The organism is Tyzzerella sp. An114 (genome assembly GCF_002161055.1).
Taxonomy (GTDB): Bacteria; Bacillota; Clostridia; order Lachnospirales; family Anaerotignaceae; genus Fimicola; species Fimicola cottocaccae.
Map to the genome: position 1 here is coordinate 57,672 of NZ_NFLT01000005.1, position 115,343 is coordinate 173,014.

At 31.0% G+C, this 115,343-nt stretch carries 98 protein-coding genes, 1 tRNA gene, 2 pseudogenes and 1 riboswitch (2 of these 102 cut by a window edge); of the genes and pseudogenes, 73 read left to right on the top strand and 28 right to left on the bottom strand.

The genetic code is table 11. The features are described 5' to 3' along the window. The 6 genes from B5E58_RS06045 to B5E58_RS06070 all read left to right on the top strand — a co-directional run. Positions 1 to 215: the final stretch of an MFS transporter gene (locus tag B5E58_RS06045; RefSeq protein ID WP_088108794.1), read on the top strand. It extends 1,045 nt beyond the left edge of the window; only the last 215 of its 1,260 coding nucleotides appear in the window; its start codon lies beyond the left edge, outside the window; it ends in the stop codon at positions 213 to 215. A gap of 15 nt (positions 216 to 230) precedes the next feature. Beyond that, complete coding sequence (locus B5E58_RS06050) at positions 231 to 1,664, top strand: FGGY-family carbohydrate kinase (protein WP_088108795.1); 1,434 nt, start codon at positions 231 to 233, stop codon at positions 1,662 to 1,664. A gap of 51 nt (positions 1,665 to 1,715) precedes the next feature. Continuing rightward, the gene (locus B5E58_RS06055; RefSeq protein WP_088108796.1) at positions 1,716 to 3,161 is read left to right on the top strand and encodes an FAD-binding oxidoreductase; all 1,446 of its coding nucleotides are present in this window, start codon (positions 1,716 to 1,718) and stop codon (positions 3,159 to 3,161) included. Continuing rightward, positions 3,161 to 3,958, top strand: coding sequence for an electron transfer flavoprotein subunit beta/FixA family protein (locus B5E58_RS06060; protein WP_088108797.1), 798 nt, complete (start codon positions 3,161 to 3,163; stop codon positions 3,956 to 3,958). Before B5E58_RS06055 ends, B5E58_RS06060 begins: the two co-directional genes overlap by 1 nt. After that, positions 3,955 to 4,896 (top strand): FAD-binding protein, encoded by a 942-nt coding sequence (locus B5E58_RS06065; RefSeq protein WP_088108798.1) that lies wholly within the window; start codon positions 3,955 to 3,957, stop codon positions 4,894 to 4,896. Before B5E58_RS06060 ends, B5E58_RS06065 begins: the two co-directional genes overlap by 4 nt. A gap of 97 nt (positions 4,897 to 4,993) precedes the next feature. Beyond that, a complete protein-coding gene (locus tag B5E58_RS06070; protein ID WP_088108799.1) occupies positions 4,994 to 5,563 on the top strand; it encodes a glycerol-3-phosphate responsive antiterminator in 570 nt (189 codons plus the stop codon). 45 nt (positions 5,564 to 5,608) lie between these two features. Here B5E58_RS06070 and B5E58_RS06075 read toward each other — a convergent pair whose 3' ends face one another. Next, a complete protein-coding gene (locus B5E58_RS06075) occupies positions 5,609 to 12,040 on the bottom strand; it encodes an S-layer homology domain-containing protein (RefSeq protein ID WP_088108800.1) in 6,432 nt (2,143 codons plus the stop codon). Positions 12,041 to 12,402: 362 nt separating this feature from the next. Here B5E58_RS06075 and B5E58_RS06080 point away from each other — a divergent pair. From B5E58_RS06080 to gpmI, 11 genes and pseudogenes are all read left to right on the top strand, one after another. Then, positions 12,403 to 13,077 (top strand): annotated as a pseudogene (locus B5E58_RS06080) (response regulator transcription factor). Continuing rightward, positions 13,074 to 14,309: a sensor histidine kinase gene (locus B5E58_RS06085; RefSeq protein ID WP_088108801.1), complete on the top strand. Its 1,236-nt coding sequence runs from the start codon at positions 13,074 to 13,076 to the stop codon at positions 14,307 to 14,309. The pseudogene B5E58_RS06080 and the gene B5E58_RS06085 overlap by 4 nt, the downstream one beginning before the upstream one ends. Before the next feature lie 83 nt (positions 14,310 to 14,392). Next, positions 14,393 to 15,007: a GTP pyrophosphokinase gene (locus B5E58_RS06090; RefSeq protein WP_242956614.1), complete on the top strand. Its 615-nt coding sequence runs from the start codon at positions 14,393 to 14,395 to the stop codon at positions 15,005 to 15,007. Between the two features lie 102 nt (positions 15,008 to 15,109). Continuing rightward, positions 15,110 to 15,829: a polyphosphate polymerase domain-containing protein gene (locus B5E58_RS06095; protein WP_088108802.1), complete on the top strand. Its 720-nt coding sequence runs from the start codon at positions 15,110 to 15,112 to the stop codon at positions 15,827 to 15,829. Then, positions 15,822 to 16,517: a DUF4956 domain-containing protein gene (locus tag B5E58_RS06100; protein WP_088108803.1), complete on the top strand. Its 696-nt coding sequence runs from the start codon at positions 15,822 to 15,824 to the stop codon at positions 16,515 to 16,517. Before B5E58_RS06095 ends, B5E58_RS06100 begins: the two co-directional genes overlap by 8 nt. 12 nt (positions 16,518 to 16,529) lie before the next feature. Continuing rightward, positions 16,530 to 18,428 (top strand): carbohydrate-binding domain-containing protein, encoded by a 1,899-nt coding sequence (locus tag B5E58_RS06105; RefSeq protein WP_088108804.1) that lies wholly within the window; start codon positions 16,530 to 16,532, stop codon positions 18,426 to 18,428. 71 nt (positions 18,429 to 18,499) lie between these two features. Beyond that, positions 18,500 to 18,862 carry a C-GCAxxG-C-C family (seleno)protein gene (locus B5E58_RS06110; protein ID WP_088108805.1) on the top strand — a complete coding sequence of 121 codons (363 nt, stop codon included), beginning with the start codon at positions 18,500 to 18,502 and terminating at the stop codon, positions 18,860 to 18,862. Positions 18,863 to 19,203: 341 nt separating this feature from the next. Then, positions 19,204 to 20,235 carry a sugar-binding transcriptional regulator gene (locus tag B5E58_RS06115; protein WP_088108806.1) on the top strand — a complete coding sequence of 344 codons (1,032 nt, stop codon included), beginning with the start codon at positions 19,204 to 19,206 and terminating at the stop codon, positions 20,233 to 20,235. 225 nt (positions 20,236 to 20,460) lie between these two features. Beyond that, positions 20,461 to 21,657 (top strand): phosphoglycerate kinase, encoded by a 1,197-nt coding sequence (locus B5E58_RS06120; RefSeq protein ID WP_088108807.1) that lies wholly within the window; start codon positions 20,461 to 20,463, stop codon positions 21,655 to 21,657. Positions 21,658 to 21,706: 49 nt separating this feature from the next. Beyond that, positions 21,707 to 22,450: a triose-phosphate isomerase gene (gene tpiA / locus B5E58_RS06125; RefSeq protein WP_088108808.1), complete on the top strand. Its 744-nt coding sequence runs from the start codon at positions 21,707 to 21,709 to the stop codon at positions 22,448 to 22,450. A 98-nt stretch (positions 22,451 to 22,548) separates the two neighbouring features. Beyond that, positions 22,549 to 24,093, top strand: coding sequence for a 2,3-bisphosphoglycerate-independent phosphoglycerate mutase (gpmI, locus tag B5E58_RS06130; protein WP_088108809.1), 1,545 nt, complete (start codon positions 22,549 to 22,551; stop codon positions 24,091 to 24,093). Positions 24,094 to 24,135: 42 nt separating this feature from the next. On the opposite strand, the gene B5E58_RS06135 is transcribed toward gpmI, so the two are convergent. Next, positions 24,136 to 24,678, bottom strand: coding sequence for a hypothetical protein (locus B5E58_RS06135; RefSeq protein WP_088108810.1), 543 nt, complete (start codon positions 24,676 to 24,678; stop codon positions 24,136 to 24,138). 129 nt (positions 24,679 to 24,807) lie between these two features. On the opposite strand from B5E58_RS06135, the gene eno reads away from it, so the two are divergent. Beyond that, positions 24,808 to 26,118 (top strand): phosphopyruvate hydratase, encoded by a 1,311-nt coding sequence (gene eno, locus B5E58_RS06140; protein ID WP_088108811.1) that lies wholly within the window; start codon positions 24,808 to 24,810, stop codon positions 26,116 to 26,118. A 41-nt stretch (positions 26,119 to 26,159) separates the two neighbouring features. Here the strand turns inward: eno and B5E58_RS06145 are convergent, their stop codons facing one another. The 3 genes from B5E58_RS06145 to B5E58_RS06155 form a co-directional block, all read right to left on the bottom strand. Continuing rightward, positions 26,160 to 28,343 carry a hypothetical protein gene (locus tag B5E58_RS06145; protein ID WP_088108812.1) on the bottom strand — a complete coding sequence of 728 codons (2,184 nt, stop codon included), beginning with the start codon at positions 28,341 to 28,343 and terminating at the stop codon, positions 26,160 to 26,162. Positions 28,344 to 28,474: 131 nt separating this feature from the next. Next, positions 28,475 to 29,803 carry an MATE family efflux transporter gene (locus B5E58_RS06150; RefSeq protein WP_088108813.1) on the bottom strand — a complete coding sequence of 443 codons (1,329 nt, stop codon included), beginning with the start codon at positions 29,801 to 29,803 and terminating at the stop codon, positions 28,475 to 28,477. 14 nt (positions 29,804 to 29,817) lie between these two features. After that, positions 29,818 to 31,149, bottom strand: a complete 1,332-nt coding sequence (locus B5E58_RS06155; RefSeq protein WP_088108959.1) for an MATE family efflux transporter — start codon at positions 31,147 to 31,149, stop codon at positions 29,818 to 29,820. A 239-nt stretch (positions 31,150 to 31,388) separates the two neighbouring features. Here B5E58_RS06155 and B5E58_RS06160 point away from each other — a divergent pair, with 239 nt between their 5' ends. The 5 genes from B5E58_RS06160 (at position 31,389) to secF (ending at position 35,716) form a co-directional block, all read left to right on the top strand. Then, entirely contained in the window at positions 31,389 to 31,802 is a 414-nt protein-coding gene (locus B5E58_RS06160) for a TIGR04086 family membrane protein (RefSeq protein ID WP_088108814.1), read from the top strand. Between the two features lie 138 nt (positions 31,803 to 31,940). After that, entirely contained in the window at positions 31,941 to 32,081 is a 141-nt protein-coding gene (gene scfA / locus B5E58_RS06165; protein ID WP_088108815.1) for a six-cysteine ranthipeptide SCIFF, read from the top strand. Between the two features lie 89 nt (positions 32,082 to 32,170). Then, complete coding sequence (gene scfB / locus B5E58_RS06170; protein ID WP_088108816.1) at positions 32,171 to 33,529, top strand: thioether cross-link-forming SCIFF peptide maturase; 1,359 nt, start codon at positions 32,171 to 32,173, stop codon at positions 33,527 to 33,529. A 55-nt stretch (positions 33,530 to 33,584) separates the two neighbouring features. Beyond that, on the top strand, positions 33,585 to 34,826 hold the full coding sequence (gene secD / locus B5E58_RS06175; RefSeq protein ID WP_088108817.1) for a protein translocase subunit SecD: 1,242 nt from the start codon (positions 33,585 to 33,587) through the stop codon (positions 34,824 to 34,826). Between the two features lie 14 nt (positions 34,827 to 34,840). Further along, entirely contained in the window at positions 34,841 to 35,716 is an 876-nt protein-coding gene (gene secF, locus B5E58_RS06180) for a protein translocase subunit SecF (RefSeq protein WP_088108818.1), read from the top strand. A gap of 14 nt (positions 35,717 to 35,730) precedes the next feature. Here secF and B5E58_RS06185 read toward each other — a convergent pair whose 3' ends face one another. Beyond that, entirely contained in the window at positions 35,731 to 37,110 is a 1,380-nt protein-coding gene (locus B5E58_RS06185; RefSeq protein ID WP_088108819.1) for an alanine/glycine:cation symporter family protein, read from the bottom strand. Positions 37,111 to 37,333: 223 nt separating this feature from the next. Here B5E58_RS06185 and B5E58_RS06190 point away from each other — a divergent pair, with 223 nt between their 5' ends. Together B5E58_RS06190 and B5E58_RS06195 are read left to right on the top strand one after the other, a co-directional pair. After that, positions 37,334 to 37,819: a phosphatase PAP2 family protein gene (locus B5E58_RS06190; RefSeq protein ID WP_088108820.1), complete on the top strand. Its 486-nt coding sequence runs from the start codon at positions 37,334 to 37,336 to the stop codon at positions 37,817 to 37,819. Positions 37,820 to 37,837: 18 nt separating this feature from the next. Next, the gene (locus tag B5E58_RS06195) at positions 37,838 to 39,580 is read left to right on the top strand and encodes a B12-binding domain-containing radical SAM protein (protein WP_088108821.1); all 1,743 of its coding nucleotides are present in this window, start codon (positions 37,838 to 37,840) and stop codon (positions 39,578 to 39,580) included. Between the two features lie 58 nt (positions 39,581 to 39,638). Here the strand turns inward: B5E58_RS06195 and B5E58_RS06200 are convergent, their stop codons facing one another. Continuing rightward, the gene (locus B5E58_RS06200; protein WP_088108822.1) at positions 39,639 to 39,809 is read right to left on the bottom strand and encodes an indolepyruvate ferredoxin oxidoreductase subunit alpha; all 171 of its coding nucleotides are present in this window, start codon (positions 39,807 to 39,809) and stop codon (positions 39,639 to 39,641) included. 215 nt (positions 39,810 to 40,024) lie between these two features. Here B5E58_RS06200 and B5E58_RS06205 point away from each other — a divergent pair, with 215 nt between their 5' ends. Next, positions 40,025 to 41,083 (top strand): S-layer homology domain-containing protein, encoded by a 1,059-nt coding sequence (locus B5E58_RS06205; RefSeq protein WP_088108823.1) that lies wholly within the window; start codon positions 40,025 to 40,027, stop codon positions 41,081 to 41,083. 12 nt (positions 41,084 to 41,095) lie between these two features. Then, complete coding sequence (locus tag B5E58_RS06210) at positions 41,096 to 41,488, top strand: metal-dependent transcriptional regulator (RefSeq protein ID WP_164493545.1); 393 nt, start codon at positions 41,096 to 41,098, stop codon at positions 41,486 to 41,488. A 40-nt stretch (positions 41,489 to 41,528) separates the two neighbouring features. Here the strand turns inward: B5E58_RS06210 and B5E58_RS06215 are convergent, their stop codons facing one another. From B5E58_RS06215 to B5E58_RS06230, 4 genes are all read right to left on the bottom strand, one after another. Beyond that, positions 41,529 to 42,368, bottom strand: a complete 840-nt coding sequence (locus tag B5E58_RS06215) for a metal ABC transporter permease (protein WP_088108824.1) — start codon at positions 42,366 to 42,368, stop codon at positions 41,529 to 41,531. A 2-nt stretch (positions 42,369 to 42,370) separates the two neighbouring features. Then, complete coding sequence (locus B5E58_RS06220) at positions 42,371 to 43,117, bottom strand: metal ABC transporter ATP-binding protein (protein ID WP_088108825.1); 747 nt, start codon at positions 43,115 to 43,117, stop codon at positions 42,371 to 42,373. Then, positions 43,114 to 44,070 carry a metal ABC transporter substrate-binding protein gene (locus B5E58_RS06225; protein WP_088108826.1) on the bottom strand — a complete coding sequence of 319 codons (957 nt, stop codon included), beginning with the start codon at positions 44,068 to 44,070 and terminating at the stop codon, positions 43,114 to 43,116. The genes B5E58_RS06220 and B5E58_RS06225 overlap by 4 nt, the downstream gene beginning before the upstream one ends. Positions 44,071 to 44,218: 148 nt before the next feature. Continuing rightward, positions 44,219 to 45,382, bottom strand: coding sequence for a 5-(carboxyamino)imidazole ribonucleotide synthase (locus B5E58_RS06230; RefSeq protein WP_088108827.1), 1,164 nt, complete (start codon positions 45,380 to 45,382; stop codon positions 44,219 to 44,221). Between the two features lie 245 nt (positions 45,383 to 45,627). Between B5E58_RS06230 and B5E58_RS13880 the strand changes: the two genes are divergently transcribed. Then, a complete protein-coding gene (locus tag B5E58_RS13880; RefSeq protein ID WP_088108828.1) occupies positions 45,628 to 48,420 on the top strand; it encodes an FtsK/SpoIIIE family DNA translocase in 2,793 nt (930 codons plus the stop codon). A gap of 42 nt (positions 48,421 to 48,462) precedes the next feature. On the opposite strand, the gene B5E58_RS06240 is transcribed toward B5E58_RS13880, so the two are convergent. Then, complete coding sequence (locus B5E58_RS06240) at positions 48,463 to 48,714, bottom strand: hypothetical protein (RefSeq protein ID WP_088108829.1); 252 nt, start codon at positions 48,712 to 48,714, stop codon at positions 48,463 to 48,465. Positions 48,715 to 48,835: 121 nt separating this feature from the next. After that, positions 48,836 to 48,913: riboswitch (ZMP/ZTP riboswitch) on the top strand. An 87-nt stretch (positions 48,914 to 49,000) separates the two neighbouring features. On the opposite strand from B5E58_RS06240, the gene B5E58_RS06245 reads away from it, so the two are divergent. The 15 genes from B5E58_RS06245 (at position 49,001) to B5E58_RS06315 (ending at position 64,345) form a co-directional block, all read left to right on the top strand. Next, positions 49,001 to 50,671, top strand: a complete 1,671-nt coding sequence (locus tag B5E58_RS06245) for a formate--tetrahydrofolate ligase (protein ID WP_088108830.1) — start codon at positions 49,001 to 49,003, stop codon at positions 50,669 to 50,671. Positions 50,672 to 50,780: 109 nt separating this feature from the next. After that, positions 50,781 to 51,638, top strand: coding sequence for a bifunctional methylenetetrahydrofolate dehydrogenase/methenyltetrahydrofolate cyclohydrolase FolD (gene folD, locus B5E58_RS06250; RefSeq protein ID WP_088108831.1), 858 nt, complete (start codon positions 50,781 to 50,783; stop codon positions 51,636 to 51,638). A gap of 23 nt (positions 51,639 to 51,661) precedes the next feature. Next, positions 51,662 to 53,017 carry a 30S ribosomal protein S12 methylthiotransferase RimO gene (gene rimO, locus B5E58_RS06255; RefSeq protein ID WP_088108832.1) on the top strand — a complete coding sequence of 452 codons (1,356 nt, stop codon included), beginning with the start codon at positions 51,662 to 51,664 and terminating at the stop codon, positions 53,015 to 53,017. After that, positions 53,001 to 53,540 (top strand): CDP-diacylglycerol--glycerol-3-phosphate 3-phosphatidyltransferase, encoded by a 540-nt coding sequence (gene pgsA, locus B5E58_RS06260; protein WP_088108961.1) that lies wholly within the window; start codon positions 53,001 to 53,003, stop codon positions 53,538 to 53,540. The genes rimO and pgsA overlap by 17 nt, the downstream gene beginning before the upstream one ends. A gap of 121 nt (positions 53,541 to 53,661) precedes the next feature. Next, a complete protein-coding gene (locus B5E58_RS06265; RefSeq protein WP_088108833.1) occupies positions 53,662 to 54,906 on the top strand; it encodes a competence/damage-inducible protein A in 1,245 nt (414 codons plus the stop codon). Next, positions 54,896 to 55,528 (top strand): DMT family transporter, encoded by a 633-nt coding sequence (locus B5E58_RS06270; protein WP_088108834.1) that lies wholly within the window; start codon positions 54,896 to 54,898, stop codon positions 55,526 to 55,528. The genes B5E58_RS06265 and B5E58_RS06270 overlap by 11 nt, the downstream gene beginning before the upstream one ends. Then, positions 55,528 to 55,782 (top strand): EamA family transporter, encoded by a 255-nt coding sequence (locus B5E58_RS06275; protein ID WP_088108835.1) that lies wholly within the window; start codon positions 55,528 to 55,530, stop codon positions 55,780 to 55,782. Before B5E58_RS06270 ends, B5E58_RS06275 begins: the two co-directional genes overlap by 1 nt. Before the next feature lie 65 nt (positions 55,783 to 55,847). Further along, positions 55,848 to 56,975: a recombinase RecA gene (gene recA, locus B5E58_RS06280; RefSeq protein WP_088108836.1), complete on the top strand. Its 1,128-nt coding sequence runs from the start codon at positions 55,848 to 55,850 to the stop codon at positions 56,973 to 56,975. An 82-nt stretch (positions 56,976 to 57,057) separates the two neighbouring features. Next, a complete protein-coding gene (locus B5E58_RS06285; RefSeq protein WP_088108837.1) occupies positions 57,058 to 57,681 on the top strand; it encodes a regulatory protein RecX in 624 nt (207 codons plus the stop codon). A gap of 78 nt (positions 57,682 to 57,759) precedes the next feature. After that, positions 57,760 to 60,606: a tetratricopeptide repeat protein gene (locus B5E58_RS06290; RefSeq protein WP_088108838.1), complete on the top strand. Its 2,847-nt coding sequence runs from the start codon at positions 57,760 to 57,762 to the stop codon at positions 60,604 to 60,606. A 127-nt stretch (positions 60,607 to 60,733) separates the two neighbouring features. Next, entirely contained in the window at positions 60,734 to 61,045 is a 312-nt protein-coding gene (rplU, locus tag B5E58_RS06295) for a 50S ribosomal protein L21 (RefSeq protein WP_088108839.1), read from the top strand. Between the two features lie 9 nt (positions 61,046 to 61,054). Continuing rightward, positions 61,055 to 61,399, top strand: a complete 345-nt coding sequence (locus B5E58_RS06300) for a ribosomal-processing cysteine protease Prp (protein WP_088108840.1) — start codon at positions 61,055 to 61,057, stop codon at positions 61,397 to 61,399. Then, positions 61,400 to 61,693 carry a 50S ribosomal protein L27 gene (rpmA, locus tag B5E58_RS06305; RefSeq protein ID WP_088108841.1) on the top strand — a complete coding sequence of 98 codons (294 nt, stop codon included), beginning with the start codon at positions 61,400 to 61,402 and terminating at the stop codon, positions 61,691 to 61,693. It begins immediately after the preceding gene. A gap of 106 nt (positions 61,694 to 61,799) precedes the next feature. Further along, positions 61,800 to 63,077, top strand: a complete 1,278-nt coding sequence (gene obgE, locus B5E58_RS06310) for a GTPase ObgE (RefSeq protein WP_088108842.1) — start codon at positions 61,800 to 61,802, stop codon at positions 63,075 to 63,077. 56 nt (positions 63,078 to 63,133) lie between these two features. After that, positions 63,134 to 64,345, top strand: a complete 1,212-nt coding sequence (locus tag B5E58_RS06315) for an MFS transporter (RefSeq protein ID WP_088108843.1) — start codon at positions 63,134 to 63,136, stop codon at positions 64,343 to 64,345. Between the two features lie 22 nt (positions 64,346 to 64,367). On the opposite strand, the gene B5E58_RS06320 is transcribed toward B5E58_RS06315, so the two are convergent. Further along, the gene (locus tag B5E58_RS06320; protein WP_088108844.1) at positions 64,368 to 64,958 is read right to left on the bottom strand and encodes a TetR/AcrR family transcriptional regulator; all 591 of its coding nucleotides are present in this window, start codon (positions 64,956 to 64,958) and stop codon (positions 64,368 to 64,370) included. A gap of 175 nt (positions 64,959 to 65,133) precedes the next feature. Here B5E58_RS06320 and B5E58_RS06325 point away from each other — a divergent pair, with 175 nt between their 5' ends. Together B5E58_RS06325 and B5E58_RS06330 are read left to right on the top strand one after the other, a co-directional pair. Then, positions 65,134 to 66,450: an efflux RND transporter periplasmic adaptor subunit gene (locus B5E58_RS06325; protein ID WP_088108845.1), complete on the top strand. Its 1,317-nt coding sequence runs from the start codon at positions 65,134 to 65,136 to the stop codon at positions 66,448 to 66,450. A gap of 3 nt (positions 66,451 to 66,453) precedes the next feature. Then, complete coding sequence (locus B5E58_RS06330; protein WP_088108846.1) at positions 66,454 to 69,549, top strand: efflux RND transporter permease subunit; 3,096 nt, start codon at positions 66,454 to 66,456, stop codon at positions 69,547 to 69,549. Between the two features lie 45 nt (positions 69,550 to 69,594). Here B5E58_RS06330 and B5E58_RS06335 read toward each other — a convergent pair whose 3' ends face one another. Continuing rightward, entirely contained in the window at positions 69,595 to 70,275 is a 681-nt protein-coding gene (locus B5E58_RS06335; protein WP_206608554.1) for a YoaK family protein, read from the bottom strand. Between the two features lie 334 nt (positions 70,276 to 70,609). On the opposite strand from B5E58_RS06335, the gene B5E58_RS06340 reads away from it, so the two are divergent. The 6 genes and pseudogenes from B5E58_RS06340 to B5E58_RS06360 all read left to right on the top strand — a co-directional run bounded on the left by B5E58_RS06340 (position 70,610) and on the right by B5E58_RS06360 (position 77,803). Continuing rightward, complete coding sequence (locus B5E58_RS06340; protein WP_088108847.1) at positions 70,610 to 71,143, top strand: helix-turn-helix domain-containing protein; 534 nt, start codon at positions 70,610 to 70,612, stop codon at positions 71,141 to 71,143. 9 nt (positions 71,144 to 71,152) lie between these two features. Further along, positions 71,153 to 72,226: pseudogene (gene potA, locus B5E58_RS06345) on the top strand (spermidine/putrescine ABC transporter ATP-binding protein); the annotation flags it as partial. Between the two features lie 503 nt (positions 72,227 to 72,729). Then, the gene (locus tag B5E58_RS06350) at positions 72,730 to 73,569 is read left to right on the top strand and encodes an ABC transporter permease (protein ID WP_088108849.1); all 840 of its coding nucleotides are present in this window, start codon (positions 72,730 to 72,732) and stop codon (positions 73,567 to 73,569) included. Next, entirely contained in the window at positions 73,566 to 74,369 is an 804-nt protein-coding gene (locus B5E58_RS13760) for an ABC transporter permease (RefSeq protein WP_242956615.1), read from the top strand. The genes B5E58_RS06350 and B5E58_RS13760 overlap by 4 nt, the downstream gene beginning before the upstream one ends. Beyond that, positions 74,366 to 75,448 (top strand): ABC transporter substrate-binding protein, encoded by a 1,083-nt coding sequence (locus B5E58_RS13765; protein ID WP_164493547.1) that lies wholly within the window; start codon positions 74,366 to 74,368, stop codon positions 75,446 to 75,448. The genes B5E58_RS13760 and B5E58_RS13765 overlap by 4 nt, the downstream gene beginning before the upstream one ends. Positions 75,449 to 75,565: 117 nt before the next feature. Continuing rightward, positions 75,566 to 77,803, top strand: coding sequence for a diguanylate cyclase domain-containing protein (locus B5E58_RS06360; protein ID WP_088108850.1), 2,238 nt, complete (start codon positions 75,566 to 75,568; stop codon positions 77,801 to 77,803). Positions 77,804 to 77,823: 20 nt separating this feature from the next. Here B5E58_RS06360 and B5E58_RS06365 read toward each other — a convergent pair. From B5E58_RS06365 to B5E58_RS06385, 5 genes are all read right to left on the bottom strand, one after another. After that, a tRNA-Pro gene (locus B5E58_RS06365) sits at positions 77,824 to 77,898 on the bottom strand. A gap of 106 nt (positions 77,899 to 78,004) precedes the next feature. Beyond that, entirely contained in the window at positions 78,005 to 79,651 is a 1,647-nt protein-coding gene (lonB, locus tag B5E58_RS06370; protein ID WP_088108851.1) for an ATP-dependent protease LonB, read from the bottom strand. A gap of 83 nt (positions 79,652 to 79,734) precedes the next feature. After that, entirely contained in the window at positions 79,735 to 80,802 is a 1,068-nt protein-coding gene (locus B5E58_RS06375) for a M24 family metallopeptidase (RefSeq protein ID WP_088108852.1), read from the bottom strand. Next, the gene (locus B5E58_RS06380) at positions 80,792 to 81,439 is read right to left on the bottom strand and encodes an epoxyqueuosine reductase QueH (protein WP_088108853.1); all 648 of its coding nucleotides are present in this window, start codon (positions 81,437 to 81,439) and stop codon (positions 80,792 to 80,794) included. Before B5E58_RS06380 ends, B5E58_RS06375 begins: the two co-directional genes overlap by 11 nt. An 11-nt stretch (positions 81,440 to 81,450) precedes the next feature. After that, entirely contained in the window at positions 81,451 to 82,176 is a 726-nt protein-coding gene (locus B5E58_RS06385; RefSeq protein ID WP_088108854.1) for a lysophospholipid acyltransferase family protein, read from the bottom strand. A gap of 226 nt (positions 82,177 to 82,402) precedes the next feature. Here B5E58_RS06385 and metA point away from each other — a divergent pair, with 226 nt between their 5' ends. From metA to yihA, 3 genes are all read left to right on the top strand, one after another. Next, positions 82,403 to 83,323, top strand: a complete 921-nt coding sequence (gene metA, locus B5E58_RS06390) for a homoserine O-acetyltransferase MetA (RefSeq protein WP_088108855.1) — start codon at positions 82,403 to 82,405, stop codon at positions 83,321 to 83,323. A 188-nt stretch (positions 83,324 to 83,511) separates the two neighbouring features. Then, positions 83,512 to 85,848 (top strand): endopeptidase La, encoded by a 2,337-nt coding sequence (gene lon, locus B5E58_RS06395; protein ID WP_088108856.1) that lies wholly within the window; start codon positions 83,512 to 83,514, stop codon positions 85,846 to 85,848. Beyond that, positions 85,839 to 86,438 carry a ribosome biogenesis GTP-binding protein YihA/YsxC gene (yihA, locus tag B5E58_RS06400; RefSeq protein ID WP_088108857.1) on the top strand — a complete coding sequence of 200 codons (600 nt, stop codon included), beginning with the start codon at positions 85,839 to 85,841 and terminating at the stop codon, positions 86,436 to 86,438. The genes lon and yihA overlap by 10 nt, the downstream gene beginning before the upstream one ends. A gap of 19 nt (positions 86,439 to 86,457) precedes the next feature. Here the strand turns inward: yihA and B5E58_RS06405 are convergent, their stop codons facing one another. After that, positions 86,458 to 87,288, bottom strand: coding sequence for a MerR family transcriptional regulator (locus B5E58_RS06405; protein WP_088108858.1), 831 nt, complete (start codon positions 87,286 to 87,288; stop codon positions 86,458 to 86,460). Between the two features lie 79 nt (positions 87,289 to 87,367). On the opposite strand from B5E58_RS06405, the gene B5E58_RS06410 reads away from it, so the two are divergent. After that, complete coding sequence (locus tag B5E58_RS06410) at positions 87,368 to 88,696, top strand: MATE family efflux transporter (RefSeq protein ID WP_088108859.1); 1,329 nt, start codon at positions 87,368 to 87,370, stop codon at positions 88,694 to 88,696. Positions 88,697 to 88,725: 29 nt separating this feature from the next. On the opposite strand, the gene B5E58_RS06415 is transcribed toward B5E58_RS06410, so the two are convergent. Then, positions 88,726 to 90,939: a GGDEF domain-containing protein gene (locus B5E58_RS06415; protein WP_158097684.1), complete on the bottom strand. Its 2,214-nt coding sequence runs from the start codon at positions 90,937 to 90,939 to the stop codon at positions 88,726 to 88,728. Positions 90,940 to 91,072: 133 nt separating this feature from the next. Between B5E58_RS06415 and B5E58_RS06420 the strand changes: the two genes are divergently transcribed. The 8 genes from B5E58_RS06420 to B5E58_RS06455 all read left to right on the top strand — a co-directional run bounded on the left by B5E58_RS06420 (position 91,073) and on the right by B5E58_RS06455 (position 101,644). After that, complete coding sequence (locus B5E58_RS06420; protein ID WP_088108861.1) at positions 91,073 to 91,543, top strand: DUF5721 family protein; 471 nt, start codon at positions 91,073 to 91,075, stop codon at positions 91,541 to 91,543. A gap of 82 nt (positions 91,544 to 91,625) precedes the next feature. Then, complete coding sequence (gene htpG, locus B5E58_RS06425; protein WP_088108862.1) at positions 91,626 to 93,590, top strand: molecular chaperone HtpG; 1,965 nt, start codon at positions 91,626 to 91,628, stop codon at positions 93,588 to 93,590. A gap of 102 nt (positions 93,591 to 93,692) precedes the next feature. Then, positions 93,693 to 94,973, top strand: a complete 1,281-nt coding sequence (locus B5E58_RS06430) for a hypothetical protein (protein WP_088108863.1) — start codon at positions 93,693 to 93,695, stop codon at positions 94,971 to 94,973. A 133-nt stretch (positions 94,974 to 95,106) separates the two neighbouring features. After that, positions 95,107 to 96,579, top strand: coding sequence for an MBOAT family O-acyltransferase (locus B5E58_RS06435; RefSeq protein WP_088108864.1), 1,473 nt, complete (start codon positions 95,107 to 95,109; stop codon positions 96,577 to 96,579). Then, positions 96,548 to 97,576: a hypothetical protein gene (locus tag B5E58_RS06440; RefSeq protein ID WP_088108865.1), complete on the top strand. Its 1,029-nt coding sequence runs from the start codon at positions 96,548 to 96,550 to the stop codon at positions 97,574 to 97,576. Before B5E58_RS06435 ends, B5E58_RS06440 begins: the two co-directional genes overlap by 32 nt. 62 nt (positions 97,577 to 97,638) lie before the next feature. Next, on the top strand, positions 97,639 to 99,333 hold the full coding sequence (locus B5E58_RS06445) for a glutamine--tRNA ligase/YqeY domain fusion protein (RefSeq protein WP_088108866.1): 1,695 nt from the start codon (positions 97,639 to 97,641) through the stop codon (positions 99,331 to 99,333). A 426-nt stretch (positions 99,334 to 99,759) separates the two neighbouring features. Further along, positions 99,760 to 100,935, top strand: coding sequence for a dicarboxylate/amino acid:cation symporter (locus B5E58_RS06450; protein WP_088108867.1), 1,176 nt, complete (start codon positions 99,760 to 99,762; stop codon positions 100,933 to 100,935). A gap of 160 nt (positions 100,936 to 101,095) precedes the next feature. Continuing rightward, positions 101,096 to 101,644, top strand: a complete 549-nt coding sequence (locus B5E58_RS06455) for a DJ-1 family glyoxalase III (RefSeq protein ID WP_088108868.1) — start codon at positions 101,096 to 101,098, stop codon at positions 101,642 to 101,644. On the opposite strand, the gene B5E58_RS06460 is transcribed toward B5E58_RS06455, so the two are convergent. Further along, positions 101,622 to 102,038 (bottom strand): hypothetical protein, encoded by a 417-nt coding sequence (locus B5E58_RS06460; RefSeq protein WP_088108869.1) that lies wholly within the window; start codon positions 102,036 to 102,038, stop codon positions 101,622 to 101,624. The two genes, B5E58_RS06455 and B5E58_RS06460, sit on opposite strands and share 23 nt — an antisense overlap. 111 nt (positions 102,039 to 102,149) lie before the next feature. Between B5E58_RS06460 and B5E58_RS06465 the strand changes: the two genes are divergently transcribed. The 3 genes from B5E58_RS06465 (at position 102,150) to spo0A (ending at position 104,203) form a co-directional block, all read left to right on the top strand. Next, the gene (locus tag B5E58_RS06465) at positions 102,150 to 102,671 is read left to right on the top strand and encodes a DUF6648 family protein (RefSeq protein WP_088108870.1); all 522 of its coding nucleotides are present in this window, start codon (positions 102,150 to 102,152) and stop codon (positions 102,669 to 102,671) included. Between the two features lie 13 nt (positions 102,672 to 102,684). Continuing rightward, complete coding sequence (locus B5E58_RS06470) at positions 102,685 to 103,140, top strand: CYTH domain-containing protein (protein WP_088108871.1); 456 nt, start codon at positions 102,685 to 102,687, stop codon at positions 103,138 to 103,140. A gap of 271 nt (positions 103,141 to 103,411) precedes the next feature. Beyond that, entirely contained in the window at positions 103,412 to 104,203 is a 792-nt protein-coding gene (gene spo0A, locus B5E58_RS06475; protein WP_088108872.1) for a sporulation transcription factor Spo0A, read from the top strand. 35 nt (positions 104,204 to 104,238) lie between these two features. Here the strand turns inward: spo0A and B5E58_RS06480 are convergent, their stop codons facing one another. Beyond that, complete coding sequence (locus B5E58_RS06480; RefSeq protein ID WP_088108873.1) at positions 104,239 to 104,526, bottom strand: helix-turn-helix domain-containing protein; 288 nt, start codon at positions 104,524 to 104,526, stop codon at positions 104,239 to 104,241. 355 nt (positions 104,527 to 104,881) lie between these two features. Here B5E58_RS06480 and B5E58_RS06485 point away from each other — a divergent pair, with 355 nt between their 5' ends. Beyond that, a complete protein-coding gene (locus B5E58_RS06485; protein WP_158097685.1) occupies positions 104,882 to 105,379 on the top strand; it encodes a hypothetical protein in 498 nt (165 codons plus the stop codon). 123 nt (positions 105,380 to 105,502) lie between these two features. Then, positions 105,503 to 105,688 (top strand): PspC domain-containing protein, encoded by a 186-nt coding sequence (locus B5E58_RS06490; RefSeq protein ID WP_088108875.1) that lies wholly within the window; start codon positions 105,503 to 105,505, stop codon positions 105,686 to 105,688. 28 nt (positions 105,689 to 105,716) lie between these two features. On the opposite strand, the gene B5E58_RS06495 is transcribed toward B5E58_RS06490, so the two are convergent. The 3 genes from B5E58_RS06495 to B5E58_RS06505 all read right to left on the bottom strand — a co-directional run bounded on the left by B5E58_RS06495 (position 105,717) and on the right by B5E58_RS06505 (position 107,788). After that, positions 105,717 to 106,316 (bottom strand): DUF4364 family protein, encoded by a 600-nt coding sequence (locus B5E58_RS06495; RefSeq protein WP_088108876.1) that lies wholly within the window; start codon positions 106,314 to 106,316, stop codon positions 105,717 to 105,719. An 80-nt stretch (positions 106,317 to 106,396) separates the two neighbouring features. Continuing rightward, positions 106,397 to 107,323 carry a TIGR01212 family radical SAM protein gene (locus B5E58_RS06500; RefSeq protein ID WP_088108877.1) on the bottom strand — a complete coding sequence of 309 codons (927 nt, stop codon included), beginning with the start codon at positions 107,321 to 107,323 and terminating at the stop codon, positions 106,397 to 106,399. A 39-nt stretch (positions 107,324 to 107,362) separates the two neighbouring features. Next, on the bottom strand, positions 107,363 to 107,788 hold the full coding sequence (locus B5E58_RS06505; protein ID WP_088108878.1) for a hypothetical protein: 426 nt from the start codon (positions 107,786 to 107,788) through the stop codon (positions 107,363 to 107,365). A gap of 212 nt (positions 107,789 to 108,000) precedes the next feature. Here B5E58_RS06505 and gdhA point away from each other — a divergent pair, with 212 nt between their 5' ends. Beyond that, positions 108,001 to 109,332: an NADP-specific glutamate dehydrogenase gene (gene gdhA, locus B5E58_RS06510; RefSeq protein WP_088108879.1), complete on the top strand. Its 1,332-nt coding sequence runs from the start codon at positions 108,001 to 108,003 to the stop codon at positions 109,330 to 109,332. 114 nt (positions 109,333 to 109,446) lie between these two features. Here the strand turns inward: gdhA and B5E58_RS06515 are convergent, their stop codons facing one another. Beyond that, the gene (locus tag B5E58_RS06515; RefSeq protein ID WP_088108880.1) at positions 109,447 to 109,815 is read right to left on the bottom strand and encodes a VOC family protein; all 369 of its coding nucleotides are present in this window, start codon (positions 109,813 to 109,815) and stop codon (positions 109,447 to 109,449) included. A gap of 23 nt (positions 109,816 to 109,838) precedes the next feature. Further along, entirely contained in the window at positions 109,839 to 111,458 is a 1,620-nt protein-coding gene (locus tag B5E58_RS06520) for a hypothetical protein (protein WP_088108881.1), read from the bottom strand. A gap of 113 nt (positions 111,459 to 111,571) precedes the next feature. Between B5E58_RS06520 and B5E58_RS06525 the strand changes: the two genes are divergently transcribed. The 4 genes in view from B5E58_RS06525 to B5E58_RS06540 are tightly spaced (at most 13 nt apart) and all read left to right on the top strand, a layout consistent with a single transcriptional unit that may run on beyond the window. Continuing rightward, entirely contained in the window at positions 111,572 to 113,053 is a 1,482-nt protein-coding gene (locus B5E58_RS06525; protein WP_088108882.1) for a cobyric acid synthase, read from the top strand. Further along, positions 113,050 to 113,991 (top strand): adenosylcobinamide-phosphate synthase CbiB, encoded by a 942-nt coding sequence (gene cbiB, locus B5E58_RS06530; RefSeq protein WP_158097686.1) that lies wholly within the window; start codon positions 113,050 to 113,052, stop codon positions 113,989 to 113,991. Before B5E58_RS06525 ends, cbiB begins: the two co-directional genes overlap by 4 nt. 13 nt (positions 113,992 to 114,004) lie before the next feature. Further along, positions 114,005 to 115,075 carry a pyridoxal phosphate-dependent aminotransferase gene (locus tag B5E58_RS06535; protein WP_088108884.1) on the top strand — a complete coding sequence of 357 codons (1,071 nt, stop codon included), beginning with the start codon at positions 114,005 to 114,007 and terminating at the stop codon, positions 115,073 to 115,075. After that, a protein-coding gene (locus B5E58_RS06540) for a cob(I)yrinic acid a,c-diamide adenosyltransferase (protein ID WP_088108885.1) crosses the window boundary here: on the top strand, positions 115,051 to 115,343 show its 5' portion. Its footprint extends 241 nt past the window's final position; only the first 293 of its 534 coding nucleotides appear in the window; it begins with the start codon at positions 115,051 to 115,053; its stop codon lies beyond the right edge, outside the window. The genes B5E58_RS06535 and B5E58_RS06540 overlap by 25 nt, the downstream gene beginning before the upstream one ends.

Genomic DNA, 115,343 nt, shown 5'->3' on the forward strand with positions numbered 1-115,343 from the left:
TTGCAATGTTTATAGGTTTCCTTCCTGACGCATTTAATGCTACACTTTGCGGATACTGGCTTGATGCATATCCTGGAGCACAAGGATATAGATTTATATTCATATATATGCTTGCAACAATGGTTGTTTGTCTTGTGCTTGTTGGAATACTCTTAAGATATATAAAGAAAAATAAAGCTAAGATTGAAGCTAACAACAGAGAAATGGCAGAGTAAAGGAGAAAATATAGTATGAAATATGTTATCGGTATAGACGGAGGTACTCAAAGTACCAAAGTCGGAATATATGACCTTGAAGGAAACCTTGTTTGTGAAGAAAAAGTTTTACTTCGTCCTCTCTATGTTCCAGATGCAGACACAGCAGAACACCCTGATGATGACCTTTGGGACTCTCTTATAATAGCCAGTAAAGGTCTTATGGATAAATTTAAAGGGGATAAAAAAGATATTATAGGAATAGGCTTGGGAAGTATAAGATGTTGCCGTACATATCTTAAAAAAGACGGAACTTTAGCATATCCTGTAATAAACTGGATGGATAAAAGACTTGCAAAACCTTTCCAAAATGATATTCCAGATGTTGCATATATATCAACAACAACAGGCTATTTAACAGTTAGAATGACAGGTGAATTTAAAGATACAGCAGCAAATTATGAGGGTATATATGGACCATTTGATAAAAAAGAATGGAAATGGAGCGATAATCCAGAAGACTATAAAGAGTATAACATAACAAGAGATATGCTTTTTGACCTTGTAATGCCGGGAGAAATACTTGGATATGTTACAAAAGAAGCTGCCGAAGCTACACATCTTCCGGAAGGCTGTCCTGTAATAGCAACAGCTAATGACAAAGCGGCAGAAGGTCTTGGAGCAGGAATACGTGATGATGGTTCTTGTCTTGTATCTCTTGGAACATATATAGGCGGTATGGTTAGAGGTAAAGAATACAATGACACAGCTGTTGATTATTGGTCAAATCTTTCAGCTATACCTCATGAATACCTTTATGAGACAAGTGTAGGAATAAGACGTGGAATGTGGAGTGTTTCATGGTTTAAAGAACTTCTTGGAGAGGAACTTGAGAAAAAAGCTGAGTCTTTAGGAATTAGTGTTGAAGAAATACTTGAAAAAGAAGCAAAAGAAGTTGCTCCAGGAAGTGAAGGACTTATAACTTTGGGAGAATTTTTAGCACCAAACAATATGCCTTACAGAAAAGCAATGTTTATAGGTTTTGATGGAAGACATAAGAGAGCACATATGTATCGTTCAATACTTGAAGCAATAGCAATGACTATGAAAATGAGTGTTGATGCTATGTGTAAGGAAATGGGAATGAACCCTACACAGGTTATAGTTTCTGGTGGTGGCTCAAACAGTCCGTTGTTTATGCAGATTTTTGCTGATGTATTTGGCATAAAGAGTGTAAGAAATGTAGTAAATAATGCGGCCGGTCTCGGTGCAGCCATAAATGCAGCAGTAGGTGTTGGGGCATATCCTGATTATGATACTGCTATGGATAAAATGGTAAGAATAAGAGATAGTTTTGAACCTAATCTTGAAAATACAAAGATTTATGACAAAGTTATAAACTATATCTATAAAGACATTAAAAATTATTCAGACCCTGTAAACAAAAAAATATATGAGATTTTTGGATAATTTTAATTTAAGATACTAAAAAATATTTATATAAAGCGGAGGTTTTTAGTTATGAGTTTATCAAGAGAAGAAATAGTTGCTGAATTAGTTAAAATTTGTGGTCCAGACGCAGTTGTAACAGACAAAGAAGTTCTTGAAGAAAGTACATATGACAGATTTAGAAAATATGAGGGATATCACAAAGTATTTGTAAATCCACTTCCAGCAGCAGTTGTATTTGTGGAAAATAAAAAACAAGTTTCAGAAATACTCAGATTTTGTAATGCTAATGGTGTAAATGTAGTTCCAAGAACAGGACATTCTGCAACAGAAGGTGGACTTGAACCTATTGTTGAAAACTCAATTATTCTTGACGGTTCAAAAATGAAAAAAATCATAAATGTTGATACATACAATATGCAGGTAACTTGTGAATGTGGTGTTGTTCTTGAAGACCTTGAAAATCATGTTAGAGAATTAGGATATACAACAGGACATTCCCCACAGTCAAAACCAATCGCTCAGATGGGCGGACTTGTAGCTACAAGAAGTATTGGACAGTTCTCAACACTCTATGGTGGTATTGAAGATATGCTTGCTGGTGTTGAAGCAGTATTTCCAGACGGTACAATATGTAATATAAAAGCAGTTCCAAGACGTTCAGCAGGTCCAGACATTCGTCACGTTGTACTTGGAAATGAAGGTGCTTTATGTTTCATTACAGAAGTAACTGTTAAACTTTTCAAATACTTCCCACAATATCATGTATGTATGGGATATACTCTTGATGACATGATTACAGGTTTAAGAATTATGCATGATGTTATGACAGAAGGATATAGACCATCTGTTGCAAGACTTTATGACGCTGAAGACGGAAAAGAGCATTTCTCACACTTTGCACCTGGAAAATGTGTAATACTTTTTGTTACAGAAGGCCCAGAAAAAATTTCAAAGGCTAACGCTGAAGGTATAAGAGAGATAGTTGCTAAATATAAAGAGTGTACAGAAGTTGACAGCAAACTTATTGAAACATGGTTTGCAAACCTTAACTGGGACGCTGCAAGAATTGAAGAGGAAAGAAAAGAAGTTCTTCAGACAAAGAATGTTTGCTGTACAACAGAAATTTCTGCAAACTGGAGTGCAGTAGAAGAAATCTATAAGATTTGTAAAGAAAAAGTTATAAATGAAATTCCTGATATTACAGTATTTGGAGCACACGCTTCACACTGTTACTCAAACGGTATAAATCTCTACTTTGTATATTGGTACAATGTAGTTGACTGTGCACCAGAAGAAGAAATTTACAAATATCACTTACCAATTAAGAAAATCATATGTGAAGAAACTATCAAAGCAGGCGGTTCAATGTGCCACCACCATGGTGTTGGAAAACACAGAGTACATTGGATTGACAAAGAACACGGTTCAGCACTCTATATGGTTAAAAAGCTTAAAGCAGCATTCGACCCTAACGGCATAATGAACATTGGTACAATATTACCATACAAAAAATAATGAAAATATTAGTCTGTTTTAAAATAACAGCAGACCTAGACCAGCTCTCTCAAAAGGATTATATAGCTGACACCTCTATGAGAATAGATACGTCCTTCGTAAAAAACATGATTAATTGTTTTGACGAGAGTGGTCTGGAATTTGGATTGAGACTTTCCCAAGAGGCGGAAAGTCTCAATCTGTATAATGAAAAAAGTGCATTGACTGTTGGAGGAGATAAAACAGAAATTTATCTTAAAACATTAAATGCACTTAAATATGATAATGCCATTAGAATTGATTGTGATGCTGATATAACTTTTAATCCCAAGTTTACGGGAGAAGCCATAGCTGAATATGTAAATAAAAATAAACAGGATATAATTATAATGGGCTGTCAAGCACCGGAGGGCAATAATTTTTCAACTCCTCAAATAGTCTCAAATATACTTAATATACCTATGGTTGCTAATGTCACTGATTTGCATTTGGTGGGTGAAAATAGTGTGAAGGCGACAGTTGAGTCTGGTGGAAATGTATATGAATATACAGTTAAAACACCAGCAATTTTTGTAATGGGAAATGCAGAGGTTAGTAAACTTCAAGTTCCTACTCTTAAAGATAGAATGTCTTTTGGTAAAAGAGATATAAAATATTTTGAACTAAATAATTGTGAATATGGCGAAAATCAAAGTACACTTGTGTCTTTAGAACCTATAAAGAGAAAGAGAAGTGGAAAAATAGTATCATTACAGGGAAAAGAGGCCGTAAAAGAGCTTTACTGTGAATATTTAAAAGAGAGGCTTGATAATATATGAAAATACTTATTGTTATGCAGGTATATGATGAATTTTCATTATTAGATAATATAAAAAAATATAATAGTATATTAAACTTCTCTTTTATGGAAAATGTTAAGACTGAATGTGCTGTATTTTCTGAATATAATTTTTCAACAAATATATTAGAGAAATATATTCAGAATAAAGTTTATTTTAGGGCGATTGATTGTATAATACCTGAAATAATTAAAAATGACATTGAAAATATACAGAATAAAGAAAATTATGATGGTATTATAATATTGGAAAGCAGTATGTCAAATTATGTAGCTGTGTTATTGGGAGAAAAACTTAAATATAACTATGTGACAAACGTTGTTGACTTTTACAGAAATGAAAATGGTATGTATTTTAAGAGATTTTCATATAACAATAATGTTTACAGCACATTTGAAATAAAAAATAAGCCTTTTATTGTTTCTCTTAAAATGATTAAAAATTCAGCCATAAAAAATAATATAGACATTCCTAATATTATAGAAATAGAAAATAAAAATATACCTGATTTTATTATTGATAAAAATATAATAAAGAGGGCAGATATAAAAGAAAACTCTGACATACTTATTGTGGCGGGAAAAGGTGTTAAAGATAAAAAATCTGTTGAGAAAATAAGACAGTTTGCAATAAGTAAAAAGTTTTTATTTGGAGTTACAAGACCAGTTGCCATGAACGGTTGGGGCAAATTAGGAGAGATAGTTGGAGTTTCAGGAGGAATATATTCACCTAAAATATGTATTACAATAGGTGTTTCAGGTTCAGCTGCCTTTTATGTAGGGATAGAAAACAGTGATTATATAATCTCTGTAAACTCTAATGATAAAGCTCCAATTATAGATATGTCAGATGTTTCAATAATTGATGATTATGAGAATGTAATCGATGATTTATTTAATATTTTTAAAATTTGTTAAAAATTTTATACAGCATTATGTTTTTATAGTATACTGTTATAATATAGAGTAATAAATGGTTAATATAGTATAATGTAAAAAAGGGAGGAGATGCTGTATGAACAAACTTTCAGATGTCATTGAACTTCTTGAGGATAATCCTGTAATATTGGGGATTAAAGAAGATGGGGATATAGCTCTTTCTAAAAGTTGTGATTCAAATGTCGTTTTTGTTCTTTATGGTGATATTTCTGATATAGGAAGAATTGTAAAAGAACTTAAAGACATGGGAAAAACAGTTTTTGTAAATGTTGATATGGTAGATGGTTTTTCAAGTAAAAGCTCTGTAATTAAGTTTATGAAAAATAATACAGAAACAGACGGTATAGTAAGTTCAAAAGCTGCAATGCTTAGAAATGCCAAAGAAGCAGGTTTTTTGACTGTCCATAGATTTTTTATACTTGACTCATCATCTTATAGAAGTATTGGAAAACAACTTGAACTTAGTCAAGCTGATTTTATAAATGTTGCTCCAGGCTGGACAAAGGTTGTTGAATGGACAAAAGAGGAGTATACAAAACCAATAATAGCATCTGGTCTTGTCTGTGATAAAAAAATCGTTATAGATAGTCTTAAAGCGGGAGCTATTGCTATATGTAGTACAAATCATGATGTCTGGGATTTGTAGAAATAAGAAAGCCGTTAATTTTAATTAACGGCTTTCTTTGTGTTTTTATTTAATTATATTCATTTTGTCAATATTTGATAATATTGTAGCTATTTCAGCACGTGTTGCTGTTCCTTTTGGATTAAATGAACCGTCTGGACGACCATTTATAATTCCTAAAGTTTTCATTGCATTTACTGCCTCTGTTGCCCATGAACTTATATCATTATTGTCTGTAAACTCTGTCTGTGCAGTTTCAGGAATTTCAACATTTTTATATTTAAGGTAGTTGTAAACCATAACTGCAAGTTGTTCTCTTGTTATATCTGAGTTTGGTGCAAATTCGTTTTCTGTTATACCATTTACAATGTTATTTTCTTTAGCCCAACCAACATATGGAGCATAGTACATATCTGTTGGAACATCTGTGAAATCTGTTGCTGTTGATACAACATTAGCACTGTCAAATCTTCCTAATACAGTTACAAGCATTGCTCTTGTCATGTTGTTATCAGGTGCAAATTCATTTTCTGTCATACCTGAGAACCATTTATTTGTGTATGCTTTGTTTACTGCTTCATAGTACCAAGAGTCTTTGTTTATATCTGTAAATACTTCATCAGCAGAACCAGAATTTGTTCCTGTTTCTGGTGTATTTTCTTCTGGCTGTGTATCTTCAGGATTTGTCTCCTCAGGTTTTGGCTGAGATGGTTTTGATGAGCTTGAACCGCCTGAACTTCCAGAGCTTGAACTTCCTGAATTGCCATCAACTGTTGTATCAATTGATATTGAACTGTCAACAGTTTCACCGTTTCTCTGTTCAAATGTTTTTGATACAAGAATTGTTTTATCTGTATTTACACTTAAATCAACTGTCTGTGATGATGAAGATTTCATTGAAAGTGTACCAAATGTAAAGTCTTCACCAAAAGATAATGGTTCATTTGAAACTATATAAATTGATATAGTTCCATTAGCTTTATTAAAAATACATTTCTTTAATATAGCCTTTGAAGCTTTTTCACTCCAATTCATTGTAACATCAGATATTTTTGAAGGGTCAGATACTTTAAGCTGTGTCTGTGCAGCTATAAATGAATGACTATCTGTGTTTTTAAGTGTTACAGTTGCTTTCTGTGTACTTTCTTTTTCAAGTATTATATTTGATGAAAGAGTAACAGCCTCTGAGTTTCCTTCAAATATTAAATCTGAGTCTTCTATTATGGAAGGACTTTCAATAGTTTCATTAGTGCTTTCTTCTGTATCTGTTGTAGGAACTTCTGGCATAGGTGTTACTTCAACAACATCAGAAGGAGTTTCTTGTGAATTAGTTTCATCAGAATTTACACCAGAGTCTACATTAGAACCTGTATCAGAATTTTCGTTTTTATTTGTATCACTTTCAGCAGGTTCCTCTGTTGGATTTTCGTTAGTTTCTTCTTCAGCAGGTAATTCATCTGTTATTCCAGCATCTTCGTTATTTTCTACATCTTCATTGTTTTCTGTATCTTCGTTAACAACAGGAGGAAGTTCTTCTTTTTCTTCTTCCTCAACTAAAGGAGGAACTTCTTGTGGTAATTCTGGAACTATTTCATCTGTAACAGTGCTTTCTATTTTTAAAGGAGGAAGACTTTCAGGTACATTTACATAGAGAGTATCACTTACAAGTCTTTGTCCTTCAAGAGTTTCAGCATTGTCAACTCTGTAAAGCTCAGCTTTAACACTTCCTATTGATGATATATCAATTGAGTCATCTATTTTGTAAACCCATGTACCACTTGAAACTTCTCCGATATTTCCGTTTTCTGGCACTTCTGCAAGTATTACAAATTCACCATTTATAATGTTTCCGTTTTCATCTTTAAGAAGAACAACGTTATAAGCTGGGTTTCCTTTGTATGTACCTGTAATTACTGTTGAACCAGTTGTCATAACTTCATCTTCACCATGACCATATTTGAAATCTTCTGAAAGTGTTCCCATTCCAGACTGTAAAAGTTCAACATTATCACCAGTAGGGCCTAAAATGTCAAGCTCTGAGAGAGAAACAGTTGAGTTATTTACAACAAGTTTGATATAAGATGCATCATATATATACATACAAGGGTCATTCTCTTTATTAAAGTATATTGTTTCTGTTTCTTTACCAGAGAATGTTCCTGATTTTGCAAGTTTCCAGTCTTTTTTGTCTGTACTTACATATATACTGTAATCATCTGTTGAAGGTGTCTTTGAAGAATATTTTAAAGCTGTAACCTGTTCTGTATTTCCAAGGTCAAGTATAATTTCAGCTTTTGTGCTAGAAGTTGTACCTGTGTATGTGTTTGAATAATTATCATCAATAACATCTTTTATTGCTGATATTGTTGCATCTTCACAGTATCCAGAGTCGTGTCCTGCTTCTATATGCTGGTCATTATCTGAAACCATATTTGTGTCAGCACTCCAACCATCTTTTCCGATACTTCCGTCATGAGAAACTTTTACAGAACCGGCTTTTGATACAGATGTTGTATTTAAAAGTCTGTCATATCCAACAACTTCATATTCATAAACTCTGTTGTTTTCTGTCTTTATTGTGTCTGTATAGCTTGACTGGTCAGCTGATACAAAAGCTACAACTTTTCCATTTCTTATGATTTCATAGCCAAGCATAGCGTCATCATTAGAGTTTGTATTGTTAAAGTTTATAGTAACCTGTTTACTGTTATCTGTATAATCAATAGATGAAGTTACTTTTGTTCCTTCAATCATGCCACTTCCACCTGAAAGGCGATAGCTTCTTGAATTATCGTCAAGGTACTGTATTTTTTTATCTTCTTTTTCAAATTTATTTGCATAAGATATTGTATCTTGGTTTGGTACAAGTCCCCAAGCCTCAAAGAATGGTAAAAGGTTCTTTTCAGCTGCTGCACAAGCAAGACGCATAAAGTTGTTGTCCATATCACTGTTGAGACTTAAACTGTTAGGAGCAGATTGTGGGTCTCTTGTATAACTGCTCACTCTTGCATAGAAAAGGTTGTCAAACTGGTCTTGGAATGTATCAAATGTTTTGTAGTTATAGTAGTTATCATAGAACATATGTAACTGCCAATACATTGCAAGCTGTGTGAATACATCATCAGATTTTCCTTTTGTGCCTGATGTAACGTGTTTATATACAGCATCATATCCGAAACGAGCTGTTGAGTTTGTATCATCAGACTGAGCAAGCATTGAGAAATAGTTGTTTGTAACTTCTAAATTAACATATTTTGATGAGTTTATAACGTGTCCAATTTCGTGGGCAATTCCCCAACCAGAATACTCACCGGAAATATATTTACCATTTTCGTCAGACTGTATAGGAGTTGTTCTGAATAAATCAGGTACAGAATCATACTCAATTCCTATATGCTGTGTTGCTGCATACATAAATGCACCTGCAAACATTTTGCTGTAACGAATATTAAGTCTCTGAGAAGGATATCTATTAGTTTTTGTTTCATTCTCGTTAAGTCCTCTATGCTGATAGAAAAGGTGTACTTCTTGTTCCATAGCCTCAATAGCTTTAAGAAGCTGTTCAGCTTTATCACCACTGTTAAGACCAGCAAGAACCTGTGTAGCAGGGAATGAGAACATCATATTATCCATTACAATGTCTGTAAAGTTTAATGTACAAAGTTTAGGGTCATATCCATATTCTGAATGATTTTCATTATGTTTTTCTTCAAGAGAAGATACATGGCTTTCAAGTTTTGATACATAATCCTGTACAAGTTTAAGTTTTTCTTCTCTTGTTTCAGCTTTTGTTACATCAAGGACAGGGATATTCTGTTCACTTCCAAGACGGATAGAATACTGTTTTGCATCTTTCTTTCCAGAGTATCCTACATAGAGAGAACCGCCTCTCTCATTTGATGTTGTGGAAGGTGATGTTATTGTTATTTCGTTTCTTCCTGTTTTTAATGTTGTAACTTCGCTGAGCCATTTGTTATGCTCACCGTGAATTTGTGTTGAGTAAAGTTTTAAGTCTGTTACTGTTCCATCAGCAACTCCCGGACTACCTACATAGAGTATTATTTTATCGCCTTCTTCAGCAGAAATTCCAAGAGGCTGAAGATTGCTTAAACTCATTGCAAAATCAAGATGACCATCTCCAGCTGATGTTATTGATGTATCAACATTTATTATTGTTGCTGATAAATTTCCTTCATTGATAAGTGTTTTTGCTGCATCAATATCTTTCTGGAGAGAAACTTTGTCTGGGTGATATTCGCCATTTCTAGAGTCTGGTGTGTTAAGTCTTTCTTCAAGAGCTTCAATATCAGAAAGTTCAACACCTTCTGCCAACTCAATATGCATATTATCAGCAAAAAGAGCATCTATGTCATCTTCTAAGCTGTCATATTCATATACTTTTATTTCTGAAATAGCAACCTTCATGTCAGGATACCATATACCAACATTAAGCTGGAATGTATCTGTTGTTACAGGCTCTGTAAGTTTAACATCATAGTATATATTGCCGTTTTCATCAAGTTTCTTTGTAAGATGTTTTACATCTTTTGTAACCATGTTGCCTTCAGCATTTTTATAGTAAAATTTTACACCGTCATACCATGTTTGGCTAACATGTGGAGCAAATCTTATTGTGTCAAATGTATACTGCTGAGTAAGCTCTATTGTAGAACCTTTAGGGCTAGCATAGTGAGAACCACCATCATAATGGTTAACTAAAGTATATGTTGAAGGGTCATTGTCTACTACCGCATTGTCTCCGCCATATACTGTTACTAATGGGTCAGTTGAGTTTTTAACTGATTTAATATTGTCTGTTAAAACTCCTGGTTCGTCGCCTGTGTTAATAAGTTTATATTTTGGCATTATAGTTGCAACTGAACTTGAAACAGTAGCCTTATTTATTTCAGAAGGATTACTTTCTCCGATTTTGTTTACACCAGTAATATATATATTGTATGTTTTGTTTGGAGAAAGATTTAAAATTTTATAGCTTGTAGAAGTTATGTTTGTTACAACTTTATATTCACTTTCTTCTTCAAGTTTATAGTAAACATTGTAGTAGTCTGTGCTGTCCATTTTCTTCCAGCTTATAGATATGCTTTCAATATCACCTTTAACTGTTACACTTTCTGGAGGAGCTGGAACTTCAGTAGGGTCAAGTGTTATTGTGCGAGGTTCAGAATATTTACTTGTCCAATCTCCGTTTACAGACTGAACCATAACTGTATATGGAATACCTGTTTTAAGTTTTTCATCAAGTCTTGTAACAGTAAGGCTTGTTGAGTCTGTTGAAAATACTTTGCTACTTCCGTTACCACTTACAGACACATTATAGGATGAAACATTAGTCTGTGGAGTCCATTCTACTATAAATGAGTCTTTACCAAGAGCTTCAATACGTGTGATTTCAGGAATATTAAGCTCTGGTTCTGGTATTCTGTTTTCCATACCATTTACAAACTCAACTTTTGCTATATCAACAAGATTATTTCCGCTTGATGCAGTAACTTTGATTGTTACTTTTTTGATTGCAACCTGTTTTCCAATATTTACAACAACTGTTCCATCAGCTTCTATTGTTGCTGTTGCACCACTATTGCTTAAAAGTCTCATTCCCTTTGACTGTACAATTGTAGCTTCATAATGATTTCCTTCTGCATCTTCAACATCAATAGTTCCGCCTGTAATAAGGTTTGATGAGTCTTTTGGTGGCTCAATTACAAAACCATCAGATAATGCATTGTCTGATTTTACTTCAATATCAATCTGAACAGGATTTTCTTCTGTTATTTCACTATTATTTTTTGGTGCAAGAGATACTGTTGATGCAGTGTCAGATGTTATATCTGAAATATTTCCTGTAACATTTGTATTTTCATCTGCTGAAGCTGTAAGAACTTCTGGCATAATTGTTTTTACTGTATCTGTATCAGTGTTTCCACCTTTATTTATAGCTATATATGTTAAGTCTGAAATATCTACTTTACTATCACCATTAAGGTCATATTTAGCTTCAGAAGAACCATTCTCGATAGCTGATATTAAAGTGTCTGAGTCACTTTCGTTTACAGTGCCATCACCGTTTATATCACCGATAGCCATAATACCTTTCTGGTTTTCTGATATTGATGAATTGTAATTCATACGGTTGTTATCAAGTGAAAGTGTTGTTATATATGAGCTATCTATTTTAATCTGTTTTGTATATGTAGCGTAGTTTTCTGATTTTATTGTTAAAGTATATTCTCCCGGTTTAACTTCTTTTTCAACATGAATATTGTTTGATGAAGGAGTAACTGTATCAGTAACTGTATTTTCATTGTTTTTAAGTTCTATTGAAAAATTTTGATTTTTTGTTGGCATTGATAAATTCATATCAAGTACGAATTTTCCGTTTTGTGTATCAATATTGTTTAATTCTGCTGCAAGGGCAGTGAAAGGCTGACTTCCTACAACAAAAGATAAAACAATTGGCATAATTTTATTTTTTTTCATAGTACCCTCCCAAATTTTTAAAAAGTTATATTTTAAATAAAAAATTCTTTTAAATCTATAAAATGTAATTTTGTTGTTATAAATATACCATATAAAAATTTAATTAGCAATATTTTGTAGCGTAAAAAAATCCACATAAAAAGTTATGTTTTTTATACAATTTTGAGTTTTATTCGATATAATGTAATTTTATAACAATATGATAAAATTGAAAATTCTTATTTTTATGGATTTTTTATAAAATATAATATATATTTTCTTAATATATAAGAATATAAAATTATATTTTAGATATTTAATCAAATTTTAAGGTTTGTTTAAGGTATGTATGATAATGTTTAAATATAAAGGAGGTAATAAAAATGAGATTGCTTTTGGCTGAAGATGAAAAAGAGCTTTCAAAAGCCCTTACAGCTATACTTGTACATAATAATTATTCTGTTGATGCTGTATATAATGGTAGAGAGGCTCTTGAATATATAAATTGTGAAAATTATGATGGTGTTATATTAGATATTATGATGCCTGAAATAGATGGAATTACTGTTTTAAAAAATATAAGAGAAAAGGGGAATAGTGTCCCTGTTATAATGCTTACTGCAAAATCTGAAATAGATGACAGAGTTTTGGGGCTTGATTGTGGTGCTGATGATTATTTGACAAAACCTTTTGCTATGAAAGAATTGCTTGCAAGAATAAGGGCTATGACACGAAGACAAGATGAGATTACAAATTCTGTTTTAAAATTTTCAAATATATCATTAAATCGTGCTACATTTGAATTGTATTCTGATACAGGTTCTTTTAGATTGGCAAATAAAGAATTTCAAATGTTAGAAATGCTTATGACAAATCCAAGACATCTTATATCAACAGAAAGATTTATGGAAAAAATATGGGGCTATGACAGTTAAGCTGAAATAAATGTTGTTTGGGTGTATATATCCTATCTTAGAAAAAAATTATCAGCTATAAATGCAAAAGTTAATATAAAAGCTACAAGAAATGCAGGGTATTCTTTGGAGGAGTTTTTATGATAGAAAGACTAAGAAAGAGATTTATAATTATAACAATGATTTCTGTTACAATTGTAATAACCCTTGTAATGTCTTGTATAAATATATCAAACTATATGCAGATAAATAAACGAGCTGATGCAATGCTTCAATATATAGCAAATAATGATGGTGTGATACCAAGACATGATAAAAACTTTTATGAAAAAAATAATAATGAAGATTATGATATACCTAAAATTACACCTGAAACTCCTTTTTCAACTAGGTTTTTTACAGTTAATATAAATGATGATGGAGTTATAAGTACTATTGATACAGGAAATATTGCTGCTATAACATCTACAGATGCAGAAAATTATGCTTATGAAATATATAATAAGGGGGATAAAGTAGGATTTTTTGATATATATAGATATTCCGCCATTGATAGTGAAAATGGAATGCTTATGATTTTTCTTGACTGTCAAAAAGATATAGAAACTTTTAAAACCTTCCTTATAAATAGTATAGTTGTATCTATGATTTGTATAGTTGCTGTTTTTATACTTGTTGTTGTACTTTCAAAGAAAGCTATAAGACCTATTGCAGAAAGTTATGAAAAACAGAAAAGATTTATAACTGATGCAGGTCATGAAATAAAAACACCTTTAGCTATAATAAGTGCCAATACAGAGGTTATAGAACTTACTTCCGGTGAAAATGAATGGACAAGAAGCATACAAAATCAGATAAAACGACTTACAAAGCTTACATCAAATCTTGTTTCTCTTGCCAGAATGGACGAGGAAGGACAGAAAATAGAAATGTCTGATTTTTCATTTTCAGAACTTTTAATTGAAACAGCAAGTCCTTTTGAAGCAGTTGCAGCCTCAAAAAATGTTAATTTTAAAGTTGAAGTTGATGACAATATTTTTATGTATGGAAATTCAGAAAATATAAGACAATTAATTTCAATATTACTTGATAATGCTTTTAAGTATGTTTCTGATTGTGGAAATATAATTTTAAAACTTAATAAAAAGGGAAAGCGTATAAATATGAGTCTATACAACGATACAGACAATATACAGAAAGGAAATCTTGATATACTTTTTGAGAGATTTTATAGAATAGATAATTCAAGAAACAGTGAAAAAGGGGGATATGGTATAGGTCTTTCAATAGCTAAAGCTATTGTTGATATTCATAAAGGTAAAATACATGCAGAAAGTGTTGATGGAAAATCAATAGAATTTACTGTTAGTTTTTAAAAAAGACTGTGCAATAATATGCACAGTCTTTTTTAAGTTGATTTAATGTATAAGATATAAAATTGTTTTGAGGTGATTTTACAATGGAAAATATAACTTTTGAAGATAGAGAATTTTATAAAGATGAACTTTCAAATTTATTGTTGGCTGAAAAAATTGTATTAAACAGAATAGAAGAACATAGGAAATTAATTTATAAAAAAAATAATGGTATTGATTATATAGAGCATTATAAATCAAGGATAAAAAGTGCAAAGAGTATTAAAGATAAATTGAAAAAAAGAAATCTTCCTGTAAATTTAGAGTCTGCTTTAAATATTCTTAATGATGCTGTGGGTATACGTATTATATGTAAATTTATTGATGATGTTTATAGTGTTTATAAATGGATTGAAAATGATGATTTTTTTACAGTTATAAATGTGAAAGATTATATAAAAAATCCTAAATCTAATGGATATAGAAGTTTACACATTATTGTGGCTGTTAATATAAATGATAACAGAAGTATAAATGTTGAAATACAAATAAGAACAATAGCTCTTGATTGTTGGGCTAGCCTTGAACATCAGATGAAATATAAAAAGAATATTAAAAATCAAAAATTAATAGAAAAAGAATTGAAAAGATGTGCTGATGAGATAGCTTCAACAGATTTATCAATGCAAACTTTAAGAGAGGTTATATTGGAAAATTAAAAATTTTAATTATATTTTAATTGTGTTTTAAATTTGATTTTAAGTTGATTTTAGGTAAAATTGATAAACTCTTTTTGTAAAAATTAAGAGAGGAGAGTTTATATGGGGTATAAGAATACATTTGAAAGATTTGAAATAAAATTTATTTTAAACTTAAACCAATACAATGAAATAAAAAATGTTTTGTATAAATATATGAAGGGGGATGAATACGGAAACAGTACAATATGTAATGTATATTATGATACACCGGATAAACTTATAATAAGAAGGTCTTTGGAAAAACCTGTATATAAAGAAAAATTAAGAGTTAGGAGCTATGGTGTATCAGATAAAAATAATAATGTTTTTGTTGAACTCAAAAAGAAATATAAGGGTATTGTTTATAAGAGACGTACAGAGATGACACTTCAACAGTCAGAATTATATCTTGGTGGGGATATAAATTTTGAAAAATCTTCTCAGATAATGAATGAGATTGATTATTTTATAAAGTTTTATAAAAATATAGAACCTTCTATTTTTATATCTTATGAAAGAGAAGCGTTTTTTGGAAAATATGATGATAGTTTTAGAATAACATTTGATAGGAACATAATATGGAGAGATTATGACATTTCTCTTGATAAAGGTGTTTATGGAAACAAACTTATTGATGAAAATACTGTGCTTATGGAGGTTAAAACATCAGAGGGAATACCTCTTTGGTTATTAAAAATACTAAGTAGAAACCATATATATAAAACATCTTTTTCAAAGTATGGAAATGCTTATAAATATATTATTAATAATAATTTAAAAGGGGGAACAAAGATTGCTTGACACAATTTTTAATGGGGTATTTGATACAACCTTACAAGTAAATGTATCTATTGATAAATTTATGATTTGTATTATTTCATCAGTTATATGTGGTATTGTAACAGCTTTTGCATATACAAGAAAAGGAAGATATACATCAGGTTTTGTTGCAACTCTCGCATCATTACCACCTGTCGTATGTGTTGTTATAATGGCTGTAAATGGTAATATAGGTGCTGGAGTTGCTGTTGCTGGAGCTTTTAGTCTTGTAAGATTTCGTTCTGTTCCGGGAACTGCAAAGGAGATATGTGCTATATTTGTGGCAATGGGAACAGGTCTTGTTTCAGGAATGGGATATATTGCATATGCTATTTTATTTTCGGTTTTGATGGGAATACTTACAGTAATATATTCAAATATGGATTTTGGTGCGGAAAAATCAAAGAAACGTGAAAAAACAATGTCTATAACAATTCCTGAAGATTTGGATTATACAAGTATATTTGATGATATATTTGCAACATATACAAAAAAATATGAGCTTGTAAATGTGAAAACGACAAATATGGGAAGTCTTTTTAAATTGACATACAATATTATACTTAACAATGAAGATTGTGAGAAAAAACTTATAGATGCAGTTCGTGTTAGAAATGGAAATCTTGAGATAGTTTCATCATACAGAGATATGGGAACATATGAGTTATAGGAGGAATTTTTTATGAAGAGAAAGCTACTTACATCTGTAATGATTATCACTTTTTTGATATCATTATTTACAGGTTGTAATGGTAATACAAATAGTAATTCGGAACAAAATAATAGTAATCAGGTTGAAACTTTGGAAAGTGAAAATGCAGGTATACTTGATACATCAAATATGTTTACAGATGAAGATATGAACATATCATATGATGAAAGTACAGCTTTAAAAATAAATCTTTCTGATATAAATTCTATTGAAATAGGAAATGGAGTTTCTGTTGAAAATGGAGTTGTTACAATTTCATCAGGTGGTACATATATATTAAGTGGAAGTTTATCAGAAGGACAGTTAGTTGTTGATATAACAAATAAAGATGATGTTAAAATTGTTTTGGATAATGTTGATATAACAAGTAGTTCATCTGCACCTTTATATATAAAAGAGGCTGGAAACGTTTATGTTACAATGTCTGAAAATTCAGTCAACACTCTTTCAAATACAGGAGAATTTTTAAGTGACGGAGAAAATAACATTGATGGTGTTGTATTTTCAAAATCAGATATAACATTTAACGGAAATGGTATATTAAATATAAATACAAATACAGAATATGGTCATGGCATTGTGTCAAAGGATAGTGTTATATTTACTAGCGGAACATATAATATAAATTCCTCAGGTCATGGAATTTCAGGAAAAGATGATGTAAGAATTGCTTATGGTGATTTTGTTATAAATTCAGGTAAAGACGGAATACACAGTGAAAATTCAGATGACGCTTCAAAAGGTTATGTTTATATTGTTGATGGAACATATAATATAAATTCTGGATATGATGGAATAGATGGTGTATATACTGTACAGATAAATTCAGGTGAATTTAATATTGTATCTGGTGGAGGAAGCGAAAACACAGAAATTACTTACAGTGAAAGTGGAGATACGGCCAGTACAAAAGGTATAAAATCTGACGAAGATATGTTTATAAATAATGGTAAATATAATATTAATTCCTATGATGATGCAATACATTCAAATGGAAATATATTTATAAATAACGGAACATTTAGCATAATGACAGGTGATGACGGTATTCATTCAGATTTAGAAGTTACTGTGAATGGTGGAGATATAAATATATCAAAATCATATGAAGGAATAGAAGGTCAAACAGTAAATATAGAAAATGGAAATATTTATATTATGTCTGATGATGACGGTATAAATTCAGCCGGCGGAAATGATTCATCAGGAATTGCTGATAGACAAGGAAGAATGAAAGATAGTTTTGCTGTAAATGAAAATTGCAATATAAATATAAAGGGCGGAAATATAACAATAAATGCTGAAGGTGACGGCATAGACTCCAATGGAAATCTTTATATTACAGGTGGAGAAACATATATTTATGCTTCTGAAAGAGGAGGAAATGGAGCTTTAGACTATAATGGAGAGGGCACAATCACAGGAGGAATTGTTGCTGCTTCTGGTATAAGTGGAATGATGCAGAATTTTGGTGAAAATTCAACTCAAGGCTCTATACTTTTATCTTCACAAAGTATGCAAAGTGGAGTTGTCTCTGTTACAGACAGTAATGGAAATAGTATTATAGAGTTTCAACCAGAAAAACAATATAATAGTATTGTTGTAAGCACTCCGGATATTATTGACGGTGGAACATATAATATAAATATGGGAACAGAAAATACAAGTGTTACAATGAGTGGTCTTATATATGGAAGTGGTGAAAATATGGGAGGTCATGGCGGTAGAGGTATGAGCCCTAACGGACAAATTCCAGAAAAAACAAATGGAGAGAGACCGGAAGGAGAGCCTAAAGAATTTAATGGAGAAGAACCAAAAGAGCCTCCACAGATGAGAGATAATGCTAATGCAAATGATACACAACAATAAATTTAATATTTCGGTTTAACATAATATTTTAAAAAACATACTATATTATAAAAATATATATTGGTGATACTATGAAAGATACTGCTCTTAGGCTTTATAGTGAAGGTTATAGTTGTTCATTATGTATTTTTAAGGCGGCAGAAATTAAATACAATGTAAAAGTATCTGATGATTTTGAAAAAGGTATAAATCTTATAAATAATGGTTTTGGATTTTGTGGTATGTGTGGCGTTGTAATATCTGCTGTAATAGTTTTGGGAATGATACTTGATGAATATGAATGTAGAGAATGTAGAGCGAAATTTTTTGATATGTTTTTTGAAAAATATAAATATACCGACTGTGGAAGACTTTCGGAAGGTAGAAATGATTGTTGCCACATTATAGAATTTGTGTGTGACATATTAGAAAATATCATAAGTGAGTATAAATGAAAACCATAAGGGTATTGTCAAAAAAATACCCTTATGGTTTTATATATAATGCATAATTATGCTAAATATATAATAAAAAATATGGAGCTAAACGAAATAGTTGTTAAATTGTACAAATTTTTATACAAAAACAACTTTTTTGGCTATTTTGTATAATTTTTTGAAGGTAATATACTATGATTTTACATAATGACTATAAATAAAGTGTTGAATTTTTTGGAAGACAGTAGTATACTAACCATAGACTTACTTAAGGGTGATTTAAGTAAGTATTATTTTTAAAGCACGTGGGACATAAAATATACAATAGGGACATATTATGTCCCGACAGGGGTGAGTTTATGGAAAATATAGTGTTTATGATAGAAAAATTAATACCTGACCAAATGGAAGTATTTGCAAGAAGATATAAGGTATTAAAAACAATAAACATTTTCCAGCCTGTTGGAAGAAGAACAATAGCCTCATATCTTGATATCACAGAGCGAACGGTTAGAGGTGATATTGAGAAACTTGCCGAAAAAGGCCTTGTTACTGTTTCAAAGGTGGGTATAAACATCACTGAAAGCGGGATAGAAATTATTAATGGACTGGAGGATACGGTAAAAGAATATAACGGTCTTTCGGTTCTTGAGAAAAAAGTTGAAAATATTTTGGGGATTAAAAAGGTTCATATAGTGCAAGGTAATTACGATGAAAATCCAGGGGTAAAGATTGAAATCGGAAGAGTTGCCGGAAAAGTGCTTATGACAGTCGTAAATGAGGAAAGCATAATTGCTGTTACCGGGGGAACAACAGTTGCTGCTATTGTTGATGGTATAAGTGAATATGCTACAAAGAAAGCAGGAATGGTGGTGCCTGCTAGAGGTAGTGTTGGAAGAATAATAGAGCTTCAGAGCGATACTCTTGCTGCAAGACTTGCCGAAAAACTTTCAGCAGGGTACAGACTTTTGAATATCCCCGACACTATGAGTTCACGGGCTTTAAATGAGGTAATGAATGAGCCTTCTATAAAAAAGACAATGTCAAGTATGAACAAAGCGGATATATTAGTTTTCGGGCTTGGGGAAGCCTTGGAAATGGCTAAAAAGAGAAGGGTATCCGATGATGTTTATGAAAAACTTGCTGAGAAAAAAGCTGTTGCCGAGGCTTTTGGATATTATTTTAACGGACAAGGGGATGTTGTCTATGAATCAAATTCTGCTGGTTTAAGTTTTGATGACCTTTGCAGAATACCATTTATACTTGCAGCAGCAGGTGGAAAAAAGAAGGCACAAGGAATAGTGGCAGTCTGTAAAAACCTTCCAGATATGACAATAGTCATTGACGAAGGTGCTGCAAAAGGTATTTTAGAACTTAAAGAAATAAAGTAACAATTATTGCTGATTTTGGTTGCTTATGCTAAAATACTATTAGGCTGTGTACTGTTAAAACACATTTTTATGACAGCTCGGATAGACACAGTATTATAATTAAACTTGCGGAGAAGGTATTTTATTTATTTTTCGCAGTAAAATAATATTAGGAACTCCTTGTACAAGCTGTTCCAAAAATGAATTTTAATAATTCATAATTTTATTTAACCGGAGGGAGAAAACATGTTAAACAAAAAATCAGTAGACGACTTAAATGTAAAAGGTAAAAAGGTACTCGTAAGATGTGACTTCAATGTTCCAATCATCGATGGAAAAATTACAGATGAGAACAGAATCGTTGCTGCTCTTCCTACAATCAAAAAACTTATAGCTGACGGCGGAAAAGTTATTTTATGCTCACACATGGGTAAACCAAAGGGAGAACCAAAACCAGAGCTTTCACTTGCACCTGTTGCTGTAAGATTATCAGAAAAACTTGGTGTTAATGTTGTTTTTGCTAAAGATGACAACGTTGTAGGCGAAAATGCTAAAAAAGCTGTTGCTGAAATGAAAGACGGAGATGTTGTTCTTCTTGAAAACACACGTTATAGAAAAGAAGAAACAAAGAACGAAGAAAACTTCAGCAAAGAACTTGCTAGCCTTGCAGATGTATATGTAAACGATGCTTTCGGTTCAAGCCACAGAGCTCATTGTTCAACTGTTGGTGTTACAAACTATGTAAGTGAATCAGCTGTTGGATACCTTATGGATAAAGAAATCGCTTTCCTTGGAAACGCTGTTGAAAATCCAGTAAGACCATTTGTTGCTATACTTGGTGGTGCTAAAGTTTCTGATAAAATCAATGTAATTAACAACCTTCTTGATAAAGTTGATACACTTATCATCGGTGGTGGTATGGCTTACACATTCGCTGTTGCACAGGGTGGTAAAGTTGGTAAATCACTTCTTGAGCTTGACAAAGTTGACTATGCTAAAGAAATGATGAAAAAAGCAGAAGAGAAAGGTGTTAAATTACTCCTTCCAATAGATACAGTTATTTCTCAGGAATTTAAAAACGATGCAGAAACAAAAGTTGTTCCTACACTTGAAATCCCAGATGATTGGGAAGGTCTTGACATTGGACCAGAAACAAGAAAACTTTATGCTGATGCATTAAAAGGTGCTAAAACAGTTATCTGGAACGGACCTATGGGTGTATTCGAAATGCCTACATTTGCAAAAGGTACAATAGCTGTTGCTGAAGCTATGGCTAACCTTGAAGGTGCTACAACAATCATCGGTGGTGGTGACTCTGCTGCTGCTGTTAACCAGCTTGGATTTGGTGATAAGATGAGCCATATCTCAACAGGTGGCGGTGCTTCTCTTGAATTCCTTGAAGGAAAAGAATTACCAGGTGTTGCAGCTGTTAATGACAAATAATTAAAATAATACTTATATAATCACCATTTTGAAAGGAAGAGAAAGTCTTATGAGAAAGAAAATAGTAGCAGGAAACTGGAAAATGAATAAAACTCCACAGGAAGCTTTAGCTCTTGTTGAACTTTTAAAAGATAAAGTTAACACAGATAAAGTTGACGTAGTATTCTGCGTACCTGCAGTTGACCTTATACCTGTACTTGATGCAGTTAAAGGAACAAATATCGCTATCGGAGCACAGAATATGTTCTACGAAGAAAGCGGAGCATATACAGGTGAAATCTCTCCTTCAATGCTTACAGAAATCGGAGTAAAATATGTTGTTATTGGACACTCTGAAAGAAGAGAATATTTTGCTGAAACAGATGAAACTGTAAACAAAAAAGTTAAAAAAGCTATCGAGCATGGTATAACACCTATCATGTGCTGTGGTGAAACACTTGCACAGAGAGAACTTGGTATAGCTGTTGATTTCATCAGAACACAGATTAAGAGCGGTCTTGCTGGTGTTAGTGCTGATGATGTTAAAAAAGTTGTTATCGCTTATGAACCAATCTGGGCTATTGGAACAGGTAAAACAGCTACAAGTGAACAGGCTGAAGAAATCTGTGCTGCAATAAGAACAGTTCTTGGTGAAGTTTACGGTGCTGAAGTTGCTGACGAAGTTAGAATTCAGTACGGCGGAAGCGTAAACGGCAAAAACGCTGCTGAGTTATTCGCTATGCCAAACATCGACGGTGGACTTGTTGGCGGTGCAAGCCTTAAAGAAGAATTTTCACAGATTGTAAATTACTAATTTACTATATGAATTTGTTACGTAAATCTTAAAATACACGATTTACGGTATTTGGGGCGGACGTAATTGTCCGCCCTTATTTTTAGGAGGAATAAAGAATGAGTAAAAAACCAACAGTTTTAATGATACTTGACGGTTTTGGTCTTAATGACAAAACTGAAGGAAATGCAGTTAAACAGGCAAATACACCTGTTATTGATTCTATCGTTGCAAAATATCCTTGTGTAAAAGGATATGCAAGTGGTCTTGCAGTAGGTCTTCCAGACGGACAGATGGGTAACTCTGAAGTTGGACATCTCAACATGGGTGCAGGAAGAATTGTTTATCAGGAACTTACAAGAATAACAAAAGCTATTGAAGACGGAGATTTCTTCACAAATGAAGCACTTCTTGATGCTGTTGAAAACTGCAAAAAGAATGACTCAGCTCTCCACCTTTTCGGTCTTTTATCAGACGGTGGTGTTCACAGCCATAACACACATCTCTATGCACTTTTAGAGCTTGCTAAAAAACATGGTCTTACAAAAGTTTATGTTCATGCTTTCCTTGATGGTAGAGATACACCTCCTGCATCAGGTATAGATTACCTTGCAGAACTTGAAGCTAAAATGGCTGAGATTGGTGTAGGTAAAGTTGCTACAATAAGTGGTAGATACTATGCTATGGATAGAGATAAACGTTGGGAGAGAGTTCAGGTAGCTTATGACGCTATCGTTCTTGGAAAAGGAAATACAGCTCCAAGCGTTAAAGAGTGTATTGAAAAATCATATGCTGATGAAAAAACAGACGAGTTCGTTATACCTACTTGCATAGTTGACGGTGAAGGAAAACCAGTTGGAACAGTTAATGACAATGATTCAATAATATTCTTCAACTTTAGACCTGACAGAGCAAGAGAAATTACAAGAACATTCTGTGATAAAGATTTTGACGGATTTGTTAGAGAAAAATATCCTACTGTAAAATTCGTTACATTTACAGAGTATGACGTAACAATCGAAAACAAAGAAGTTGCTTTCAAACCACAGAAACTTACAAATACACTTGGTGAATATATTTCATCTCTTGGACTTAAACAGTTAAGAACAGCTGAGACAGAAAAATATGCTCACGTTACATTCTTCTTTAATGGTGGTGTTGAAGAACCAAATGAAGGTGAAGACAGACTTCTTGTTCCTTCTCCAAAGGTTGCAACATATGACCTTAAACCAGAAATGAGTGCTGTTGAAGTTACAGATGGACTTGTTGAAAAAATCGAAAGCGGAGTTTATGACCTTATAATCGTAAACTATGCTAACCCAGACATGGTTGGTCATACGGGAATTATGCCAGCAGCTATAAAAGCTGTTGAGACAGTTGACACATGTATCGGACGTGTTCTTGATGCATTATTAAAAGTTGACGGTCAGATGTTTATCTGTGCTGACCATGGTAACAGTGACCAGCTTGTAGATTATTCAACAGGTGAACCTTTTACAGCTCATACAACAAACCCTGTACCATTTATACTTGTAAACTATAAAGAGGGTGTAGGTCTTAAAGAAGGCGGAAAACTTGCTGATATAGCTCCAACACTTCTTGAAATGATGGGACTTCCACAGCCTGCTGAAATGACAGGAGAAAGTCTTCTTATAAATAAATAATTTATAAAAAATAAAGCCACAGATTATTCTGTGGCTTTTTCATTAAAATCTACCGTCAGTGTTATATAATTTTATAGTCTCAGCTCTTGTACAAAAATCTAAAATTTCAAAGTCTATTTCTTCTCCAAAAATTTCAACAGAAAGTTTTTTAAGCCAAAATATAATTTTTTCCGGTGTAACACTTTCATTTTCATTAATGAATATATGAGCATAATTTGGTTTTAATGGTTCGCTTTTAATTTCAAATATTGTTGAATTTTTTAAATCACAATCATTTATTGACCTGTATTCGTAAGGGTAATATATTGATGATATAAAGTAATCAATTTTATTTTGTTTTAATAATTTATATTTTTCTATAAATGTTGTATATTCTTTTGAGCCTTTTTCTATATATTCATTTTCTTCAATCATATTTTCAAGACCTTTAATATTATAAAAATCTAAATTGAAAAATACATCATCTTCATTTTTTTCATTTAATATTGAAAATTCAACACCATTAAGATTTTTTATATTAAATTGTCCTATGTTGTAATAAAAATACCAGTAATCTGTATGATAAATTATTATGTATTTTTTCAAAATAAACACCTCTTTTCTTTTACATAATAATACTATTTTTATATATTTTATTGAAATGAACTTATAGTTTAATTTTTCTGAATATATAAAATCTTTGGTGGAAAAATACTTAAGAAAGGAGGAGATATTTTGAAAAGTTATATTGAAATTACAGACGTTTTTGCAAGAGAAATAATAGACTCAAGAGGGAATCCAACTGTTGAAGTTGAAGTTATAACAGAAAATCAGTATATAGGAAGGGCTGCTGTTCCTTCAGGAGCATCAACAGGAGCTTTTGAAGCCTGTGAACTTCGTGATGGTGGAAAAAGATATAAGGGAAATGGTGTTTTAAATGCTGTTAAAAATGTAAATGATATAATTTCAAAAGAAATTATAGGTATGAATGCCCTTGACCAGAGAGCTATCGACAAAAAAATGATAGACCTTGATGGTACACATAATAAGTCAAAACTTGGGGCTAATGCTATTTTAGGTGTATCTATTGCAACAGCTAAATCAGCAGCTTGTGCCTTAAAAATTCCTTTATATCAATATTTAGGAGGATTTAATGCTCATGTAATGCCTGTTCCTATGATGAATATTATGAATGGTGGAAAACATGCTGATAATACAGTTGATATTCAGGAATTTATGATAATGCCTGTTGGAGCTATGAGTTTTTCAGAAGGATTAAAAATGTGTTGTGAAGTATATCATACTTTAAAAGGTGTTTTAAAATCAAAGGGACTTTCAACAGCTGTTGGAGATGAAGGAGGATTTGCACCTGATATTGCCACAGCCGATGAGGTTATTGATATAATAGGGGAGGCTGTGGAAAAAGCCGGTTATAAATTCGGTAAAGATATAAAAATTGCTTTAGACCCTGCCAGCACAGAGCTTTATAACGAGACTGACGGAATGTATCATTTCCCAGGAGAAAGTAAAATGGCTGGAAAAGATATTGTTAGAACAACTGATGAAATGATAGAGTTTTGGAAGAAACTTTCAAACAAATATCCTATTGTTTCAATAGAAGATGGTCTTGCTGAAGAAGATTGGGAAGGATGGAGAAAACTTACAAGAGAACTTGGAGATAAAGTTCAGCTTGTGGGAGATGACCTTTTTGTTACAAACACAGAGAGACTTAAAAAAGGTATAGAACAGAAAGCGGGAAATTCTATACTTGTAAAAGTAAATCAGATAGGTACTTTGACAGAAACTTTTGAGGCTGTTGAAACTGCCCAGAAAAATAATATGACAGCAGTAATTTCTCATCGTTCAGGAGAGACAGAAGATACAACTATTGCTGATATTGCTGTTGCCGTAAATGCTGGTCAGATTAAGACAGGAGCACCATGTAGAAGTGATAGAACAGCTAAATATAATAGACTTTTAAGAATAGAAGAAGAACTTTTTGGTTTATCAGAATATTTGGGAAACTGTGCTTTTAAACAGCATTAAAAAAAGAGGACTTTTAAAAGTCCTCTTTAATTTTTTATTATTTATTTTACAATCTGGAATGCTCTTGTAACAGGAGCAGCCTGATAGTTACCACCTAAAGTTACAATAGTCTGTGTATATTTTCCAGGTTCTGTTGGTGGAGTTGTTGTGCTTGAGTAAAGTCTCCATTTGCTTGTAAGTCCTGAATAAAGATATTTTACTTTTGCACCGTCTTCTGCTGTTTTACGAACTCCGTCATGCCATACATCAGCTGTAAAATCATATGTTTTAGCCTGTTCAACAGTTATTTTTGAAGGTATATCCTGATTGTATATAAGTTTTGTTCCACTCATACGCATTTTTACAAGGAGCATACCCATTCCTACACCTGTTTCATAGTTAGGGTTGTTTGCTACTGCAAATACTGTGTAAAGTCCAGCCATGTCAGGCTCACCTAAAGCAATCTTTATGTCATTTGTGCTGTCTGGAAGTTTTCCTATAACTTCTGTAAGTTTTACAAGAGCGTCAAGGTCAATTCCCTGAGATTTTACAAAATCAGCAAAGAAAGGAATTGTATTTGCAGCATTTACAAGTTTTGATACTATATCGTTTAATTCACCAAGAGTGATACCGTCCTGCATTTTTTCTGTTAATGTTTCTTCACCTATAAATGCAAGAAGCTTGTCTATAATTTCTATAAATTTGCTGTCTTCAATACCGCTTATCTGAAGATATGCAGTGGGAGCAAGACTGCTTGTAACACCGCCATATACTGTGTATATATCAAATTTATCATCAACAGAAAGTGTTACAAAATCATCAGGAAGTTTTTCATCAGCATATTTATTTGTAGTTTTAACTTTTACACTAACTTTTGCTTTGCTGATTGCAATATCAGTTTCAGCAGATGAATTTGTATGTGTTGAATTTCCGTTAAATGTTACTTTTATTTTGTATTCTCCAGCACCAATAACAGGATATTCTAAAAAGTTTACAAATCCTCCTTCAAGTGGAGCCCAGTCGTTTTTAATAAGCTGGTCAGAGCCGAGTATTTTTGCTGTTGCATAGTACTCAAAATTAAACATATCAATTGATACGCTGTCTTTTGAAGGAAGTGTTGAGTTTTCCCAATCAATAACATTGTTGAATATTTCTGTTTTCATTGCTTCAACATCTTTGTTATATGTAAATGATGAATTTGCTTTTAATACAACGCTAGATGCTGCTCTTTCAAATTCATTTACATCAACAGTTACTTCAACCTGTGAACCTTTTCTATCATCAGTTTCAGGGAGAGTAAGTCTTATTTTTTTGTCCTGTTCAGGTTTTAACTGTGTTAATCCTGTAAAATCATCAGAATTTCCTTCAAGAGGATACCATGAAAATGTTCCTTTGTGTTCAAAAGTAATATCATCAACAGTTAAATCACTTGGATTTGAATTTTCAACATCTACAACAGCATTAAAAATGTCTTCTCTAAGTCTGTCATAGTTGTATTCTGATGAGTTGTAATCATTAACATAAAGACTTACTGAATATTCTCCGCCCTTTACTACTATGTTTGAAGGTTCTTTGTTATATTTTGTAACAGTTACTTCATCTGTTGTTCCTTCAATTCTTATTTTATAACTTCCATCTTCATTGTCTGAAAGAGCAGGGTGAGTAAATGTTGTTGGAATAAACATAACTTTCTTTTCACTTGTAAATCCATTAACGCTACCCCAAGCGTCATTTTTTGCTAATCCTGTGCTACTCTTACCTTCACAGTAATATTCCCATTCTAAATCCTGTGCAGAGAAATCCTCTTTGTTTACAACAAGAGCATCAAAAAGAATTTCTTTTACTGTGCTTTCATCAGCACCATCAGGAATTATAACTTCACCGTCCTGAAGCTGAACATCTACTTCTTGTGTTTCAACTTCGTTAACTGTCATAGTCATAGGAACCGCTACGTCTTCTATAACTTCAGGTGCAGCAATTATATCTTCTGTTGGTTCTGTTACTGTTTCTGTCACTTCTTCAGCTGTCTCATCTTCTGTAATTGTTTCTTCAACTTCGTTAGTTGTAGGTTCATCTTCAACAACTGTATCTGTGTTTTCATCAACAATTACTGTTTCTTCGCTTGTAATCTCATTTGTATCTACTTCATCAGCAAAGACAGTAGCATAACCTGAAGTACAGGAAAGAGCCATTGTTAAAGCCATGCATAATGATACAAAACGATATTTGTAAGCATGTTTTTTCATAAATAAAACCCCCCGTAAAATTATAATATGTTAATAGAACATACTAATAAAAATATAATACAACATGTAAAAAAATTCAAGTTAATTATTTTTTAAACTTAAAATAAAAAACATACCTTTAAAGGTATGTTTTATAACTTATTTTTAATTTTATAATAATATAAAAATCCTGTAATGTCAGCTAATATCCAACCAATTGGTATTGCTGTCCATATTCCATAAAGACCTATTGACTTTATAGGTGAAAGTGTATATGCCAAAATCACACGCATTCCAAGGGATATTACTGTTAATATTACAGACATCATTCCCATTCCAAGACCTCTATAAAGACCATACAATATAAATAAAAGACCTATTCCAAAATAGAAAGAACCTTCTATTCTCAGATATTCAACACCTGTCTGTATTATAATATTTTCTTCAGCCTTTACAAATATAAGCATTAAATTTTTAGCAAATATAAAAACTATCACTGATATTATAATACTGAATATTACAGACATTTTTACAGCAGATTTAAGACCTTTATGTATTCTGTCTTTTTTTCCAGCCCCCATATTTTGGGCTATGTATGTTGAAAAAGCGTTTCCAAAATCTTGAACAGGCATATAAGCAAAAGAGTCTATTTTTACAGCAGCAGCAAAGGCGGCTGTAACTGTAACTCCGAAGCTATTTACAAGACCTTGTATCATAAGTATTCCGAAATTCATAACAGATTGTTGTAAACTTGTAAGGGAAGAATAATTAAGTATTCTTTTAATCATATTTTTTTCAAATTTAATATGATGTTTTTTAAGTCTTGTGTAGGGAACTTTTATAAATGAATATAGTGTTATAACAACAGCTGACACAAACTGTGCTATAACAGTTGCAAAGCCTGCACCAAATACACCCATATTGAAAATGCATACAAAAATATAATCAAGAATAATATTTAGTATGGCTGATATGGCAAGACATATAACAGGTATTGTTGAGTTTCCTATACTTCTTAAAAATGCTGAAAAAAAGTTATACACAAAAACAAACATTATACCGGAAAATATTACTGTAAGATATTCTTTGGTCATATCATAAATGACTTTATCTATTGAGAGAAGAACCATTATTTTATCAGTAAATATAAATACAATTATATTTAATATAAGAGCTGTAAAAAATATTGTTATAAAAGACATAAAAAAGCTTTTTTTAAGATTTTCCGTATCTTTAGCACCATAATACATTGAAAATAGGACTCCGCTTCCCATGCAGAGTCCTATTATTACAGATGTTATAAATACCATAAGTGAAAAAGAAGTACCTACTGCTGCAAGAGCGTTGGAGCCTATGAATTTTCCTACAATAAATGTATCAGCAATATTATAAAATTGCTGAAGAAGATTTCCAAGTATCATAGGTATAGCAAAAATAAGCATTGCTTTTGTTTCATTACCTTTAGTTAAATCTTTTTCCATTTTTATAACCGCCTTTAGTCAAGAGTTTTTATATATTTTTTATGTAATCTCATATACATTAATATACTCATAATAAGAGCAATAAATTCAGCAATAGGGAAGGCTGTCCAAACAAATGAAAGACCAAATAATTTTGACATTATATATGCAACAGGTAAAATAACAAGAAGCTGTCTTGTTATTGATATTAAAAGACTATATACAGCTTTTCCCATTGCTTGGAACACTGATGAAAATACAATGCTGACACCGGCAAACATAAAGCTTGTACTTATTATTCTTAAAGCTGGTGTACCAATTTCAAGCATTTCACTGTCTGCATTAAATATAAGTAAAAGACTTTCAGGCATAATTTGAAAAAGTATTGTACCAGCAAACATTATTGCAACTGAAACTATTATACTAAGTTTTATTGTTTTAACAATTCTTTTTCTTTTTCTTGCACCGAAATTGTATCCTACAATAGGTATCATACCATTTGTGAGACCAAATACAGGCATGAAAATAAAGTTCTGAAGTTTAAAGTAAGCTCCATATACAGATACAGCACTCTGTGAGAACATCATAAGTATTTTATTAAGACCTATTGTTAATAGAGATGTTATAGACTGCATTATTATTGCAGGGATACCTACAACATATATATCTTTTATGGCTTTTCCGCTTGGACGAAAATGTCTCATGTTTATATTTATTTTATCATTTTTCTTTGTATTTACATAGAGACCAAAAAGCATCGCTGCTATCTGACCTATTACTGTTGCAATGGCTGCTCCAGCAACACCTAATTTTGGAGCACCGAAAAGACCAAATATAAATATAGGGTCAAGTACAATGTTTATTATAGCACCTGTTCCCTGAACAATCATATTATAAAAACTGTTTCCTGTTGCTTGCATAATTCTTTCCATAGCAAGCTGAACAAATACACCAAATGAAAAAATTGTACATATTCTCAAATAATCTGCACCCATTTTTATTACATCAGGACTATTTGTAAATGCAGCTATAAATTTTTCCGAAAAAAAAGCTCCGAACAATGCAAAGGCAATACCGCTCAGAACACATACAAAAATACCATTTTCAGCTGCTGCATCAGCTTCTGAGAATTTATGCTCTCCCAATCGTCTTGATATAAGAGAGTTTATACCTACTCCCGTACCTACTGAAACAGATATAATAAGCATCTGAATTGGGAAGGCAAGAGTAACTGCTGCGAATGCATCTGTACTTACCATTGAAACAAACCAGCTATCAACAACGTTGTACAGTGCCTGTATAAGCATTGAAATCATTATAGGAACAGACATATTTACTAAGAGTTTGCCTTCAGGCATAGTCCCCATTTTGTTTTCTTTACTTACTTCCAAAAAAACACACCCTTTCAAAAATATTTATAGTTATTAAAAATTTTAAAATATTTTTAATAACATATCAAATAATTTATTTCCTATCTAAATAGGAAAAGATTTGTCGTTTATGAATTATAACATAACAGTATTAATAAGTATATAGTACTTATGGTATAAATAATTTTTTTAAGCATATTTTTTATTATAGATTTATATAAAAGGGGTTTTGTGTTATGCAAAATACAAAAAACGTCCAAAAAAGTGAGATTAAAAGTTTTTCATCATTAATGTCAGTTATAAAACCGCAGATAATAGCTTTTCTTTTTACAGCTGTTGTTTTTATAGCTCTGGCAATTATTCTTACATATACTGATTTTGATGAAAACAGAGTCCCTTTGGTGTCTCTTATATGTACAGCTTTGTCAACACTTATGGCAGGTTTTGACACTGCTTCTAATTTTGGCAAAAAGGGACTTTTGTGGGGAATAATATCAGGGATTATATATATGGCAATACTTTTTGTTATATGTATATTGTGTGGAGCCGATTTTCAATTTAATTCAGGAAAAATAACAATGATTGGAATAGCCATAGCAGGTGGAGGAATAGGCGGAGTTTTAGGTGTAAACAGAAAATCAAAGAGTTAAAATTTATATGGTAAAAATAAACTTTTCAAACCAATTTATATATGGTATAATATATCGAACATAATATATAATGCGGTAGAAATGCCTGCATTATGCTCCTATTTTAGGGGCAATCCTAATTTAAAGGGGGTAAATGTGATGAAGCATATTAAAACTTTAAACACAGCTATGCTCAAAAAAACAGCTGCAACAGGTGGTTGTGGTGAGTGCCAGACTTCTTGCCAGTCTGCTTGCAAAACATCTTGCACAGTAGCAAATCAGTCTTGCGAAAACAAATAATTATGTTTGGAAAATAAAATTGCCGAAAGGCAATTTTATTTTTGTAAAAAAATATTTTTAACACCTATAAATTTTGGAGGGATACACTTATGATACATAAGTTTTCTATGGATGGTATAAACGTTGTTATGGACGTTGATAGTGGTGCTGTTCATATTGTAGATGATGTAGTTTATGAAATAGTTGACAGCTTTAAGGAAATGTCAGAAAAAGAACTTTTTGAAAAATACAGCGAAAAGTTCACAGAGAAAGAATTAAATGAAGCTGTTGAGGAAATAAAAGAGCTTGAAAAAAATGAAATGCTTTTTACAGAAGATGATTATGAGTTTGTTCTCCCTAAAGTTACAAACAGAAATCCAGTTGTAAAAGCTCTCTGTCTCCATGTTGCCCATGATTGCAACCTTAAATGTAAATATTGCTTTGCTGAAGAAGGTGAATACCATGGAAAACGTTCTCTTATGAGTTTAGAAGTTGGAAAAGCTGCTATTGATTTTATAATCAAAAATTCAGGAGCAAGAAGAAACCTTGAAGTTGACTTCTTTGGCGGTGAACCTCTTATGAATTTTGATGTTGTAAAAGAGGTTGTAAAATACGGTCGTGAACAGGAAAAATTACATAATAAAAATTTCAGATTTACAATAACAACAAACGGTATACTTCTTGATGATGACAAAATGCAGTTTATAAACGAAAATATGCATAATGTTGTTTTAAGTATAGACGGAAGAAAAGAAGTTAATGACAATATGCGTCCAAAGGCTGGAGGACAGGGAAGCTATGATACAATAGTTCCTAAATTCCAGAAATTAGCTGATAGTAGAAATCAGACAGACTACTTTGTAAGAGGAACATTTACAAAACACAATCTTGACTTTGCCGAAGACGTAATGCATCTTGCAGATTTAGGATTTAAACAGATTTCTGTTGAGCCTGTTGTAGCTGAAGATACTATGGACTATGCTATAACAGAGGAAGACATTCCAAAAATATATGACGAGTATGAAAAACTTGCAAAACTTATATATGAGAGAAGAAAAGCTGGAGATTGGTTCAATTTCTTCCACTTTAATATTGACCTTAAAGGTGGTCCATGTGTTGTAAAAAGACTTGCAGGCTGTGGTTCAGGTACAGAATATCTTGCCGTTACACCAGAAGGAGACCTTTATCCATGTCATCAGTTTGTTGGTATGGAAGAATTTAAAATGGGAACAGTTTATGAAGGTGTTACAGATGAAAAGAGACGAGAAGAATTTTCAGCTTGTAACGTATATTCAAAACCAGATTGTAAAAAATGTTGGGCTAAGTTCTATTGTAGTGGTGGATGTGCTGCGAATGCTTATCAATATGGCGGAAGTATACTTTCACAGTATAAAACAGGTTGTGAGCTTCAGAAAAAACGTATTGAATGTGCTATATATTTAAAAGCAAAAGAAGCTCTTTCAGAGTAAAAAATTATTTTTTAATAGACCTTTAAGAGGTCATATACTGTAAGGAGGAAATATAATGAAAGGTAAGAGTATTTTTTCACTTTTCATAACTCTTGTTGTTACAGTGGTGCTTGTGTTTTTATGTGTTTTTGGTGTAGGAAAGGACTCAAAAACTCTTAGTATGGCTAATATAAAACTTGGACTTGACCTTAGTGGTGGTGCAAGTATTCTTTATGAAGCTGACAAGGCTGACGTGACAGAGGAGGAAATGGCATCTGCTGTATCACTTATACAGGGACGACTTGACAGAAAAGGTTGGACAGAGGCTGAATGTTCAAAATCAGGAGATAACAGAATACTTGTTGAAATTCCTGGAGTTGATGACGCTGAACAGGCGATAGCTGAATTAGGACAGACAGCACAGCTTATGTTTATGGATATGGAAGGAAATGTTCTTTTAACAGGTTCTGATGTTGCTGACGCTAAAAAAGAAGTTGCTGATGTTGACGGAAATGGTGTTACAGAGCCTTATGTAAGTCTTAAATTTACTGAGGAAGGAACACAGAAATTTGCAGAGGCAACAAAAAATAATATAGGAAAACAGATTGCCATAGTTCTTGATGACTCTATTCAGAGTGCACCTACTGTAAACAGTGAAATTACAGATGGAAATGCTATGATAACAGGTAATTTTACACCAGAAAGTGCAGAGGAGCTTGCTGCTCTCATAAGAGCTGGTTCTTTACCATTCAATCTTAATGTAATACAGATGAAAAATGTAGGTGCAAGACTTGGAGCCGATGCTCTTGAGACAAGCCTCAATGCTGGTTTTATAGGTATTGCTATTGTACTTCTTTTTATGATAGCTGTATATAAAGTTTCCGGTTTCGCAGCAGACTGGGCACTTATAATATATGTAACTCTTGAGCTTATAGCTTTAAATGTATTTAATGTTACACTTACACTTCCGGGTATTGCCGGAATTATACTTTCAATAGGTATGGCTGTAGATGCCAATGTAATTATATTTGAGAGATTGAAAGAAGAACTTTTAAATGGAAGAACTTTGCGTTCTGCTGTTGACTCAGGATTTAAGAGAGCTTTCCCTGCTATATTTGACGGAAATATAACAACTCTTATTGCTGCCGGAGTTCTTTTCTGGCTTGGTACAGGTACTGTAAAAGGTTTTGCCCAGACACTTATGATAGGTATTGTTATTTCAATGTTTACAGCCCTTGTAGTAACAAGAATTATAATAAAAGGTCTTATGGGTGTTGGAATTGTAAATCCAAAACATTACGGATTAAGAATTAAATAAGGGAGGCTTTGGGAATGGATATAATTAAGAATAGAAAGAAATTCTTTGCAGTCTCTCTGATAATAATATGTATAGGAATTGTAACAATGATTATAAATTCTGTATCCGGAAAGGGTGCATTGAATTATGATGTTGAATTCACTGGTGGTACATCAATGGATATTGATATCGGAGGAGATTTTAGAAATAGTGATATTTCCGATATAATAAAAGATGTAACAGGTCAGTCTGCACCTCAGGTTCAGAGAGTTACTGGAACAAATGAAGTAAGTATAAAAATGCAGTCAATAGACAGTGAAACAAGAACTGCTCTTATAGAGGCTCTTAATCAGAAATATACAGACATGGAAGTTCATGATGTTTCTGATGTTGGAGGAACTATAAGTGGAGAAATGCAAAGAGCTGCTCTTTTAGCTATACTTGTATCTTGTGGAGCCATGCTTGTATACATATCAATACGTTTTAAAGATTTCAGAGCTGGAGCAAGTGCTATATTTGCCCTTGTTCATGATGTTCTTGTTGTTCTTGCATTCTATGCAGTTTTAAGAATACCTGTAAATAACTCATTTATAGCTGCCATACTTACTGTTTTAGGTTATTCTATAAACGCTACAATAGTAATTTTTGATAGAATAAGAGAAAATAAAAGTAATTTCAGAGTAAATGAAACAGCAGATAAAATAAATAAAAGTGTTATACAGACTCTTGCTCGTTCTGTAAATACATCTTTAACAACTCTTTTTACAATAGGAACAATATATATACTTGGAGTACAGTCTATAAAAGAATTTGCTCTCCCACTTATAATAGGTATAATAAGCGGTGCATATTCATCAATATTCCTTGCAGGTGCTGTGTGGTATATGCTTATTCCTAAAAATGAGAAATAAAAAAAAGTCCCTTTTTAAAAAGGGGCTTTTTTGTTGTTTTCAAAAAATAATTTTGTCTCTGAAATTACAACAGGACTTAATGCTAAAAGACCTATAAGATTAGGGAAAGCCATAAGAGCGTTTGTTATATCCGCCAAAAGCCATATAGGTTTTAATGATAAATAAGGTGCAACAGCGATACATATTATATAAACAATTTTAAATAAAAAAGAAAATTGAACGCTGTTTACAAGATATAAAAGACATCTTTCACCATAGTAGCACCAGCCTATTATTGTTGTAAATGAGAAGAATACAAGACCTATTGAAACTATATACATTCCTATATTTCCCGGAAGACCACTGTTATAAGCTGCATTTGATAAAAGACTTCCGTCAAGAGATGATGAGTCTAAAAGACCTGATGATATAACAACAATTCCTGTCATTGTACATATTATTATTGTTGTAAAAAATACACTTGTCATTGAAATTAATCCCTGACGAACACAAGAATTTGTTTTTGCTGCGGCAACAACAATAGGAGAGCTTCCAAGTCCTGCCTCATTTGTATATATACCACGAGCAACGCCTGTCCTAAGACCCGTCATTACAGATATTATAACTGTTCCTGAAGTTCCTCCAAGCATTGCATGAGGATTAAAGGCTGACTCAAATATAGATTTAAATACAGAAGGTATAACAGAAGCATTTATAAAAAGTATTAAGAGAGAGCCTAAAACATAAAATATTGCCATTATAGGTACAATAAACTCTGCCACCTTTGATATTGAGTTTATGCCACCAATAACAACAGCAGCAACTGCAATAGTAACAATTATGCCTACAATCCATACAGGCAAATTAAAAGCAGAGCTTGTTGATTCTGTTATAGCATTGACCTGAGGGAATGTTCCACAGCCTAAAAGAGCTGTTATTATTCCAAATACAGAGAAAAGTTTTGCAAGCCAAATCCAGTTTTTGCCTAATCCATTCTGTATATAGTACATAGGTCCTCCGGCTATTTGACCATTCTCATCAACAGTACGATATTTTACAGCCAAAACACCTTCAGCATATTTTGTTGTCATTCCAACAAAGGCTGAAACCCACATCCAAAAAAGAGCTCCGGGACCTCCTGTTCTCAAAGCTGTTGCAACACCAACTATACTTCCCGTTCCTATTGTTGCTGCAAGAGTTGTACATAGAGAGCCGAAGGCTGAAACGTCACCTGTGTCATCGTCAATGCCTTCTTCTTTTTGAAATATATATTTTATTGCTCGTGGAAGGTGGATTATCTGAAGAAATCCAAGTCTTATTGTGAAATATAAACCTGTACCAATTAACAAAATAAGTGTAGGTGGGCCCCAAACTATCGTTTGTATAGATGATAAAATGCCCATTATACTATCCATATAAATCCTCCATTCTGGTGAAAAAACGTAAATTTTTTGTATATTGCTATAATATTAAAGTATAAAATAACGAGCGTCCTATATATTTTAATATAATATGTCAATAAGGGCAATTAAAAATATTTTTAATGATTTTTAAGTAAAATTTATATAAAATGTATATTCAATGCCTTTTCATAATTTGTTATTATCTTTATAGACTGTTTTAAAGGAGATATGTGCTTTGGATAGAGAAATATTTATTTTTTTGTATAATATAGGAATGAAACATAAAGTTTCTACAAAATATACTTCCAAAATTCTCCCAAGATTATTTATTGTTTTATATTCTTTAGGTATTATTTTTCTTTTTATATCAAAAAGTCAAATGATAATAAGATTTATGACAGTACCTCTTTTTACACTTTTAAGCGTAAGTGTTATAAGAAAAGTTGTAAAAAGAAAACGTCCTTTTGAGACTATTGAGAATATAGAGCCTCTTATTTCTCATGGAAATGGGGAGTCTTTTCCCAGTCGTCATACAGCAAGTTCATTTATAATTGCTATGGCTTTTTTATATATAAATCCCATTATAGGAATTTTTATGATTGTACTTGCTTTTTTTGTGGGAATATCAAGAGTTATGGCTGGAGTTCATTATCCTTCTGATGTTTTTTTCGGTGGGATTTACAGTTTAATTTTGGGATATATAGGATTTTTTATGATTTAATAGGAAAATGGTGAAAATATGAAAATACTTTTAACTGCTGTAAATGCAAAATTTATACATTCGTCACTGGCTATAAGAAGTCTTAAAAAATATGCTTATTGTTATAGTGACAATATTTTTTTGAAGGAATTTACAATAAATCAAGACACTAATTTTATACTTGATGAGATATATAAAGAAAAACCTGATGTTTTGGGATTTTCATGTTATATATGGAATATGGGTGTAATAAGTGAGCTTATAGAAAATGTTAAAAAAATACTTCCTGATACTGTTATAATATTAGGTGGACCGGAGGTTTCTTATGAAGCTGAGGAAGTTCTTTTTGAAAATAAATCCGCTGATATTATAATAAGAGGTGAGGGGGAAGTAACATTTTTTGAGCTTTCACAATATTTTATTGACAAAAAAGGTAGTCTTGAAAATGTTGACGGTATAACATACAGAAATGAAAAGGGTGATATAATTTCAACACCTAAGAGAAAAGCTGCTGTTCTTGATGATATACCTTTTGTATATGATGATATTTCAGACCTTGAAAACAGAATAATATATTATGAAACTCAAAGAGGTTGCCCTTATAATTGTCAATATTGTCTTTCTTCTATTGAAAAGGGTGTAAGATTTCTTTCAGAGGAAAGAGTTAAGTCTGACTTAAAGTTTTTTATAGACAATAATGTTAAACAGGTTAAATTTGTAGACAGAACATTTAACTGTAATAAAAACCATGCCATGATGATTTGGAAATATATAATGGATAATGATAATGGAAAAACAAATTTCCATATGGAAATTACTGCTGATATTATGGACGATGAAATGTTAGACCTTTTAAAAAATGCCAGAAAAGGGCTTTTTCAGTTTGAAATAGGTGTTCAGTCAACAAACCCTGATACAATAAAGGCTATAAAGAGAAATACAAGTTTTGAGAGACTTACAGAGATTGTCAAAAAAATAAAAGCTATGGGTAATATACATGAGCATCTTGACCTTATAGCAGGTCTTCCCTATGAGGATTATAACTCCTTTAGAAAATCATTTAATGATGTTTATGCTCTTGAGCCGGAACAGCTTCAGTTAGGATTTTTAAAACTTTTAAAAGGTTCAGGACTTAGATATGACGCTGAAAAATATGGTATAGTTTATAGAAGCCGCCCAAATTATGAGGTTTTATATACAAAAGAAATTTCTTATGGTGAAATGTCTAGGCTTAAACTTCTTGAGGAGATGACAGAGACCTATTACAATTCAGGAAAAGCTCTTAATACAATAAAATATATTGTGGGTATATATAAAACTCCCTTTGACTTCTTTCAGGATTTAGGAGATTATTGGGAGAGAATGGGACATCATACTGTAAAACACAGTAAAATGGAACTTTTTAAAATAATGTATGATTTTGTTTGTAATAATGATATTTTAAAGGCTAAAAAGGATATTATAAAGGAGCTTTTAAGATTTGATATATTTGCAGGTGATAATGTAAAAACAATACCACAGGAGCTTATGGGACAAAATAGAGATATTAAAGATAAAGTTGCACTGTTTTATAAAGATAGTGAAAATATAGAAAAATATGCTCCTAACCTTAAAGATTTTACACCACAACAAATAGCTAGAATGTGTCATATAGAAATATTTGACTATGATGTTTTTGATAGTGATAATATTGAAAACAAAAAAGATACAGCAATTCTTTTTAATTATTATAAAAAAGATGAAATATCAAATAAACCGGTTTTCTATAAAATTGAATTTTAATAACTTTAATTATGAAAAAAAGACAGGTAAAAACCTGTCTTTTTTATGCAAATGATAATTATGCAAGTTTAGGAGCACCTACTGGGCAAACATTTGCACAAGAACCACATTCGATGCATTCAGCTTCGTTTACTTTGAAAACACCGCCGTCTTCTGCGATACAAGATGTTGGACATTCAGAAGCACAAGCTCCACATCCGATACATGATGAATCAATCTGGTATGCCATTGGAATACACCTCCCTATATTTAATTACAAGTTCATTGTATATCAAAATATAATAATTAGCAAGCTAAATCATAAAAAAATTATGTGGTGTAGACATAATAAATAAAAATCTACAATTAAATTAATTTATAGAATTGTTTTTTTGTATATGATATAATTTAATATGAAAGTTTTTTGTACACATTTTTAAGGTCGGCAAAAAGTGGGGTGTTCAAATGAGAAAATTTATCAGTTTGATGTCATTTATGCTAAGTTTTGCGATTTTTAATGTCAATATTTCGGCAGCTGAAATAAATTTGAGAATTGAGGGGGATAAAAGCACAATATTTGAAAAACAATTTAATGCAGATTACTGTATGGAGGCTTTACAGGATATAGAAAGAATTTATAATATTCCTGTTGTTTTTTCAGGAAATATTTCTGATTACAGTATTTATAGTATCAATGGAATTGATAATGGATATATTGATAAAACATCAAAATGGCAGGGATTTATATTGCATAATGGTAAAATTGTTAATCTATCAGAAAATTTTAATAGGGCTCTTTCTGACAATGACAGTATAGTTATATACTATGGAAATGAAGATACAGTTATACCATATTTGAATCATAATGAAAATGAAAACAGTATAAATATAAATGCTTATAAATTAAAATATGATGATGTAATAACAAATGAAGCCATAGAGGGAGCTGTATTTCATATGCTTTCGCCAGAGGGTGTAATGACTGTTGCTACAACTAACAAAGAAGGAAATGTTTCTTTTGAATTGTCTAAAGACGGTTATTATGTATTTTACGGTGAAATGTATAGTGAAAATACTGTTCCTAAAATGGTAAAAACTGAAACTGTAAAATATTTGAATGGATTTGATAATAGTGAAAAGGCTATAACTAGAGGGGAGTTTGCTTGTCTTTTATCAACATACTATGGTATAAAAGGAACTTCTGATGTTTTATACCATGATGTTGATAATGATAATCCATTTTATAATTATGTTATGGCTTTATCATCTAAGGGAATAATGGTAGGCTATGGAGACGGAAGTTTTGGAGTTGATAAACCAATAAATATTTATGAAGCCTCTGCTATAATAGAGAGAATACAAAATAAATATGTTGCTCCAAATAAAGATATTGAAAATATACCTGATTGGGCTTTAAAAGGTGTAACACTTATGATTAATGAAGGTATATTTGAAAAAGATACTGATTTTAGTGATTGTGTTACAGTGGATATTGCAAGAAAAATGATTGAAAATATTGATTGATAGGTGATTTAGATGATTAAAAGAGAAGGAAAAAATGTTACAGCTTCATTAGAAGATTATCTTGAAGCTATTTATTTTTTAAACAATGATGAGGGAGTTAGAGTTACAGATATTGCAACAGAGCTTTCAATATCAAAACCAAGTGTAAATAGAGCTATAAATACTCTTAAATCTCAGGGACTTGTTACCCATGAACATTATGGTTCACTTTTTCTCACAGAAGAAGGGCTTGATATTGCAAAAAAAATTGCAAAAAGACATTTTATGTTAAAGAAATTTTTAACACAAATTTTAGAAGTTGATGAAAAAACAGCAGAGGAGGAGGCTTGTTTGATAGAACATTGTCTTTCTGCTGATACTGTTGAGAAACTTGAAAAATTTATGAATAAAACGCTTAAAGATTAAAAATAAAAGCCTGAATAATATTTTATTCAGGCTTTTTTTGTTATCTTACAAATTTTCTTATTCCTAAAGTTATAAAGAAGAAAAGTGATGATACAAGAACCATTGTGGCTGATGCGGAAGTATCACCATAGAATGATATTATAAGACCAGATATTCCCGATATAAGACCTAAAATAATTGTTATACCATGATACTGTCTTGTATTTGATGATATATTTCTCGCCGATGCAGCAGGAAGTATGAGCATTGAATTTATAGTGAGTATTCCTATCCATTTTATAGATAACATTACAGCAACGGCAACAAGGGCAACGAATATATTTTCAATTAAATGAGTTTTAATATTTCTGCTGGCTGCCAAAGATGTATTTATACTTACAAGAAGAAGGCTGTTGTATATTATATGCCATATAATTATTGTACATATAAGAACCACCAATATAAGAAGTATTTCTTTTGGTGTTACAGTTAAAATATCTCCAATGAGATATGAAGAATATTTTGAAAATCCTCCGTTTTTTGAGAGTATTACTATTCCCAAAGCCATTGATAATGATGAAAATACACTTATTATTGTGTCTGTGGAAGCTGTGTTTGTTGATTTTACTTTTGTTATTATAAGGCTTAAAAATATTCCAAATGCCAACATTGATATTATAGGATTTTTTAAACCTAAAAGAACACCAATAGCTATACCTGTAAAAGCACTGTGACCTAAAGCGTCAGAGAAAAATGCCATTTTGTTATTTACAGCCATTGTGCCAAGTATGGCAAATAGGGGAGATACAACTATTGTTGCCAAAAGAGCATTTTTCATAAACTCATAATTCATAAAGTCAAAGGGCATAACTATTTCCATAATTTTATATAATGTATCCATTGTTATACCTCCAAATCCATAAATCCAAAAATTTGTTTAAATGAGTCTGTTTTGAAAACTTCGTCAACATCTCCAGATGCAACAACAGTTTTATCTATTAAAACAGCTTTATCAGCATATTTTTTTATAAGACTTAAATCGTGAGATACTAAAAGTATTGCTATATGATAGCTGTCACGAAGTTTTGAAACCATTTTATAAAAAAGGTCAAGACCATTTACGTCTACACCTGATACAGGCTCATCAAGTATTAAAAAGTCAGGAAGAGGGTCAAGAGCTGTTGCAAGAAGAACTCTTTGAAGCTCTCCACCAGAAAGCTCTCCCAGTCTTCTGTCTATAACATGACCACATTCCAATTCTTCCAACTGATTTTTAATTTTTTCTCTGTCTTTTTTTCTGTGACCAAGCCATACAGGACGTTTACTTTTTGAAGCTGTCATAAAATCAATGACACTTACAGGTGTGTTTTTGTCAAAAATTAGATGTTGAGGAACATAACCTATTCTTGGTCTTTTTATTTCTCCATTATTGTGTTCTTTATAACTTATATTTCCTGTGTATTCTCTTTCTCCTAAAATAGCACGAATTAAAGTTGTCTTTCCAGCTCCATTTCGACCTATTAAAGCTGTAAGCTGTCCACAATGAAAATCAAGATTTATATTTTCTATAAGTATGTCCTGACCGCTTACAACAGTTAAATTTTCTATATCTATACGACAGAGACCACAACTGTTATGTGTTTTTGTCATTTAAAAGCCTCCTTTATTGTATTTGCATTTTTCAACATTATTTCAGTATAACTTTCATTTTCTGTATTTCCATAAGTTAAAGGGTCTAGTATATATATTTTTGCCCCTGTCTCACGAGATACAGTTTCAGCTATTTTTAAACTGGCATCATCAGCACAGAGAAGGGCTGTTATATTATTTTCTTTAACTTCATCTATTGTGTGAGCTAAAAGACTTGGGGAAGGGTCTGTGTTTTCATCCATATAAATTTCTGCTTTTATGTCAAAACCATACTCATTTGCAAAATAAATATATCCTTCATGGAATACAGCGGCATTTTTTTCCTCAAAATGAATATCTTTAGTCTCGTTTTTAAGATTTTCTATTGATAATGAAAAATTATCAAGATTTTTTCTGTATAAAGGCTCGTTTTCATAATCAATGTTACATAAGGCAGAATATATATTTTCAGCCTGTATAAGTGCATTTTCTGGTGAAAGCCATATATGAGCGTTTAAATTTCCATGGTCATGTCCGTCATCTTCTGAATGTATGTGACCTTCTTCCTCATGACTGTGTTCATCATGTTCATCATGTTCATGATTGTGACCTTCTCCCTCAAGCATATAAGTTCCTGTTGATGTGTCAACTATTTCAAGATTTGGCAGAGAGTTTTCTATTTCATCAACAAAACTTTCCATATCACCACCATTTATAATAAACATATCAGCCTTTGAAAGTTTTTTCATATCTCCTGATGTCAATTGATAATCATGGAGACAACCTGTTGAAGGTGTTGTCATGTTTGTAATATTAATGTTAGGTGAATTTTTTACTATTTCCTCTGCTATTGAATATATTGGATAAAATGATGTAACAATATTTATTTTATCGTCATTTATATTATTTGAAGATGTACAACCTGATAAAAAAAGTACTGATAAAGCTGTAATCATTGTTTTAATGTATTTCATTTGTCAAAATCATACCTCCTAATTGCAAATGATTTGCGTTTAGAAAATATTTTATTACTAAAATATTTATGTGTCAATTTATTTTTTTCTCAATTATGATTTTGATAACAAATAAAAAAGGCACTTTTTAAAAAGTGCCTTTTTTATATTATAATCTTTCTTTTCCTATAATTTTAACTGCATTAAAAGCTTCTTCCGCTTTTTCTTCTGCTTCTTTTAATGTATTTGCTATTACTGTTAAATGTCCCATTTTTCTTTTTGGTACAGATTTTTCTTTTCCGTATATATGAAGATATGCACCTTTTATTTTGAGGGCTTCATCTGCACCTATAACTTTTGCATCTCCCATATATCCCATAGAGCCAAGTATATTTCTCATTACAACAGGTTTTAAAAGCTCTGATGAACCTAAAGGAAGTCCAGAAACTGCACGTATGTGCTGTTCAAACTGGCTTGTCATGCAGGCTTCTATTGTATAGTGACCTGAATTGTGGGGACGTGGAGCAACTTCGTTTACTTCCACATTTCCTTCTTTGTCAACAAACATTTCAACACAGAACATTCCTACACCTTCAAATATTTCCATAACACTTTTTGCAAGTGCCATAGCTTTTTTTGATGTATCTTCTGATATATTTGCAGGAACTCTTGTTTCAAAAAGAATGTTATCATGGTGTATATTTTCAGCAACAGGGTATACTTCTATTTCTCCATTTATTCCTCTACAAGCAAGTACAGATATTTCCATTGTAAATGGGAAGAATTTTTCTGCCATAAGAGGGAGTTTTCCACCACCAAGAGTTTTGAAACCTTCTGATATTTCATTTTCTGAATGGATAACAAAGTTTCCTTTTCCGTCGTATCCACCTGTACATGATTTTAATAGGAATGGATAACCGTATTTTTCACCGGCATTTTTGATGTCATCTGTTGTTTTTACAGCCATAAATTCTGGCATTGGTATGTTGTGTTCAAATAGAAGTGATTTTTGAGTGTATTTATTCTGTATTATTTTGAGACTTTTTGCAGTAGGGTATACTTTTACACCTTCATTTTCAAGCTGTTCAAGTATATCTGCTCCTATGTGTTCAAATTCGTAAGTTATTACATCTGATTTTGAGGCTAAAAGACGGATAGCTGTTTCATCATCGAAATCTGCTACAATATGTTCATCAACCAAAGTGTGGGCAGGGCATTTTAATGTTGGGTCAAGGACTGTTATGTAAAAGCCCATTTTTTTGGCTTCCTGTATCATCATTTTGCCAAGCTGACCGCCACCAATAATTCCTATTCTTTTTTCAATATTTTCCATTGTCATATTCTCCTTAGAAATTTAATTAATTTGTATTCTATCATATAAGATTTTAAATTAAAACAGCAAAAAAAATATTTATTACTATCAACGATTTTTGTTATTTGTATTAAGTTTTTTGTAGTATAATTAGCTGTAAAAAAATACAATATGGTCTTAATTTTTATAGTTTATAGAAATAGCTTTTTGTGATATACTATATGTTTGTAAAATCGAACTGAACTTTTGTATAGAGAGGTGAAAAAATGGGGGGAAATAATGAAAGTTCTAAAAAGGTTTCTGAAAACAAGCCTAAAAGAACTACTAAAACAACAAACAAAAAAAGTGTAAGCAGAAAAAAAACATCTATGACTTCCCAAAAAAAAGAAGTTGAAAAAGTTAAAACAACAAGTTTTGGAGATACTATTACAGATGAAATTATAATTATTCTTATAATAGTTGCATCAATAATAACTGTAATAAGTCTTTTTAGCAGTAAAATGGGATTTGTAGGTAGTCTTATAAATTCTCTTTTTAAAGGACTTTTTGGCTTTGGAGCTTATATACTTCCTATTACTGTTATAGGTTATTGTGTTTGGCTTTTGACATCAGGAATAAAAAGACGTAAATTGGTTAAATTTGTTGGAATGATGCTATTTGTTATATTTGTTGGTGCGGCATTCTCTGTATTTAATCAAGAAAATTTTGCAAAAGATTTAGGGATAGTAGGAAAAATTTCTCAGCTTTATAAAAATGGAGGATTTTCCAACGGAGGTCTCATAGGTGGTTCAATAGGAAATCTTTTTGCATCAGCCTTTGGAAAAGTTGGAGCTACAATAATACTTATTGCTCTCATTATAATTTCTGCCATATTGGCAACAGGAAAATCATTCTTTAAAGGTGTATCATCTGCTTATTCTTATAATAAGTCTAGAATAAGAGAAAGAGCAGAGAGAATTGAAAGAGAAAGACCTGTTTTTGAAAAATCAAGTAAAAAAGATGCAAGAATAGAAATAAATAATTCACCAAATACAACAGGTACAGCAAAAACTAAAAAGCCTATGCCTGATTTTTTAGTTGAAAAAGAAGGATATGATGATAAACCACCATATATTGAAACTACTGTATTTAAACAGCATACACCTAAAAAGTTTGAGAAGGCTCAAAAAGGTATATATGATTTTAAAATAGAAATGGAAAATACAGGAGATTTTTCATTTGATATGGATTATTCTGATAAAAAAGAGGATAATAATAAAACTTTTGAAAATTCATATAATAATAGTTACAACGATGTTAAAAATAAAGACTTTGAAGAACAAAAAACTGAAGTTGCAGAGATTGAGAAAGAAGTTATTGAAAATATAGATGAAATTAATTCTTCAAAATATGATGAAACTGAAGATAATACAGTTTATTCTAATTTTGATGATGATAGTGCTGTTGTTGAAAAAGCTCTTGCAGAAATGGAGAAAGCTCTTTATGATGAGGAACATCCAAAAACAAAAAATGACAATAAAAATAGTGAAACTGTAAGAGATAACTATAATGAAAAAGTAGCTAAAACACAGGAAACAAATATTTCTAAACCTGTACAGGAAGTTAAAGAAATACCAGAATATGTTTTTCCTCCTATTGACCTTCTTGGAGAAGATAAAAATGTTCAGACTCCCGGCTCAAAACTTGAGATGATGAACAATGCAAAAAAACTTGAGGAGACATTAAAAAGTTTCGGTGTTGATGCAAAGGTTATACAGATAAACAGAGGTCCTACTGTAACAAGATATGAGCTTTCACCTAGTCAAGGAGTTAAAGTTAGTAAAATTGTAAATCTTGCTGATGATATTGCATTAAATCTTGCTGCTGCTGGAATAAGAATTGAAGCACCTATTCCGGGAAAAGCTGCTGTTGGTATAGAAGTTCCAAACAAAGAAACACAGTCTGTATATTTAAGAACAGTTATAGAGTCTGAAGAATTTCAAAATTTCCCTTCAAAACTTGCTTTTGCCCTTGGAGAGGATATAGCAGGAAAGGCTGTTGTAACTGATATTGCAAAAATGCCTCACTTACTTATAGCTGGTGCAACTGGTTCTGGTAAGAGTGTTTGTATAAATACACTTATAACAAGTATTATATATAAAGCTAAACCGGAGGAAGTAAAACTTCTTCTTGTAGACCCTAAAGTTGTAGAGCTTAGTGTTTATAACGGAATACCACATCTTTTGATACCTGTTGTTACAGACCCTAAAAAGGCGGCTAGTGCTTTAAATTGGGCTGTAAGAGAAATGCTTCAAAGATATAACGACTTTGCAGAGTGTAATGTTAGAGATATAAAAGGCTATAATGCCATGAAAAAAGAAAAAGGTGAAACAGACCTTATGCCTCAGATTGTAATTATAATAGACGAGCTTGCAGACCTTATGATGGCAGCACCGGGAGAGGTTGAAGATTCTATATGTCGTCTTGCACAGATGGCTCGTGCTGCGGGACTTCATCTTATAATTGCAACCCAGAGACCTTCTGTTGATGTAATTACAGGTGTTATTAAGGCAAATATACCTTCAAGACTTGCTTTTGCTGTTTCATCAGGTATTGACTCAAGAACTATACTTGATACAACAGGAGCTGAAAAACTTCTTGGAAAAGGTGATATGCTTTTCTGTCTTGTTGGAATGAATAAGCCTGTCAGAATACAGGGGGCTTTTGTAACAGATAAGGAAGTTGAAAATATAGTGGCTTTTGTCAAAAAAGACGGTCACACAGGATATAGCAATGATATGATTGAAGAAATAACATCTTCAACTAAAAATTTATCTGGTGGCGAAGATATGGATGAGCATTTTGAAGCTGCCATTGACCTTGTTGTTAAAAAAGAAAAAGCCTCTGTATCAATGTTACAGCGTCATTTCAGAATAGGTTATAACAGAGCTGCAAACCTTATGGAAGCCCTTGAAGATAGAGGTATTGTTGGACCAGAGGAAGGAAGTAAACCAAGAAAGGTTTTGATGTCTCAGGAAGAATATGAGGAGTTTAAAGAACAGGGCGGATTTAACCCTTGATAATTAAATATATTAAAAAAGCTGTCTTTTTAAGACAGCTTTTTATTTTACAGTAAAAACTTTTTTTATAAATGGTATAAGGGACAATATAACACCTAAAGAAATTATTATGAATAAAATTCTTTTTGATATACTGTTTGTTTCAATAGCTATATTTATTGATGCCCATACTATGACACAATATATTAATAAAATTGGAATTAAAATTAAAATTCGTATTGCAAGAGGTATTTTTTTATATGTACAGCTTTTAAATATACTTGAAAATATAAATTCAATTAAAAATTCAACCATTAAATCACCTCCAATAATAATATATTTTAACTATAATATAATAACATTTGTTATGTCAACTAAAAATACTTCCATTTATTTTTTATTGACAAATTTATTAGGTTATAGTATGCTAGCTTTAGAGAGGTCATATGACTGACGGAAGTGGAGTACCACATGAAGTATGACTTATAATTAGCCGACCGTCTGGGCAACCTAACCCGGATTGTCGGTTTTTTTTGACCTTTCGGAAGTTAGGTAGCAGAAAATATTATTGATTTATTGCCAAAGGAAGGGGAATTTATTAATGAAAACAGACTTACAGATTGCACAGGAATGTACAATGGAGCGTATTGAAAAAATTGCTGAAAAAGCTGGTATTCCTGAGGAGTATATTGAATGCTACGGAAAATATAAAGCTAAAATAAGTGATGAATACTATAATTCAATAAAAGATAAAAAAGATGGAAAACTTATACTTGTTACTGCTGTAAATCCTACACCAGCAGGAGAAGGAAAAACAACAATTACAATAGGTCTTTCACAGGCTTTAAACAAAATGGGTAAAAAGACTATGGTTGCCCTTAGAGAGCCTTCATTAGGACCTTGTTTCGGTGTAAAGGGCGGAGCTGCCGGTGGTGGATATGCACAGGTTGTTCCTATGGAAGATATTAACCTTCATTTTACAGGTGACATTCACGCTATGACAACAGCAAACAATCTTCTTTCTGCTATGATTGACAATCATATTCAGCAGGGTAATGAGTGTAATATCGACCCTAGAAAGATTGTTTGGAAACGTGTTCTTGATATGAATGATAGAGCTTTAAGAGATATAGTTATTGGTCTTGGTGGAAAACCAAACGGAGTTCCTCGTGAGGACGGTTTCCAGATAACTGTTGCTTCTGAGGTTATGGCTATATTCTGTCTTGCAGAAAGTCTCAAAGACCTTAAAGACAAACTTGGTAAAATTATTATAGGTTATACTTATGATGACAAACCTGTAACAGCAAAAGATATCGGAGCTGATGGTGCTATGACAGTTCTCTTAAAAGATGCTGTAAAACCTAACTTAGTTCAGACTCTTGATAATCAGCCAGCCCTCATACATGGTGGACCATTTGCAAATATTGCTCATGGTTGTAACAGTGTTAAGGCTACAAAATTAGGTCTTAAAATGGCTGATTACCTTGTTACAGAGGCAGGATTTGGGGCTGACCTTGGAGCTGAAAAATTCTTTGATATTAAATGTCGTAAAGCAGGACTTAAACCTGATGCTGTTGTTCTTGTAGCCACAGTAAGAGCTCTCAAATATAATGGTGGAGTTCCTAAAGCTGAGCTTAACAATGAAAATGTTGAAGCTGTTAAAAAAGGTATCGTAAACCTTGAAAAACATATTGAAAATCTTCAGAAATACGGTGTTCCTGTTGTTGTCACACTTAATAATTTTGTTTTCGATACAGAAGCTGAAATTAATGTGGTAAAAGAGAAATGTGAAGAAATGGGAGCTACATTTGCCATTGCTAAAGTATGGGAAAAAGGTGGAGAAGGCGGTCTTGAGCTTGCAGAAAAAGTTATTGAGACTATTGAAACAAAAGAAAGTAAATTCCATACACTTTATGATGATGATTTATCAATAGAAGAAAAAATAAATAAAGTTTGTAAGGAAATATATGGAGCGGGAAGTGTTGCTTTCTCTGCAAAAGCAAGAAAAACACTTAAACAGATTGACGAAATCGGTCTTGGAAAATTCCCTGTATGTATAGCTAAAACACAGTATTCTCTTTCAGATAATCCTAGTCTTTTAGGAAGACCTGAAGGTTTTGAAGTTACTGTACAGGAATTAAGAATTTCAGCTGGTGCCGGATTTATAGTTGCACTTTTAGGAGATATTATGACAATGCCAGGACTTCCTAAAAAACCTGCTGCATTAAATATTGATATTGATGATAAAGGAAATATTGTAGGATTGTTCTAATTGGTGTATAATCAAGGACAGAGATTTTTTCTCTGTCCTTTTTTTTAAACATAAAAAGAATTTTGGCGTAAATATTATTGGTAAATATAAATATTTAAGGAGGAGTAAGATGTCTGCTAAAATAATTGACGGAAAGGCTATATCAGCCGACATAAAAAATGAAGCCCTTAAAGAGGCAGAAAGTCTTATTGAAAAAGGTGTTGAACCTTGTCTTGCTGTTGTTCTTGTAGGGAATAACTCTGCTTCAAGAGTTTATGTTAATAACAAAAAGAAAGCTTGTGAATACTGCAAAATAAAATCACTTTCCTATGAACTTCCAGAGGAGACAACAGAGGAACAGCTTCTTGAGCTTATTGCTGAACTTAATGAAAGCAAAAATGTAAATGGTATACTTGTTCAGCTTCCACTTCCAAAACATATTGACGAGACAAAAGTTATACTTGCTATTTCAGAAAATAAAGACGTTGACTGTTTCCACCCTTATAATGTTGGAGCTGTGTTTACAGGTGGTAAAGGATTTAAGCCTTGTACACCAGCAGGAGTTATTGAGCTTATAAAGAGAACAGGCTGTGATATTGCAGGTAAAAACTGTGTTGTTATAGGTAGAAGTAATATTGTAGGTAAACCAGCAGCTATGCTTTTAATGGCTGAAAATGGTACTGTTACAATATGTCATTCAAAAACAAAAAATATGGCAGAGATATGTAAAAATGCTGATATTATAGTTGTTGCAACAGGTAAAATAAACACTCTCACAAAAGATATGGTTAAAGAGGGAGCAGTTATAATTGATGTTGGTATGAACAGAAATGAAGAAGGCAAACTCTGTGGAGATGTTGACTTTGAAAATGTAAAAGAGGTTGCTGGTGCAATAACACCTGTTCCAGGTGGTGTAGGCCCTATAACTATTGCAATGCTTATGAAGAATTGTATTACTGCTGCAAAAATGCAGAATGGTATAGAATAATCAGAATAAATCGGAGGTATGTTTTGAAAGCTAATATATCATTTATTTCCCTTGGCTGTGACAAAAATCTTGTTGACAGTGAGGTAATGCTTGGTCTTACAAAAAAGGCAGGATTTAATATTGTACCTGATGAGGCCGACGCAGATATTATTGTAATAAATACTTGCTGTTTTATAAAAGATGCCCTTGAGGAAAGTATAGAGACAATTATAGATGCCGGAAAATACAAAGAAGATAGATGTAAAGGAATTATTATTGCAGGTTGTCTTGGACAGAGATATGAAAAAGAAATTTTTGAGGAGATGCCTGAGGTTGACGCTGTAATAGGTACAACAGCCTATGAAGATATTGTTGAGGTTGCCGAGAGAGTTCTTAATGGTGAAAAACAGTTTAAGGACATAAAGAGCATTGACCTTGCCTGTGATGATGATAAAAGCGAGCTTAGGGTTTTATCTTCAGCAGGATATTCTGCAAATCTTAAAATAGCTGAAGGCTGCAATAATCATTGTACATACTGTGTTATACCTAAATTAAGAGGAAAATACAGAAGTCGTAAAATGGAAAGCCTTATAAGAGAAGCTGAAATGCTTGCTAAAAATGGTGTTAAAGAACTTGTTCTTGTTGCTCAGGACGTAGCTTTATATGGTATTGACCTTTATGGTGAAAATCGTCTCCATGTTCTTTTGGAGAACCTTTGTAAGGTTGAAGGCATAGAATGGATAAGACTTCTTTATTGCTACCCTGAACATTTGACAGATGAGACAATAGCTGTTATGGCGAAAGAAGAAAAAATCTGTCATTATATAGACATGCCACTTCAACATACTGTTGACAGTGTTCTTAAAAAAATGGGAAGAAGAAGCACAAAAGCTATGATAAGAGAAATTGTCGGAAAACTTAGAACAGCTATGCCTGATATTGCCATAAGAACAACAATTATAACAGGTTTTCCACAGGAGACAGAGGAAGACGTGGAAGAACTTATGGAATTCATAAGTGAAATAAAATTTGACCGATTGGGTGTGTTTTCATATTCACAGGAGGAGGGAACTCCTGCTGCGAAAATGGAAGGTCAGATTGATGATGATTTAAAAGAGGACAGAAGAAACCGTATACTTGAATGTCAGAAATTTATTTCTGCACAAAATTGTGAAAGTATGGTTGGAAAAGTAATAAAAGTTATTGTGGACGGAAAGATACCTGAAGAAAATATATACTGTGGAAGATGCTATAAAGATGCACCTGAAATTGACGGTATGGTATTTATAAAGAGTGATTATGAGCTCTTGTCAGGGGATTTTGCTGATGTGCTTATCACAGAGGCAAGTGATTATGATTTGATAGGGGAGACTTATTATGGAGATGAATTTGCCGAATAAACTTACAATACTTAGAGTTATACTTATACCAGTATTTCTTGTTGTACTTCTTTCTGATTTTATACCAGGTCCATTAAATAGATATATTGCCATAGCTATATTTATTATAGCTTCTCTGACAGATATGCTTGATGGACATATTGCAAGAAGTAGAAATCTTGTTACAAATTTCGGAAAATTTATGGACCCTCTTGCAGATAAACTTCTTGTTAGTGCAGCTATGATTGCTATGGTTGAAATGGGTTCACTTCCTTCATGGGTTGTAATTATTATTATAAGCCGTGAATTTGCCATAACTGGTTTTAGAATACTTGCCATAGAGGCAAACAAAGTTATTGCTGCCAGTTGGTGGGGAAAAATAAAAACAACAACACAGATGATAATGATAATATATCTTCTTATTGGACTTAAAGGTTTTGTTTTCCAAGCAATAGGAGGATTTCTTATAGCTCTTGCTACACTTTTTACAATTATATCTGGTGTTGACTATATTGTTAAAAATATTGAAGTTTTAAAAGGCTGATATTTATATATTTTAAAAAAATTTTAGAGGTGTGTTTTCACACCTCTTATTTTTTTACTTGAAATTATATTTTACTGGTTTAAAATAAAATATAAATATATAAAAAGAAGGTGTATTATTTATGAATGCTGAAATTTTAGCTGTTGGAACTGAAATTCTTCTTGGTGATATTGTGAATACAAATGCACAGTATCTTGCAAGAGAGTTGGCTGATTTGGGTATAGGTGTATATTATCAGACTGTTGTAGGTGATAATCCTGATAGACTTAGAGATACCATATATAAAGCCTTTTCTCGTGCTGACCTTATTATAACAACAGGAGGACTTGGACCAACTGAGGATGACCTTACAAAAGAAACAGGAGCTAAGTATTTTGATAAAGAACTTGTTCTTGATGAAAAAGCTCTTGATGATATAAAAGAGTTTTTTGAAAAAACAGGCAGAAAAATGACAGAAAATAATGTTAAGCAAGCCTATGTTCCAGAAGGTTCAACAGTTCTTTACAATGAAAATGGAACTGCACCGGGAATAATAATAGAAGAAAATGGCAAAATACTTATAATGCTTCCTGGACCTCCAAAGGAAACTATACCAATATTTGAAAATCAAGTTAAACCTTTTTTAAAGAGTAAACAGGAGTATACTCTTGTATCAAGAGTTTTGAGAGTTGCCGGTGTTGGTGAAAGTAAAATGGAAACACTTGTTAAAGATATTATTGAAAACAGTGAAAATCCAACAGTAGCACCTTATGCAAAGGATAATGAAGCTATTTTAAGAATTACAGCAAAAGCTCACAATGAACAGGAAGCTATGGAGCTTATAAAACCTGTTGCCGATGAGATATATAATAGGCTTGGTGATGCCATATATGGGGAGGGAGATACTAATCTTGAGTCTGTTGTAGCAGAATTGCTTATAAATAAAAAAATGACAATATCAACAAGTGAGTCATGTACAGGAGGACTTCTTGCAGGAACACTTATAGAGTATCCGGGAATATCAAGTGTATTTATGGACGGTGTTGTTTCTTATTCCAATGAGTCTAAAATGTATCGTTTAGGTGTTAAAGAGGAGACTTTGGAAAAATACGGTGCTGTAAGCCATGAGACAGCAGCAGAAATGGCAAAGGGTATTGCTGAAACAGCAGGAACAAATATAGGTATATCAACAACAGGAATAGCAGGACCAGGAGGAGGAAGCCCTGAAAAACCTGTGGGACTTGTTTATGTTGGTATATGTATAAATGGAAATGTAAAAACAAAAGAAATGCATTTTGCCGGAACAAGAGAAAAAATAAGAGGTAGAGCTGTTTATGGTGCTCTCAACTGGCTCAGAAAAGAGCTTTTAAATCTTGATGAACAGTAAAAAGGCGGATATTCTCCTTATATTTGCGGCTTTTGTAGGTGGAGCTGGATTTATAGGTATGAAATATCTTCTTGAGGCAGGATATAATACATTTCAGACAATATACGGAAGATTTTTTGTTGCTTCTGTTTTTATGGCTATTGTTTTTAAAAATAATTTAAAAGGAATTACAAAGAATGATATTAAAGGTGGATTTATAACAGGAGTTTTTTTGTTTGGTCTTTTCTTTTTTATGGTTGTTGGTTTAAAATATACAACAGCCTCTGTAAATGCGTTTTTGACAAATGTAAGTTCTGTTATTGTTCCCTTTATATGTTGGATATTTTTTAATGATAAACCTAAATTTTATTCTTTTTTAGCTGGCTTTGTAACTGTTTTAGGGGTGTGGTTTTTATCTTTTGATGGTAATTTTGATTTTGGCTTTGGAGCTTTTATGTCTTTGATAGCGTCATTTTCATTTGCTTTTCAGATTGTTTTTATTGAAAGATTTGTTAAAAATACAAACCCTGTAAATCTTGCAATCATTGAAAATTTGACAGTGTTTATACTTGCTTTTTTAGTTTCTTTCATCATGGGTGAAAAACTTCCAACCTTAAAAAAGAGAGTATTTCTGTATTTTTAATGCTGGGCATTTTCTGTACAGGAATGTATTTTGTCATACAGTCTGTTTGTCAAAAGTATACATCTTCATCAAAAGTTGGAGTTATACTTTGCTCTGAGGCAGTTTTTACAGCTATAATGTCAGCTTTTATAATGAATGAAAAAACGAGCTCTTTTGGAATTTTAGGCTGTGTGTTTATATTTTTAGGTGTCATAATTGCCGAAACAAAATTTTCATTTATTTTAAATATTTTTAAAAATAAATCTGTTGACTAATATTGTTTTTTATTATATAATAAGAACACAAGTTCGATTTTACTATGAAAGGCAGTTGATTATAAGTGGCAGATAAAAAAGGAAACAAAAAGTTTGACTTTGATGATGCTAAAGGTGAAGACAGAGAAAAAGCCCTTGAAGCGGCTTTAGGTCATATTGAAAAACAGTTTGGAAAAGGTGCTGTAATGAAACTTGGAGATAGTGCTTCAAGAATGAATGTTGAAGTAACTCCAACAGGTGCTTTAAGCCTTGATATTGCCCTTGGTGTTGGTGGTATACCAAAGGGAAGAATTATTGAAATTTTTGGACCTGAATCATCAGGTAAAACAACTGTTGCCCTTCATATGGTAGCAGAAGTTCAGAAACAGGGCGGTATTGCAGGTTATATTGACGCTGAACATGCTCTTGACCCTGTATATGCAAAAAATTTAGGTGTTGATATTGATAATCTCTATATTTCACAGCCAGATGACGGAGAACAGGCTCTTGAGATTGCCGAAACTATGGTTCGCTCAGGTGCTATGGATATAGTTATAGTTGACTCTGTTGCAGCTTTAGTTCCTCGTGCAGAGATAGAAGGCGAAATGGGAGACTCTCACATGGGACTTCAGGCAAGACTTATGTCTCAGGCTTTAAGAAAACTTACAGGTATAACAAACAAATCAAAATGTAGCGTTATATTTATAAATCAGCTTAGAGAAAAAATTGGTGTTACTTTCGGAAATCCTGAGACAACAACAGGTGGTCGTGCTTTAAAATTCTATGCTTCCATAAGAATTGATATAAGAAGAACTGATACATTAAAACAGAGTAATGACCTTGTTGGTAACAGAACAAAAGCAAAAGTTGTTAAAAACAAAGTTTCACCACCTTTCAAAACTGCTGAGTTTGATATTATGTATGGTGAAGGCATATCGAAAGAGGGAGACGTTTTAGACCTTGCTGCTGATATTGATATTGTAAATAAGAGCGGTGCTTGGTATTCCTATGGTGAAACAAGAATTGGTCAGGGACGTGAAAATGCTAAAATTTATCTCAAAGAACACCCTGAAATGTGTCATGAGATTGAAAATGCTGTAAGAGCATACTATGACCTTCCTGTTCTTGATGATTTTGAAACAGTTTCTGAAAATGAAATTGATGAAACACCTATTGAAGTTTCAGAGAATGTTGAAGAAAAAGAAGAATTTTAATATAATATTATAAAACTAAAGACACATCACATGGAATTAAAATTTCTGTGTGATGTGTTTTATTTTGCAGAGGTGATTTTTTATGATAGTTACAGCCCTTGAACAGCAAAAAAAAGATAAAAGTCGATATTCTGTATATATTGACGGAAATTTTGCCTTTGGTCTTTCTGCCGCTGATGTTGAATATTTTAAAATAAAAGAAGGTTTTGAAATATCAGAGACAACATATAACTATATTACCGATAGTCTCGTATATATAAAGGCTCAAGATACAGCCTTAAAATTTTTGGGATATAAAATGCGTACAGAAAATGAAGTTTATAAAAAACTGTCTGAAAAAGATTATTCGGAAGATATAAAATCAAGAGTAATGGCTTTTTTAAAAAAATATGGATATGTTGACGATAAAAAGTATTGTGAAGCCTATATAAAAGAATGTGAGAGACTTAAACCTAAAGGAAAGTATTTGATAAAATATGAACTGTCCCAAAGAGGTGTAGATGACAAAGTAATTTATGAAGTTTTTGAAAATATGGATTTAGATGAAATTTCTGGTGCTGTTAAACTTATAAGAAAAAAAATAAAAGACTTCTCTAATGTGGATTTTAAAGAGAAACAGAAAGTTTTTGCTATGTTACAGCGAAAAGGCTATAATTATGATGTTATAAAAGAGGCTTTTGATGAGGCTTCTTCTGATGATTTTTAACTTTAAGAATAAGGGTTTTGTTTTTTGTATATTTTATGATATTATATAAAGGTCAATTTATTTTCGGAGGTGGGAGAAATGTCCTATTATATCGGTGAAATAGTAAAACTTAGGGCGGATTTTTTAAATGCCCACAAAAAAGGTGATTATATACAAGCTATTATTGCGGGTGAAAAGATAATTAAGAAATATGAAGAAAATGGGGACAAGGACAGTATTGATTATTCTATTGATATGTATAATCTTGGTGTTGCCCATGATGATGTAAATAATTATCCTGCTGCAATAGATTGTTATATGAAAGCTAAAGATATAAGAGAAAAGAAAAATCAAAAAACAGTTGAATATGCTAATATTATAAATAACTTAGCTATTGACCTTTCCATTATGGGTAAAAATAAAGAGGCACTTCCTCTTATGGAGGAGGCTATTTTAATTTTTGATAAAAATTATGGAAGTAGCCATATTGATTATATATTAGCTTTATACAATATAGGTAATATATATGCTGATATGAAAGATTATAATAAGGCTATTGATTACCTTAGACGTGCTTTAGTTAAGGCTCAGCGTAAAAATGGATTTTTAAAAAATGATTATGCTGATATTTATTCAAGTCTTGCGAAGTGTTTTGAAAGATTAGGAAATTATCGTGAAGCCATAAGAAATTATACTAATTCAATAGAAGTTATAGAAAATAATCTTGATACAAAAAGTTTTTATTATATGTCTGTTCTTGTATCAGCATCCCTTGTTTGTGAAAAAGCAAAATTTTATGATAAGGCTATAAAATATTCAGAGAGAGCTTTGGAAATAAGAACATCAATAATGGAAGAAAAACATTTGGATTATATTACAAGTCTTAATGCCCTTGCATCTTTATATACAAAGTCAAAAAATTATAAAAAAGCAATGGAAAAGCATGAAGAAATATTGGGCTTAGTAAAAGATATGCTTGGAGAAGAACACGCTTTTTATGCTGACTCTATAAATAATATAGGTGTTGATTATGGCAACATGGAAGACTATGAAAATGCTATAAAATACCATGAAAAAGCCCTTGAAATTAAAAATAAAATTATGGGTGAAGATAGTGCTAATATTGCAGTGACATATATAAGTCTTGGAAATATATATTCAAAAATGAAAGAGAAAGAAAAAGCTGTTGAAGCATATCAAAAAGCCCTTGAAATAAGAAAAAATTATTATGGTGAAGGTAATTTATACTATATAGAAGTTCTTAATGCCATAGGAAAGTTTTATTGTGATTTAGGTGACTATGTGGAGTCCTGTGATTATTATATGAAAGCTATGATGTTAAGAAGCACTATTGCCGAGAAAAGCTCTATGGGTTATGTTAAAAACCTTATGGAGATGACAGAAGTTTTCAGTAAAGCTGGAAAGAAAAAACAAGCTCTTGACCTTATTCAAGACGGTATAACTATAAGGAAAAAAATTTATGGTGAAAAACACCCTAAATATGCAGATGTTCTTTTTGCCAAAGCTGAAATATTAATGAATGGTAAAGACTATGCTAAGGCACAAAGTATTCTTGAGGATATAGTGGTTATAAGAGAAGAAATGCTTGGAAGTGATAGTGTTGATTTTAAAGAGGCTTTAAGTCTTTATGCAGACGCTTGCAGACTTTCGGGAAATTATGATGAAGCTATAAATTGCTATGAGAGAAGTATAGACCTTAATTTTGAACAGGATTATGATGATAAATTAAAGGTTGCAAAAGAAAAAGTTAAAGTTGCCCTTGCTATATTTGGAAAAGGCGATATTAAAAGAGCTAATATGTATTATAAAAAGGCTGTAAGCTACTATACAAGAAATAAAATACCTGAAGATGACTTTTTATATGATAGTGTTCTTGAATGTGTCAGATATAATATAAAGTCAAAGTTTTATAATGAAGCAAATATTATATTAGATAAAGCTGAAAAAATATGTGAAAATATTTATGACAGTAAAAGTAGTAAGGCTTTAGATTTGTATATTTTAAAAGCTCAAATTCTTTATGATTGGGGCAAAGATAGAGAAGCCATTGATTATATTGAAAATATTCTTAGTTTGTTTAACAGTGATAATGATGATGAAAGCAAATCTGTTACAAAGCTTTATATAATGCTTTCAGACTTATATTTAAAGGGTAATGACAATGGGAATGCTCTCTATAATTTATTAAAAGCAGAAAAAACAGCAAAAGAAAAGGATTATGTATCTGTTCAAAATAGTATGGGAGATATTTATTTCTCAAATAATGAATACGATAAGGCAATAAAACGTTTTGAAATTTCTAAAAACTTTATGGAAGAATATAAAATGACTGATACTTTAGAGTATATTCATGTCCATGATATTTTGGGAGATATATATAAAATTAAAGATGATAAAGACAATGTCATAAAAATGTATGAGATTGCTGTTTTAAAAAGAAAAAAACTTGATAAAAAAGATATTGTGTATATAAATGAAAGTCTTATGCTTGGAGAGATATGGTCAGGAAAAGAAAATGACAAAAAAGCATTAGAATATTTCAGTGAGTCAGCGGTGACTATATGTGAATTGAGCGGTGAAGATAAAACTTATGGAGCTGTTCTTATGAGAATTGGCTCAATATATGAAAAACAGAGTAAGTTTGAGGAAGCCTATGGAATGTTTAAAAAGGCTGAACGTATATTGAAAGTGAGAACAGGAGAAAAGAGTGTTGAGTATCTTCAGGCTTTAGGTAAAAGAGCTGATATTGAATATGAAAAAGGTAATAAAGATGAAGCTCTTGATATATATGAAAAACTCTATTTAACAAGTAAAAAAGATAATGTAAAAGATATTTTCGACAAAGAAAAGTATGAAAAATTAAGTAAGCTGTATAAAGATAACAAAGATTATAAAAGTTTGTTAAAATTGAAATTTAGACGATAAAATATGTTGACAGAATAGGGTTTCTATGCTATGATTTACAGGTATGTTAAGCCGCACGAAGAGGTTTGAAATCCTGAAAAGGTCAGGGTACCGAATTCGGCGAGTATATTGCGAGGAGGTGCAGAGAATGTACGCAATTATCGAGACTGGTGGAAAACAGTATAAAGTAGCTGAAGGCGATGTTATTACTGTTGAAAAATTAGGTGTAGAAGCAGGTAGCGAATACAGCTTTGACAAAGTTTTAGTTGTTGCTAAAGATGGTGATGTTAAAGTTGGAGCTCCTTACGTTGAGGGTGCTGCTGTTTCAGCTGCTGTTATCGGTGATGGAAAAGCTAAAAAGGTTGTAGTTTACAAATACAAATCTAAAAAAGGTTTCCACAAGAAAAAAGGTCACAGACAGCCATTCACAAAATTAGAAATCAAAGCTATCAATGCTTAATTTTCTATTATGATAAAAGTTAATATTTATCGTAATAAAAACAATAATATTTATGGATTTAAACTTTCTGGACATGCAGGGTTTGCCGAGGAAGGCTCTGATATTGTTTGTTCCGCTGTTACTGTTTTAGTTTTTAATACTATAAACTGTATTGAGGAATTTACAGATGAACCTTTTGAATGTGACCTTGATGAAAAGAAAGGCGGTTTCATAGATTACAGTCTTCCTGATGTAAAAGAGGGAGGATACAACAAGGACGCTGATATTCTCATTAGAGCAATGGTCAGAGGCCTTATGGATATTCAGTTAGAATATAGTAGTTATATATCGATAAACGACGAGGAGGTGCACTAGATGTTAAGATTAAACCTTCAGTTTTTTGCACATAAAAAAGGTGTTGGTTCAACAAGAAACGGCCGTGACTCTGAAGCTAAAAGACTTGGAGCTAAACGTGCTGATGGACAGATTGTAAGAGCTGGCAATATTTTATACACACAGAGAGGTACAAAAATTCACCCAGGCGTTAACGTTGGTAAAGGTGGAAACGATACACTCTTTGCTTTAGTAGACGGACGTGTAAAATATGAAAGAAAAGGCAGAGACAAAAAACAGGTTTCTGTTTACCCTGTTGTAGAAGCAGCAGAATAATTTATGATAACTAAGGCTTCAAATGATTTCATTTGAAGCCTTGTTTTGTATGAACATTATTTTTTTATATATACTAAATAGATATGGGAAAGAGAGGTGTAATTAAATGTTTGTAGATAGAGTCAAAATCCATATTAAAGGCGGAAATGGCGGAAACGGTTGTGTTTCATTTTACAGAGCAAAATATATTACCCACGGTGGCCCAGACGGTGGTGACGGTGGCCGTGGTGGTGATGTTATATTTGTTGGTGATGGAAGTATGAACACTCTTATGGATTTCAGATATAAGAGAAGCTTTAAGGCTGAGGCGGGAGAAGACGGTGGAAAACTTAACTGTTTCGGTAAAAGTGGTAAAAGTGTTTATATTAAAGTCCCTGTTGGTACTGTTATAAGAGAAGCTGAGTCTGGAAAGATTATGGCAGATATAACAAAAATAGGAGAAGAAAAAGTTATTATAAAAGGTGGAAAAGGCGGTAGAGGAAATCAGCACTTTGCAACTCCAACTCGTCAGGCTCCAAGATATGCCGAGAGAGGTGTTATTGCTAAAGAGTATGATGTAATACTTGAACTTAAACTTATTGCTGATGTTGGTCTTATTGGTTTCCCTAACGTTGGAAAATCAACACTTCTTTCTATGGTAACAAATGCAAATCCTAAAATTGCTAACTATCACTTTACAACACTTACTCCAAACTTGGGAGTTGTTCAAGGAAAATATGGCGATGATTTCGTTCTTGCTGATATTCCAGGACTTGTTGAAGGTGCTAGTGAGGGTATAGGTTTAGGTCATGAGTTCTTACGCCATGTTGAGAGAACAAAAGTCCTTATACACGTTGTTGATGCTGCCAGTGTTGAAGGTCGTGACCCTGTTGAGGATATTGAAACAATAAATAAAGAGCTTTTTGATTACAATCCAGAGCTTATGAAACGTCCACAGGTTATAGCAGCTAATAAAACAGATATTCCAGGTTCTGAAGATTTTGTTCAGGAACTTAAAGATATTTATGAACCTAAGGGATATAAAGTATATCCTATCTCAGCAGCAACAAATAAAGGTCTTGATGAACTTCTTGGTGCTGTTGCTAATATATTAAAAGATTACCCTGAAGATATTGTATTTGAGGAAGAATATGACGAATATGAAGAGGCTGAAATAGATAAAGAGCCATTTACTATTGAGGTTTATGATGACAACTATTATGTTGTTACAGGTGTAGGCGTTGAAAAGATGATTGGTTATACAAATATTGACACTGAAAAAGGTTTCGCATTCTTCCAGAGATACCTTAGAGAGAAAGGCATTATTGAAGCTCTCGAGGAAAAAGGAATTTCTGAGGGTGATACTGTAAGAATTTACGGTGTAGAATTTGACTATTTTAAATAATAATAAAAAAGGTGCCTTTATGGTACCTTTTTTGCTGTATTATGAGGTTTTATTAAATGAGTGCTTTAAATAATAATTATAAATATACCGTATATGCTTGTTATATTGGATATATCGTTCAGGGAATTATAAATAATATAAGCCCTATATTTTTTGTTATATATCAAAAACGTCTTGGAATATCCCTTGATAAAATAGGAATACTTATTGCCTTAAATTTTGGTACACAGATATTGACAGATATAATTGCAGCAAAATATGTTGATAGAATAGGTTATAGAAAAAGTATGATTATAGCTCATATTTCTGCTACAATAGGTATATTTGGCATAGGACTTTTTCCGTTAGTGTTTTCAAATGCTTTTTTAGGTCTTGTTTTTGCTACAATTTTGAATTCGATAGGTGGAGGACTTTTGGAGGTTTTAGTAAGCCCTATTGTTGAGTCTGTGCCTTCTAAAGAAAAAGACAAAGCTATGAGTATGTTACATTCATTTTATTGTTGGGGCTGTGTTGGTTTTATACTTATTTCAACTTTAGTTTTAAAATTTATAGGTGAAAGTTATTGGTATTTTATACCTTTTATGTGGGCAATAATACCTTTTATAAATATTTTTATGTTTTCTTATGTGCCTATAAATACTCTTGTTGAAGAAGATGAGAGAGTATCAATAAAGTTTTTCTTTGGAAAGAAAATATTTTGGATTATAGTAATAATGATGATATGTGCTGGAGCTTCTGAGTTGGGAATGTCCCAGTGGGCTTCATATTTTGCTGAAGTAGGTCTTGGAGTTAATAAAACTGTGGGAGATATTATGGGACCTGTCTTCTTTTCAATTATGATGGGACTTACAAGGCTTTTTTATGGCAAAAAAGGTGAAGTTGTAAATTTAGAAAAATTTATATGTATAAGCTGTTTATTGTGTGTTTTAAGTTATATTATGGCAGCTTTTTCTCCTTATCCTATTATAGGTCTTTTAGGCTGTGGATTATGTGGTCTTTCTGTCGGCATACTTTGGCCGGGAATGTTTAGTATTGCAGCTAAAAACTGTAAAGAAGGTGGAACAGCTCTATTTGCTATACTTGCCTTTGCCGGTGATATGGGTTGTGTTGCAGGTCCTCAGACAGTTAATATTATTTCAAGTATGTTTACTGATTATGGAATAAAGGCTGGATTTATGGGAGCTATTGTATTTCCAATATTAATGATTGTTCTTATGATATTCTCTATAAAAAATAATATTTTCTCATATAATAAAAAAAACACCTGATTTTTAATCAGGTGTTTTTTTATTATATATTTTCTAAAATATCTCCTGAAGTTATAAGGTCAAGATTTTTAACCATATCATCAATAGATACTGACATATCATTTTCAAGCCACCAATTAGCCATAGCTATTGATGCACTTGTATAGTATTCCGCTAAAAGGGCAGGAGATATTTTGAATTTTACATTGTTTTTCTTTTCATTAAGTTTAAAATGATTTTTTAAATATTCTGTTATTGATGACTTAAAAACTTCTTCAACATAATTATTACCTTTGTCAAAAATAGTTTTTGACATTAAAAGTTTGTTTTCTGCTATATATTCAAGAACTCTTTTAAAAAGTAAAAGATAAAATGTTTTAGGTGCATCTGATGATGAAAGATGTTCGTTACACTGTTCATCAAATTTCTTTTGAAGTTCGATTATAATAGTTCTAAGAAGATGTTCTTTATCTTCAAAATGTTTATAAAATGTTGTTCTGTGAACCATTGCTTTTTGACATATATCTGTTACAGATATTTCTGAAAAAGATTGAGTTTTTAAAAGTTCAAAAAGTGCAGTTGTCAAAAAACTGTAAGTTTGCCTTGTCCTTAAATCCATTTTTTTCTCTTTCATTGTTTTATACCCCCTAATAATCTACATTTTTTAAAAATTGAATATTATATTTACAATAAATCCGCTCTGTTTCTTGTATTTTTCTACGTTTAGATTTAGTATATAATAAATAGATACAGATGTAAAGATAATATACACTTGTATATAAAAATCTTTGAAAAGGGAGGATAATATAATGAAATGTTTAAAAAAAGGCTGTTTTAAATCAATTACAGCACTTTTGACAGTATGTATATTTGTGTTTACAGGTTGTGCTAAAGAAGAAGAAACACAAGAGCAGGCTGTAAGAACAGTAAAAACGGAAACAGTAAATATGGAGGGTGTTTTAAATACTTTAAGTTTAAGTGGAAATGTTACACCTGTTGAGACAGTAAATCTTTCTTTTAAACTTGATGGAGTTATTGACAAGGTTATACCTGACGAGGGAAGTTTTGTCAATAAGGGAGATATTGTGGCAAACTTAAAAACTGATGATTACGCATTGCAGAAAAAAGCAGCGGAAGCCGATAAATATTCTGCACAGGCTGGAGTTTCAGCAGCGGAAAGTCAGTATGAAGCAGCTATGGCAGAGTATGAAGCGGCAAAATATCAGGTTGAAACAGAGATACCCTCAAAAATAGCTCAGGCAAAAGCTCAACTTGAACTTACACAGACAAATTATGAAAGAGTTGAAACTCTTTATAATAGTGGAATAGCTACAAAAAGCCAGTTTGATGAGATTTCAGCAAAACTTACAGCTGATAAAGAAACATATCAGCAGGCTTTAGATGCAAAGGGTATTGCAGAAGGTAAACTTGATGCTTCTTTGAAAAAAGTTGAAGCCTATGGAGCACAAATTTCTGCATCAACAGCTCTTGCAGATAAAGCACAAGCGGCAGTTGATAAATCTGTAAATGATTTGGGAGATACAACAATATATTCACCTATGAATGGAGTTGTACTTAAAAAACTTTTTTCATCAGGTGAGACAGTGGCAGCCGGTTATCCTGTGGCTGTAATAGGTAATATAAATAGTGTCTATATAGAGGTTGGTGTGTCTGATAAATATATAAATTCAATATCTCAAGGACAGACAGCTAAAATATATGTGTATGGTACAAATAAAGAATATACAGGAACAGTTGCTGAGATAGGTTCTTTAGCAGACAGTACAACAAGAACATTTACAGTAAAAATACTTGTTGATAATCCTAATGGTGAAATACGTCCGGGAATGGTTGCCAAAGCGGATATTAATATTTCCGGTGAAAATGTATGTCTTGTACCTGTAAATACTGTTATACAGCTTTCATCAGGTTCTTTTATATTTACATATGATGAAAATACAAAAACTGTATCAAAGAAACCTGTCACAACAGGAGATATTATAGGTGATAATATACAGATTATAGAAGGTATATCAACAGGTGATGTCATTGTGACAGAAGGTCAATTCCTTCTCAGAGATGGAGACTCTGTAACAGTTGAGAATGGTAATACAGAGGGGGCTTAAACAATGATAAAATGGAGTGTAACACATAAAAGAATTACAGCACTTTTTTGTATGATAATAATGGCTGTTGGTGCATTTTCATATTACAGTTCAGAGAGACAAGAAAATCCCAGTATAGAAAGTCCAATATGTTCTGTAACTTGTGTTTATCCTGGGGCAAGTCCTGAAGATGTTGAAAAACAAGTTTTGAAACCTTTGGAAGATGAAGTTAATACTATATCTGATATAAAAACTCTTGAAAGCTATGCTATGAACTCGGTAGGTATAATAAAAATTACTCTTGAGGATATGAGTGATGATGATATAGAAAAAAAGTGGACAGAAGTTAAAGACAAAGTTGACAATGCAAAGGGAGAACTTCCTGAAAGTGCCTATGAACCAGAGATTGAAACAGATTTTACAAGTTCTTATGGTCTTATATTAGGTTTGTCATCAGATGAATACAGTTATGAAGATATTAAGACAGCAGCAGACAGTTTGAAATCATCTCTTGAAAAAGTTGAAGGTGTAAAAGAGGTTGCCATAGAGGGTAATATATCACAGCAAGTTGAAATTGATTTGGATATGACAAAATTACAAAGCTATGGCATTTCTCCACAGACAGCAGCAACAGTTTTAAAGGCAAGAAATATAAATATACCAGGAGGAAATCTTGAGCTTGAAAAAATACAGATACCTGTTCAGATTACCGGAGAATATAACGATATTTCAGAGATAGAAAACACAATAATATCAGTATCAAAGGAAACAGGAACTCCGGTATATTTAAAAGACCTTGCAGAAATAAATCTTACATATGAAGACAAAGAGGAAACAGCTTATGTAAATGGTGAGAAAGCTCTTTTTGTATGTGTAAAATATATGGACGGTCTTAATATACTTAAAATAGAGAAAAAACTTCAAAAAGTGATTTCAGATTTTAAAGTAAATGGTCTTTATGCAGATATGAATATGACAGAGCTTTATAATCAGGCACAGTTTGTAAATGAGTCTATATCTCTTTTTAATGAAAATCTTATATCTGCTATTATACTTGTTTTAATAGTTGTATTTATATCAATGGGTATAAGAAGTGCTCTTATAGTTGCTTTCCCTATACCTATTGTAATATGTATTGTTTTTACTTATATGAAAGCAACAGAAATTCCTATACATCAGGTTTCTATTGCTGCTCTCATAATATGTTTGAGCCTTCTTGTGGCAAATGGTATAGTTTCAAATGATAATATGAATGTATACCTTGATAGAGGGGAAAATATTATGACAGCCTGTACAAAGGGTATAAAAGAGGTTAATATACCAATTTTAACATCTACTCTCACAACAGTTGCTTCATTCCTTCCCCTTGCCATGATGCAAGGCTCTGCGGGGAAATTTGTAAATTCTCTGCCTATACTTGTAACGGTGGCGCTTTTAGGCTCTTATATAACAAGTATAACTGTTGTTCCGGCTATGGGTTATATATTCCTTGACCCTAAAAAAATAAAACGTAATGAAAAAATGAAAGCACAGAAAGAAAAATTTAAAAAACTTTTTAGATTGGATAAAGGAAAAGGAGCTTTCAGCAATTTTTATATGAAAGTTCTTGATATAAGTCTTAGAAATCCTAGAAAAGTTCTTGCACTTTTTCTTGCAATGCTTATTGCTACATCAACAATAGTTCCAACAATGCTTATACAGCTTTTTCCTCCTGTTGAAAGGGAGCAATACGTTTTAAATGTCACTTTACAGGATGGTGCAACTGTTGAAAAAACAGAGGATGCTTGTTTGAAAGTTTCTGAAGTTCTTAAAAATGAAAGTTCAATAGATAATTTCTCATATAAAGTTGGCAACGGATATACAAAATATTACGTTTCATTTATGCCTAACAATATTGCAACAAATAAAGCCCAGTTCCTTATAAATGGTACTAGAAGTGAGGCTGAAAATGTTGAGAGAGATATTATAAATAATGTTCCAGGAATTTCTACACAGATAAAATATCTTGAAATAAATCTTCCTACTGATTATCCTGTTCAGGTTAGAATTACAGGAACAGACATTAATGAGCTTAGAAGAATGGCAGAGGAAATTCAGGAGATAGGATATACTGTTGAAGGTACAAAAAATATTGAGAATAACTTTGGATATGATAGTTATAAACTTGATGTTGATATAAATGAAGAAAAAGCAAGTATGGTTGGACTTTCTGCCTATGATATAGCTTCTACTGTCAGAATGGCTGTAAATGGTGTTGAAATATCAGAGCTTAAACAGAAAGATATAAATAAAGATTCATTGCCTATTGTTGCAAAAGTTTCATCTGATAAGAAAACTTCTGCTGATATGCTTGATACTCTTTTCCTTACATCACAGATTACAGGTGATAATATTCCTTTAAGTCAGGTTGCTGATATAGATACTGAAACATCCCTTAATAAAATAGTGAGAAGGGGAGGAGAAAGAACAATAACAATAGGTTCTTTTGTAAAAGATGGTTATAATACAAGAAATGTAATGAAAGCTTATGAGGAAGCTTTAAAAGATTATAAACTTCCTGATGGCTATACAATGGAGTTCGGTGGAGAAAATGAGACAAGTAATGATGCTTTTTCATCAATGAAACTTCCAGCAGTTATAGCTGTTGTATTGATTTATATAATACTTGTATTCCAGTTTGGAGACCTTAGAGAGCCTCTTATAATTATGGCGACAATACCACTCTCATTTATAGGTATTATAATAGGTCTTAAAGTTATGGGTTATCCGATAGGATTTATGGCTCTTTTAGGTGCTATAAGCCTTATGGGTGTAGTTGTAAACAATGGTATAGTTCTTCTTGACTATATGAAACTTGTTCTTAAAGATGAAAAAGATGTCATAAAAGGAATTAAATTTGCCTGTGAGACAAGACTTCGTCCAATTATGGTTGGAATGATTACAACTGTTATATCACTTATACCTCTTATGATTTCCGGTGGTGCTTTGTGGGCTCCTATGGCAACATCTATTGTTTTTGGTATGATATTGTCATCTGTACTTACAATGACAGCAATACCTTGTGCCTTTATAATTCTTCACAATAGGAGACTTAAAAAGGGCAAATTTAGATTTTCATAATATTAAATAAAAATAAAAACGGAAGGAATTTATCCTTCCGTTTTTTTATTCTTCTTCGTGAAGTATTATAAGTACAAATAATAAAAGTATACAACATAGCCATATAGAATTATGACTAAAGTGTTTTATAAGTATTACTCCTGTTGCTGCACCTGCTATAAAAAGTATTATTATTGACATATAAAGTATTGAGTCAATGAGAGCTTTTTTATCTTTTTCAAATAAAAACAGACTTAATTTATCAACAGATGAGCGTAAATTTCCTGTACACATTGTTGTGGCATAGCCTAAACCTGAAAGTTTTCTGAAAGATGCCACTTGTAATGCACATACAAAAGATACAGAAACGTTTATAAATGAGTCTGGAATGTTTTCATCAGACAATCCTATTATGAAAAGTATTATTATTTCAAATAATATTATTATTTGACGCCAGTGTAAAAGCTTTTTTTCTGAAAAATTTCTTTTTATTATCTCTGTAAGAAATATACCAACAGCAAAAGCTAGTATTGGTATAAGATAGTATATAGCTTTTTTAATGTCTCCTGTGGCTATATTTATACCTAACAATACAATATTTCCTGTCTGAGCGTTGGCGAAAACGTTGCCTCTTAAAATATATGTATAAGCATCGAGAAAGCCACCTGTAAAAGCTAAAAGTATTCCTGTCAAAAACATTTCTGATGGTGTGATTTTGGGTTTTATAATATTAGTTTTTTTATCCATTTTTAAGACCTCCGCAGATAAGTTTACTACCTATGAAAAAATTTTACAATATAAATTTATCATTTTGTGAGTTTAATATCTGTGGTTTATAAGTTTAATTGTTATAAACTTTTTAACAATTATAAATTTCAATGTTTAAAATATATTGAATTTATTGGATTTTTTTAAAGTTTAATTATATTAACGCTAATTTTATATATCACAAAATATATAAATTAAGTTTAATAATATAAAATTTTTTGTTTTATACTATTGATTTTATTTTGATGTATAGTATAATGATATAGGTTTAGTTTAGTTAATATAAATGTTTAGTATTTCTAAAGGAGGAAATATGGATATAGGTCATAAAGTAAAACAGTTAAGGGTGCAAAAAGGTCTCACTCTTGAAGAACTTGCTTCCCGAAGCGAACTTACTAAGGGCTTTCTTTCACAGCTTGAAAGAGACCTTACCTCTCCATCTATTTCTACTTTAAATGATATTTTGGAAGCACTTGGAAGTTCACTTTCAGAGTTTTTTATGGAAGAAAAAGAGGAGAAAGTTGTTTTTCAAAAAGGTGATTTTTTTGTTGATGAAAAAGAAAATTATACTGTAAATTGGATTGTTCCCAATACACAGAAAAATTCAATGGAGCCTATTCTCATTGAAATACCTAAGGGAGGACGCTCTTTTGAAGTTTCACCTCATAGCGGTGAGGAGTTTGGATATGTCCTTGAAGGCACAGTAACTCTTGTCTGTGGAGAGAATAAATATACTGTGAGAAAAGGAGAAACTTTTTATATGAATGGCAAAAGTTTTCATTATATTGAAAACAATAAAAAGACAATTGCAAAAATTTTATGGGTGTCAACACCGCCGTTATTTTAGGAGGTAAAAATGCGTAAACTTATTCAATTTAAGAATATTGTAAAGGAATTTGACGGACAGCTTGTACTTAAAGGTATAAATCTTGATATTTATGAAAATGAATTTGTTACACTTTTAGGTCCCAGTGGTTGTGGAAAAACTACACTTTTAAGAATACTTGGAGGATTTTTGAATCCAACAGAGGGAGAAGTTCTTTTTGATAATGAAGATATATCAAAAATTCCTCCCTATAAAAGAGAAATAAACACTGTGTTTCAGAAATACGCTCTTTTCCCACATCTTAATGTTTATGATAATATTGCTTTCGGTCTTAAAATAAAAAAAGAACCTAAAGATATTATTGAACAAAAAGTTATGCGTATGCTTAAACTTGTTGGACTTGAGGATTATGGAAAAAGAAGTGTTACAGAGATGTCAGGAGGACAGCAGCAGCGTGTTGCCATAGCTAGAGCCCTTGTTAATGAGCCTGTGGTTCTTCTTCTTGATGAGCCTTTGGGAGCTTTAGACCTTAAACTTAGAAAAGAAATGCAACACGAGCTTAAAAAGATACAGCAGGAAGTTGGTATCACATTTATATATGTAACTCATGACCAAGAGGAAGCCCTCACAATGTCTGATAAAATCGTTGTCATGAAAGACGGTGAAATTCAGCAGATAGGCTCTCCTACTGATATATATAACGAGCCTGTAAATGAGTTTGTTGCAAACTTCATAGGTGAAAGTAATATAATTGATGGTATTATGTTAAATGATTATGAAGTTATGTTTGAAGATAAAAAATTCCAGTGTGTAGACTTTGGTTTTGAGCCTAATGAGAAAATTGATGTTGTTATACGTCCTGAAGACCTTGACATTGTTGAAAAAAGTAAAGGAAAACTTAAAGGTTTTGTAAAATCAGTTCTCTTTAAAGGTGTGCACTATGAAACTATTGTTGAGACAAAATCTGGTACAAGTATAACTGTAAAAATGGTTGTTCGTGATAAAGAGCCTGTTTTTAATGAGTCAGCTAATGAAAAAATGAGTGCTAATGATTTCTATCTTGATGTTGAGGACGTAAAAGAGCTTACTGATGCTGATATTATAGCAAGAGCAGACGCTCAGGCTTGGAACCCTGAAACAGATGAATGGAATTCAATAACTCATATTGAATATGATATAAAAGCAGAAAACGGAAAATATCCTGTTACATTTAAAACTTCTTCCGGTACAAGTGTTACTGTCAATATGATAGTTAAAGATGAAAACAGAGTTATAAATAAAGAGTATCAGGAAGAAATATATGCTATGAACTTCTTTAAAAACTGTGACGAGATTAAAGAGAGTATTGCTCTTGAAACAGACCTTAAAACATGGGCTAATGCTTCCTGTTGGAGTATGGAAGACGGAAGTTCTGTTGAGATAAGTGACGTTGTTTATACTTTCGACCCTGAAAATATTATTCCTGGAATATATGACGTTACATTCAAAACAGAAGGTCATGAATATAAAGTTGACACAACAGATGAACATAAAGTAGGGGATGAAGTGGGATTATGGTTTAATCCTGAAGATATTCATATTATGTCTAAAAAGGGGAGTTATTAAGTATGAGACAGTTTAAAAGTATGGCATACCCCTATATAGTATGGATTGCGGCAATGATTGTTGTGCCTATGCTTATGATACTTATGTATGCCTTTACAGTTAAAGGTAACGATGTTACTACATTTAGATTTGCATTTGAAAATTTTGGAAGATTTTTTAGTGATGCAATATTTGTTGAGGTATTAAAAAGGTCTCTTTTTATTGCTGTTGTTACAACAATAATATGTATAATACTTGGATATCCTGCGGCTTATATAATAGCTCAAGTTCAAGGCAAGAAAAAAATGATACTTGTTTTACTTATAACATTGCCTATGTGGATAAATATGCTTGTTCGTACATATGCATGGATGGGTATATTGCAGGATGACGGTATACTTAGTACAATACTTTCATTTTTTGGAATAGAAGTAAAAATGCTTCATACAAGTTTTGCTGTTATACTTGGTATGGTGTATAACTTTATACCATTTATGATTTTACAGATACACACATCTTTAACAAAAATGGATAAAAGCCTTATTGAAGCAGCCAGTGACCTTGGTGCTGACAGATTACAGTGCTTTTTGAGAGTGACTTTACCTCTATCATTACCAGGAGTTATAAGTGGAATTACACTTGTTTTCCTTCCTGCTGTTTCAAGTTTCTTTATACCAAAATTGTTAGGTGGAGGACAATTTGTTTTAATAGGAAATGTTATTGAGTCTCAGTTCTTGACATCTGGAAACTGGAATTTCGGAAGTGCTATTTCTCTTATTATGGCAGTAATAATTATGATTTCAATGTATATTACAAAGAAAGTTGATAAGGGAGAACATATGGAAGGAGGTCGTTTTAATTGAACAAAAAGACAGGTATTTTCTCAAAAATATATATATTCATTATAATGGCTTTCTTTTACATACCTATAATATACACAGTTATATTTTCATTTAATTCATCAAGGTCTCTCACTCACTTTGAAGGATTTTCATTACAGTGGTATGAAAAGATGTTTAATGACTCAACTATGATGCAGGCTGTTTTCTATACAATAGCAATAGCAGTTCTTGCCACAGTAATTTCAACTATTGTGGGAACAATAACAGCCATAGGTCTTTCAAAATCAAATAGAATAGTTAAGATAGTTGTTGAACAGATAAATTCATTGCCTATTATGAACCCTGAAATAGTAACAGCTATTGGTTTACTTATGCTTTTTAGTACATTAGCCGTTAAAAAAGGTTTTATGACAATGCTTTTAGCTCATATTATGTTTTGTATACCTTATGTTATATTAAGTATTATGCCAAAACTTCGCTCTCTTGACCCTAATCTTGCAGATGCAGCCTTAGACCTTGGTGCTACACCATGGCAAGCTTTAACAAAGGTTATTGTACCACAGATAATGCCAGGAATTGTTTCGGGAGCACTTATTGCTTTTACAATGTCTTTTGACGACTTTGTTATATCATACTTTGTTACAGGAAATGGAGTAAACAATATATCAATAATGGTTTATACAATGTCAAAACGTATAAACCCTTCTATAAATGCTCTCTCAACAATAATAATACTTATAATAACAGTAGTTTTAATACTTATAAATGTTATACCTATTATTAAAGATAAAAAAATGAAAAAGGAGAACGAAAGAATATGAAAAAATTACTTGCTCTTGTTTTAGGTGCAACAATGCTTCTTGGAGGATGTGGAGGAGGAACTTCATCTGATGTTCCAGACCCTGTTGAAAAATACGGTTCTGACACACTTAAACTTTATAACTGGGGAGAATATATGGGCGAAGACCTTATAAATAATTTCCAGAAAGAATTTGGTGTAAAAGTAATAACTGAATACTTTGACTCAAATGAAATGATGTACACAAAAATTCAGGCTGGAGACTCCTATGATGTTCTTGTGCCTTCTGATTATATGATAGAGAGACTTATAGCAAATGACTCTCTTATGGAGCTTGATAAATCATTAATACCTAATGAGGCTAATCTCTATGATGGTGTAAAAAATCTTGCTTTTGACCCAGAGGGAAAATATTCAGTGCCATATTTCTGGGGCAGTGTTGGTATTGTTTATAACAAAAACAATGTTTCAATAGAAGACCTTGAAAAAGAAGGATATAATATTCTTAAAGATGAAAAATATAAAGGCAAAATATATATGTATGACTCAGAGAGAGACTCATTCATGGTTGCCTTAAAAGCTCTTGGATACTCAATGAATACAGATAATGAAAAAGAAATTGAGGAAGCTTATAACTGGCTTATAGAGCTTAATAACACTATGGAACCTTCTTATGTTACTGATGAGGTAATTGATAACATGGCTAATGGTATGAAGGATATGGCTGTTGTTTACAGTGGAGACGCTGCTTATATACTTTCACAGAATGAGGATATGGGCTTCTTCCTTCCTAATGAAGGAACAAATATGTGGTGTGATGCTATGGTAATTCCTAAAAATGCAGAAAATCCAAAACTTGCCCATGAATTTATAAACTATGTTCTCACTTATGATGCTTCATATGATAACTCATACACAGTTGGATATGCTTCAACAAATAAAGATGTATTAAAAGATATGTCATCAGAAGGCGGAGAATATTTTGGAAATGAAGCTTATATTCCTAGAACAGGTTATGAAAAAGATGAAGTTTTCAGAGATAATCAGGTTTTAAAAGAAAAACTTGCTAATCTTTGGATAAAGGTAAAAGCTTCTAACTAATATTTTAAAGAGTATATGAAATTATGATTTTCATATACTCTTTTTTTATATTAAAAAGTTTTTAGCTTAATACTTTTATGATATAATTATAAAAAATTATATTTTGGTGGTAATTATATGAAAAAAGTTATTGAAAAAAGAATAATTATATTTTTTTATATATTTTTTATAGTAATTATTATGACTTGTTCTTTTGTATCTTTTTTTAAAGATATAAATAAATCAGAAGTTGTTAATACAAAAAATCAATTAAAAGAAATATCTGAACAAAGCAGTGTAGCTGTCAAAACAAAACTTAAAAATTCACTTGAATATATAAACGGTGTTTCAAATATTATTTTCAATGAAAATTATGAAGATAAATTTGTAATAGAAAATGTATTAAATGAATTTTTAGATAAAAGTGATTTTGACAGTATATTTATAATTGATAGAAATGGAAATTTTATTTCAACAGATTATACTTTTTCAGATGAATTAAAAAATATATATAATCAGTATGAAGACGATATTTTTATAGTTAATATAGAAGGCAAAAATGCCCTTGTTTTTTCATCATCAAAAAAGTCACAAAATGATGATGTTGTTTATGGTTTGTATACCATTGATGAGCTTGAAGAAATACTTTATATAACAAGTTTTTATGGTGAAGGATACACTCATATATTTAATTCTTCAGGCTCCATTATATTAAAATCACCTCATTATTCTTCAGAATATACAACGAATAATATAATTGAAATTTTTGATAATTCTACTATGAAAAAAGGTTATACTGTTGAAAATTTTAAAAATGATTTAAAAAAGGGTAATGGTGGTTTTATACATTATGTTTATGAAAATATAGATGAAAGATATGCTTATTATATGCCCGTAGGAATTAGTGATTTTTATATAATTTCAATTGTTCCTTCAAGTGCCATTGCAAGATATGCAATAAATATTAAAAATGCAGGGGTTCTTTTGCTTGCCAGTATAATTTCAATATTCGCAATTACAGAACTTTTAGCATATTTTAATAGAAGTAACAGTAATAAAAAAATAATTATTGCTAATAAGCTTATGGAGGTTAATAAAGAAAGATATCTTCTTGCTGCTGATATATCTGAAAGTGCTGTTTTTGAATATATTATAAAAGATAGTACTGTTGTCTTTAAAAATATATGGTACAAAAAATATTTTGATACAGATGTCATTAAAAATATTTCACATCATATATATTCATCAAAATATATAAAAGAGAGTTTTAAAAATGATATTGTAATGTGTTTTAGAGATATAGATAATGGAAAAAAAGAAGCAGAGTGCGAAATGGCTGTCAATGTTGGTGATGAAAAATATGAGTGGTTTAAAATAAAAATGACATCAATATACGATGAAAATGGAAATCCTATAAAAGCTGTTGGAACTGCTCATAATATTACATCTCTTAAAGAAACTGAAATAAAATATCTAAAAATGGGGCAATACAAAAATATAATAATATCAAATGCAATATTTAGTTGCGAAATAAACGTAAGTCAAAATACTGTTAATAATATAAGATATAGAAATAGAATAATTTCAAATGATAACATTAGTCTCAGTGAACTTATACAATCTATTAATAGAAAGTATATTATTGACAATAAAAAATATAATTTTTTAGATGTGTTCAGCATTGAAAGTCTTAAAACTATGTATAAAAATGGAAAAAAAGAAGTGAGTTTAAGATATAAGAGATATCATGAAGATAGCTATACATGGTCTGAAATATTTGTGTATGTTACAGAAAGTCTTGAAAATGGGGATATTGTTGGAATAATGTTTGTTTTAGATATAGACAATACTGTAAAGGAAGAAGAAAAACTTAAATATGATGCTGAAATTGATAGAATGACACAGATTTATAATAAATCCACAACAGAATTTAAAATAAAAGACTGTATAAATGATAATATCAGCGGAATACTTTTTGTAATAGATATGGACGGATTTAAAAATATAAATGATACCTATGGACATATGGCGGGAGATTATGTTTTAAAAGAATTTTCAAAAAAATTAAAATCTATTTTTAGAAGTAGTGATATTGTGGGTCGAATAGGTGGAGATGAGTTTTGTGTATTTGCCAAAAATATAAACAGTATAATTTTTGCAGAGAGAAAAGGCGATGAAATTCTTTCAATTTTTAAATCTGAATATAAATATAATGGAAGTATACTTCCTGTTTCAGGGACAATAGGCATATCAATATTTCCTGAAAATGGAAATACATATAATGAGATATTTTCTAAAGCTGATAAAGCTTTATATCATGCAAAACATCTTGGAAAAGCACAATATTCAATATATGATGAAGAAGATAGAAAATAATAAATAAAAAATAAAAAAAATCGGGGTGACAAGATTTGAACTTGCGACCTCATGACCCCCAGTCATGCGCGCTAACCAAACTGCGCCACACCCCGACATAGTAGTAATATTATCTAACAAAATATATTAAAAGTCAATGATTTTGAAAATGCTCTATAAATTTGTATTTATAGAGCATTTTATTTTTAAAAAATATTTAATTTATACTGCTTTATCGCTGTATATATTAGGCATATTTGGTTCAAATACATATTTTGTAAGCTCAGATATATTTTTAACAGGATTTATATTAATATCAATTTTTTCAAGAGAACTTTGAAAATTATCAAAGGGTATAAAAGCTGTTTTTGCTCCTGCTTCAAAACCGGCTTTTAATTTTTCAAAAACTCCACCAACAGGAAGTATATTTCCTTTTATTGAAATCTCTCCTGTAAATATCATGTCTGTTGGAATAGGAATGTTAAATACAGCCGAATAAAGACCACAATACATAGCTATACCAGCAGAAGGACCATCAGCAACAGTTCCACCTGTAAAATTAATGTGTATATTGTAGGCTTTTAAAGAAATCCCCGTGAAATTTTCAAAACAGGTTATAACATTTTCTATTGATGAGAGTATATTACTTTTCTTTGAAATTGTGCCTGTATAATTTTTAATGGTTTCATTTTCTGCAATACCTGTTGTTATTAAAGAGCCTTCTCCATTACTTGAAATTTCAGCAGATATTTCTATTCCTAAAACAGTACCATTTCCGTTATTTGTAACAGCAAGACCATTTACAATTCCTTTTTCAGATGTTTCTTTGATTTTATTTATTGTATTTTTTATTTTATGAGAGGTTTCTGCTATCCATTCAATATCTTTTGATGATACATAACTTCTTCTTTCTATCTCTGCTATTGATACAGCATTTTCAACTATATTAACAGCCTCTCTGCCATTTGTTGCATAATCTGCTATAAGTTTTTCTGTGTCTTTTTCAAATTTATATCCTGTTTTTTTGAAAGCGTCAGAAACTATAATTTCTATATTATTATGGTCAAGGCTTTTAAAAAATATTTCTGTACAGCGAGAGCGTAAAGCGGGGGGAATTTCTTCTGGTTTTCTTGTTGTTGCACCAACTAATCTAAAATCTGCCGGCATACCATTTTTAAAAATATCATGTATAAATCTTGGTATAGCTTTGTTTTCTTCACTGTAATAGGAACTTGAAAAGAATACTTTTCTGTCCTCAAGAACTTTTAAAAGTTTATTCATCTGTACAGGGTGTAATTCTCCAATTTCATCTATAAAAAGTATACCCCCATGGGCTTTTGTTACAGCTCCTTCTTTTGGCTGTGGAATTCCTGCATTTCCATAAATTCCTGCACCTTGATATATAGGGTCATGAACAGAACCTATTAAAGGGTCTGCTATGCTTCTCTCATCAAAACGAAGGGTTGTTGCATCTATTTCAACAAATTTTGAAAATTTTCCAAAGGGTGATGAATACATTAATTTTGCTTCTTCAAGTATAAGTCTTGCAGCAGCTGTTTTTCCTACACCGGGAGGACCGTATATTATTACATGTCTCGGATTTTTACTGCAAAGAGCACTTCTTAAAGCCTTAATGCCGTCATCTTGACCTTTTATATCATCAAGACTTTTTGGTCTTGTTTTTTCTGATAAAGGTTCTGTAAGTTTTATACTTTTGAGTTTTAAAAGCTTTTCTTCTCTGTCTCTAAAATCACTGTTAAATATTGCTTTACTGTTGTTTGAAAAACGTATATTCTGAAAAAAATACATTCCAGCTATAAATGTAAATATAAGCTGTGATGATATAAGTATTGCTGATATTATTTCCAATATATAACACTCCTTTCAGTATAGGAGTATAGACAGTTTAAATATATTTATACATAAAAAATGCCTTTCCATATTGGAAAGGCTTATTTTATAATTTGAAGTTCTTTTGTATAGCTGTTTAATATTTCGCAGCCATCATCTGTTACAAGAACAAGGTCTTCTATTCTAACTCCAAAACGGTCTGGAATATATATTCCTGGTTCTATTGAAAATATCATACCTGTTTTTGCACAAAACTCTGATTGACTACTTACATCAGGTAATTCATGACATTCAAGACCTATATTGTGTCCTGTTCTATGAGTGAAATATTTTCCATATCCTCTGTCTTCAATGTAACTTCTTGCAGCTTTATCAATATCTTTGAGAGGAACACCGTTTTTTACTTTTTCTATGGCTTTTATATTTGCTGTTTTTACAGTCTCATAAACATATTCTTGTTCTTTTGTTATTTCTTTTAAAAATACTGTTCTTGTCATATCACACCAGTATTTATTTATAGGTAAAAATATATCAAAAAGAACACTGTCACCTTTAGATAAAGTTATATTTTTTGAACCATGATGAGGGTTTGCACAGTTTTTCCCAAAAGCTACAAGTTGAGTTCCTCCCCTTGAAGCTCCTCTTTTCATATAGCCGTTGTTTATAATATTTGCTAACTCTTTTTCTGTGACACCGTCTTTTATAGCTTCAATACCTTCTTTTATAACTTCATCATTTATTTTTGATGAATGACGCATTTTTTCTATTTCATCAGTGTCTTTTATCATTCTTGCTATATCAACAGGCATAGAACCGTTTACAGGAAAAATATCTTTTCTTAATTCCATTATACCTATAAGGAATTTTGAAGGTAAATTTTTGTCAATTCCAACTGCTCCTGATGATAATGTGTAAGCTAAATCAGCCACAGGATTTTCACCATCTTTATGAACAAAATTCTTTATTGATACAGTATCAATTCCAAATATTGCATTTGAAAAAAGTTCTATTCTTCCATCAGTGTTTATGTAAAGAGCTATTAAACGTTCTCCCGGTTCTGCCCATATTCCTGTAAGATAGTATATTGAATGTTTAGAATATACTATTATCTGTTTTAAATTGGAGTTTTCCATATTTTCAATAACTTTTTTAATTCTGTCAGGCTTCATTTTTTTCACCTCGTCTTTTTTCTGTTTCGGTTTTTGAAAATACACAACCACAGTAATCTTGTCTGTAAAGACCATAAATTTCTGAAAGCTCTATGGAACGGCGATAACCATTTTTCTTTTTAAAATCTGAATAAAGGTATTTTATTCCCTTTTCTTCAGCTATCTTTTTTCCTATCTCGTTCATTTTTTCAGCGTTTTTATAAGGGCTTATTGTTAGTGTTGTTGTGAAATAGTCAAAACCGTTTTTTAATGCATAATCTGCTGTTTCTCTAAGACGCATTTCATAACATTTAAAACAACGCTCTCCCCCTTCAGGTATGTTTTCCATACCTTTTGCCATAGCATAAAAATTATCTGTATCATAAACACCTTCAATGAAATTTACAGGATATTTTGTTTTAAGCTCTGATATAAGTTTTTGTTGCTCTTTTACACGATAATTATATTCTTCAGCCGGATATATATTGGGATTATAGTAAAATACTGTTATTTGAAAAAATTGTGAGAGATATTCCAAAACATAACTGCTACATGGAGCACAACAACTGTGTAAAAAAAGTTTTGGAATAGTGCCTTGTTTTTCTATTTCTTTAAGTGTTTTTTCCAGTTCTTTTTGATAATTTATTTTAACATTCATATTATCACCGTTTATTGTTTTGATTTTATAGGTTCTTCTATTATTGAGCGAACTTTTTCGGGAAGCTTTGAAAGTTCATCTTTTGAAAGGTCTGCTGTAAAAATAGGGTCATGGATATAAACATTAACATCAGCCGGTTTTATTATATAATTGTTTCCTTCCATAATTTTATATGAACCGTCTATTGTTACAGGTACAACAGTGACTTTAGGTTTTGTTGCTAGTTTGAAACTTCCAGCTTTAAATTCTCCCATTTTATCACACTTACTTCTTGTGCCTTCAGGGAAAACAACCATTGAGTAACCTTTTTTGAGAAGAGCTATTCCGTCGACTATTGTTTTTGCTGCTTTTTTAATATCTTTTCTATCCATAAAAACACAGTGTATATTTCTCATCCAATGGCTTAAAAGAGGAATATTTTCCATCTCGTTTTTTGCTACAAAACCAGCATTTTTATTTATCATGCCAAGAAATATTGCTATGTCAAAATCACTTTGATGATTGCTTATGAATAGAACATTTCTGTCTTGTGGAATTTTTTCATTCCCATAAACTGTTATATGAGCACCACTGTCTTTTATTCTTTTTAATGCCCATTCATTTGTTACTTTGTATGAAAATTCGTCAAAGGCTTCTTGACCTTCATTTTTAAGTATTTTGTCAGCTTTTTTAAGCTGTGGTGTTTTTAGTATAAGAGTTATGACAAATTTTGCATACCATATAATACTATGAAACATTAAAAAACCTCCTTTTGATAATGATTTTATCATTTTAAAATTTTTTTGGCAACTTTGTTCTTTTATGGTAAACTTATAATGAAAAGTTTTAAAATAACCTTAAAGCTATATACGGTTAAATTATAAATTTGATTGATTTTATGAACATATAATATACTTTGGAATATAGCTTTTAAAAAATTTTTATGATATAATAATTATTTATTAAATATGAGGAGTGATTTGATTGCCTATTAAAATAGCTGACGGACTTCCTGCACAAAAGGTTCTTGAAAATGAGCATATATTTGTTATGACTGAATATAGAGCCCTTCATCAGGATATACGTCCCCTTAAGATAATTATACTTAATCTTATGCCAACAAAAATTGCCACAGAAACACAGATTTTGAGATGTCTTTCAAATACACCTTTACAGATAGAGGTTGAACTTTTACAGACAAGTACATACACTTCAAAAAATACACCACAAGAACATCTTATAGATTTTTATAAAACTTTTGATGAAATAAAAGACCAAAAATATGACGGCATGATTATAACAGGAGCACCTGTTGAGAATATGGAGTTTGAAGAGGTTGAATACTGGGACGAGATTTGTGAGATTTTTGAATGGTCAAAAACTCATGTTCATTCTACATTCCATATATGTTGGGGTGCACAGGCGGGACTCTATTATCATTATGGAATACCAAAATATCAGCTTCCTGAAAAGATATTTGGAGTTTTTGAACATAAACTTTTAAATAGAAAATCAAGACTTTTTAGAGGATATGATGATACATTCTATGCACCACACTCAAGACATACTGAGGTTAAAGCTGAGGATATTGAAAAAGTTCCTGAACTTAAAATTATGGCTGTTTCAGATAAAGCGGGAGTTTATGTTGTTGGAAATGAAAGTGGAAGTCAGTTCTTTGTTACAGGTCATTCAGAGTATGATGTAGATACTCTTGCAACAGAGTATTACAGAGACCTTAATGCTGGAAAAAATCCTAATATACCTGAAAATTATTTTGAGGATGATAATCCGGAAAATGAGCCTGTATTAAAATGGCGTTCCCATGGCCAGCTTTTATATACAAACTGGCTTAACTATTTTGTTTACCAGACAACACCTTTTGATATAAAGAAGGTTAATGAATAAATCTATAAAAATCTGTCGTAAACATGTGTAACGACAGATTTTTTATGTAACGAATTGTGTTCTGTGTGAATAATGACGATTTATGTAATCAAATGTAGTTTAATCTTGTTACATAATATTTTTTAATGTATAATGACTTTACGTCTAAATATGGATTTTATAAAATAGATTTTAAAGAGGTGAATTTAATGGATAAATCAACAGAATTAATGCCTCTAATACCCTTAAGAGGGCTTACTGTTTTTCCTAATATGATTATAAGTTTTTCTGTTGGAAGACAGAAATCCCTTGATGCAATAGAAAAGGCTACTGGCGGAAATGAACTCGTTTTCCTTGCATCTCAGAAAGACCCTTCTGTGGATGCTCCGAAACGTGAAGATATATGCGACATAGGAACTGTTGCAAAGGTAAAACAAATACTAAGACTTCCGGGAAATGTGACTCATGTTATTGTAGAGGGTGTTATAAGAGGAAATCTTGTAAAAGTTATTGAAAATGAAGATTGTGACATAGCAGAAATTATAGAGATACCTCAAGACTCTGATGAAGAACCTGATGTGGATACTGTTGCCCTTATGAGAATGACTTCTGATGCTTTTGACGAGTACATAAAAATGGGCAATAGAATGCAAGCTGGAAATGAGGGTGTTGTAAATGTAATATCTGCAACAAAGCCTGGTCAAATGGCAGACATTATGGCTTCTGGAATTAATATAAATCAATCAGAAAGACAGACAATTCTTGAAATACTTGACCCTGTAAAAAGACTTGAAGCTGTTTTTGAGATACTTAACTCAGAACTTGAAATAGTGAGACTTAAAAAACAGCTTGAGGAAAAAGTAAAAGCGAATATAGATAAATCACAAAAGGAATACTATTTGAGAGAAGAACTTAAAGTTATACAGGAAGAATTGGGAGAGGACTCTGCTTCTGATATAGATAGATATAAAAAACTTCTTGCTGATAAAGATATTCCAGAAGACTCTAAAAAAGTTATTGAAAGAGAAATTTTAAAACTTGAAAGAGGTTCTCAATCATCACCAGATGCAAATGTTACAAGAAATTATCTTGATTGGGTTCTTGATATGCCTTGGGGTGAAAAGACAAAAGAGAAATTTGATATTAAAAAAGCACAGAAAATACTTGATGAAGACCATTATGGTCTTGAAAAAGTTAAGGAGAGAATACTTGAGTATCTTGCAGTAATTAAAAATGCTCCAAACTCAAATACTCCTATACTTTGTTTATATGGTCCTCCGGGAGTTGGTAAAACTTCAATAGCAAAATCTGTTGCCTCAGCTCTTAATAGAAAATATGTGAGAATGTCTTTAGGTGGAGTTAAAGACGAAAGTGAAATAAGAGGACACAGAAAAACATATATTGGAGCTATGCCGGGAAGAATTATAAAGGCTGTAAAACAAGCTGGAACAGATAACCCGCTTATACTTCTTGATGAGATTGATAAACTTAGTCAATCCTTTAATGGTGACCCTTCATCAGCTCTTTTGGAAGTTCTTGACGGTGAACAGAATAATACATTTAGAGACCATTACATGGAAGTTCCTTATGACCTTTCAGATGTGTTATTTATATGTACAGCAAACTCTCTTGACACAATAGCACCTGCTTTGCGTGATAGAATGGAAATACTTGAGCTTTCAGGTTATACATCTGAAGAAAAGAAAAATATATTTAAAAAACATCTCTATCCTAAACAGCTTAAAAAACATGGTCTCAAGAAAAGTAATATAAAAATTACAGAACCGGCTATTGATGAGATTATAGACGGTTATACAAGAGAGGCTGGAGTTCGTCAGCTTGAAAGAATTATGGGTAAACTTTGCAGAAAGACTGTGAAATCAATAGTTTCCGGTGATAAAAAATCTGTGACTGTAAATTTATCAAATATTGAAGAATTTTTAGGTAAAAAGAAAATAAAACATGATAAAATTTTTGATACTCCACAAGTAGGTATTGTAAGAGGTCTTGCTTGGACTCAATTTGGAGGAGATACTCTTTCTATTGAGGTTAATACAATGAAAGGCAGCGGAAAATTTGAGCTTACAGGAAATATGGGAGATGTTATGAAAGAGTCTGCAAAGGCTGCTATAAGCTATATACGTGCAAACTCTGATATGTTCAATGTAGATGAAAATTTCTACAAAGAAAAAGACATTCATATACATATTCCTGAAGGAGCTGTTCCAAAAGATGGACCTTCTGCCGGAATAACAATGGCGACAGCAATGATTTCTGCTCTTACAGGGGCAAAAATAAGAAATGATGTTGCTATGACAGGTGAAATAACAATAAGAGGACGTGTTCTTCCTATTGGAGGACTTAAAGAAAAAGTTCTTGCTGCTAAAAAAGCAGGAGTTAAAAAGATAGTTATTCCTTTTGACAATAAAGAGGATTTAGATGAAATTCCTGAAAATATAAAAGATGGAATTGATTTTGTTTTTGCCAAAGAAATGGAAGATGTTTTAAAAGCGGCTGTTTTAAAAGGAGAGAAAGTATGGAAGTAAATAACGCTTCATTGGCTGCTGTTGGTGTAAAACTTGAACAGTATCCAAAAGATGGAAAACCTGAAATTGCTTTTGCAGGAAAATCTAATGTTGGAAAATCATCACTTATAAATGGACTTCTCAACAGAAAATCTCTTGCCAGAACTAGCTCCAGTCCAGGAAAGACAAGAACAATAAATTTTTATGATGTTGAAAATACATTGTATTTTGTTGACCTTCCAGGATATGGCTATGCTAAAGCTCCTAAAACTGAGATACAGAAATGGGGTAAAATGATAGAAGATTATCTCTATCAGAGAGAGACTTTAAAAAGTATTGTTCTTTTAATAGATATACGTCACGAGCCTGGTGCAAATGATAAAATGATGTATGAATGGCTCAAACATTATGACTATGACATAATAGTAATTGCAACAAAGGCAGATAAAATTAAAAGAAGTCAGCTTCAAAAACACGTTTCTATTATAAGAAAGGCTCTTAATATGTCAGCTGATGAGAAAATAATTCCTTTCTCAAGCATGACAAAACAGGGTAAAGAGGAGATTTGGTCTGTTTTTGATAATATTATAGGTTATAAAAAAGATGAGTAAATAAAAAATCTTTTCAGGGTTATTCCTGAAAAGATTTTTTTGTTTTTACCATAATTTTAAATACAAAATCATCTTCGTTTTTTGTTGCAAAATAGTCTATTACATTTTCCTCGTATATTATATCTTCTGTCTCAATATTGTTTTTATCTATATATTCTAAAAGTTTATCATAGGAATTTTTTATATTATCGTATGAACCGAAATGATATTTTATTATATATTCTCCAGCAGGACGTTTTTTTAAATAGGGTTTTTCTTCTGAATTTAAAACGATAACAAAAATATCCATATATGAGTTATAATCCTTTTGTCTGATTGAAGAAAGACTTCTTGTAGCACCATAAGGATTATTTTGATATATTCCAAGTTCTATACATTCTTTGATTATTTCTGATGAATAAAATATAAAGTCAATATCTTCTAAAGACTCAACAGTCTTTGAAAATAATAAACAGCTTTCTTTTATAACCTCTCTAAAAACATCATTTTTATTATTTTTTGGTATGTTTATAAGCTCTCTGTTTCTTATTTCTATTGAATTTTTAAAACTTTTAATGTGATTTATTTTATTTTCAAGTACACTTATTCTATCTTCAAAAAGATTTATAAGCTTTTTGGGTGAACGATTGTCAATATACTCTTTTATTTCTTTTAATGACATTCCAAGATTTCTAAGCTCTGTTATTATAATAAATGTGTCATATTGCCATATAGAATAATATCTGTATCCATTATCTTTAATTATTTCAGGAGAAAAAACTCCTATATCATCATAGTGAAAAAGTGTATGTTTTGATACATTACATAATTTTGCAAATTCTCCTGTGGTTAAATATATATTTTCTGACATAAAAAATCCTTCCTTGACTATCGGGTTACACTATACTTTATAATACCATAACGGATAAAATAGTATCAAGGAGGATAGTATGAAAACAGATATTTCAAAAAAATTTACTTTTTTTCAGTTACTTATTTTTTCACTTCCTTCAATAATTATGATGATGTTTATGTCATTGTATACTATTGTTGACGGATTTTTTGTTTCAAGATTTGTTGGTACAGATGCACTTTCAGCTATTAATATAGCTTATCCAGCAATAAACATAATTATAGGTATAGGCGTAATGGCTTCAACAGGGGGAAGTGCTATTGTGTCTCTTAAAATGGGACAGGGTAAATTTGATGAGGCAAAAAGGGATTTTTCACTTATTGTAATATCAACAGTTATTGTCTGTATACTTATAAGTATTATATCAGTGACTTTTAGTGAAAAAATTGTTATATTTCTTGGTGCAGAGGGAAGTATTATAAATCTTGCATCTACTTATCTTAAAATATTAATGATTTTTGCTCCTGTAAGTGGATTACAACTTTTATTTCAATCATTTTTTGTTACAGCGGGAAAACCTACTCTTGGACTTATTTTGACAATAGTTGGAGGACTTTTTAATATGGTTTTTGACTATGTTTTAATAGTTCCTTTTGAAATGGGTATTAAGGGGGCAGCTTATGCCACAGTGACAAGTTATTTTATACCGGCTATTGGTGGAGTTATATTTTTTACTATCAATAAAAAAGGACTTTGTTTTACTAAAACACGATTTAAAAGTGATATTTTATTAAAAACATCGTCAAATGGTTCTTCTGAAATGGTGACAAATCTTTCAGGAAGTGTAATAACATTCCTTTTCAACATATATATGATGAAATATGCTGGAGCTGACGGTGTTGCTGCTATAACAGCAGCTATGTATGTTCAATTTCTTATGACAGCTTTTTTCTTAGGATTTTCAATAGGTGTTGCTCCTGTTATATCATATAATTATGGGGCTTTGGAAAAAACTTTCCTTAAAAATACTATAAAAAATTGTATGAAATTTACTGTGTTTGTTTCATGTATTATTTTTTTAATTGGTTTTATATTTTCAAATGAGATTTCAATTATATTCTTTAAAAAAGATACTAATGTTTATAATTTATCACAATATGGACTTAAAATTTTTGCAGTTTCATTTTTATTTTCGGGAATAAATATATTTTCATCAGCACTTTTTACAGCCTTAGGAAATGGCTTTGTTTCTGCTGTAATATCATTTTCAAGAACACTTCTTTTTACAATAGTTGGAATAATTATGCTTTCAATGATTTTTGAAATAATAGGACTATGGTGGGCGGTTCCTTTTGGTGAAATGATTACAGTTTTTGTAAGTATAATATTTATGAGACTTTTGAAAACAAGATATAATATTTTTTAAAAATAAAAAGCCTGAATTTTTCAGGCTTTTTATTTTAATATCTTTTTGTATTCTTCAAAATTTAAAGGTTTTGAAAAATAATATCCTTGTATATAATCACAATTATTATTTTTTAAGAACTCAAACTGTTCTTTTGTCTCAACACCTTCTGCAATTGTTTCCATACCGAGAGATTTTGCAATATTTATTGTATATAAAACTATATTATCCCCACGATTTGTTCCTATGTTTTTTATAAACATTTTGTCAAGTTTAAGTATATCAAAATCAAAAACTTGGATAGATGTTAAAGATGAATAACCTGTACCAAAATCATCTAAAAGAAGTTTAAAATCATATTTATGAAATTCTGATATTATTTCTTTTATTTTTTCTATATTTTGTGATGTGTCACTTTCGGTAATTTCAAATTGTATATACTTGTGTGGAAGACCTATTTTATCAATTTCATTTTTAAACTCTTTTACAATGTTTATATCATAGAGATATGCCTTTGATAAATTTATTGATACAGGAACTATATTATTTCCTTTATCAATCAAATCTTTCATCTGTTTACATGTTTTTATAAAAATTTTCCAATCTATTTGACGTATAAAACCATTTGTCTCGCATAAATGAATGAATTTATCAGGAGGTATTATTGTTCCGTCTTTTTTTCTCCATCTTATAAGAGCTTCAGAACCCATTAAATCCCCGTCAGTTGAATATTTTGGTTGATACCATGGTTCAAACTCATTGTTTTTTAAGGCTTCTTCAAGATTATCTTCTAATTCTTTTATTTCCAACATTTGTTTTCTTATACTGTCATTATAGAAGGCATAAAAAAGGTCGTTTCGTCCTTTTATTGTCATTTTAGCCATATTTGCATAGCTATACATTATTTCAAAAGGTATGTTGGGTTCTTTTATTTCATATATGCCTATTGAAAGTTTTATATATGACTTATTATGTTTTTCTGAAACTATTTGAATTTGTTTTTCTATATTTTCAAGTTTTTGTTTTATTTCTGATATGTCATTATATGTAAATATGGCAACAAATTCATCGGCATACCTGTGTGCTATTATATCATCAGAGTTTTTATATTTAATAAGAATTTTCCATAATATTTTTATTATTTTATTGCCTTCTTCTATACCAAACATTTCATTTACAAGTTTGAATTTATCAAGGTCAATAATAGCAAAAACAGCTTTGTTTTTATATTTTGGAATTAAAGTTTTTGCATCTTCTTCAAATTTTATATAACTGTCTCCTCCTGTTATATCATCTCTATAAAGTACACTAATTACTTTTTTATTATGTTTTAATATTAAAATTACTATTATAAATATACATATATAGAAAAGTAATATAATAGAAAATAAAAGAATATTTATATCATAAGAAATACTATTTGTTTTACTTGAAATAAATTCTAATGGTATAAATGAAATTATATACCAATCATTTATACCTAAAGGTTCATAATATATATATTTGAAATAATAGTTATCATTTGAAGATATATAAGAACCAGATTTATTATTTTTTATATCAGATTTAATTTTATCTAAAAAAGATTTAGCATCATTATTTATTTCTAAAGTTAAGTCAAAAATATTATTTTTGTTTATAAAATTACCTTTTGGAGGTGCAATCATAATTTCACCATCTGGAGAAATTATATATGAAAAATAAGATTTTTCATCTGAGTTTAATTTTATTGTTTTGTCCCAATAATCTGAGTTATAGGTAGCATATATATATCCTATACAATTTTGATTATTATCATATAAAGGTGCAGTATAAGCAGTATTTCGACCGTTTTTAGACATATATATGCCTATATTATATTTTTCCATCTCACTTTGTGCATATTCAAAGCTGTAACCAAAATTTTCGAGAGAATTTACAGTCCCATCTGATTTATAAAATTTACCATCAGGAGTAATAACTCCTATTTCATTAAAATCATAAATTCTTTTTAATGGCTCTAAAGTTTCGACAACATTGTAAATATCAATGTTGTCTTTTTTAGAAATTTCAAGGGCAGCACCTGTTATTATTTTTTCTGTATATTTTACTTCCTTATGCATTATTTCTATATTTTTTAATGAAGCATCTTCTAATGAATCAATAGATTGAGTGTCTATTTTTTTATTTATTGAGTTTGAATATATAAGGAGGGAAGAAGTTAGAGCAATGCTTAAAATCATTATAATTGTAATTATCTTTATGTATTTTAAATAATTTGACAATGATTTACCTCCTCGCATAAAATATATGAATAGAATTATTATACTATAATTATTACAATTAATAAATATTTTTATAAAACTATGTATTTTTTAATGAACAATATAGTTTTAAAAGTAATTTGGAGGGGAAAAAATGATATCTTTTTCAATAGAAAATACAAAAACTTTTATGGCAGGACTTTTGAAAAGTTCTATGTTTGATGATTTTGAAGTTAGAAGTTTTTTGGTTACAACATTTACAACTTTTGAAATACATTGTGATTATAACAGCAATTTTTTTACTGATGTAATAGAGGAAGAAAGAGAAAAAAGAAAAATATGTTTATGGAAAGATATTAAAAATTATGCTTTTGATATTATAAAGGGTGATAAACTTCCTAAAAGTATAAAAATTATATTTTGTGCCGATAGAGAGACTATGGATAGCATATATACAAATTCATCAGCTATGTTTATGAATGTTATTTTTGAAGAAGGTAAACTTAAAATTATAACAGGATTTTCTCCTAAAGAATTTACAATGGATAAAACAGGGGAATATGAGTGGGACAAGTATGTTAAAGAATTTTTACATAAAAATAAAATTATTAGCACTCAGGAGTGATGAGTGCTAAATTTTTCTTGACTTTTATTATACTGGTGCTAAAATATATTTTAGAAATATATTTAGCAAGGAGGAATACCTAATGGAAAAGGGTAATTTATCTATAAATAGTGAGAATTTTTTGCCTATTATTAAAAAATGGCTTTATACAGACAAAGACATATTTGTTCGTGAACTTGTTTCAAATGGCTGTGATGCTGTAACTAAACTTAAAAAACTTATGGGAATGGGTGAAGCTCCTTCTGTAAAAGATGACGAGAAATTCGCTGTAAATGTTGTACTTGATAAAGAGAATAAGACAATAAAAATTATTGATAACGGTATCGGTATGACTGCTGATGAAGTTAAAAAATATATAAATCAGATTGCTTTTTCCGGTGCAACAGATTTCTTATCAAAATATGAGGAGAAATCAGATGAAGAAAATGACATTATAGGTCATTTTGGTCTTGGTTTTTACAGTGCTTTCATGGTAGCTGAGAAAGTTGAAATTGATACATTAAGCTATATTGAAGGTTCAGAAGCTGCAAAATGGATTTGTGAAGGCGGCATAGATTATGAAATGGAGAAAGGCGAGAGAACAGAGAGAGGAACAACAATAACTCTCTATATAGGTGATGACGGAGAAGAATTCCTCAATGAAGGCACTCTCTATACAACACTTAAAAAATATTGTTCTTTTATGCCTGTACCTATATATATTGATACAATTTCAAATAAAGAAGATGAAAAAGAAGAAGAAAAATCAAATGTAATTCATGCAACTCCTGAGGAAGCTGAAAAAATAGCAGAGACAGGAAAAATTGAAGATGAGGAAGAAAAAGAGCCTGTTCCTCTCAATGATGTAAATCCTTTATGGCTTCGTCAGCCTAAAGAGTGTACAGATGAGGATTATAAAAAATTCTACCATGATGTATTTATGGATATGAATGACCCTCTTTTCTGGATACATCTTAATATGGACTATCCTTTCAGACTTAAAGGAATACTCTATTTCCCTAAAATAGTAAATGAAATGGACGCTATGGACGGACAGATTAAACTCTATTCAAATCAGGTTTATATTGCTGATAATATTAAAGAGGTTGTGCCTGAATTTTTACTTCTTCTTAAAGGTGTTATTGATTGTCCTGACCTTCCTCTTAACGTTTCAAGAAGTGCCCTTCAGAATGACGGTTATGCAGGAAAAATGTCTTCTTATATAACAAAGAAAGTTGCTGACAAACTTAATAGTATGTTCAAAAATGAGAGAAAAGAGACTTATGAAAAATTCTGGGATGATATATCAGTATTTATAAAATATGGCTGTATGCGTGAAGAAAAACTTTATGATAAAATAAAAGACTCTCTCTTATTTAAGACTACTGACGATATATATGTTACTTTAAATGAGTATCTTGAGGAGTGTAAAGATAAACATGAAAATAAAATGTTCTACTTTACAGATAAAAATCAGCAGATACAGTATATAAATTTATTTAAAGAAAATGACCTTGTGGCAGTTGATTTATCAACAGCAATAGATAAACCTTTTGTGTCATTCCTTGAGTATAAAAATAATGGAATAAAACTTCAGAGAATTGATGCTGATATATCTGACGTTCTTAAAAATGATGAAGTTACAAGTGATGAGCTTAATACAGAAGTTCAGAACCTTTTTAGAGGAATACTTGGAAAAGAAAAACTTAATGTAAAAATGGAAGGTCTTAAGGCTGAAAATGTTTCTGCTATGATACTTTTATCTGAGGAGTCAAGAAGAATACAGGAAATGAAAGAAGCTTATGCAAAAGATGAAATGATGAGCAAAATGTTTGGAAATATAGAGGCTGAGGAGACTCTTGTTCTCAATAGTTCAAACAAACTTATAAAACTTCTTGTAAATCTTAAAGGTAGAGAGGACAGAAAAGAAGATACAGAGCTTGTTGCAAAACAGATTTATGACCTTGCACTTATGGGACATAAAACACTTTCACCGGAGGAAATGACAGCATTTATTGATAGAAGTAATAAAATACTTGAAAAACTTGTTGAGTTTGAAAATAAATAATATAATAAATAAAAAAGAGACTTCTGAATAATTTCAGAAGTCTTTTTTTTGTAATATTAAATATTTGAAAGCATATAAATTTAAAAAAGGAGTTGGTTTTATATGCTTTCAAGAAATATGTTTTTTTTGAGAGGGGATTTTGATAATAGTAGTCTGTTGTGTATATATAAAGAAAATAATATTGTAAAAATAAAAGAAGGTGAAAGTGATAATGTATGTATATATGACACAGACACGATTTTTAACTGTACAACCGATAAAAATGGAAACATTTATATACTTACAAAAAGTAGTGAAGGAAATATTATTCTTTCTAGGAGAAAAAATAGTATTTGGGAAAGTAGTATTGTTTTTAAAAAGAATAAAAGCATTGAAAATTCATTTTTCTATTTTGAGATTGTAAAAAATATTCCTGTAATGCTTTATACTGTGGCACATAATGAAAAGGGACGAGCTATGTTACTTTATACTTGTATGGATAATGGAAAATGGACTGAACCTGTATTTATAGATGAAATTATAGTACATAGCAATATAAAATTTAATGTGGCATATATTGAAGAAAACCATAATATGATTTTTTATAAAACACCTGAAGGAAGTATTAAGGGTAGAGAAGTTATAATGTATCCTTTTAATATGGGAAATCCTGTGGAGTATATAAAAAATGGAAATTATGTTACAGATATATCTGTTTTTGCTGATAATGACAGAGTTCATATATCATATATTTCAGCAGTAAGAGGAAGAATGGGAGTATATTATAAATATAAGAATGATGCAGTGTCATCAGCTAAAACTTTGTGGGAAGGAAGATTTGCTGATGATGTTATATTGTATAAAAAAGATGATACTGTTTATACTATGTGGCAAACGGGTAAGGGGATTTTTAGAGTAAATCCTGAAGGTATAGGATTTTCAGGAATACAAAGAGTTTACCCTTACGGGCAAGATATTGTTAAATGTAGATATAGAAAACAGTATAAAAAAGGCTGTATACGTTCAAATGAGTGTTATGGATTAATTTCAAAAAAGGGAAGTATTCCTGTATACTCAAAGGAGGATACAGATGTTTTTGTTGAAAAGGAGACTGAAAAAATGATTGAAGCCACAGAAAAAAGAAAAAATACAGATGAAATTAATATGCTTATAAATAAAAATGAGGATAATGAGAGAAAAATATTTGAGCTTACAATGGAAATTGATAAAATACAGAAAAAATATTCAATGCTTTTTTCAGAGTGTGAAAAAGAGAAAAATATAATAAACAAAAAACTTTGTGAATATATGGAAAGAGAAAAGAAATATGTAAATGATATTACAATACTTGAGAAAGAAAACTATCAACTTAATAATATTATAGAAGATATAATTTATAAATAAAATTTATAACAAAAACAGCTGTCTTAAAAGATGGCTGTTTTTTTTAATTTATCAAATAAATACTTTTGACTATTTTGAATGTTTATTGTATCATCAAATATAAAGATTTTTTAGATTTTTAAAGAGGTGTGTTATGCTTTTTAATTCATTTCAATTTTTGGTTTTTTTTATTGTGGTTTCAATAACATACTTTTTGATACCCCATAGACTGAGATGGATACTTCTTTTGGCATCAAGTTATATATTTTATATGGCTTGGAGTCCTGTACTTATAATTCTTCTTGTGTTTTCAACATTTATAAATTATGTTGCAGCCATAAGGATTTATGGTGCAGAGAGGAAAAATAATCAAAGTCTAAAAAAACGATATCTTATGATATGCCTTTTTATAAACTTTGGACTTTTATTTATATTTAAGTATCTTATGTTTATAAATGAAACTATTATGGGTATATTCTTAAGTATGGGTATAGGATACCCTATTCCGGAGTTTAATATAGTTCTTCCTATGGGTATATCATTTTATACCTTTCAGGCTTCAGCCTACACAATAGATGTTTACAGAGGTAAAATAAAGCCTTTGAAACATTATGGAAAGTTTTCTTTGTTTATTTCATTCTTTCCACAGCTTGTGGCAGGGCCTATTGAGAGAAGTCAAAATCTTATTCCTCAGTTTTTTAAAAGACATTATCCCGATTTTGAGAGAACTATAATGGGATTAAAAATAATGCTTTGGGGATATTTTAAAAAAGTTGTTATTGCCGATAGGGCAGCTATTGCTGTAAATACAATTTTTAATTCCTGTGAAAGTTACAGTGGACTTTATTATGTAATAGCCCTTATACTTTTTACATTTCAAATTTACTGTGACTTTAGTGGATATTCTGATATTGCCATTGGTTCAGCCAAAATTATGGGCTTTAACCTTATGAGAAACTTTGACAGACCATTTTTCTCAACAAGAATAAAAGAGTTTTGGAGAAATTGGCATATATCCCTTTCAACATGGTTTACCGACTATGTGTATATTCCTCTTGGAGGAAACAGAGTAAGTAAAATTAAGCATTACAGAAACTTAATAGTTACTTTTCTTTTGAGTGGTTTGTGGCATGGTTCAGCTTGGACATTTGTAATATGGGGAGGACTTCATGGTTTATATCTTGTTGTTGGGGAGATTACACTTCCTTTTAGAACTAGAGTAAAAGAGTTTCTCCACATACAAAATAGTGTTGTAATGAAATTTTTTGAAATTATTATAACATTTGCTCTTGTTGCCTATGCTTTTATATTCTTTAGAGCAAATAGTTTTCAAGATGCTATTTATATTATAAATCATATTTTATGGGATTTCAGAATGTGGCTTGAACCTCAATACTTATATGAGGTTTTCACAAATATGGGACTTAATATTTATGAACTTATTGTTGTTTCATCAGCAATAATTATAATGCTTTTTGCAGAAGCTGTTTTTGGACGAGATATGCATATTAATATATTAAAAAAACCAGCTGTTGTTGAAGTTTTATTTTATTCACTTATAGCGGTTTTTGTATTGACTGCGGGGGTTTATTATAATGCAGGAGAATTCATTTATTTCCAATTTTAAAACAGTCATAAAACTTGTTGTATTTTTAGTTATAGTTATTTTTGCCTTTAATAAAGCCGGTGCAAAATATAAAGAGGCGGCAGATAAAAATGTTGTAAATGCCTTTACACAACAGAGATACAGTGAGTTTTATAATCAAGAACCAAATTCAATAGATATGGTTTATATAGGTTCATCACATTCATATTGTACTTTTGACCCTGAAATTATAGACTCTATACTTAAAACATCAAGCTGGCAAATGGGAACACCTTTACAGCACTATGACACAAGTTATTATGTTTTGAGAGAGGTTTTAAATCATCAAAAGCCTAAAAAAGTTGTTCTTGAGATTTATTGGGATATTTTAAAAGATGAATTTGAAATGAAACAAGCAAATTCATTTTTTGAAGTTTTAAAAAATCAAGAGCTTAAAGACGAGTATATAAATAAGGTTTTTCCTATTAATGAAAGAATAAAATACAGTCTTTTTCCTATAAGATATCAACAGGATTATTTTGCTTATGAGGCTAATGAAATTCAAAATGATTTAGAGGAAAAATATGGTGTTCATAAAAAGGCTTTACCTGAAGTTGAGGGTACAGAGTATTACAGAAGTAGAGGCTATACTTATTGTGATATTATTATGCCTGAAAATGAATATGATGAGACTAACCAGTTTAAAGGATTTGACGGTGAGGACTGGGAGTTTAACAGAACACAGAAAAAATATATTGAAAAAATAATAGAACTTTGTAAAAATGAAGGTATAGAGCTTTATTTTGTTACAGCTCCAGTGGCTAATGTTTCTATGGAATACATAGAAAATTATGATATTGTCCATAATACTGTTGCAGAATTTGCTAAAGAGAATAATATACCTTATATAGATTATAATATTGTAAATAAAGAAGAAAATCTTTTGACTAATGAAAATTTCAGAGATGATGCACATCTTAACCATAGTGGTGTTCAAATTGTTGACAAACATTTTGCTCAATGGTTAATGAATAATTGACATTATATTGTATTTATAATATTATTTATTTCAGATAATTAAGTTTTTTGGGAGGAAGTTTTATGTCTGAAGAAAACAAAAATGAAGTTTCAAAAGAATCTGAACTTGGCGGAACAGGGAACTTCATACATAGTTATATAACAAATGACTTAGGAAGTGAAGGTCTTTGCAAACTTAATACACGTTTCCCACCTGAACCTAATGGATATCTCCATATAGGTCATGCAAAATCAATATGCCTTAATTTTGGTCTTGCAAAATATTATGGTGGAAAATGTAATCTTCGTTTTGATGATACAAACCCAACAAAAGAAGATGTTGAGTATGTTGACTCAATAGAAGAAGATGTAAAATGGCTTGGATTTGACTGGGAAGACAGACTTTATTTTGCATCAGAATATTTTGATAAATTTTATGAATATGCTGTAAAACTTATAAAAGATGGTAAAGCCTTTGTATGTGACCTTACATCTGAGGAGATGAGACAGTATAGAGGAACTTTAAGCACTCCGGGAAAAGAAAGCCCATACAGAAATAGAAGTGTTGAAGAAAACCTTGACCTTTTTGAGAGAATGAAAAATGGAGAATTTCCAGATGGTTCAAAAACTCTCAGAGCTAAAATTGATATGTCAAGTCCTAATATAAATATGCGTGACCCTGTAATATACAGAATTGCACATTCACACCACCACAGAACAGGTGACAAATGGTGTATATATCCAATGTATGACTTCGCTCACCCTCTTGAGGACGCCATAGAAGGTATAACACATTCTATATGTACAATGGAATTTGAAGACCACAGACCATTATATGATTGGGTTATTGAAAATGTTGGTGGATTTGATGTTATTCCAAGACAGATTGAATTTGCAAGACTTAATCTTACAAATACAGTTATGAGTAAGAGAAAACTTAGAGCTTTAGTTGAAGAAGGTCTTGTTGATGGTTGGGATGACCCAAGAATGCCTACTATAAGCGGTCTCAGAAGAAGGGGTGTTACACCTGAAGCTATAAGAGATTTCTGTGAGAGAATAGGTGTATCAAAAGCAAATAGTAAAGTTGACAGCGGTCTCCTTGATTATTGTATAAGAGATGACCTTAAAGCTAAAACAAAGGTTGTTATGGCAGTTTTAAGACCATTAAAACTTGTTATAACAAACTATCCAGAAGGTCAGATTGAATATATGGAGCTTGAAAATAATCCTGAAAATGAAAGCCTTGGAAAACGTACTGTTCCTTTCTCAAGAGAGCTTTACATTGAACAGGACGACTTTATGGAAGTTCCAGCAAAGAAATATTTCCGTCTTGCCCCAGGAAAAGAAGTTCGTCTTAAAGGTGTATATTTTGTTACTTGTACAGATTTTGTTAAAGACGAAAATGGAAATATTACAGAGGTTCATTGCACATATGACCCTGAAACAAAAAGTGGTTCAGGTTTCGATGGAAGAAAAGTAAAAGGTACACTTCATTGGGTTAACGCTGATACAGCTGTAAAAGCTGATGTAAGACTTTATGCACCTATGATGCTTGATAATCCAGATGACCCTAACGGTGATATGATTATGAACCCAGATTCAATAGAAGTTTTAAAAGATTGCTATATTGAGCCTTCTGTAAAAGATGCTAAACCAGGAGATAAATTCCAGTTTATGAGAAATGGTTATTTCTGTGTTGATACAAAGGACACAACAGATGACAAATTGGTATTTAACAGAATTGTATCCCTTAAGAGCAATTATAAACCTTCAAAATAATTTAAAAGAGCTTTGAAAATTTAAAAGTCCAAAACAGTAAATAAGGTTAGTTTTGGGCTTTTTTTATTGAATTTTTTAATTTTGTTAATATATTTTATTAATTAGTATGTGAAATATGCTGTATTTGTCAATAAAAACAATATATAATTATGCATAATATATAAATTAGTCTTTTTTTAATTTCATTTTATGTAAAATAAGTGTGGTTTTAACAAAAAAAGTCTTTTTTTAAAAATTTTATTAAATTTTTAGAGTTAAACGTTAACGAAAATCATTCTAGCCTATTGATATTATGTATTAATTATAATACTATGTATTTGTTGGTAGTACAAAAATAATGCCTTGTCTTTGAGAGGTGGACAAAAGTGCTTTTAAACTGCCATCATATATAATTTATTATTATATTATTTTTTCTAGGAGGTTATTATGAAAAAAATAGGTTTACTGCCACGTTTGATTATCGCAATTATTCTCGGTATCATATTCGGTTCTTTTATGCCAGAGTGGTTCATAAGAGCCTTTGCAACATTTAATGGAATATTTGGTAATTTCCTTAACTTTGCAATTCCTCTTATAATTATCGGATTTGTTGTTCCTGGTATTGGTGACCTTGGTGCAGGAGCTGGAAAAATACTTGCTCTTACAGCCGGAGTTGCTTATCTCTCAACAGTAATAGCTGGTTCTCTTGCATATTTTGTAGACATAACAATATTCCCAACTTTCCTCAAAGAGGGTGCTCTTGTTATGGATGCTGCAAACCCAGAACATCAGCTTCTTACAGGATACATAACAATTGATATGCCACCTATTATGGAAGTTATGACAGCTCTTATATTCTCATTCCTTATGGGACTTGGTATAGCTGTTATAAAAGGAACAGTTATTAAAAATGCTTTTAATGAGCTTCAGGAAATTATATCAAAATTAATTTCAAACGTTATTATTCCTTTATTACCTTTCCATGTTTGCGGTATATTCTCAAACATGACAAAAGCAGGTACAGTATTCCAGATATTAAGTGTATTTGCAAGAGTATTCTTAATAATAATTATACTTCACATTATAATTATAGTAGTACAGTACACAATAGCTGGTGTTACAGCAGGTAAAAATCCTTTCAAACTTATAAGAAATATGATACCTGCCTATATGACAGCCGTAGGAACACAGTCTTCTGCTGCAACAATACCTATTACTCTTGGTCAGACAAAGAAAAATGGCGTTAGAGAACAGGTTGCTGATTTCGTAGTACCTCTTTGTGCTACAATACATCTCTCAGGTTCAACAATAACACTTACAAGCTGTGCTTTAGCAATAATGATGATGAATGGTATGGATTATAGCTTTGGAAATATATTCCCATTCATACTTATGCTTGGTGTTACAATGGTAGCTGCTCCTGGTGTACCTGGTGGTGCTGTTATGGCTGCTCTTGGTATACTTCAGTCTATGCTTGGTTTTGATGAGACTCTCACAGCTCTTATGATTGCTCTTTACCTTGCACAGGATAGTTTTGGAACAGCTTGTAACGTAACTGGTGACGGTGCTATTGCAATATTTGTTGATAAAGTTACAGCAGGTTGGAAAAAAGCTAATAAATAATTAATTTTAAAATTTTAAAGCCGTTCATAAAGAACGGCTTTTTTTATAAATTGTAATTAAAATATATGAATATATATAATCTTTTCATAAATGTTTTTTTGTTATATAATATAATAGTTTTAATGTTTCAGGCTTTTCTAAGTAAGAAGGGAGAATTTTTATGAGCAAAAAAGTATTTGTTTTTTTGGCAGAAGGATTTGAGGAGATAGAAGCTCTCACTCCTGTTGACCTTTTAAGACGTGCTGGTATTGTATGTACTACTGTTTCAATAGGCGATAGCCTTGAGGTTATAGGTTCACATGGTATAAAAGTTGTTGCAGACAGATTTTTTGATGAAGCTGAATGTATGAAAGGTGATGCGGTTATACTTCCAGGAGGTATGCCTGGTACAATAAACCTTTCAAAACATTATGGTGTAAAAAATGTAGTTATAGACTATAATAAGAGAAATAAACTTATAGCTTCAATATGTGCTGCACCTACAATATTAGGTGAAATGGGACTTCTTGAGGGACTTAAATCAACTTGCTATCCAGGAATGGAAAACAAACTTTATGGTTCTGATGTTATAGATGAAGTTTATGTAAAAGACGGAAATTTCCTTACATCAAAAGGTGTAGGTACAGCCATTGATTTTGCTCTCAAAATAATAGAAATTTTGGAAGATGATAATCTTAAAGAAAATATCAAGACTCAGATTGTATACTGATTTCACCGAGAATATTTTTGATAGTTCTATCATCAAAAGAGTAACAGTTTAGCTTTTTACAGGCTCTGTAAACTTCTGATATATCTATATCATAAATATATGATATATTTTCTGGTGAATATTCGGTTTTCAATCCACAGTTCAATTTGCGTGAAAATAGGCGGCAGATTTTACTGCTGCCTTTTATCATTATTGTAAAAAAATCTGATATATTTATTGATGTTATATCATAAACATACATTATATGTAAAAGCTCATCTTTTGAAATATCTAAAATAGAAGCAGTATTATCTATATTAAAGGGTTGTTCTTCTGTTTTAAGATAAATATCTATTTCTTTTAATTTTGGTGATATATTTGAATTATATTCTTTTAGCATTGTACTAGTGCTCATTATTATTTTTGCTCCTTCTTTTTTTAAAAATATTATACTTATGATTAAATAAATTTTCTATCTGTAATATATGGATATATATTTTAACAAGTCAGGCTGGTGGATTTTTATATGAATGCGATACAAAAATATTTTAAATATAGACAGAGTCTTATTGACCAGTATAAAAAAGGGGATATGACAAAAAGAGAATATCTTAAAATGAATTATGATGAAGTTATGAATAATGACATAAGACCTTTTAAAAATATAGATACTGTTGAAAAAGCTTTATATAACTATCAATATTATAATGCCCTTGCAAAGCAAATGAAATCAATTAGCACTGAAAGAGGCATGGATTTTGAACTTAAAAATGATTATAGAGAGAAATCAGATTACTATTATTACAAAAAAGATAAAGCTACAATGAAAGTGTTAAATATGCTTGATTATAGAAATATGGAAGCATATTTTGTAAAGGTACGTTCAAAATATTTAAAAGGAAAGCTTTTTGAGATAGTTATACCTGACCATGATGTTATACTCCACTCTACAAATACTCTCATATTAAAAAATCTTAGAGATGAGGGAGTATTTACTGAGGGAAGCAGAATATCTCTTATAGATGAATATATAAATCATAGATACTAGGGAGGAATTTTGAATGGAAATAGAAAGAAAATTTACTGTTAAAAAAATTCCTGATAATTTGGAAAATTTTGAATGTATAAATATGGAACAATGTTATATATCAACAAGTCCCACAATACGTTTAAGACGTGAAAATGATAATTTTGTTTTGACAGTAAAGGGAAGTGGTCTTGTTTCAAGAGAGGAATTTGAACTTTTGATAACAAAAGAACAGTATGAAAAACTTTTGAATAAAAGAGAAACACCTTTTGTTAAAAAGAAAAGATATAAAATACCTATTAAAAATGGACTTGTAGCGGAGCTTGATATATATGAAGGAGAGCTTTTAGGTCTTTTAACAGTTGAAGTTGAGTTTGAAAGTGAAAAAGAAGCTATTGAATTTATTCCTCCTGAATGGTTTGATAAAGATGTGACTATGGACGGAAGATATAAAAATACAAGTTTATCATTATATGGAATACCAAAATAAAAGCCTTTTATAAGGCTTTTTTGTTGTCAAAAAATAAATATTACAAAAAATTCCAATTTAATATAATAAATATTATATTACAACCATGATAAAATAATAAAAATGGTAAAAAGTGTAAAAAACAAAAATAAACAGTAATTTTATGGTATTTCTATTATATTGCAAAACATATTTTTATAACTTATAATAATCCTTGTAGTAAATATTTTCCAATTTTACAATATAAATGTAAAATGATGTTTAATATAATATATATACTGGAGGGATTATTTTGAATAATGGAAAAATAAAGGTTCTTTTAGCTGATGATAACAAGGACTTTTGCGACATTGTAAGTAATTATATCAATAAACAAGAAGATATGGAAGTTTGTAAAACTGTATATGATGGCATAGAAGCTTTTAATAAAATACAAGAACTTAAACCTGATATAGCCATTATAGATGGAATTATGCCTCGTCTTGATGGACTTGGAGTTTTGGAAAAATTGCAAAAACAGGGAGCCAATATGCCTGTTTGTATCATTATTTCAGCTATAAGTCAAGAAAAAATAACCCAAAGAGCCGTTGAATTGGGTGCATCTTATTATATTGTAAAACCTTTTGATATGGAATCACTTTGTAGAAGAATACGTCAGCTTATGAGTGAAAAACCTGTTATAAAACCTTCTGTTTCATACAATGGCATAAAAATGACAGGAAATACTCAATATGACCTTGAAACAAAAGTTACTAATATTTTACATGAAATAGGAGTTCCTGCACATATAAGAGGTTATCACTATATGAGAGAAGCAATAATAATGAGTGTTAACGATATGGACGTACTTAACTATATAACAAAGGAACTTTACCCTTCAATAGCTAAAAAGTGTAATACAACACCTTCTCGTGTTGAAAGAGCAATACGCCATGCCATAGAGGTTGCATGGAGTAGAGGAAAAATTGATGCCATAGATGCTCTTTTTGGATATACAATAGATAATCACAAAGGAAAACCTACAAATAGTGAGTTTATCGCTCTCATAGCTGATATGCTTAGACTTGAGCAGAAAGCAGTTTGATATTTAATAATAGACGGATATAAAATATCCGTCTATTATTTTTTCTTTTTACTGTCAAAATATTCCACTAGCTCATATATAATATTTATTTCATCTTCATCAAAATTATCAAGATTTATACTCATTTTATTTTCTATTCCAAGTATATAATCGCTTGAAACATGAAAAATTTTTGCAAATTTTACTATATATTGTGTCGTCGGTGTGGATAAACCGCTTTCCCATGCATTTATACTTGACCGAGTAACGTTAAGTTTACGTGCAAGTTCTGCTTGTGAAATACCACTTTTTATTCTTAGTGATTTTATTCTGTCGGAAAGCATTTTAAATTACCTCCTTAAAAGTTTGTATGTATTTATTCTAATAAAATAATGATGGATAATTCATTATCATTATATGTATAGTTTAATTGACAACTTGTTGTTGACAAATAAAATGTATTACTTTATAATTTTAATAAAGATTACATTTTGTGTATAATAGCATGTTTGTTTAATTAAAAGTAATTTTATAGTTTTTTGGAGACTTAATATGATACTATATTTTAATAAAAAATACAAAAAAATAACTTTTTTAAAAAATGATTGCTATGAAAAAAGTTTTAATAGAAAGTTTTTAATTTCTATTATATTTATGATATTTATAATAGTGTCCGTGTTTATTTTTTTATACACAAAAATGATTTATCCTCAAAAAATTTATCTTGAAGCTATTAATTTTCTAAACCAAGGAAAATATATAGAAGCAGAAAGGCTTTTTGATATTATACCTGAATATGAAAATTCTAGTAAAATAAAAGAACAGATGAAATATGAAAAGTTTTTCCTTAAATGTTTTAATAATGCTGATGAGTTTGAAGAACATAATAATGATATTAAAATAAACAATGTTGAGTTTTTTTATGATAATGAAGGAAATTTTTATTGTATAGCTAATTATGTATTAAAACAATCTATGGATAGCAATATGAAAGGATATATTGTTTTTGATGGAGAATATAATTATATTGGAAAATGCTCTAAAATTAATGTAAAAAGATTGAAAAGTGATGATGAAAAGTATATATCAAATCTTATAAATGAAGTTTATAATACATACCAAAAAACAACTATGGGAGTTAATATTGATAGAGTAAATAATTTAATAAAAAGTGGTAATTATGAAAATATACCATAAAAAAAGAATTTCTGTTTTTTTACAGAAATTCTTTTTTTATATATTTACAAAATATAAAATCACAGACACAAACTATAAATTTGCGTATTATTTATTAGACTAAATAATTTAAGGTGATAAAATATGGATAAAAAACTTTGTCTGTCTGAAAATAAAATAATAGGTGGTGTATGTGGAGGTATAGCAGAGTATTTTGATTTTGAACCGTCCCTTGTTAGAATAGTTTGGGTTTTGATGTTTTTTTTAATTTCTGTTTTTATGATAGTGTTATATTTTGTGTGTTGGGCAATATTACCTTCAAAAAAATAAAGAGTATAGGTTTTTTATCCTATACTCTTTATTTTTTTAATGCTTTGTCAAAATCTATTGTTTCTGGCAAAGTTATTTTTTTTATGGGAATTTCTTTATTTGAAATCATAGCAGTAAATATTGAACCGTAAAGTTTGTTAACATTCTTTTTCCAATTAGAACACATAAGTCTTGCCTGTTCTTTTGAAGGTACGGAAACATTTATTTCCATAAGACATACACCTTCACTGTCATATATACCGCATTTTACACTATATTCATTGTTAAGCTCCAAAAAATAGTTTGCTGTGACTTCATATTCAGCTTTTATTCTTTTACCGTTTTCATGAACATATGAAATAATATCATTTTTAGCCGCAGGTGAGATATGCTTTATAAATATGCTAAGAACTTCTGTACCTTCGTCTGTAAGAGAATATCTTGTGGTATTATTCTCTTTTTGTTGGTCAAGAAAACCTGATTCAACAAGCTCCGAAAGATACTGCTGTGCATTGAAATAATTTATGTAGTTTTTTTCAAGAAGAAATTGGCAAATCTCACTGTTTGAGAGAGCTATACCCATTTTTTCAATAAGATATAATATTATAAGCTTATCTTCTGCAAGTCTTCGTAGCTTATTATTAGACATTTTAAAACACTCCCGGTTACATAAAATACATTATAGCTATATTATTATATAATACTTTTAATATATAGACAAATAAATTTCTACATTTTTTTTAATTTTTTTCCTTGAAATGAATTGTTTTTACGCATTTTTTTGTGAATGAGATTTAGAGTTCCTCTTTTATCAAGGCTCCAAAGAGGTTCAATAAGATTTTCACGATTTCCATCACCTGTTAAACGATGTATGACAACATTTTCAGGTATATTTTCAATAGCTTCAATTATAATATCTGTGTATTCTTCTTGACTAAGTATATGAAATCCTTTGTTAATATAATAGCTATAAAGTCGGGAGTCTCTTAAAACATGAAGAAGTTGAAGTTTTATTCCGTCAATAGGGAAAGAGGTAACATATTTTACAGTATTAATCATATCTTCATGGCTTTCATTGGGAAGTCCTAATATTGTATGAACAACAACTTCTATATTTCTATTTTTAAGTTCTTTTATAGCTTTTTCAAAAATATCATTTGTATATCCTCGATTTATAAATTTTGCTGTTTCTTCATTTGCTGTCTGAAAACCTAATTCAACCCATAAATATGTTTTTTCATTAATTTCAGATAAAAGTTCAAGAACATCTTCAGGCAAACAATCAGGACGTGTAGCTATGGCTATTCCGCATATATCATCACAGTTAATAGCTTCATAATATTTCTTTCTAAGGTCGGAAACAGAGCTGTATGTGTTTGTGTAGGACTGAAAATAGGCAATATATTTTGCATTTTTCCATTTTTTCGCTGTCTGTTCTTTTCCTTTTTCTATCTGTTCTCTTATGGGCATTATACGACTTTCTGCAAAGTCTCCAGAGCCCTTTGAGCTACAAAATATACATCCACCAAAACTTTTCGTTCCGTCTCTGTTGGGACAAGTAAAACCACCATCTATTGATATTTTTGCAATTTTTGTTCCGAATTTATTTTTAAGACTATAATTTAAAGAATTATACGGCTTATCGCCCCAAAGCATAATATATACCCCCAAATTTTAAATAAATTATATTATATTCTAAATCCTTTCAAGTATAAAGTCAAAATTTGAATTTTCTTCTCTTATTTTTTGACATAGCTCAACAAGATTTTTAAATTGTATATCTGATTTTAAAAGTCGTAATTCTTTTATAAAATTAACTTTGCATTCTCTCTTAAATTCTTCACAAAAAATTTCTGCTTCTCTTTCTGATTTACTGTATAATGCTGACATAAAAATTTCATGGCTTTTGTCTGTCAAAGAAAAGGGAATACAGTCTTCTATTTCTTCCATAAGTTCTTTTATTGTTTTGTTGTTTATTTTTTCATTTTCCATATAGGAATAAAATGAATTTTCATCAATAAATATTACATTTTGTAGTGTTTTATAAGGATAATCCCATATAAAATTCCTTATTGATAAAAGTATGTCGTTAAGCCTTTCAAATGTTACTGTTTTTTTCATGAAAAGACCTCCTTGTATATAGTAATATTTACACTAAAAAAATAAATAAACTCTGTAATAGGTGGAATTTTGTACGCCGTATAAGGAATATTTATGGAAAGTATAAGACACTTTCTATTGTAAAATTAACTATTTTAGTAATATAATAGACCTGTAATAATTTTAAAAATTATTTTAAATTAAAAATAAAAAAAGAACGGAGGAAGCTTACAATGTCATATATTGATAACGTATTATCAGGAGTTATAGCAAGAAATCCGGCTCAGCCAGAGTTTATACAGGCAGTTGATGAGGTTTTAAACTCATTAAGACCTGTTATTGATGCAAATCCAAAATATCAGGATTTAAACCTTATTGAAAGAATAGTTGAGCCTGAAAGACAGATTATTTTCCGTGTACCTTGGGTTGATGATAACGGCAAGGTTCAGGTTAACAGAGGATACCGTGTACAGTTTAACAGTGCAATCGGACCATACAAAGGAGGACTTCGTTTCCATCCATCTGTAAACCTTGGTATTATTAAATTCTTAGGATTTGAGCAGATTTTCAAAAATTCTCTTACAGGTCTTCCAATCGGTGGCGGTAAGGGTGGTTCTGACTTTGACCCTAAAGGAAAAAGTGACAGAGAAGTTATGGCATTCTGTCAGAGCTTTATGACAGAACTTTGCAAATATATCGGTGCTGATGTTGACGTTCCAGCTGGAGATATTGGTGTAGGTGGACGTGAAATTGGTTTCCTTTACGGACAGTATAAGAGAATTACAGGTCTCTATGAAGGTGTTCTTACAGGAAAAGGTCTTACATACGGCGGTTCTCTTGCTCGTACAGAAGCAACAGGTTTCGGTCTTATTTATATCGTTGAAGAAATGCTTAAAAACGCTGGAAACAGCATTGAAGGAAAAACAGTTGTTATCTCTGGTTCAGGTAACGTTGCTTTATATGCTTGTAAGAAAGCTCAGGAGAAAGGTGCTAAAGTTGTTACACTTTCAGACTCTAACGGCTGGATTTATGACAAAAATGGTATCGACCTTGAAGCTGCAAGAGAAATCAAAGAAGTTAAGAGAGGACGTATCAAAGAGTATCTTGAATACCACAAAGATGCTGAATACCATGAAGGTAAAGGCGTTTGGACAGTACCTTGTGATATCGCTCTTCCATGTGCTACACAGAACGAACTTAACGAAGAAGATGCAAAAACACTCGTTAAAAATGGCTGTATAGCTGTTGGTGAAGGTGCAAACATGCCTTCAACTAAAGAGGCTATTGATGTATTCCTTGCAAGCAAAACACTCTTTGCTCCTGCTAAAGCTGCTAACGCTGGTGGTGTTGCTACTTCAGCTCTTGAAATGAGCCAGAACAGCCAGAGACTTTCTTGGACATTTGAAGAAGTAGATTCTAAACTTAACGGAATTATGGTTAATATCTACAAAGAAATGGCAGAAGCTGCTAAAGAATACGGAATGGAAAATAACTTTGTTGCTGGTGCAAACATTGCTGGTTTCCGTAAAGTTGCAGATGCTATGCTTGCTCAGGGAATTGTTTAATTTAAAATTAATTGAATAGATAAGTAAATTCACTCATATCACAAAAGAAAAGTTTATAAATGTACAAAAGAAAAACCTCTGATATTTTATCAGAGGTTTTTAATATTTTATTTATTATTTGCTAGGTACAATCTCAATCCAATAATTATCAGGGTCATTTATGAAATAAATTCCCATAGCTTCGTTGTTGTAACATATACAGCCCATTTCTGAATGTTTTTTAAAGGCTTCTTCATAGTTGTCTGTTACAAATGCAAGATGAAATTCATTTTCTCCAAGATTATAAGGCTCTTTTCTGTCTCTAAGCCATGTAAGTTCTAAAGAAAAATCGCTTTTTCCGTCACCCATATAAACAAGAATGAAACTTCCGTCAGATGCTTCTTTTCTTCTTACTTCTTTAAGTCCTAAAGCTTCCTCATAAAATTTTATACTTTTTTCAAGGTCGAGTACATTGTAGTTGTAGTGATTAAATTTGAAATCCATAGTTTTAATACCTCCGTTTTTAATTATTTATGTTCGTGGTGGTCGTGACCACAATCGCAGTCGTGATGATGGTGATGTTCGTGACCACAGTCGCAATCATGGTGATGATGATGTTCATGACCACAGTTACAATCATGGTGGTGATGATGTTCGTGACCACAATCGCAATCATGGTGATGATAATCCATTAATCCCCAATCTTCATCTTTTTCTTCTTCTGTTCTGTAATCATAACCATTGTCTGTAAATACCATTCCCGCTTTATCTACAATAAGAACTTTGTGTTCAAAATCAGGAGTATTTTCCATAGCTTCTCTTATAAGATTTATAGCCTCATCAACAGTAAATGCAGGTGGAAGTGATGAGAGAAGTAATTGCATTGAAAGTTTTCTTATTTTTGAAGGAAGTTTTGCAAAGTATTCTCTCATTGTGTTTATAAATTCATCAAATACTTTGTTTTTAAATTCCATACTTGCAGGAGGAAGATTTGTATCTATGTTAAAGTTGAATATTTCATCATTTATATCTCCATAGTACATACTTCTAACAAAGCTATCGCTCATAATACTTTTTGCTGTCTCATCAGAGAGATTTTCAAAAGAACCTACTTTCTCAATTATTTTAAGTTCTTCAGCACTTAAAGCGTTAGCCTTATCAATTATAGGTTCAAAAGCATTTTCAAGTCTTTCATTTAATGTGTCTGTGAAAGCTAAAGCTGTTTCAGAGTCTGTCTCTCCTGTTAATATTTCACATACAGAGTGATAAAGGTCACTGTACTCAAAATTATTTTCTGTAAGTTCATCAAATGTATATGATGTATAGAAAAGTATTATGAGAGAGTTTATATCGTTGAACATCTGAGCAAAATAATCTTCAATTTTGTTAAGTGTGTCAAATACAGCGTTGAAATCTGTATATTCCTCATCAAGTTCCTCATCACTTAATTTTTCAGATACAATATTTTTCTTTTCTGCAAGCCACTGTGCAAGCTCTGGGAAATATTTCCCGTAAGTTTCTTGATTTTCAGGGGCACAGGCAGACTCTATTGTTCTTAAAGCATTTTTAATTGACTCCTCAGACTCACCACTGAAAGCTATATTGAGAGACTCTTTTATAATATCAAAATATTTTTCTCTAGCCATTTTCAGAGGTATACATTTTAAAAGCTGTCCCATAAAGTTTTTCTGTTGTACAGGATTTTCAGCTGTTGTTAAGAACTGTACACAGTCATTGTAAAACATATCAAATTCAATTTTTTTATCTGATACATTATCTTCACGATATTTTCTTACAGCTACTTCATCAGTTACAGGAGATGAATAAATTCCCCATGAAGCAAAATATCTATATATATTTTCATATATTTTTACTATTGATTTTTTTATATCTAAACAATCATCAAGAGAGGCTTTTATAAACTCTTTGTCACCGTTTAATATATCCTCAAGTTTAACAATATAGTGTTTTATACCGTCTTTTATCTCTATAATGTCAGAATGAATTTCATAAGGTATTTCGTTTTCGTCTCTTTCCATATCTTCTATGGCACTCATAAGTATAAGTAAAAGACTTCCTACAGCTTCGTTATATACATAGTCAGCAGATATTTTTTTAAGTCTTTCTTCTGTTTTTATATCAACCATTTTGTAGATTAATCTCCTTTCAAAAAATTTGTTTTTTAGATTACAATATATTATAATTCAATATGAATTTAATAACAATATAAACATTTTAATATATAAATCGGAGAAATGGTATGAAAAACAAAAGTATAATGCTTCAAGGTACAGCTTCAAATGTGGGAAAAAGTCTTTTGTGTACAGCTCTTTGTAGAATATTTACAGAGGACGGATATAATGTAAATCCTTTCAAATCACAAAATATGTCCCTTAATTCCTATATAACACCGGAAGGAGGGGAAATGGGTAGGGCACAGGTTGCACAGGCTGAGGCTTGCCATAAACTGCCCCATACAGACATGAACCCTATACTCTTAAAACCTTCCACAGATAAAAAATCCCAAATAATATTAAATGGAAAAGTTTTTGATAGTATGAATGCTATGGACTATTTTAAGTTTAAACCTAACTTAAAACCTGAAATAGAGAAAACATATAAAAGATTACTTGATAAAAGTGATATTGTAGTTCTTGAGGGTGCAGGAAGTCCGGCAGAAATAAATCTTAAGGATAATGATATTGTAAATATGGGTATGGCTGAAATAGCTAACTCTCCTGTAATACTTGTAGGCGATATAGATAAGGGGGGAGTTTTTGCTTCTCTTGTGGGAACAATAATGCTTTTAACTCCTGAGGAGAGAAAGAGAGTAAAAGGTATAATAATAAATAAGTTTAGAGGAGATGTGTCTCTTTTAGAGCCGGGACTTGTTCAGATTGAGGAGATAACAAAAGTTCCTGTTATAGGTGTTGTTCCTATGGTTGATGTTGATATAGATGACGAGGACAGCGAAGCGGATTTCCTTAAATATTCAAAAAATAAAAATGGTAATATTGACATAGCTGTAATAAAATTGCCATATATTTCTAATTTTACTGATATAAATGCTCTTGCTCTTGAAAAAAATGTCAATATAAGATTTGTAAATAGTTGTGAGGAATTGGAAAAACCTGATATAATAATACTTCCGGGAACAAAAAGCACTATGAATGCCCTTGAGTTTTTAAGGGAAAAAGGTCTTTTTTATGAAATAAAAAAAGCTCATAATGAAGGTGCTTTTGTTTTTGGAATATGTGGTGGTTATCAGCTTATGGGTAAAACTATAAATGATGAAAACTCTGTTGAAAGTGATATTAAAACTATGGAAGGTTTAGGACTTCTTAATATTCATACATATTTTGAAAATGAAAAGAAAACTGTTCTTTCTGAGGGTAAAGAGAGTCTTTTTGGTTTAAATGTAAAGGGTTATGAAATTCATATGGGTACAGAGAAAAAAGGAGATAATGTTAAATCCTTTATAAATACAGAATATGGCTTTGAAGGTGCTGTAAGCAGTGATAAAAGAGCTGTAGGAACATATTTCCATGGTATTTTTGATAATGGTGTATTTACAAGAAAATATGTAAACATGGTTAGAAGGTCAAAAAATATTGAGGAATATAATGGGGATATTGTTAATTTCTCAGACTATAAAGAAAGCCAGTATACTAAACTTGCAAATATAGTGAGAAATAGTATTGATATTGATAAAATATACAAAATATTGGAGGAAGACCTTTGATAAAAATAGTAATAGCACTTATTATTGATAGGATTTTAGGTGACCCATACAGTTATCCCCACCCTGTAAAGTATATGGGAAAACTTATATCATTCCTTGATAATAATATGAGAAAAATTTTTAAAACACCAAAAGGACTTAAATTTGCAGGATTTTTGACTGTTATAATAACAGTTTCTGTTTCTTTTGGTGTTTCATACGGTTTAATATATGGTTTTAATAGAGTAAACGATATACTTGGAGATATTGTTGAAATAATACTTATATGGAATTGTATAGCTTTAAGATGTCTTGATAAAGAGATTATAAAAATATATAACTCTCTTAAAGAAAGAGATATTGAAAAGGCGAGACAGCAAGTTTCATATCTTGTGAGTCGCGATACAAATTGTCTTGATGAAAAAGGCATTGTTAAGGCAGCTGTTGAGACAGCGGCGGAAAATATAACTGACGGTATAATATCACCACTTTTTTATATTATGATAGGCGGTGCACCTTTAGGAATTGCCTATAAAGCTGTAAATACCCTTGATTCTATGATAGGATATAAAAACGATAAATACATTGATTTTGGTTTCTTTGGTGCAAAACTTGATGATGTAGCTAATTTTATACCGGCAAGACTTACAGGTTTTGCTATGGTGATTTTTGCTTTTATAACAGGTAAAGACTATAAAAATGGTTATAGAATAATGATGAGAGACCATAAAAAAAGTAAAAGTCCCAATGCCGGCTGGACAGAAAGTGTTGTTGCTGGTGTAATGGGTATTGAGCTTTGTGGACCTACTGTGTATTTTAATAAAACTGTCTATAAAGATACAATAGGGGATAATATAAATGAAATAAATTATGAATATATTAAGACAACAACAGACTTTATGTATGGTGCAACACTTATTGTTGTGACTATGGGAATTATTGTTGCTTTTTTAATTTAAAGGATTGATTTTTATGAATTTTCACGGTGGAAATATATATGATTATGATAATGAAATTATAGATTTCAGTTCAAATATAAACCCTTTAGGTGTTTCGGAAAAACTTAAATATGAGATTTCAAAAAGAATTGATGAGGTATCAAAATATCCTGATATAAAATACTCAAAACTTAAAAGTAATATATCAAAATACCTTAATGTTGATAAAAGTAATATTACTGTGGGAAATGGTGCTGTTGATATTATATATAGAGCTGTAATCTGTTTACCACAAAAAAAGGCTTTTATTATGGCTCCGGCTTTTTCAGAGTATAGAAAGGCTTGTGAAATATCAAATAAGGAATATTTTGAGATACCTTCTTTTGATTTTGATAAAAATTATTTTGATATAGATTTTTTTAAAAGTAAAATAGAGGATAATTCAATTATAATAATATGTAATCCCAACAATCCAACAGGAGTTGGAATTAAAAATACTGATATTGAAAGTATAGTTGAAATTTCAGAAAAAAAAGGAAATTTTATAATTATAGATGAAGCCTTTATGGAGTTTACCTGTGATGAAGCAAAATTCTCTTTTATTTCAAATATAAAAAAATATAATAATGTTTTGATTATAAGAGCTGTGACAAAATTTTTCGGTCTTCCGGGAATAAGGCTTGGATATGGAATAAGTAGTAATTATAAATTAAATGAAAAAATGGAGTATTTCTCAAAGCCTTGGGATATAAATACATTTGCTGTTATCGCCTCAGATGTTATTTTTAATGATATTGATTATATTGAAAAATCTAAAAAATGGATTATTGATGAGAGAGAATTTATTTATAATTCTCTTTCAAATGAAAATAATATACACATATATAAATCAGACTCAAATTTCTTTTTGATTAAAACAAATAAAAATTCAAAATATATTAGAGATGAACTTTTGAAACATAATATATTAATAAGAATACCTGAAGGTTTTACAGGTCTTTTTGATAATTTTATACGTATTGCAGTTAAAGACAGGGAAAGTAATATAAAAATTATAAATGCATTGAGGAGTGAAAGCCTTTGGATAGAGAAGGAAGAATTATAGTTCTTACAGGTGATGGAAAGGGAAAGACAACATCAGCTTTAGGAATGGCTATGAGAGGACTTGGCTGGGGTAGAAAAGTATGTATACTCCAGTTTTTTAAATCTTTGGATTATGATTGCGGAGAGAGAATATTTCTTGAAAAATTAGGTTGTGAGATATACCCTTTAGGTATAGGCTTTTCTTGGCTTAAAAGCGAAAAAGAACAGAGAGAGGCTTTGAAAAAGGCTTGGGATATGTCTCTTTTAAAACTTTCCGATGATTATGATAT

What these genes read in the sequence shown, in the direction of transcription:
- B5E58_RS06445 (WP_088108866.1), top strand. Translation starts at nt 97,639, where the DNA reads ATGTCTGAAGAAAACAAAAATGAAGTTTCAAAAGAATCTGAACTTGGC.
- B5E58_RS06460 (WP_088108869.1), bottom strand. Translation starts at nt 102,038, where the DNA reads ATGAGCACTAGTACAATGCTAAAAGAATATAATTCAAATATATCACCA.
- B5E58_RS06120 (WP_088108807.1), top strand. Translation starts at nt 20,461, where the DNA reads ATGTTAAACAAAAAATCAGTAGACGACTTAAATGTAAAAGGTAAAAAG.
- B5E58_RS06435 (WP_088108864.1), top strand. Translation starts at nt 95,107, where the DNA reads ATGCTTTTTAATTCATTTCAATTTTTGGTTTTTTTTATTGTGGTTTCA.
- B5E58_RS06480 (WP_088108873.1), bottom strand. Translation starts at nt 104,526, where the DNA reads ATGCTTTCCGACAGAATAAAATCACTAAGAATAAAAAGTGGTATTTCA.
- B5E58_RS06050 (WP_088108795.1), top strand. Translation starts at nt 231, where the DNA reads ATGAAATATGTTATCGGTATAGACGGAGGTACTCAAAGTACCAAAGTC.
- B5E58_RS06240 (WP_088108829.1), bottom strand. Translation starts at nt 48,714, where the DNA reads ATGGTTGAATTTTTAATTGAATTTATATTTTCAAGTATATTTAAAAGC.
- B5E58_RS06490 (WP_088108875.1), top strand. Translation starts at nt 105,503, where the DNA reads ATGGATAAAAAACTTTGTCTGTCTGAAAATAAAATAATAGGTGGTGTA.
- B5E58_RS06290 (WP_088108838.1), top strand. Translation starts at nt 57,760, where the DNA reads ATGTCCTATTATATCGGTGAAATAGTAAAACTTAGGGCGGATTTTTTA.
- yihA (WP_088108857.1), top strand. Translation starts at nt 85,839, where the DNA reads ATGGAAGTAAATAACGCTTCATTGGCTGCTGTTGGTGTAAAACTTGAA.
- B5E58_RS06070 (WP_088108799.1), top strand. Translation starts at nt 4,994, where the DNA reads ATGAACAAACTTTCAGATGTCATTGAACTTCTTGAGGATAATCCTGTA.
- B5E58_RS06095 (WP_088108802.1), top strand. Translation starts at nt 15,110, where the DNA reads ATGGGGTATAAGAATACATTTGAAAGATTTGAAATAAAATTTATTTTA.
- B5E58_RS06230 (WP_088108827.1), bottom strand. Translation starts at nt 45,382, where the DNA reads ATGGAAAATATTGAAAAAAGAATAGGAATTATTGGTGGCGGTCAGCTT.
- secF (WP_088108818.1), top strand. Translation starts at nt 34,841, where the DNA reads ATGGATATAATTAAGAATAGAAAGAAATTCTTTGCAGTCTCTCTGATA.
- B5E58_RS06405 (WP_088108858.1), bottom strand. Translation starts at nt 87,288, where the DNA reads ATGTCAGAAAATATATATTTAACCACAGGAGAATTTGCAAAATTATGT.
- B5E58_RS06220 (WP_088108825.1), bottom strand. Translation starts at nt 43,117, where the DNA reads ATGACAAAAACACATAACAGTTGTGGTCTCTGTCGTATAGATATAGAA.
- folD (WP_088108831.1), top strand. Translation starts at nt 50,781, where the DNA reads ATGTCTGCTAAAATAATTGACGGAAAGGCTATATCAGCCGACATAAAA.
- B5E58_RS06430 (WP_088108863.1), top strand. Translation starts at nt 93,693, where the DNA reads ATGCTTTCAAGAAATATGTTTTTTTTGAGAGGGGATTTTGATAATAGT.
- B5E58_RS06215 (WP_088108824.1), bottom strand. Translation starts at nt 42,368, where the DNA reads ATGGATACATTATATAAAATTATGGAAATAGTTATGCCCTTTGACTTT.
- B5E58_RS06060 (WP_088108797.1), top strand. Translation starts at nt 3,161, where the DNA reads ATGAAAATATTAGTCTGTTTTAAAATAACAGCAGACCTAGACCAGCTC.
- B5E58_RS06330 (WP_088108846.1), top strand. Translation starts at nt 66,454, where the DNA reads ATGATAAAATGGAGTGTAACACATAAAAGAATTACAGCACTTTTTTGT.
- B5E58_RS06200 (WP_088108822.1), bottom strand. Translation starts at nt 39,809, where the DNA reads ATGGCATACCAGATTGATTCATCATGTATCGGATGTGGAGCTTGTGCT.
- B5E58_RS06075 (WP_088108800.1), bottom strand. Translation starts at nt 12,040, where the DNA reads ATGAAAAAAAATAAAATTATGCCAATTGTTTTATCTTTTGTTGTAGGA.
- B5E58_RS06520 (WP_088108881.1), bottom strand. Translation starts at nt 111,458, where the DNA reads ATGGTTGATATAAAAACAGAAGAAAGACTTAAAAAAATATCTGCTGAC.
- htpG (WP_088108862.1), top strand. Translation starts at nt 91,626, where the DNA reads ATGGAAAAGGGTAATTTATCTATAAATAGTGAGAATTTTTTGCCTATT.
- B5E58_RS06325 (WP_088108845.1), top strand. Translation starts at nt 65,134, where the DNA reads ATGAAATGTTTAAAAAAAGGCTGTTTTAAATCAATTACAGCACTTTTG.
- B5E58_RS13880 (WP_088108828.1), top strand. Translation starts at nt 45,628, where the DNA reads ATGGGGGGAAATAATGAAAGTTCTAAAAAGGTTTCTGAAAACAAGCCT.
- B5E58_RS06185 (WP_088108819.1), bottom strand. Translation starts at nt 37,110, where the DNA reads ATGGATAGTATAATGGGCATTTTATCATCTATACAAACGATAGTTTGG.
- B5E58_RS06525 (WP_088108882.1), top strand. Translation starts at nt 111,572, where the DNA reads ATGAAAAACAAAAGTATAATGCTTCAAGGTACAGCTTCAAATGTGGGA.
- B5E58_RS06455 (WP_088108868.1), top strand. Translation starts at nt 101,096, where the DNA reads ATGAGCAAAAAAGTATTTGTTTTTTTGGCAGAAGGATTTGAGGAGATA.
- B5E58_RS13765 (WP_164493547.1), top strand. Translation starts at nt 74,366, where the DNA reads ATGAAAAAATTACTTGCTCTTGTTTTAGGTGCAACAATGCTTCTTGGA.
- B5E58_RS06465 (WP_088108870.1), top strand. Translation starts at nt 102,150, where the DNA reads ATGAATGCGATACAAAAATATTTTAAATATAGACAGAGTCTTATTGAC.
- B5E58_RS06270 (WP_088108834.1), top strand. Translation starts at nt 54,896, where the DNA reads ATGAACAGTAAAAAGGCGGATATTCTCCTTATATTTGCGGCTTTTGTA.
- B5E58_RS06085 (WP_088108801.1), top strand. Translation starts at nt 13,074, where the DNA reads ATGATAGAAAGACTAAGAAAGAGATTTATAATTATAACAATGATTTCT.
- B5E58_RS06195 (WP_088108821.1), top strand. Translation starts at nt 37,838, where the DNA reads ATGAAAATACTTTTAACTGCTGTAAATGCAAAATTTATACATTCGTCA.
- B5E58_RS06470 (WP_088108871.1), top strand. Translation starts at nt 102,685, where the DNA reads ATGGAAATAGAAAGAAAATTTACTGTTAAAAAAATTCCTGATAATTTG.
- B5E58_RS06285 (WP_088108837.1), top strand. Translation starts at nt 57,058, where the DNA reads ATGATAGTTACAGCCCTTGAACAGCAAAAAAAAGATAAAAGTCGATAT.
- B5E58_RS06210 (WP_164493545.1), top strand. Translation starts at nt 41,096, where the DNA reads ATGATTAAAAGAGAAGGAAAAAATGTTACAGCTTCATTAGAAGATTAT.
- lon (WP_088108856.1), top strand. Translation starts at nt 83,512, where the DNA reads ATGGATAAATCAACAGAATTAATGCCTCTAATACCCTTAAGAGGGCTT.
- B5E58_RS06245 (WP_088108830.1), top strand. Translation starts at nt 49,001, where the DNA reads ATGAAAACAGACTTACAGATTGCACAGGAATGTACAATGGAGCGTATT.
- B5E58_RS06500 (WP_088108877.1), bottom strand. Translation starts at nt 107,323, where the DNA reads ATGCTTTGGGGCGATAAGCCGTATAATTCTTTAAATTATAGTCTTAAA.
- B5E58_RS06335 (WP_206608554.1), bottom strand. Translation starts at nt 70,275, where the DNA reads ATGGATAAAAAAACTAATATTATAAAACCCAAAATCACACCATCAGAA.
- B5E58_RS06320 (WP_088108844.1), bottom strand. Translation starts at nt 64,958, where the DNA reads ATGAAAGAGAAAAAAATGGATTTAAGGACAAGGCAAACTTACAGTTTT.
- B5E58_RS06105 (WP_088108804.1), top strand. Translation starts at nt 16,530, where the DNA reads ATGAAGAGAAAGCTACTTACATCTGTAATGATTATCACTTTTTTGATA.
- B5E58_RS06340 (WP_088108847.1), top strand. Translation starts at nt 70,610, where the DNA reads ATGGATATAGGTCATAAAGTAAAACAGTTAAGGGTGCAAAAAGGTCTC.
- obgE (WP_088108842.1), top strand. Translation starts at nt 61,800, where the DNA reads ATGTTTGTAGATAGAGTCAAAATCCATATTAAAGGCGGAAATGGCGGA.
- B5E58_RS06535 (WP_088108884.1), top strand. Translation starts at nt 114,005, where the DNA reads ATGAATTTTCACGGTGGAAATATATATGATTATGATAATGAAATTATA.
- B5E58_RS06505 (WP_088108878.1), bottom strand. Translation starts at nt 107,788, where the DNA reads ATGAAAAAAACAGTAACATTTGAAAGGCTTAACGACATACTTTTATCA.
- B5E58_RS06160 (WP_088108814.1), top strand. Translation starts at nt 31,389, where the DNA reads ATGCAAAATACAAAAAACGTCCAAAAAAGTGAGATTAAAAGTTTTTCA.
- B5E58_RS06315 (WP_088108843.1), top strand. Translation starts at nt 63,134, where the DNA reads ATGAGTGCTTTAAATAATAATTATAAATATACCGTATATGCTTGTTAT.
- B5E58_RS06450 (WP_088108867.1), top strand. Translation starts at nt 99,760, where the DNA reads ATGAAAAAAATAGGTTTACTGCCACGTTTGATTATCGCAATTATTCTC.
- B5E58_RS06380 (WP_088108853.1), bottom strand. Translation starts at nt 81,439, where the DNA reads ATGAATGTTAAAATAAATTATCAAAAAGAACTGGAAAAAACACTTAAA.
- B5E58_RS06375 (WP_088108852.1), bottom strand. Translation starts at nt 80,802, where the DNA reads ATGAAGCCTGACAGAATTAAAAAAGTTATTGAAAATATGGAAAACTCC.
- B5E58_RS06225 (WP_088108826.1), bottom strand. Translation starts at nt 44,070, where the DNA reads ATGAAATACATTAAAACAATGATTACAGCTTTATCAGTACTTTTTTTA.
- B5E58_RS06385 (WP_088108854.1), bottom strand. Translation starts at nt 82,176, where the DNA reads ATGTTTCATAGTATTATATGGTATGCAAAATTTGTCATAACTCTTATA.
- B5E58_RS06360 (WP_088108850.1), top strand. Translation starts at nt 75,566, where the DNA reads ATGAAAAAAGTTATTGAAAAAAGAATAATTATATTTTTTTATATATTT.
- B5E58_RS06515 (WP_088108880.1), bottom strand. Translation starts at nt 109,815, where the DNA reads ATGGATTTCAAATTTAATCACTACAACTACAATGTACTCGACCTTGAA.
- B5E58_RS06055 (WP_088108796.1), top strand. Translation starts at nt 1,716, where the DNA reads ATGAGTTTATCAAGAGAAGAAATAGTTGCTGAATTAGTTAAAATTTGT.
- B5E58_RS06115 (WP_088108806.1), top strand. Translation starts at nt 19,204, where the DNA reads ATGGAAAATATAGTGTTTATGATAGAAAAATTAATACCTGACCAAATG.
- B5E58_RS06350 (WP_088108849.1), top strand. Translation starts at nt 72,730, where the DNA reads ATGAGACAGTTTAAAAGTATGGCATACCCCTATATAGTATGGATTGCG.
- B5E58_RS06065 (WP_088108798.1), top strand. Translation starts at nt 3,955, where the DNA reads ATGAAAATACTTATTGTTATGCAGGTATATGATGAATTTTCATTATTA.
- rpmA (WP_088108841.1), top strand. Translation starts at nt 61,400, where the DNA reads ATGTTAAGATTAAACCTTCAGTTTTTTGCACATAAAAAAGGTGTTGGT.
- pgsA (WP_088108961.1), top strand. Translation starts at nt 53,001, where the DNA reads ATGAATTTGCCGAATAAACTTACAATACTTAGAGTTATACTTATACCA.
- scfB (WP_088108816.1), top strand. Translation starts at nt 32,171, where the DNA reads ATGATACATAAGTTTTCTATGGATGGTATAAACGTTGTTATGGACGTT.
- rplU (WP_088108839.1), top strand. Translation starts at nt 60,734, where the DNA reads ATGTACGCAATTATCGAGACTGGTGGAAAACAGTATAAAGTAGCTGAA.
- tpiA (WP_088108808.1), top strand. Translation starts at nt 21,707, where the DNA reads ATGAGAAAGAAAATAGTAGCAGGAAACTGGAAAATGAATAAAACTCCA.
- B5E58_RS06485 (WP_158097685.1), top strand. Translation starts at nt 104,882, where the DNA reads ATGATTTATCCTCAAAAAATTTATCTTGAAGCTATTAATTTTCTAAAC.
- B5E58_RS06420 (WP_088108861.1), top strand. Translation starts at nt 91,073, where the DNA reads ATGATATCTTTTTCAATAGAAAATACAAAAACTTTTATGGCAGGACTT.
- B5E58_RS06440 (WP_088108865.1), top strand. Translation starts at nt 96,548, where the DNA reads ATGCAGGAGAATTCATTTATTTCCAATTTTAAAACAGTCATAAAACTT.
- B5E58_RS06275 (WP_088108835.1), top strand. Translation starts at nt 55,528, where the DNA reads ATGCTGGGCATTTTCTGTACAGGAATGTATTTTGTCATACAGTCTGTT.
- B5E58_RS06145 (WP_088108812.1), bottom strand. Translation starts at nt 28,343, where the DNA reads ATGAAAAAACATGCTTACAAATATCGTTTTGTATCATTATGCATGGCT.
- gpmI (WP_088108809.1), top strand. Translation starts at nt 22,549, where the DNA reads ATGAGTAAAAAACCAACAGTTTTAATGATACTTGACGGTTTTGGTCTT.
- B5E58_RS06495 (WP_088108876.1), bottom strand. Translation starts at nt 106,316, where the DNA reads ATGTCTAATAATAAGCTACGAAGACTTGCAGAAGATAAGCTTATAATA.
- gdhA (WP_088108879.1), top strand. Translation starts at nt 108,001, where the DNA reads ATGTCATATATTGATAACGTATTATCAGGAGTTATAGCAAGAAATCCG.
- scfA (WP_088108815.1), top strand. Translation starts at nt 31,941, where the DNA reads ATGAAGCATATTAAAACTTTAAACACAGCTATGCTCAAAAAAACAGCT.
- B5E58_RS06150 (WP_088108813.1), bottom strand. Translation starts at nt 29,803, where the DNA reads ATGGAAAAAGATTTAACTAAAGGTAATGAAACAAAAGCAATGCTTATT.
- B5E58_RS06410 (WP_088108859.1), top strand. Translation starts at nt 87,368, where the DNA reads ATGAAAACAGATATTTCAAAAAAATTTACTTTTTTTCAGTTACTTATT.
- B5E58_RS06205 (WP_088108823.1), top strand. Translation starts at nt 40,025, where the DNA reads ATGAGAAAATTTATCAGTTTGATGTCATTTATGCTAAGTTTTGCGATT.
- B5E58_RS06155 (WP_088108959.1), bottom strand. Translation starts at nt 31,149, where the DNA reads ATGGGGACTATGCCTGAAGGCAAACTCTTAGTAAATATGTCTGTTCCT.
- secD (WP_088108817.1), top strand. Translation starts at nt 33,585, where the DNA reads ATGAAAGGTAAGAGTATTTTTTCACTTTTCATAACTCTTGTTGTTACA.
- B5E58_RS06300 (WP_088108840.1), top strand. Translation starts at nt 61,055, where the DNA reads ATGATAAAAGTTAATATTTATCGTAATAAAAACAATAATATTTATGGA.
- B5E58_RS06090 (WP_242956614.1), top strand. Translation starts at nt 14,393, where the DNA reads ATGGAAAATATAACTTTTGAAGATAGAGAATTTTATAAAGATGAACTT.
- B5E58_RS06110 (WP_088108805.1), top strand. Translation starts at nt 18,500, where the DNA reads ATGAAAGATACTGCTCTTAGGCTTTATAGTGAAGGTTATAGTTGTTCA.
- B5E58_RS06265 (WP_088108833.1), top strand. Translation starts at nt 53,662, where the DNA reads ATGAATGCTGAAATTTTAGCTGTTGGAACTGAAATTCTTCTTGGTGAT.